General features: G+C 55.3%; 105 protein-coding genes and 5 pseudogenes (1 of these 110 running past the window's edge). 44 read left to right on the top strand and 66 right to left on the bottom strand.

Annotated features, from left to right (window positions below; all coding sequences use genetic code 11):
- The 5 genes and pseudogenes from hutI to C8P63_RS08240 all read left to right on the top strand — a co-directional run.
- Positions 1 to 984, top strand: the 3' portion of a protein-coding gene (hutI, locus tag C8P63_RS08260; RefSeq protein WP_108023067.1) for an imidazolonepropionase. It extends 285 nt beyond the left edge of the window; 984 of the gene's 1,269 nt are visible here — the last part of the coding sequence; its start codon lies beyond the left edge, outside the window; the stop codon is at positions 982 to 984.
- Positions 985 to 1,016: 32 nt separating this feature from the next.
- On the top strand, positions 1,017 to 2,021 hold the full coding sequence (locus tag C8P63_RS08255; RefSeq protein ID WP_108023065.1) for an agmatinase family protein: 1,005 nt from the start codon (positions 1,017 to 1,019) through the stop codon (positions 2,019 to 2,021).
- A gap of 184 nt (positions 2,022 to 2,205) precedes the next feature.
- On the top strand, positions 2,206 to 3,813 hold the full coding sequence (locus C8P63_RS08250) for a BCCT family transporter (protein WP_245920788.1): 1,608 nt from the start codon (positions 2,206 to 2,208) through the stop codon (positions 3,811 to 3,813).
- Positions 3,814 to 3,829: 16 nt separating this feature from the next.
- The gene (gene hutH / locus C8P63_RS08245; RefSeq protein ID WP_108023063.1) at positions 3,830 to 5,368 is read left to right on the top strand and encodes a histidine ammonia-lyase; all 1,539 of its coding nucleotides are present in this window, start codon (positions 3,830 to 3,832) and stop codon (positions 5,366 to 5,368) included.
- A 146-nt stretch (positions 5,369 to 5,514) separates the two neighbouring features.
- Positions 5,515 to 5,829: pseudogene (locus C8P63_RS08240) on the top strand (YjiH family protein); the annotation flags it as partial.
- A gap of 59 nt (positions 5,830 to 5,888) precedes the next feature.
- On the opposite strand, the gene C8P63_RS08235 reads toward C8P63_RS08240, so the two are convergent.
- The 5 genes from C8P63_RS08235 to C8P63_RS19750 all read right to left on the bottom strand — a co-directional run bounded on the left by C8P63_RS08235 (position 5,889) and on the right by C8P63_RS19750 (position 9,717).
- Positions 5,889 to 6,113 carry a DUF2553 family protein gene (locus C8P63_RS08235; RefSeq protein WP_108023061.1) on the bottom strand — a complete coding sequence of 75 codons (225 nt, stop codon included), beginning with the start codon at positions 6,111 to 6,113 and terminating at the stop codon, positions 5,889 to 5,891.
- 192 nt (positions 6,114 to 6,305) lie between these two features.
- Entirely contained in the window at positions 6,306 to 6,665 is a 360-nt protein-coding gene (locus tag C8P63_RS08230; RefSeq protein WP_108023059.1) for a hypothetical protein, read from the bottom strand.
- 188 nt (positions 6,666 to 6,853) lie between these two features.
- Positions 6,854 to 7,297, bottom strand: coding sequence for a M67 family metallopeptidase (locus tag C8P63_RS08225; protein WP_245920787.1), 444 nt, complete (start codon positions 7,295 to 7,297; stop codon positions 6,854 to 6,856).
- Positions 7,298 to 7,584: 287 nt separating this feature from the next.
- Positions 7,585 to 9,507, bottom strand: coding sequence for a coiled-coil domain-containing protein (locus C8P63_RS08220; RefSeq protein ID WP_108023055.1), 1,923 nt, complete (start codon positions 9,505 to 9,507; stop codon positions 7,585 to 7,587).
- Positions 9,508 to 9,588: 81 nt separating this feature from the next.
- Positions 9,589 to 9,717: a hypothetical protein gene (locus C8P63_RS19750; protein ID WP_281258693.1), complete on the bottom strand. Its 129-nt coding sequence runs from the start codon at positions 9,715 to 9,717 to the stop codon at positions 9,589 to 9,591.
- A 493-nt stretch (positions 9,718 to 10,210) separates the two neighbouring features.
- Between C8P63_RS19750 and C8P63_RS08215 the strand changes: the two genes are divergently transcribed.
- Together C8P63_RS08215 and C8P63_RS08210 are read left to right on the top strand one after the other, a co-directional pair.
- Positions 10,211 to 10,906, top strand: a complete 696-nt coding sequence (locus C8P63_RS08215) for a glycosyltransferase family 2 protein (protein ID WP_108023053.1) — start codon at positions 10,211 to 10,213, stop codon at positions 10,904 to 10,906.
- Between the two features lie 25 nt (positions 10,907 to 10,931).
- A complete protein-coding gene (locus C8P63_RS08210) occupies positions 10,932 to 12,104 on the top strand; it encodes a glycosyltransferase (protein ID WP_108023052.1) in 1,173 nt (390 codons plus the stop codon).
- A gap of 45 nt (positions 12,105 to 12,149) precedes the next feature.
- On the opposite strand, the gene C8P63_RS08205 is transcribed toward C8P63_RS08210, so the two are convergent.
- The 5 genes from C8P63_RS08205 to C8P63_RS08185 all read right to left on the bottom strand — a co-directional run bounded on the left by C8P63_RS08205 (position 12,150) and on the right by C8P63_RS08185 (position 17,795).
- Entirely contained in the window at positions 12,150 to 13,298 is a 1,149-nt protein-coding gene (locus C8P63_RS08205; RefSeq protein WP_211308262.1) for an NAD-dependent epimerase/dehydratase family protein, read from the bottom strand.
- Between the two features lie 97 nt (positions 13,299 to 13,395).
- Positions 13,396 to 14,328, bottom strand: a complete 933-nt coding sequence (locus C8P63_RS08200; RefSeq protein ID WP_108023047.1) for an NAD-dependent epimerase/dehydratase family protein — start codon at positions 14,326 to 14,328, stop codon at positions 13,396 to 13,398.
- Positions 14,329 to 14,455: 127 nt separating this feature from the next.
- Positions 14,456 to 15,517 (bottom strand): glycosyltransferase family 4 protein, encoded by a 1,062-nt coding sequence (locus C8P63_RS08195; protein ID WP_108023045.1) that lies wholly within the window; start codon positions 15,515 to 15,517, stop codon positions 14,456 to 14,458.
- Positions 15,518 to 15,580: 63 nt separating this feature from the next.
- Positions 15,581 to 16,147 carry a hypothetical protein gene (locus C8P63_RS08190; protein WP_108023043.1) on the bottom strand — a complete coding sequence of 189 codons (567 nt, stop codon included), beginning with the start codon at positions 16,145 to 16,147 and terminating at the stop codon, positions 15,581 to 15,583.
- Between the two features lie 472 nt (positions 16,148 to 16,619).
- Positions 16,620 to 17,795, bottom strand: coding sequence for a BMQ_0737 family morphogenetic spore coat protein (locus tag C8P63_RS08185; protein WP_108023041.1), 1,176 nt, complete (start codon positions 17,793 to 17,795; stop codon positions 16,620 to 16,622).
- Between the two features lie 204 nt (positions 17,796 to 17,999).
- On the opposite strand from C8P63_RS08185, the gene C8P63_RS08180 reads away from it, so the two are divergent.
- Positions 18,000 to 19,256: a hypothetical protein gene (locus tag C8P63_RS08180; protein ID WP_108023039.1), complete on the top strand. Its 1,257-nt coding sequence runs from the start codon at positions 18,000 to 18,002 to the stop codon at positions 19,254 to 19,256.
- A 14-nt stretch (positions 19,257 to 19,270) separates the two neighbouring features.
- Complete coding sequence (locus C8P63_RS08175; RefSeq protein ID WP_108023037.1) at positions 19,271 to 19,618, top strand: DUF1360 domain-containing protein; 348 nt, start codon at positions 19,271 to 19,273, stop codon at positions 19,616 to 19,618.
- An 84-nt stretch (positions 19,619 to 19,702) separates the two neighbouring features.
- On the opposite strand, the gene C8P63_RS08170 is transcribed toward C8P63_RS08175, so the two are convergent.
- The 4 genes from C8P63_RS08170 to C8P63_RS08155 all read right to left on the bottom strand — a co-directional run bounded on the left by C8P63_RS08170 (position 19,703) and on the right by C8P63_RS08155 (position 25,762).
- Positions 19,703 to 21,487, bottom strand: a complete 1,785-nt coding sequence (locus C8P63_RS08170) for an L-lactate permease (protein WP_108023035.1) — start codon at positions 21,485 to 21,487, stop codon at positions 19,703 to 19,705.
- A gap of 137 nt (positions 21,488 to 21,624) precedes the next feature.
- Positions 21,625 to 23,037: an FAD-linked oxidase C-terminal domain-containing protein gene (locus C8P63_RS08165; protein WP_108023090.1), complete on the bottom strand. Its 1,413-nt coding sequence runs from the start codon at positions 23,035 to 23,037 to the stop codon at positions 21,625 to 21,627.
- Positions 23,037 to 24,449: a (Fe-S)-binding protein gene (locus C8P63_RS08160; RefSeq protein ID WP_108023033.1), complete on the bottom strand. Its 1,413-nt coding sequence runs from the start codon at positions 24,447 to 24,449 to the stop codon at positions 23,037 to 23,039. Before C8P63_RS08160 ends, C8P63_RS08165 begins: the two co-directional genes overlap by 1 nt.
- A 2-nt stretch (positions 24,450 to 24,451) precedes the next feature.
- On the bottom strand, positions 24,452 to 25,762 hold the full coding sequence (locus tag C8P63_RS08155; RefSeq protein ID WP_170109568.1) for an FAD-binding oxidoreductase: 1,311 nt from the start codon (positions 25,760 to 25,762) through the stop codon (positions 24,452 to 24,454).
- A 201-nt stretch (positions 25,763 to 25,963) separates the two neighbouring features.
- On the opposite strand from C8P63_RS08155, the gene pdxK reads away from it, so the two are divergent.
- Entirely contained in the window at positions 25,964 to 26,764 is an 801-nt protein-coding gene (pdxK, locus tag C8P63_RS08150) for a pyridoxine/pyridoxal/pyridoxamine kinase (RefSeq protein ID WP_108023029.1), read from the top strand.
- Positions 26,765 to 26,948: 184 nt separating this feature from the next.
- Here the strand turns inward: pdxK and msrB are convergent, their stop codons facing one another.
- Together msrB and C8P63_RS08140 are read right to left on the bottom strand one after the other, a co-directional pair.
- The gene (gene msrB, locus C8P63_RS08145) at positions 26,949 to 27,416 is read right to left on the bottom strand and encodes a peptide-methionine (R)-S-oxide reductase MsrB (RefSeq protein ID WP_108023027.1); all 468 of its coding nucleotides are present in this window, start codon (positions 27,414 to 27,416) and stop codon (positions 26,949 to 26,951) included.
- Between the two features lie 61 nt (positions 27,417 to 27,477).
- Complete coding sequence (locus tag C8P63_RS08140; RefSeq protein WP_108023025.1) at positions 27,478 to 28,221, bottom strand: IclR family transcriptional regulator; 744 nt, start codon at positions 28,219 to 28,221, stop codon at positions 27,478 to 27,480.
- 211 nt (positions 28,222 to 28,432) lie between these two features.
- Here C8P63_RS08140 and acnA point away from each other — a divergent pair, with 211 nt between their 5' ends.
- The gene (acnA, locus tag C8P63_RS08135; protein WP_108023023.1) at positions 28,433 to 31,150 is read left to right on the top strand and encodes an aconitate hydratase AcnA; all 2,718 of its coding nucleotides are present in this window, start codon (positions 28,433 to 28,435) and stop codon (positions 31,148 to 31,150) included.
- Positions 31,150 to 31,507 (top strand): annotated as a pseudogene (locus C8P63_RS08130) (VOC family protein). Before acnA ends, C8P63_RS08130 begins: the two are co-directional and overlap by 1 nt.
- Before the next feature lie 244 nt (positions 31,508 to 31,751).
- On the opposite strand, the gene C8P63_RS08125 reads toward C8P63_RS08130, so the two are convergent.
- Together C8P63_RS08125 and C8P63_RS08120 are read right to left on the bottom strand one after the other, a co-directional pair.
- The gene (locus C8P63_RS08125; protein WP_108023021.1) at positions 31,752 to 33,215 is read right to left on the bottom strand and encodes a flavin monoamine oxidase family protein; all 1,464 of its coding nucleotides are present in this window, start codon (positions 33,213 to 33,215) and stop codon (positions 31,752 to 31,754) included.
- Between the two features lie 140 nt (positions 33,216 to 33,355).
- Positions 33,356 to 34,162, bottom strand: a complete 807-nt coding sequence (locus tag C8P63_RS08120) for an ATP-binding cassette domain-containing protein (RefSeq protein WP_108023019.1) — start codon at positions 34,160 to 34,162, stop codon at positions 33,356 to 33,358.
- Between the two features lie 500 nt (positions 34,163 to 34,662).
- Here C8P63_RS08120 and thiC point away from each other — a divergent pair, with 500 nt between their 5' ends.
- Together thiC and C8P63_RS08110 are read left to right on the top strand one after the other, a co-directional pair.
- Positions 34,663 to 36,402 (top strand): phosphomethylpyrimidine synthase ThiC, encoded by a 1,740-nt coding sequence (gene thiC, locus C8P63_RS08115; RefSeq protein WP_108023017.1) that lies wholly within the window; start codon positions 34,663 to 34,665, stop codon positions 36,400 to 36,402.
- A gap of 55 nt (positions 36,403 to 36,457) precedes the next feature.
- Positions 36,458 to 36,655 (top strand): hypothetical protein, encoded by a 198-nt coding sequence (locus C8P63_RS08110; protein WP_108023015.1) that lies wholly within the window; start codon positions 36,458 to 36,460, stop codon positions 36,653 to 36,655.
- A 788-nt stretch (positions 36,656 to 37,443) separates the two neighbouring features.
- Here C8P63_RS08110 and C8P63_RS08100 read toward each other — a convergent pair.
- Positions 37,444 to 37,911 (bottom strand): hypothetical protein, encoded by a 468-nt coding sequence (locus C8P63_RS08100; RefSeq protein WP_245920785.1) that lies wholly within the window; start codon positions 37,909 to 37,911, stop codon positions 37,444 to 37,446.
- Positions 37,912 to 38,588: 677 nt separating this feature from the next.
- Positions 38,589 to 39,074 carry a DinB family protein gene (locus C8P63_RS08085; protein WP_108023007.1) on the bottom strand — a complete coding sequence of 162 codons (486 nt, stop codon included), beginning with the start codon at positions 39,072 to 39,074 and terminating at the stop codon, positions 38,589 to 38,591.
- 167 nt (positions 39,075 to 39,241) lie between these two features.
- Between C8P63_RS08085 and C8P63_RS08080 the strand changes: the two genes are divergently transcribed.
- Positions 39,242 to 39,646 carry an acyl-CoA thioesterase gene (locus C8P63_RS08080; RefSeq protein WP_108023005.1) on the top strand — a complete coding sequence of 135 codons (405 nt, stop codon included), beginning with the start codon at positions 39,242 to 39,244 and terminating at the stop codon, positions 39,644 to 39,646.
- A 495-nt stretch (positions 39,647 to 40,141) separates the two neighbouring features.
- Here C8P63_RS08080 and C8P63_RS08075 read toward each other — a convergent pair whose 3' ends face one another.
- Positions 40,142 to 41,938 carry an ABC transporter ATP-binding protein gene (locus C8P63_RS08075; protein WP_108023088.1) on the bottom strand — a complete coding sequence of 599 codons (1,797 nt, stop codon included), beginning with the start codon at positions 41,936 to 41,938 and terminating at the stop codon, positions 40,142 to 40,144.
- A gap of 21 nt (positions 41,939 to 41,959) precedes the next feature.
- Complete coding sequence (locus C8P63_RS08070) at positions 41,960 to 43,705, bottom strand: ABC transporter ATP-binding protein (RefSeq protein WP_108023003.1); 1,746 nt, start codon at positions 43,703 to 43,705, stop codon at positions 41,960 to 41,962.
- A gap of 275 nt (positions 43,706 to 43,980) precedes the next feature.
- Here C8P63_RS08070 and C8P63_RS08065 point away from each other — a divergent pair, with 275 nt between their 5' ends.
- Complete coding sequence (locus tag C8P63_RS08065) at positions 43,981 to 44,619, top strand: SDR family oxidoreductase (protein ID WP_108023001.1); 639 nt, start codon at positions 43,981 to 43,983, stop codon at positions 44,617 to 44,619.
- Positions 44,620 to 44,696: 77 nt separating this feature from the next.
- On the opposite strand, the gene C8P63_RS08060 is transcribed toward C8P63_RS08065, so the two are convergent.
- Complete coding sequence (locus C8P63_RS08060; protein ID WP_108022999.1) at positions 44,697 to 45,566, bottom strand: lipoate--protein ligase family protein; 870 nt, start codon at positions 45,564 to 45,566, stop codon at positions 44,697 to 44,699.
- Between the two features lie 208 nt (positions 45,567 to 45,774).
- Here C8P63_RS08060 and C8P63_RS19530 point away from each other — a divergent pair, with 208 nt between their 5' ends.
- Together C8P63_RS19530 and C8P63_RS20015 are read left to right on the top strand one after the other, a co-directional pair.
- Positions 45,775 to 45,864: a thioredoxin gene (locus C8P63_RS19530; RefSeq protein WP_146172143.1), complete on the top strand. Its 90-nt coding sequence runs from the start codon at positions 45,775 to 45,777 to the stop codon at positions 45,862 to 45,864.
- A 12-nt stretch (positions 45,865 to 45,876) separates the two neighbouring features.
- Positions 45,877 to 46,086: pseudogene (locus C8P63_RS20015) on the top strand (thioredoxin family protein); the annotation flags it as partial.
- A 133-nt stretch (positions 46,087 to 46,219) separates the two neighbouring features.
- Here C8P63_RS20015 and C8P63_RS08050 read toward each other — a convergent pair.
- From C8P63_RS08050 to C8P63_RS08015, 8 genes are all read right to left on the bottom strand, one after another.
- A complete protein-coding gene (locus C8P63_RS08050) occupies positions 46,220 to 46,405 on the bottom strand; it encodes a hypothetical protein (RefSeq protein WP_108022995.1) in 186 nt (61 codons plus the stop codon).
- A gap of 162 nt (positions 46,406 to 46,567) precedes the next feature.
- Positions 46,568 to 47,329, bottom strand: coding sequence for a sugar phosphate isomerase/epimerase family protein (locus tag C8P63_RS08045; RefSeq protein ID WP_108022993.1), 762 nt, complete (start codon positions 47,327 to 47,329; stop codon positions 46,568 to 46,570).
- Between the two features lie 102 nt (positions 47,330 to 47,431).
- Complete coding sequence (locus C8P63_RS08040) at positions 47,432 to 48,400, bottom strand: glycoside hydrolase family 130 protein (RefSeq protein ID WP_108022990.1); 969 nt, start codon at positions 48,398 to 48,400, stop codon at positions 47,432 to 47,434.
- Positions 48,401 to 48,413: 13 nt separating this feature from the next.
- Entirely contained in the window at positions 48,414 to 49,400 is a 987-nt protein-coding gene (locus C8P63_RS08035; RefSeq protein WP_108022988.1) for an ROK family protein, read from the bottom strand.
- A 42-nt stretch (positions 49,401 to 49,442) separates the two neighbouring features.
- Positions 49,443 to 50,273, bottom strand: coding sequence for a carbohydrate ABC transporter permease (locus C8P63_RS08030; protein WP_108022986.1), 831 nt, complete (start codon positions 50,271 to 50,273; stop codon positions 49,443 to 49,445).
- Positions 50,274 to 50,294: 21 nt separating this feature from the next.
- Entirely contained in the window at positions 50,295 to 51,161 is an 867-nt protein-coding gene (locus C8P63_RS08025) for a carbohydrate ABC transporter permease (RefSeq protein WP_108022984.1), read from the bottom strand.
- A 51-nt stretch (positions 51,162 to 51,212) separates the two neighbouring features.
- Entirely contained in the window at positions 51,213 to 52,511 is a 1,299-nt protein-coding gene (locus C8P63_RS08020; protein WP_108022982.1) for an ABC transporter substrate-binding protein, read from the bottom strand.
- Positions 52,512 to 52,523: 12 nt separating this feature from the next.
- Positions 52,524 to 53,702: an ROK family transcriptional regulator gene (locus C8P63_RS08015; RefSeq protein ID WP_146172142.1), complete on the bottom strand. Its 1,179-nt coding sequence runs from the start codon at positions 53,700 to 53,702 to the stop codon at positions 52,524 to 52,526.
- Between the two features lie 318 nt (positions 53,703 to 54,020).
- On the opposite strand from C8P63_RS08015, the gene C8P63_RS08010 reads away from it, so the two are divergent.
- Together C8P63_RS08010 and C8P63_RS08005 are read left to right on the top strand one after the other, a co-directional pair.
- Entirely contained in the window at positions 54,021 to 55,280 is a 1,260-nt protein-coding gene (locus C8P63_RS08010) for an NCS2 family permease (protein ID WP_108023087.1), read from the top strand.
- A gap of 343 nt (positions 55,281 to 55,623) precedes the next feature.
- The gene (locus tag C8P63_RS08005) at positions 55,624 to 59,211 is read left to right on the top strand and encodes a golvesin C-terminal-like domain-containing protein (RefSeq protein WP_170109567.1); all 3,588 of its coding nucleotides are present in this window, start codon (positions 55,624 to 55,626) and stop codon (positions 59,209 to 59,211) included.
- Positions 59,212 to 59,265: 54 nt separating this feature from the next.
- Here C8P63_RS08005 and C8P63_RS08000 read toward each other — a convergent pair whose 3' ends face one another.
- A complete protein-coding gene (locus C8P63_RS08000) occupies positions 59,266 to 59,868 on the bottom strand; it encodes a trimeric intracellular cation channel family protein (RefSeq protein WP_108023085.1) in 603 nt (200 codons plus the stop codon).
- Between the two features lie 134 nt (positions 59,869 to 60,002).
- On the bottom strand, positions 60,003 to 60,971 hold the full coding sequence (locus C8P63_RS07995; protein ID WP_146172141.1) for a metal ABC transporter substrate-binding protein: 969 nt from the start codon (positions 60,969 to 60,971) through the stop codon (positions 60,003 to 60,005).
- Positions 60,972 to 61,436: 465 nt separating this feature from the next.
- Here C8P63_RS07995 and C8P63_RS07990 point away from each other — a divergent pair, with 465 nt between their 5' ends.
- Positions 61,437 to 62,477, top strand: a complete 1,041-nt coding sequence (locus C8P63_RS07990) for a permease (RefSeq protein WP_170109566.1) — start codon at positions 61,437 to 61,439, stop codon at positions 62,475 to 62,477.
- Positions 62,478 to 62,495: 18 nt separating this feature from the next.
- A complete protein-coding gene (locus C8P63_RS07985; RefSeq protein ID WP_108022972.1) occupies positions 62,496 to 63,329 on the top strand; it encodes a TIGR03943 family putative permease subunit in 834 nt (277 codons plus the stop codon).
- A 42-nt stretch (positions 63,330 to 63,371) separates the two neighbouring features.
- Here C8P63_RS07985 and C8P63_RS07980 read toward each other — a convergent pair whose 3' ends face one another.
- Positions 63,372 to 63,995, bottom strand: coding sequence for an SCO family protein (locus tag C8P63_RS07980; protein WP_108022970.1), 624 nt, complete (start codon positions 63,993 to 63,995; stop codon positions 63,372 to 63,374).
- Positions 63,996 to 64,164: 169 nt separating this feature from the next.
- Between C8P63_RS07980 and C8P63_RS19055 the strand changes: the two genes are divergently transcribed.
- The 3 genes from C8P63_RS19055 to C8P63_RS07970 all read left to right on the top strand — a co-directional run bounded on the left by C8P63_RS19055 (position 64,165) and on the right by C8P63_RS07970 (position 65,526).
- Positions 64,165 to 64,320: a hypothetical protein gene (locus C8P63_RS19055; protein WP_170109565.1), complete on the top strand. Its 156-nt coding sequence runs from the start codon at positions 64,165 to 64,167 to the stop codon at positions 64,318 to 64,320.
- Positions 64,321 to 64,474: 154 nt separating this feature from the next.
- On the top strand, positions 64,475 to 65,035 hold the full coding sequence (locus C8P63_RS07975) for a class I SAM-dependent methyltransferase (RefSeq protein WP_108022968.1): 561 nt from the start codon (positions 64,475 to 64,477) through the stop codon (positions 65,033 to 65,035).
- 23 nt (positions 65,036 to 65,058) lie between these two features.
- The gene (locus tag C8P63_RS07970) at positions 65,059 to 65,526 is read left to right on the top strand and encodes a GNAT family N-acetyltransferase (protein ID WP_108022966.1); all 468 of its coding nucleotides are present in this window, start codon (positions 65,059 to 65,061) and stop codon (positions 65,524 to 65,526) included.
- A 26-nt stretch (positions 65,527 to 65,552) separates the two neighbouring features.
- On the opposite strand, the gene C8P63_RS07965 is transcribed toward C8P63_RS07970, so the two are convergent.
- The 8 genes and pseudogenes from C8P63_RS07965 to tpx form a co-directional block, all read right to left on the bottom strand.
- A complete protein-coding gene (locus tag C8P63_RS07965; protein WP_170109564.1) occupies positions 65,553 to 66,410 on the bottom strand; it encodes an aminotransferase class IV in 858 nt (285 codons plus the stop codon).
- Positions 66,407 to 67,774 carry an aminodeoxychorismate synthase component I gene (gene pabB / locus C8P63_RS07960; protein WP_108022964.1) on the bottom strand — a complete coding sequence of 456 codons (1,368 nt, stop codon included), beginning with the start codon at positions 67,772 to 67,774 and terminating at the stop codon, positions 66,407 to 66,409. The genes C8P63_RS07965 and pabB overlap by 4 nt, the downstream gene beginning before the upstream one ends.
- Positions 67,771 to 68,004 (bottom strand): annotated as a pseudogene (locus C8P63_RS07955) (YunG family protein); the annotation flags it as partial. The pseudogene C8P63_RS07955 and the gene pabB, both read right to left, overlap by 4 nt.
- A gap of 54 nt (positions 68,005 to 68,058) precedes the next feature.
- Positions 68,059 to 68,745 carry a 7-cyano-7-deazaguanine synthase QueC gene (gene queC / locus C8P63_RS07950; protein ID WP_108022959.1) on the bottom strand — a complete coding sequence of 229 codons (687 nt, stop codon included), beginning with the start codon at positions 68,743 to 68,745 and terminating at the stop codon, positions 68,059 to 68,061.
- Between the two features lie 3 nt (positions 68,746 to 68,748).
- Positions 68,749 to 69,477, bottom strand: a complete 729-nt coding sequence (locus C8P63_RS07945; protein WP_108022957.1) for a 7-carboxy-7-deazaguanine synthase QueE — start codon at positions 69,475 to 69,477, stop codon at positions 68,749 to 68,751.
- A complete protein-coding gene (gene queD, locus C8P63_RS07940) occupies positions 69,470 to 69,955 on the bottom strand; it encodes a 6-carboxytetrahydropterin synthase QueD (RefSeq protein WP_108022955.1) in 486 nt (161 codons plus the stop codon). The genes C8P63_RS07945 and queD overlap by 8 nt, the downstream gene beginning before the upstream one ends.
- A 233-nt stretch (positions 69,956 to 70,188) precedes the next feature.
- Positions 70,189 to 70,764, bottom strand: coding sequence for an RNA 2',3'-cyclic phosphodiesterase (gene thpR, locus C8P63_RS07935; RefSeq protein WP_170109563.1), 576 nt, complete (start codon positions 70,762 to 70,764; stop codon positions 70,189 to 70,191).
- Positions 70,765 to 70,988: 224 nt separating this feature from the next.
- Positions 70,989 to 71,507 (bottom strand): thiol peroxidase, encoded by a 519-nt coding sequence (gene tpx, locus C8P63_RS07930; RefSeq protein WP_108022951.1) that lies wholly within the window; start codon positions 71,505 to 71,507, stop codon positions 70,989 to 70,991.
- Between the two features lie 185 nt (positions 71,508 to 71,692).
- Here tpx and manA point away from each other — a divergent pair, with 185 nt between their 5' ends.
- Positions 71,693 to 72,640 carry a mannose-6-phosphate isomerase, class I gene (gene manA / locus C8P63_RS07925; RefSeq protein WP_108022949.1) on the top strand — a complete coding sequence of 316 codons (948 nt, stop codon included), beginning with the start codon at positions 71,693 to 71,695 and terminating at the stop codon, positions 72,638 to 72,640.
- A gap of 480 nt (positions 72,641 to 73,120) precedes the next feature.
- Here manA and C8P63_RS07915 read toward each other — a convergent pair whose 3' ends face one another.
- Positions 73,121 to 73,993, bottom strand: coding sequence for an SDR family oxidoreductase (locus C8P63_RS07915; protein ID WP_108022945.1), 873 nt, complete (start codon positions 73,991 to 73,993; stop codon positions 73,121 to 73,123).
- A 190-nt stretch (positions 73,994 to 74,183) separates the two neighbouring features.
- Between C8P63_RS07915 and C8P63_RS07910 the strand changes: the two genes are divergently transcribed.
- Together C8P63_RS07910 and C8P63_RS20010 are read left to right on the top strand one after the other, a co-directional pair.
- Positions 74,184 to 74,900, top strand: a complete 717-nt coding sequence (locus tag C8P63_RS07910; RefSeq protein ID WP_108022943.1) for a hypothetical protein — start codon at positions 74,184 to 74,186, stop codon at positions 74,898 to 74,900.
- Positions 74,901 to 75,091: 191 nt separating this feature from the next.
- Entirely contained in the window at positions 75,092 to 75,301 is a 210-nt protein-coding gene (locus C8P63_RS20010) for an IS110 family transposase (protein WP_425437267.1), read from the top strand.
- Between the two features lie 388 nt (positions 75,302 to 75,689).
- Here C8P63_RS20010 and C8P63_RS07900 read toward each other — a convergent pair whose 3' ends face one another.
- The 3 genes from C8P63_RS07900 to C8P63_RS07890 form a co-directional block, all read right to left on the bottom strand.
- Complete coding sequence (locus C8P63_RS07900) at positions 75,690 to 76,550, bottom strand: MBL fold metallo-hydrolase (RefSeq protein ID WP_425437265.1); 861 nt, start codon at positions 76,548 to 76,550, stop codon at positions 75,690 to 75,692.
- Positions 76,551 to 77,466: 916 nt separating this feature from the next.
- Entirely contained in the window at positions 77,467 to 78,342 is an 876-nt protein-coding gene (locus C8P63_RS07895) for a gamma-glutamylcyclotransferase family protein (RefSeq protein ID WP_108022939.1), read from the bottom strand.
- A 15-nt stretch (positions 78,343 to 78,357) separates the two neighbouring features.
- Positions 78,358 to 79,083, bottom strand: coding sequence for an SIR2 family NAD-dependent protein deacylase (locus C8P63_RS07890; protein ID WP_108022937.1), 726 nt, complete (start codon positions 79,081 to 79,083; stop codon positions 78,358 to 78,360).
- A 181-nt stretch (positions 79,084 to 79,264) separates the two neighbouring features.
- On the opposite strand from C8P63_RS07890, the gene C8P63_RS07885 reads away from it, so the two are divergent.
- Positions 79,265 to 79,471, top strand: coding sequence for a hypothetical protein (locus C8P63_RS07885; RefSeq protein WP_108022935.1), 207 nt, complete (start codon positions 79,265 to 79,267; stop codon positions 79,469 to 79,471).
- 13 nt (positions 79,472 to 79,484) lie between these two features.
- Positions 79,485 to 79,928 carry a GNAT family N-acetyltransferase gene (locus C8P63_RS07880; RefSeq protein ID WP_108022933.1) on the top strand — a complete coding sequence of 148 codons (444 nt, stop codon included), beginning with the start codon at positions 79,485 to 79,487 and terminating at the stop codon, positions 79,926 to 79,928.
- A gap of 18 nt (positions 79,929 to 79,946) precedes the next feature.
- On the opposite strand, the gene C8P63_RS07875 is transcribed toward C8P63_RS07880, so the two are convergent.
- The 4 genes from C8P63_RS07875 to C8P63_RS07860 all read right to left on the bottom strand — a co-directional run bounded on the left by C8P63_RS07875 (position 79,947) and on the right by C8P63_RS07860 (position 82,632).
- Positions 79,947 to 80,708, bottom strand: a complete 762-nt coding sequence (locus C8P63_RS07875) for an NRDE family protein (protein WP_108022931.1) — start codon at positions 80,706 to 80,708, stop codon at positions 79,947 to 79,949.
- Between the two features lie 107 nt (positions 80,709 to 80,815).
- Positions 80,816 to 80,995: a YkvA family protein gene (locus C8P63_RS20005; protein WP_108022928.1), complete on the bottom strand. Its 180-nt coding sequence runs from the start codon at positions 80,993 to 80,995 to the stop codon at positions 80,816 to 80,818.
- 453 nt (positions 80,996 to 81,448) lie between these two features.
- Positions 81,449 to 82,000 carry an LOG family protein gene (locus C8P63_RS07865; RefSeq protein WP_108022926.1) on the bottom strand — a complete coding sequence of 184 codons (552 nt, stop codon included), beginning with the start codon at positions 81,998 to 82,000 and terminating at the stop codon, positions 81,449 to 81,451.
- A gap of 71 nt (positions 82,001 to 82,071) precedes the next feature.
- A complete protein-coding gene (locus C8P63_RS07860) occupies positions 82,072 to 82,632 on the bottom strand; it encodes a DUF420 domain-containing protein (RefSeq protein WP_108022924.1) in 561 nt (186 codons plus the stop codon).
- A 229-nt stretch (positions 82,633 to 82,861) separates the two neighbouring features.
- Here C8P63_RS07860 and rraA point away from each other — a divergent pair, with 229 nt between their 5' ends.
- Complete coding sequence (rraA, locus tag C8P63_RS07855) at positions 82,862 to 83,338, top strand: ribonuclease E activity regulator RraA (protein WP_108022922.1); 477 nt, start codon at positions 82,862 to 82,864, stop codon at positions 83,336 to 83,338.
- Positions 83,339 to 83,566: 228 nt separating this feature from the next.
- On the opposite strand, the gene C8P63_RS07850 is transcribed toward rraA, so the two are convergent.
- From C8P63_RS07850 to C8P63_RS07835, 4 genes are all read right to left on the bottom strand, one after another.
- On the bottom strand, positions 83,567 to 84,343 hold the full coding sequence (locus C8P63_RS07850) for a hypothetical protein (protein ID WP_108022920.1): 777 nt from the start codon (positions 84,341 to 84,343) through the stop codon (positions 83,567 to 83,569).
- Positions 84,344 to 84,490: 147 nt separating this feature from the next.
- On the bottom strand, positions 84,491 to 85,486 hold the full coding sequence (locus C8P63_RS07845) for an acrylyl-CoA reductase family protein (protein ID WP_245920783.1): 996 nt from the start codon (positions 85,484 to 85,486) through the stop codon (positions 84,491 to 84,493).
- A gap of 532 nt (positions 85,487 to 86,018) precedes the next feature.
- On the bottom strand, positions 86,019 to 87,494 hold the full coding sequence (locus C8P63_RS07840; RefSeq protein WP_108022916.1) for a sodium:solute symporter family protein: 1,476 nt from the start codon (positions 87,492 to 87,494) through the stop codon (positions 86,019 to 86,021).
- Positions 87,491 to 87,679: a hypothetical protein gene (locus tag C8P63_RS07835; RefSeq protein WP_245920781.1), complete on the bottom strand. Its 189-nt coding sequence runs from the start codon at positions 87,677 to 87,679 to the stop codon at positions 87,491 to 87,493. Before C8P63_RS07835 ends, C8P63_RS07840 begins: the two co-directional genes overlap by 4 nt.
- Before the next feature lie 367 nt (positions 87,680 to 88,046).
- On the opposite strand from C8P63_RS07835, the gene C8P63_RS07830 reads away from it, so the two are divergent.
- Complete coding sequence (locus C8P63_RS07830; protein WP_108022912.1) at positions 88,047 to 88,607, top strand: YdcF family protein; 561 nt, start codon at positions 88,047 to 88,049, stop codon at positions 88,605 to 88,607.
- A 140-nt stretch (positions 88,608 to 88,747) separates the two neighbouring features.
- On the opposite strand, the gene C8P63_RS07825 is transcribed toward C8P63_RS07830, so the two are convergent.
- Positions 88,748 to 89,539: a TatD family hydrolase gene (locus tag C8P63_RS07825; protein WP_108022910.1), complete on the bottom strand. Its 792-nt coding sequence runs from the start codon at positions 89,537 to 89,539 to the stop codon at positions 88,748 to 88,750.
- Between the two features lie 24 nt (positions 89,540 to 89,563).
- Complete coding sequence (locus tag C8P63_RS07820; protein WP_108022908.1) at positions 89,564 to 89,998, bottom strand: DUF309 domain-containing protein; 435 nt, start codon at positions 89,996 to 89,998, stop codon at positions 89,564 to 89,566.
- 102 nt (positions 89,999 to 90,100) lie between these two features.
- Here C8P63_RS07820 and C8P63_RS19050 point away from each other — a divergent pair, with 102 nt between their 5' ends.
- Positions 90,101 to 90,328, top strand: a complete 228-nt coding sequence (locus tag C8P63_RS19050; RefSeq protein ID WP_170109562.1) for a DUF1128 domain-containing protein — start codon at positions 90,101 to 90,103, stop codon at positions 90,326 to 90,328.
- A gap of 33 nt (positions 90,329 to 90,361) precedes the next feature.
- Here the strand turns inward: C8P63_RS19050 and C8P63_RS07810 are convergent, their stop codons facing one another.
- Positions 90,362 to 90,757, bottom strand: a complete 396-nt coding sequence (locus C8P63_RS07810; RefSeq protein ID WP_108022904.1) for an acyl-CoA thioesterase — start codon at positions 90,755 to 90,757, stop codon at positions 90,362 to 90,364.
- Positions 90,758 to 91,046: 289 nt separating this feature from the next.
- Here C8P63_RS07810 and C8P63_RS07805 point away from each other — a divergent pair, with 289 nt between their 5' ends.
- Positions 91,047 to 92,315, top strand: a complete 1,269-nt coding sequence (locus C8P63_RS07805; RefSeq protein ID WP_245920779.1) for an MFS transporter — start codon at positions 91,047 to 91,049, stop codon at positions 92,313 to 92,315.
- Positions 92,316 to 93,024: 709 nt separating this feature from the next.
- On the opposite strand, the pseudogene C8P63_RS07800 reads toward C8P63_RS07805, so the two are convergent.
- From C8P63_RS07800 to C8P63_RS07775, 6 genes and pseudogenes are all read right to left on the bottom strand, one after another.
- Positions 93,025 to 93,992: pseudogene (locus C8P63_RS07800) on the bottom strand (cation diffusion facilitator family transporter).
- Positions 93,993 to 94,833: 841 nt separating this feature from the next.
- Positions 94,834 to 96,249, bottom strand: coding sequence for a dihydrolipoyl dehydrogenase (lpdA, locus tag C8P63_RS07795; protein ID WP_108022902.1), 1,416 nt, complete (start codon positions 96,247 to 96,249; stop codon positions 94,834 to 94,836).
- A 1-nt stretch (position 96,250) separates the two neighbouring features.
- Positions 96,251 to 97,528: a dihydrolipoamide acetyltransferase family protein gene (locus tag C8P63_RS07790; protein ID WP_108022900.1), complete on the bottom strand. Its 1,278-nt coding sequence runs from the start codon at positions 97,526 to 97,528 to the stop codon at positions 96,251 to 96,253.
- A 26-nt stretch (positions 97,529 to 97,554) separates the two neighbouring features.
- Positions 97,555 to 98,535 carry an alpha-ketoacid dehydrogenase subunit beta gene (locus C8P63_RS07785; RefSeq protein ID WP_108022899.1) on the bottom strand — a complete coding sequence of 327 codons (981 nt, stop codon included), beginning with the start codon at positions 98,533 to 98,535 and terminating at the stop codon, positions 97,555 to 97,557.
- A gap of 3 nt (positions 98,536 to 98,538) precedes the next feature.
- Positions 98,539 to 99,612, bottom strand: a complete 1,074-nt coding sequence (gene pdhA, locus C8P63_RS07780) for a pyruvate dehydrogenase (acetyl-transferring) E1 component subunit alpha (RefSeq protein WP_425437270.1) — start codon at positions 99,610 to 99,612, stop codon at positions 98,539 to 98,541.
- A 477-nt stretch (positions 99,613 to 100,089) separates the two neighbouring features.
- Positions 100,090 to 100,521, bottom strand: coding sequence for a ferritin-like domain-containing protein (locus C8P63_RS07775; RefSeq protein ID WP_245920777.1), 432 nt, complete (start codon positions 100,519 to 100,521; stop codon positions 100,090 to 100,092).
- 151 nt (positions 100,522 to 100,672) lie between these two features.
- Between C8P63_RS07775 and mnmL the strand changes: the two genes are divergently transcribed.
- The 3 genes from mnmL to C8P63_RS07760 all read left to right on the top strand — a co-directional run bounded on the left by mnmL (position 100,673) and on the right by C8P63_RS07760 (position 104,027).
- Positions 100,673 to 101,680, top strand: coding sequence for a tRNA modification radical SAM protein MnmL/YtqA (gene mnmL / locus C8P63_RS07770; RefSeq protein ID WP_245920776.1), 1,008 nt, complete (start codon positions 100,673 to 100,675; stop codon positions 101,678 to 101,680).
- Entirely contained in the window at positions 101,677 to 102,252 is a 576-nt protein-coding gene (mnmM, locus tag C8P63_RS07765; protein ID WP_108022893.1) for a tRNA 5-(aminomethyl)-2-thiouridylate-methyltransferase MnmM, read from the top strand. Before mnmL ends, mnmM begins: the two co-directional genes overlap by 4 nt.
- A gap of 152 nt (positions 102,253 to 102,404) precedes the next feature.
- Positions 102,405 to 104,027: a protein kinase domain-containing protein gene (locus C8P63_RS07760; RefSeq protein WP_245920774.1), complete on the top strand. Its 1,623-nt coding sequence runs from the start codon at positions 102,405 to 102,407 to the stop codon at positions 104,025 to 104,027.
- Positions 104,028 to 104,128: 101 nt separating this feature from the next.
- On the opposite strand, the gene C8P63_RS07755 is transcribed toward C8P63_RS07760, so the two are convergent.
- Positions 104,129 to 104,494, bottom strand: a complete 366-nt coding sequence (locus tag C8P63_RS07755; protein WP_108022889.1) for a S1 RNA-binding domain-containing protein — start codon at positions 104,492 to 104,494, stop codon at positions 104,129 to 104,131.
- Between the two features lie 216 nt (positions 104,495 to 104,710).
- Between C8P63_RS07755 and pckA the strand changes: the two genes are divergently transcribed.
- The 3 genes from pckA (at position 104,711) to C8P63_RS07740 (ending at position 108,148) form a co-directional block, all read left to right on the top strand.
- Positions 104,711 to 106,291, top strand: a complete 1,581-nt coding sequence (gene pckA, locus C8P63_RS07750; RefSeq protein WP_108022887.1) for a phosphoenolpyruvate carboxykinase (ATP) — start codon at positions 104,711 to 104,713, stop codon at positions 106,289 to 106,291.
- 234 nt (positions 106,292 to 106,525) lie between these two features.
- Complete coding sequence (gene udk / locus C8P63_RS07745) at positions 106,526 to 107,146, top strand: uridine kinase (RefSeq protein WP_108022885.1); 621 nt, start codon at positions 106,526 to 106,528, stop codon at positions 107,144 to 107,146.
- Between the two features lie 249 nt (positions 107,147 to 107,395).
- Positions 107,396 to 108,148 carry a YheC/YheD family protein gene (locus C8P63_RS07740; protein ID WP_170109561.1) on the top strand — a complete coding sequence of 251 codons (753 nt, stop codon included), beginning with the start codon at positions 107,396 to 107,398 and terminating at the stop codon, positions 108,146 to 108,148.
- 123 nt (positions 108,149 to 108,271) lie between these two features.
- On the opposite strand, the gene C8P63_RS07735 is transcribed toward C8P63_RS07740, so the two are convergent.
- Positions 108,272 to 109,504: a YheC/YheD family endospore coat-associated protein gene (locus C8P63_RS07735; protein ID WP_170109560.1), complete on the bottom strand. Its 1,233-nt coding sequence runs from the start codon at positions 109,502 to 109,504 to the stop codon at positions 108,272 to 108,274.
- A gap of 510 nt (positions 109,505 to 110,014) precedes the next feature.
- Between C8P63_RS07735 and aepX the strand changes: the two genes are divergently transcribed.
- The 4 genes from aepX to C8P63_RS07715 are packed head-to-tail and all read left to right on the top strand — an operon-like array spanning position 110,015 to position 113,941.
- Positions 110,015 to 110,902 (top strand): phosphoenolpyruvate mutase, encoded by an 888-nt coding sequence (aepX, locus tag C8P63_RS07730; protein ID WP_108022878.1) that lies wholly within the window; start codon positions 110,015 to 110,017, stop codon positions 110,900 to 110,902.
- A 6-nt stretch (positions 110,903 to 110,908) separates the two neighbouring features.
- Complete coding sequence (gene aepY / locus C8P63_RS07725; RefSeq protein WP_211308261.1) at positions 110,909 to 112,057, top strand: phosphonopyruvate decarboxylase; 1,149 nt, start codon at positions 110,909 to 110,911, stop codon at positions 112,055 to 112,057.
- 15 nt (positions 112,058 to 112,072) lie between these two features.
- Complete coding sequence (locus C8P63_RS07720) at positions 112,073 to 113,197, top strand: 2-aminoethylphosphonate aminotransferase (protein ID WP_108022876.1); 1,125 nt, start codon at positions 112,073 to 112,075, stop codon at positions 113,195 to 113,197.
- On the top strand, positions 113,198 to 113,941 hold the full coding sequence (locus C8P63_RS07715) for a YheC/YheD family protein (protein WP_108022874.1): 744 nt from the start codon (positions 113,198 to 113,200) through the stop codon (positions 113,939 to 113,941).
- 229 nt (positions 113,942 to 114,170) lie between these two features.
- On the opposite strand, the gene C8P63_RS07710 is transcribed toward C8P63_RS07715, so the two are convergent.
- A complete protein-coding gene (locus C8P63_RS07710) occupies positions 114,171 to 114,956 on the bottom strand; it encodes a YheC/YheD family protein (RefSeq protein WP_108022872.1) in 786 nt (261 codons plus the stop codon).
- Positions 114,957 to 115,343 lie beyond the last annotated feature (387 nt).

Below are 115,343 nucleotides of genomic sequence, written 5' to 3'. Positions count from 1 at the left end.
GAGAATGAATTTGAGATGCGGCTCAAAGGGGCCTCCTACATGGAGATCATGAACACCGGCGGCGGCATTCACGCCACCACCTCCGCCACCCGGGAGGCCGAAGCGGAGCGGATTTACAAGGAAAGCCGGCGGCGCCTGGACCAGTTCCTCCGCCACGGGGTCACCACCGTGGAAGCGAAAAGCGGATACGGCCTCTCCTTGGAGCACGAGCTGAAGCAGCTGGAAGTGGCCGTGGAGTTGAACCGGAAACACCCGGTCGATGTGGTTTCCACCTTCATGGGTGCCCATGCGGTCCCCGTCGCTTACAGAGGGCGGCCCGATGAGTTCGTGGATGAAGTCGTCCGGGAGATGATTCCGGAAGTGGCGCGGCGGGGAGTCGCCGAATTCAACGACGTCTTCTGCGAGCGGGGGGTCTTCACCCCGAAACAATCCCGCCGCATCCTGGAAGCCGGGAAAGAATACGGACTCGCTCCCAAAATCCACGCCGACGAGATTGAGCCCTACGGGGGAGCGGAGTTGGCCGCCGAGATCGGAGCCGTCTCCGCTGATCATCTGCTGAAAGCGTCAAGCGAAGGGATCCGGGCGATGGCGGAAAAGGGCGTGGTCGCCGTCCTTCTCCCGGGAACCGCCTTCTTCCTGATGGCGGAGATGGCGGACGGCCGGAAAATGGTGGACGCCGGAGTCCCCGTCGCGCTCTCCACCGATTGCAATCCCGGCTCCTCCCCCACCGTATCCCTGCCCCTGATCATGAATCTGGGGTGCCTCAAAATGGGAATGACACCCGCCGAGGTCCTGACCGCCGCCACCATCAACGCGGCCCACGCCATTCGGCGCGGACACGAAATCGGGAGCATCGAAGAAGGGAAAAAAGCGGACCTGGTGATCTTCGACGTTGCCAATTACATGGGACTGCAATATTTCTACGGCTCCAACCACACAGAAGTCGTGGTGAAAAACGGAAAAGTGGTCCACCGGCGGGGCTGACCCGTCCGTTTCCCGGGAAAGGAGGAGATCCGATGGAAAACCGATACCCTTACCCCTTGCTCAACCCGCCCGCATTCCGCTGGCACCGGCCGGACCCCCTGCCGCCAGACCCTCAGGTGCATCAGTGGATCGAGCCCCTGGATGAAAACCGGGTAAAAAACTTGGACTGGTCGGAGGTGGATGTCACCCTGCTCGGGGTTCCCCTCTCCCGCTCTTCCATCAGCGCTTCGGGTGCCAGCGAAAATCCCGACGCCCTCCGGCGCGCGTGGAAAGGGTTCGCCACCTACAACCTGGAGGAAGAAGTGGATCTGACCTCCCTCAAGGTGGTCGATTTGGGAGACGTCCGGCAACATGTGACCGACATCCCCACCTGCCACCGGAACATCACCGAAGCGATGGAAGCCATGCGGAAACATCACCCCCAAACCCTTCCGCTGACGATGGGAGGGGATCACTCCATCACGGCGATGCTGGTCAAGGGATGGAAAAAAGCGCATCCGGAAGAGCAGATCGGCCTTCTGCAGCTGGACACCCACTTCGACCTCAGAAGCTTGGAGGATTTCGGGCCCGCCAACGGAACCCCGATCCGAAATTTGATCGAAAGCGGCACCATCCGCGGGGAAGATGTGTGTAACATTGGCCCGCACGGCTTTTTCAACGCCCGTACCCTCAAGGAATACGCCATTGAGACCGGTGTCCGGTACATCACCCTGAAGGAAGCCCGCAAAGAGGGAGTGGATCACGCCGTCCGCGAGGCACTGGAGGTTTTGTCCGACCGGGTCGATACCCTTTATCTCACCGTGGACATGGATGTACTGGATATCGGCTTCGCCCCCGGCGCTCCCGCCGCCACCCCCGGCGGAATGCGCACCGACGAGCTTTTTGAAGCGGTCCGGATTGCCGGCACCCATTCCCGGGTGAAGGCGATGGATCTCGTCTGCCTCGATCCCCTCCGGGATGTCCGGGAAGCGACGGTGAAAGCCGGAGTTCATGTGATGCTGTCTTTCCTGACGGGATTGGTTCAAAGGAAAAGCTGACGGGGGAACCCTTCCCCCTTTTTCATCCACAACGGAGGAGATTTCAGCATGAATCAACCGAAACCGAGACCGCAAACGGAAAGGGAAACCCGATTTCCCTTAAAAGAAGTCGCAAAATTGGTTCTCTTAGGCCGATCTGGATCTTTAAAGAAGATTACTTTTCGTTTTAAGGGAGGAAATATCATTGAATGAAAAAAAGATACGCTGGAGCGTTTTTGCTCCCATCGCATTGTTAATGGCGGGAACCGTTCTCATCGGAATTTTGAATCCCAATGGCTTTTACAATCTGCAAACCGGGATCGTGGATTATGCTTTTGCCAACTTCGGCTGGCTGTTTAATTGGACTGCGCTTTCACTAATCTTTATATGTTTATACTTGGCATTCTCAAAGTACGGAAAAATAAAATTTGGTGGTGTCAATGCGAAACCAACCATCAACAAATGGGAGTGGTTTGCCATCTCCCTGACAGCGGGAATCGGCACGGGAATTTTGTTCTGGGGGACGGCTGAACCCATCACTCATTTCAGTGTTCCACCTGAAGAGCTTGGGATTAAACCCGGCACGGAAGAAGCAGCGGTGTTTTCCATTGCGGCCGTCTTACAACAGTGGACTTTAGCCCCTTATGCGATTTATGTGATTTGCGGAATTGCAGTTGCCTATGCACACTACAACATCCAATTACCCTACAGTATTAGTTCAACCCTTTACCCAGTTCTCGGGAAGAGATCTTTTGGTTTGGCCGGAACCGTGGTGGACGGACTCTGTATGTTTTCCATCATCGGTGCATCAGCGGCAGTCCTCGGTGAAGGGGTGTTGCAAATCGGGAGCGGAATTGGTCACCTCACAAACCTGAATACGGGGCCGATATTATGGGCCTTACTGGTGGTTGCCATAACAGTTACGTACATTCTCTCCAGTTACACGGGATTACAAAAAGGAATTCGGATACTTGCTGACTATAATACCAAGCTGTTCTTCTTTCTCATGGTCTTTGTCTTTATCTTTGGTCCCACAGTCTTTATTTTGAACCTTGGAACTCAAGCCACGGGGAGTTTTTTAAGCAGCATACCGGAACGTTTTTTATGGATGAGTCCAATGGATGGTTCGGAATGGCCAAAGAGTTGGCCCATCTTTGAGTGGTCTTTATGGATGGCTTATGCACCGATGATTGGCATGTTTCTGGCCAGGTTGGCTTATGGTCGTACCTTGCGTGAATTCGTAACCATGAATTTATTGTTGCCGGCCGGATTCGGAGCGATTTGGTTTTGGAGTTTTGGCGGATCTGCCATTTACTATGATTGGAAAGGCGGAGGGAAACTATGGGATCTGATTAATAGCGAAGGGGGATTGGAACTTTCTCTGTTCGCTTTCTTGGAGCATTTCCCGTTGCCCTCCCTCATCAGCTGGTTGCTGCTTATTGCTGTTTATATCTCTTTCACAACGCTGGCGGACTCCCTTACCACCACGGTTTCTTCGTTAACCACCACGAGCAACACGATTCTTGATCCGGAACCGCCCGCCAAGGTAAAAGTATTCTGGGGAGCGGTAATGGGACTGATGGCTCTGTTAACGATTACTGCGGGAACCGGCGGAGAAATCACCGGAATTGATGCGGTAAAACAGATGGCAACCGTATCAGGATTTCCAATCCTTTTCTTCATGATTTTACTTATATTCTCAACGATCAAAGGCCTGATGAAACAGAAAATGTTCGATCGGGCCAACTTTCCGGAAACTACGAAGGTGGATATGGAACCGGAACCCACTGACAGAATCTCAGGTCATTACTGACCAAAGGAAGATCAATATGGTTCAAAATAAAAACCAAGTAATCATCGGAGAACAAGAGTTCAGTATCGAAGAATTGGTTTCAGTCGCCCGATTTTATTATCCACTGAAACTGTCAAAAAATACAAAAAATAGAATTGAACACACAAGAGGGGTTGTGGAACGATTTTCCGCAGAGAATCGAAGGATTTACGGAATCACCACAGGTGTGGGAGAAAACTCCAGGATTCCAATCCCTGCCCGTGATTCAGTGAAACTTCAAAAGAATTTAATCATGAGTCATGCTTGCGGGCTGGGCGAACCACTGGAGGAAGAGTTTGTCCGAGCCATCATGGTCTTGATGATCCAAAATTTTTCCCAGGGTTGTTCCGGTATCCGACTGGAAACCGTGGAAACTTTGGTTCGATTATTAAACGAAAAGATCACCCCGGTGGTTCCAAGAGAAGGCTCGTTGGGTTACTTGAGTCATCAAGCACATATCAGTCTCGTAATGATTGGTTTGGGAGAAGCTTTTTACAAGGATCAGCGAATGAGCGGAAGAAAAGCTTTGAAGGAAGCTGGAATCGAACCCATTACTTTGCGGGAAAAGGAAGGTCTTTCGCTTCTGAATGGGACGGTTGACATGACTGCTCTCGGTACCATGGCCCTTTTCGATTCGTTCAACATCCTTAAAGCAGCGGATATTATATCCATGATGAGCTTTGAAGCGTTGAAAGGCACCCCTTTTGCATTTGATCCGAGGATCAGTAAAGTCAAACCTCATCCAGGTCAGCAAAAGACGATCATAAATCTCAAGAAGATTCTCTTCAATAGTGAAATAGCGGAACGGTATAAAAATCATAGAACGCAGGACGCTTTAAGTATTCGATCGATACCACAGGTTCATGGAGCCTGTAAAGATGCTGTTCACTATGTCAAACAAGTGATCGAGAGAGAAATGAATTCCGCGACGGATAATCCCCTGGTATTTGATGATGAAGAAGGCGGAACTTGTATCTCTTCTGCCAATTGCCATGGAGAAGCGGTTTCGTTAGCCATGGACTTTCTCTCCATCTCCATTGCTGAACTTGCCAATATCGCTGAAAGACGAATCTTTCGGTTGGTATCTCCGCAGTACAGTGAGCTTCCTCCTTTCCTGATTCAAGGAGGGGGAGTGAATTCAGGATACATGATCCCTCAATATGTTGCGGCTGCATTAGTCTCCGATAACAAGGTTTATTCCCATCCCGCCTCGGTAGACTCCATTATGACAAGCGGTGGACAGGAAGATCATGTCAGTATGGGTACTTCGGCTGCTCTGAAGGCACTGAAAGTGGTACGTAATGCAGAAAAAATCATCGGGATCGAACTAATGTGCAGCAGTCAGGCTCTGGAAAATTTCCGACCATTACACCCCGGGAAAGGTACAAAAGCAGCCTATGATATATTCAGGGAATTCGTCCCCCGTTTAGACAGTGACAGAGTCTTGTACCCCGACATGAATGTAGCAGAAAATTTGATCCATACCGGGAAATTAGTAAAGCGAACAGAAGAAATTATCGGTCCCCTTCAAATCTAAAGAAAATATTCTGATATTTACCCCAACTCCAACTTAAAGGAATCCTGAAGTAATTGCGGAAACCAGACCTCACCGCCACCCCCGGCGGAATGCGCACCGACGAGCTTTTTGAAGCGGTCCGGATTGCCGGCACCCATTCCCGGGTGAACTGGGTCGGAAGCCTCTTCGTTCCCTTCACCTGGGCGCTGCAACTGCCGGAACCGATGTTGGCTGCCAAAGCCTCCGCCGTGGAAATCGCCGAAATGTTCCTGCCGGCGTTGCTGGCGGCAAATGCGCCCCTGGTGACCAAGTTTGTCATCGGAATCGTCTCCGTTTCCTCCATCCTCTTTTTCTCCGCCTCCATTCCCTGCATCCTGTCCACGGAAATCCCGATTTCCGTGGGAGAACTCATCATCATCTGGGTGGAGCGGACCCTTCTGAGTCTCTTGATCGCCACACCGCTGGTGTATCTGTTGCTGTGATACCCTGAAAAGGAAACAACCCGCCACCCTGTCCTTCAGAGTGGCGGGTTGTTCGGTTGTCAGCACCATCCCATGTCGCAGTTGTGCGCATAATGGGTGTCCAGCGGCTTGCGGGGTCTTCCGGTGACGGAATAGATGTCCTGGTTCCTCAGCTGGAACCCGGATTTTAAATCCATCTTCGTCAGATCCACCCGAGCTTCTCCAATGACATCGTCTTCGTAGTAGAAGACGATCTTGTCTTTTTTAAGACGTCCGATCACTTTGGAGGTGATGTTGTCGCTCATCGATCGAACCCCCCCTTATTTTCTGACTATTCTAACCCCTGTCGGGTACCTGAGTCAACCCCATTTCCGGATGGATTCATTTTTCCCTTTGATTCCATAAAAAACACCTCGTCTTTAAGATCAAATGATCGCCGAGCGGCGGTGCCCCCCATGCCGCTTAAAAGTCAGGTAACATTGGTCTCATCGGCTCGTTCATGGTTGAGAACCCCCCGTGTCAACGAGGTTTAGCTTTTCGGTCTCTTCCATATATCGATTGTTCGGTTCTCCCAAAACCCCGCTCAGGGCCTTCAAACTGGCTGTTGCATCCTGTTCCGCGATCAACCCGCCTTCTTTCTCCCGGGGCCAGAACAGGCTCAGGGGCGATCGGGGCGGCTTTGTTTCGGCTTGCTTCAGGGCTTCGTGGAGATCCACCATGATGTGGAAGTCCACCGGAGCATCCCGGTCAAAGGAAGCCGCGTACTTCCCGATCACTTCCGCCTCGATTTGGTCCCTCGAGGTCAACCCGTTGATGATTCGCATGGCCTGGTCCAATGTGATTCCATAGTTCGGCATCCCTTTTCCTCCTTTCAGTCAGGTTCCTCTCATGATTATCATTTGAAAACGCTCACTCAGACATACCCGGATCCGTTAGCAACCTGTCCGATGTGTATATACGATGTGGAAAAGGAAAGGTAAAGTTTAAAAAAGCACCCCTTCGCACCGGTCCCCGACGGTCGATGCAATCCGGGATGCCAAACGTCTTAACCAGATAGGATGTTCAATGATAACGGAATCACCTGGCTCTTTCCCAGTATTCGATAACACCCCACTGAAGGGGTGGTTTGGGCCAGGGAAACGATGAGATAGACGGCTTCGGGATAAGTCGCGTTGGCGATATCCGTGGATGAAGGGCGGGGAGGGCCAGTTGGATGGGAATGGTAAATCCCTGTCAATCTCCCCCCCGACTTTTCCATCTTCTTGAACGTTTGTCGCAGTTGGACTTCGTCCATCGCAAATGAAGTCGGACTGCACAAAATATTCTTCATTTCCCACAGTGTGTCCGTCTGCCCGTTTTTACCCGAAAGCAGTCCGCATGCTTCATAAGGACGCTGGCCGAGACAATGCTTGATCATGGCCTTGTAGGTGCTTTCCCGGATGCGGAAAACCATGGCATTAAATGGAAGACTACTTTTTTCTCCTCCCACAGCCGCAACCTTTCCGACGCTGTGGGTAACGGGATTGCCTCGGTTGGGCGTTGCGGAGTACCGGACGAATGATTTCAGAGGTGCCACTGGGTTTGATAACGGTATAGGGGCGAAGCGGGATCTTTTCTTGGGGATCCATCGAATCTTTCCCTTCTGGTTTGATAACTTATAGATGATATAATATGTCCACTTGAATGGATGGTGTGCATTGACAGAAAAGATGGACTTTCATCCAAGAGCCCGCAACTGCAATCAAAGACGTGGATCTCTTCCCGGACCCAAACGTATCACTCATTTCTCCTTTGATACTTGAAAGGATCAAAGGTGATGCCGGCTTCTTCGTCTGGATTGCCCGATCCAAATCCGAACGGGTGCCGATTGTGGAGAGGCCGGCTATGCGGATCTGCACCCGGCTTTCCTGTCTGCCCCGTTGTCTCCTTCGGATCGGGTGCCTCCCGTGACGGTTCCGCCTTTGGAGTGGCACTCTCTCTCCACTGTTTTAGTTCGACCGTCAGATGTTCCAATTTCTTGGACATTCCGTCTCTCTCTTCCTTCAGCCGCTTATTTTCCTTCTCTATTTCTTTCACGCGTTGGTTGTGTTTCGACTCTTCTTGCTTGTACCAGGCGATGATTTCATTTTTTTGTTCAATCAACTTCCACTTTGATGATCCTGTCATCGGCAATTTGGAAGCGAGTTGCTGATTCAGATCTTCGATTTCGCTCCGATCGCTCTCTTCCCGTCTGCGCAATTCTTTCAGCTGCCGTTTTTGTTTCTCCAGTTCTTCTCTGATGGACTGTTCCGCCTCGACTTTTGCTTTCAGTTCCCCTTCATATTTCCGGATTTTCGCGTCCAGTTCCCGGATCATGCCTTCTTCCGTCTCTTTCAGCTTTTCCGCGTGTTCCCGCTCCTTCTCTGCCAACGCCTTCCGTTGGGCGGTCACTTCCCCGCGCAGCCGCCTCTCTTCTTCCTTCGCCCGGCGGAGCTCTTCTTCCCGGGTTTGGATGGCTTCCTCTTTTTCGGTCACGCTTTGCTTCAGCAAGGCTTCCTGCTCCCGGGACCCCTTCAGCTCCTCCTCCAGGTTGGCCGCCTTTTCCCTCCATTCTTCGTACAACCGGTCCTTCTCCGCCAAGGCTTCCTGCAATGACCGCTCTTTCTCCCGGACCTCCCGAACCGCCTGCTCCTGTTGTTCCAGGGCTTGCCGGAGTGATTCTTCCCGGGATTGGGCTTCCCGCAACCGCTGCCCCGCCTCTTCCTCCTTCGCTTTCAGCTTTTCCTCATGTTCCCGCTCCTGCTCCGCCAATGCCTCCTGGTGGGCGGTCACTTCCCCCCGCAGCCGCCTCTCTTCTTCCTTCGCCCGGCGGAGCTCTTCTTTCCGCTGTTTCAGTTGATCCGTCACTTTCCGGTGTTCCGCTTCCAACGTTTTCAGTGATTTCATCTCTTCTTCCTTGAGTGCCAGTTTGCGCTCCGCCTCCGATACCCGTTCGCGAAGGGCCTTCCTTTCCGATCGGGCCGCCTCTTCACGGGATGCCAGCTCTTTCAGGCTTTGCTCTTTCTCCGCGATCTGCCGGTTCCACTTTCTCTCCCGTTCCTGCCATTCCTGTTCCCGCCGCTTCCCTGTTTCCCGCTGTCGGAGTTCCTTCTGTTGTGCGGTCTGTTCCAGTTCCCGAAGTCGTTGGTGAAGTCCCTTGATCGTTTTCTCCTTCTCTTCCAGCCACGCATCTTGTTCGTCCTGTTTTTGCAGCTGATGTTCCAACTCCTGTTCTTTCCGGTCCAATGAGCTTTGCAATTCCGCCATTTCCTTTTTCAGTTTTTGCACGGTACGAGTGGTCTTCTCCAGGGCTTTCTTGCTTTCCCTGAGCTCGGGCAACACCCCGGATTGGCCTTCCTCTCGTTCTACCATCGAATCTTTCTTCCACTTTTCCTGCATCTGTCGAAGTTCCCGGTTTTTCTCCTTCAATCTTCGTCTGTACTCTTTCTCCTTTGATTGAAAATATCGATAATACTCGTTCCACTTGCCCAGCAACTTTTGCAACTCTTTTTCCCTGGCCACCTTTTGTTTCAATTCCCGGTCCTTTTCCTCCACCGCACGACGATACTTCTTTTCTTTGTTTTGCAGATATTTGACGATTCGGTTTAAATGGAGAACCCGATCCCGTTCACTTCTCACCGGGGAATTGGAGAAACGGGGACCTTTTGGTTGATCTGCCACATCGAAACCTCCTCATGCATCCCCTTCCAACGGAAAAAGGGAACGTGTTTGCTAACCATGTCTACGCCGTTGACTGACCAACTAGAAGACCTCCTCCTTCTTTTCGTCTCCACCCTTCCATCCGTGAATCGTGATCCCCCGCCAACGGATCCGGCGAAAAAGACCCGACCAGGATTCATCATTTTCAAAAGCCGAGTTTGTCAACCGCATCACACCACAAAAACCCCCCAGGCAAGGGGGGGTCAGCATGAGATCAACCATCCGGAAAAAACCGGTTTTTGTACGTACTACCGGGATATCTTTGGTTCTGGAAAAATCAGCCTCCGCAGCATCCTCTCCTGCGACGCGTTGCTTGTTGCGAGTTTGTCGGAACGTTCCGGACCGGTTGCGACAGTCGGGGTTGTCGGTTGTTGCCCGGGGTCAGCCTCCGGGTGGGGACGGATCGTTGAACATTTCTTCTGCCTGTGCCCATCCTATACCACCGGTATTGTTCATAACGAGGATCCAATGAGATCACCCTTTCCGCAGTTGATTCAGCTCTTCGTGAAAGTCGATAGGTCCCTTCATCCTATGCACCTTTGAGTGAACCCGTTTATCCGACGGTTCAATATCCGCAGACATCCGAGATTCCCTTTAAAATCCGCATTTGACAGATTTCCAGATTGCATAAAAGCCGAATAGGATAGCACAGGAGGTGCAAAGGATGACCTTTCCCATGATCCCCAACCGGGTCAGCATCGTGGTTCCCTGTTACAACCGCGAAAAATACCTGAATCAGTGCCTCAGCAGCCTGATCAACCAAACCTACTCCAATATTGAAATCATAATAGTCGATGACAACTCCACCGATCAAAGCGTGCCGAAAATACAAAGCTGGATTCGCTCCTTGCCGACCCGGCAACAACAGAATATTGTATTTCTTTCTCTTCCCCGGAATACTGGAAACGCCGGTGCATACACCACCGGAATGTTCCTGGCACGGGGAGAATTTATCGCTCTGCAGGACTCCGATGACTACTCTCACCCCCGGCGCATAGAGAAACAGGTAGAGTTCTTGAGAAAACATCCCAAGGTGGGTCTGGCGGGAACACAATACGCCTGGTTCCGGGAAGAGAACGGAAAACGGTTTCCCGCTCCGAACTGGCTACGCTACGGTGAAGAGATCAAAAAAAGCTATCAAAAGGGAAAGCATTGCGTCTGTGTCGCCACTTCGATGTTCCGAAGAAGTCTGTTCGACCATCATGGCGGATTTCACCGAGGGATTAATCGGATCGAGGATTACAAATTTATGATCAAGTTTTTCAAGAACGGAGCAACCATCGAGAACATCCCCGAAATTCTGTACTATTACCGCGCCCACCCCGATCAGCGCTCCAGAAAAAACCGCAAAAGACAGTAATCTTTCTGTCAGGGGGAAGCCATCCATGAACCGATCATCTGTACGGGTACTGATGTTACTCAACCATTTTCATGTGGGGGGGACGGAGACATACACTTTATCCCTGACCCGGGAGTTGCTTCGACAGGGAACGAAAGTGGTGATCGCCGGACAGGAAGGACAAATGGCCCCGCGGTTCCGTCACCTGGGTTGCCCCGTCTATATTTTGTCGGACGTCCGCATGGCACCTCTGTGGAACCCGTGGCAGAAGACTTGGCAATACAATCCCAGGGAATCCAGACAACTTCGGAACATCATCCTACGTGAGAATATCGACTTGATCCACGCCCATGAAGTCTCCATTGCGCTTTCCGTCAAGGAAATCGTCCATGAAAAAAGGATTCCACTGGTTTTCACCGTCCACGGACAATATTACAATGCATCCGATATTAAAAGAATCGCCCGGACTGCATCCGCCGTGATTTCCGTCAGCCCGCCCATACAGGACTGGTTGAAAAACAATGGAATGGAGTCGCGTCTCATTCCCAACGGAATTGATACGCGGGAGTTTCACTTTGATGCCGAAAGCAGCGAGACTCGCCTGCACCATCAAATCCCGCCGGACGCCGTCGTCGTCCTGTACGCCGCAAGACTCACCTGGAAAAAAGGACAAATCGCCAAACAGTTCGTGGAAGCATGCGGGAGACTGAAGAAAGAGTCTTTTCCCCATCTGCATGCCGTGATCGTGGGCGACGGTTCCCAAACCAGCGAAATCAAAAAAGAAATACGTAAGATACAGTATCCGCAAAGTCCCTTCATACACTTACTGGGTTCCAGGGAAGATATGCCCCGGCTGTACTCCATGAGTGATGGCGTGGTGGGGACAGGCCGGGTCGCATTGGAAGCGATGGCTTGCCGTCGACCGGTCATTGCCGCCGGATGCGAGGGACTCCTCGGCTTGGTGACGCCGGAAAGTCACGAAGAAGCGTGGAACGGGTATTTCGGGGATCACAGGGCGGAAGAACCCTGCACCGTCCAGGGTTTGCTGCGGGAAATGGAGAAACTGTTGCTGATCACAAGGATGAAGGAGCGGGAGCGTTTGACGGAACAGGGATACATCTTCATTTGTGATCGTTTCCACAACCCTGGTGTGGCAGACCGGATCCGGAAGCTGTACCTTCAATTGGTCAATGCCCACGTACAAAAACACACCCCGTAACGTAAAAGTAAGAGGTGTGCTTTTGTACGCGAGGGGGGGTGTCACTCATTTTCCCATGAAACGATCTCGGTACTGTTGAAACACGCGGCGTACCGGGTGGAGTCTCCGCATCATTTCATCAATCCCCTCTTCCAGGGTTTGTGAAGAGCGCGAAAGCAGATCCTCAAGAAACTTCCGGTTTTCCATCTGCATGGCATGGGTTTCGTTTTCTTTGCGAGGGTTGGGAAGATGTTCAATCCGAATATCCATCCCCAACTTTTTCCCCGAGGATCGTATGCTATACGCGATATCTCTGGGACTGACCAGTACCGTCATCTGATTGTACACCCGGAACTCCCCGTGCAGGGGAAGATCGACGGCATTCGCCAGCGATTGGACCGCGTCTTCAAGGGAGATCATCGGCTTTTTTTGTTCCCCTTTACCGTAAACGGTAATGGGAGATCCGGCCAGGGCCTGGGCACAAAATCGGTTCGCCACCACCCCGAAGTAGTAATCAAAATCGAACCGGGTCTGAAGGCGGGGATCCAGGCGGGTTTCGGTTGTGTCGGTACCGAAGACGATCGCCGTCCGCATGTCCGTCACGGTCAGCCCCCACAGCCTGGAAGACAGGTACAGGTTGTTCACATCGTTGGCTTTGCTCATATGATACCAGGAGCCCGCCATTCCCGGGTAAGGGACGGTATCCCGACCGGTGTCGGTCTTCACCGTCAAATACCCCTCTGGTATCTTGAACTCCGGCGCCCCGTACACCCCGGTTGTCGTCGTTTCGATGAAATGCGTATGGGATAAATCCAATTCTTTTAACGCCCATAGGAGATTGCGGCACATGCGGTTATTATTTTCCTGTGTGTAATCGGCCGATTGCCCGTTTATGTGGGAGTAGGGAGCCGATGGCTGAGCGGCCAGGTGCAGGATGATCCGCGGACGAAATATGGAGAGGATCCGATCGACTGCTCTTCGGTCCGTCAAATCAGCCTGAATGTAGGATAAGTTGGTCATTCCGCACTCCGTCGCCGCCTGGATTCGTTCTTCCATCGGTCGGATTCCGATCGCACTGACACTCCCGATTTCCTTCACCCATTTTCTTCGACCCATATGGTCCACACCGACGATCCGCTCCTCCGGATATTTCTTTCCGAGCCGGAGCATCAAAGGCCAGCCCATATATCCGTCCGCCCCTGTTACCAGAATCATCACTTGACCTCCTGTTATCAATTGATAATTGCTATAGTTCCATACGTTATATGATTAAAAGCCTGATAGGGGCACGGAAGCCGTCCAAAAACGAAGCCTAAGTTGAATAGTTCTCTTTCTCTTCCGCCGAGAAGTACTCTCTGATCGCATCCCGAACGGTGAGCAGCGGACGGCTGCCCAGCAGCCGGATCAACCGGCGGGGCTCGCAGTCCAGGGACTCCGTTTCCCGTTCATGGCCGACCACGGTTTGATGTCGGTGGATAATCGGAACTTGATGCCCCAGCCGCTGACGGCACTCTTCATTGACCCAGTCCGCGATTTGCCGGATGGATACCGATCCGTGTCCGGCTCCGTTGATCACACCGGACACCTTTTCCATGGCGGCCCGGTAATAAGCCTCCAACAGATCCCGGATATGGACAAAATTTCGGACCTGGTTACCGGAACCGTGAATAACAATGGGTTCCCTCCGCACAGCGGAACCGCAAAACGTTTCCACCACCGTGGATTTCGGCTGCTCACCCGATCCGCAGACATTGGATTGACGGAAAATCACCGTGTCCAGATGACCCTTTTGTTGCTCCGAGAGCAACAGTTCTTCGCACCAGACCTTCATCTGACCGTAAAAATTGAAGGGCTCCACCGGTAATTCCTCATGTATGTTGCCGCCCCCCGCACCGTAAACCGTAAACGAAGAAGGGAAAATGAATTTGGAGACGCCGGCTTTCTTTCCTTCATCAATCAGGTATTTAAGAGAAAGCACATTGGTCAACAGCGCTTCCTTTCTGTGCAGCTGGCATCGGGATACATCACTGATCGCCGCCAGATGGATTACGACGGAAACCCCTTCCACCATCTCCCGCACATCTTCCACTTCGGTGACATCTTTCCGGAGCACTTCAACTCCTTTGATGCTCCGGATTCCACCGACACTGAAATCATCCACCGCGCGGACCGGCACCCCCCTGCTCACAAAAAACCCGGTCAGTGAAGAGCCGATATAACCTGTTGCACCTGTGATCAATATCATGAGCGGACCTCCTTTCCCGTCTTCTGTTAAACTCGCATTTATAACCTTTTTATGTAGAATTCATTGAAATGTTTGGACTCCGTGGGGAAATGGCCGCAAACATAAAAAAGACGCCCTTCAGCGCCTGTCAATCCGCCGCCGCGGAAACGGCTTCGCGGTACAGATTCAACGTTTTCCCGACCATTTTCCTCACGTCAAAATGCTGCTCGGCGATCTCCCGGGCTTCTGTCCGCAACCGGTGCAACCGGCCCCGGTCCCGGTTCAGACATTCCAGTTCCTTCGCGATGGTCTCAGGATCCGCTTCCGGCCATCGGTATTCCGGAAAGGCATCGAGAGAAATCGCGCCTTTCCCAAACCATTCCTTTGTAACCAGCCCGCCGTGATTGGCGGCCAATAATATGCCCGCATTGCCGCAAGCCATGGCCTCCCGCAGGGAGCGGCCGTGCCCCGCCGCCACCTGGGACCATTGAAGCCAGGGGATCGGATTGGGCCGCCAGCCCACCACCTCCATATTGCGGAACGTCACCCCGGCGGCTTCCCCCAACACCTTGGCCTCCAGGTCCATCCCTTTCTTTGTCAGCAACGGAATCGCCTGATCCAACGCTTTGGCACCGGCCGTCATCCTTCCCGCCGTCCGACCGAACCAGAGAAGACGCAAGGGTCCATCCGAGCCCGAATCGGCCCCCGGGGGCTGAAACCGCTCCGTATCCACGCCGTTGGCAATGATCCTGACTTTTCCGGGAGAGACGGCTTCCAGGGAGCGGGCTTGTGCGGGACCCACCGCAATGATGCGGACGGCATGGTTTAACGCCCCAACATAGGGCCGTATCTGTTTCAGAACACCGTGAACGGTGAGAACCAACGGGATCCGTCGCATCTGACTCACACGGCAGGCGGAGGAAAACGTTAAAAAAGACTGGGCATGAATCAGACCAATGTTCCAATGTTTCACCAGGGAATCCAGTTCCGCGGTGGTTTCATAAAATTGACAAGGGATCTGAGTCACCGCGGTCATGACAGAGGCCGTCAACTGGGGGTCACGCAATTTCGCCGTTTCCATAAACGGTTTTTCTGTTTTCATGACAGCGAGATGGACATCGTATCCGTGCGGCTTCAGTTGTTGCACCAGGTCCCATACATGGGTCAGCATCCCGTTTTGTTCCAGGATGCAAGTGAGCAAGAGGCGCATCCCCACACTACCCTTTCCATCCGGTTTCCGTCACCGGGGACCTCCCGGCGCCATTCCCCTGCTTCAGCCGAAGGGGTTGATGGTGGTCATCGTGCTGCTGCGATACCTTCGGAGGTACTGTTGGCCCTGGGAGGTCGGCTGTGTGCGGCTGCCCGTGTGGCCGCTTCGATATCCTCCACTGGAGCCGCGTGAGACCGGAGAGGATCCGCTGCTCCGGTACTGCCCTTGGAAACCGACGGAGGATCGCCCCGTTCCGGCTTGCTGAACATAGCCCGGCTGCGGATGGGGATGTTGCCCCGGTTGCTGTTGCGGCTGATAGTTCGCAAGCAGCTCATGGAACGGAACCGGCCTCCGCGAACCCGTTGACGGCTCCCCCCACCGGGGTTTTTGCCGGGGGTGTCTCTGCACCTCCACCTTTTTTTCCATTTGCTTCTCTTTCGTTTGATACTCCTCAAGGGTTCGGTGTAACTCTTCCAGCTCCTTTTTGTAATCCGTTTCCTGTTCCCGGTACCGATCCAGCCGCTCATTTATCTGTCGGAGTTCGTCTTTGCAGTCATTCATTGTTTTTTTATACCATTCAATAATTTCGTCCTTCTGTTCCAGCATCTTTTTGTTGGTTTTCCAAAACATCTCTTACAACCCCCTTATTCCATGGTTTATGGTATCGATATTCCGTCCGCTCTCCCGCAGTTCTACCCGGGCACCGGTTTGGGCAGTGGGAAAAGCCCAATTCACACTCAGATCTCGATGGTGTCAATTTGGTGTTTGTACCCGTGTCAATCTACCGTCTCCAACTTCTTTATTTTCAAAATGCAACCCGATCAAAACCCACGGTTTTCCCAGTCTATCAGCCTGACCGTTTTTCCGGAGATAGAATACGATAATGCAAGAAAGATCTAGGGAATGAATGCGTCACCATTCTCAGCAACATGACAGACAGCGATGCCACGATTACCTTCTCAATCTGGACGGATGGCCACTCATCATAAAAAAAGCAGGAGAACATCGATTCCCCTTTATATCCCTTCTGTGCCGGGTTACCCGCAGGCCTGAGTGCACAAAAAAAACAGGAGAAGATCGTTTCTTCTCCTGAGTATCAGGCCTAGGGCAGCGGCGTGGGGAAATTGGCGCAGTCGCGGATGGTGAGATCTTCACAGGGGATATCGATGGCTACAGGTGTTGCAATCGTAAATCCGGGACCGGTAAATGCAAGAGCGAAGGTGCAGGTGGCGTTTGAAACCAATACCAGCGTATAGGATCCGTTGATGGTGTTGCCGCTGGAGTCGGTGACGGTCCCGGTTCCCGTCAGTGTCAGCGAATTGACTGCGTTCGTGACACAAATTTCATTATCGAAGCTCGTGGCACGGAACGTGAAGCTTTCATTGACCGGCGTCGGAGTGTCGTCGGTGAAGGTGACCTCGATTCTGGTTTCCTCAGGCATACACTGATTACAGATGATGGCGTCGGCGGTCAGTGTCCCCGTGGCCGCCACTCCATTAACCGTTAATGCTGCCCCTTCAACCGTCGTATCCAATTCAGCCTGACAGTCGCAGTTGACCTGCGGGAACAACTCCGGACACTGCGGCGGGAGCTCGATCGTCGGGCATTCGAAGACCGGCGGCGGGACCGGGATCGGCTGGCGCGGCTTGCAGAACTTGGCCAGCACTTCCAGCTTCACTTCCGCTTCCACCTGGATGTCTTTGCATACGATGAGATCCAGTTCCACCGCCCCGTCGAAGACCTGCACCACATTGCACTGGATCGCGGTGATCCGGCAGTTGATGTTGGTTTCATCCAAGGGTTCGGGCAGACACAGCACCACTTCTCCCGGCACGCTGATCGGCACGTCAAAGTTGCAGAGCTGTGTTCCGTCGGCGAAGATGGTGACATTGACCACAAAGTTGAACTGCATCCGGACGATGGCCACCGGCACCTGCTGTCCGTTGACCGGGATCGTCGTCCGCTGGATGCTGACCACCCGGCAGGTCGGCTGACCTGGCTGGGGCGGTTCAGGGGCGCAGGTCAGGGGGAAGAGCGGCGGCACATCCGGGGCCGAGCATTCGGCGGTGACGACCTGACCGCCGGCGATTGCCTCCTCCACCAGCTCCCGACATCCCGGCGGGCTGTCCGTCCCGTCGGGGAGGGGGACGGTTTTGGTGACCCGGTTGACATCCTGGACCCAGTCATACACTTTCGGAACGCAGATGCATTCCGGTTGAACGTCGTTGGGAATCAATGGCGGCTCTTGGGCGCCGCGTATGGGTCGTAATCTTTTCATTCATTACCCTCCTATGCGTGTTAAGTCATCGCACCCTATATATACGAAGGTCTTGGTTCCTCCGCGTTAGACATCCGCCCAAATCGGGCCAATATGTGTGGGAGCCTCCTATCCCGGGGTGATCCCGTCGACACCGGGCACATGGGGCTGCCTGCGGACATAGGATACCGATAGTCATGGATACCAAAGGATGGAGGGTTTGGATTGAATGTGTCCATTTACAGGGAAGGGGAAAAGATCGGGAGCCTCCCCTACACTTCGCTTCCCGCCTTCCGACTGTTATGTGAGCAGACCGGATACCGGACCGACTGGAAACCGGGTCAAACGACGTTTCATCTCATAAAAGAATTGCAGGGCAGAGAGATCCTCATTCTCCATAAACAACCCAACCAGGAAGCCCGAACGCTTATGGAAAAGATCCGGTTGTTTTTGATGGATTGGGGTGCCGACGTGAAGATCCTGGAGGACCCCGTTCCCCGAAAGGGGAAGGAATTGATGATTGAATGCACCGTCGATGTTCCGGACTCCGTCGATTCCCCGTTTTTGATTGATTCCGGCCCCGGCGCCAAGAGCCGGAGATTGGCAAAAGCGGTCCGGCGGGAACTGAAAGAAAACGGGATCCCCTCCCGCATCCGGGAACAGTCCCTTTCCCACCGCTCTCCCGATCTTCACTTGCACGGATTTTTTCCTTCCTCCGACGACGAAGGAAAGCATCGGGATCAACTGGAAAAAACCGCATTCAGCCTGGTGACGGCGATTCTCCGGTTCTTCCGGAATAAACGACCCTTGGCGAGCTTATCCTGTCTCCCCTTCGATCCATTCTCCTCCCTGATCCCCGGCTTTGAGGGGGTTCCGGTAAAGACCGGGGACGACGATCAAGACAAAAAAACACCCCAGTCCGGAGTGACCAACTCAAAGGAAACCGAACCCGTGGAAGCGGTCCAACCTTCATCCACGGAGCCGGCCCGGGTCGATACCCATCCGGCGAAAAAGGAGCTCCTTGCCGAAGTTTTTTTTGATTACACCCTGATCTCCACCGGGGAAGCGGAGCGTCCCTTTGTCGTTCTCGGGAATCTCTATATCAAAAACACGGGAACGGAAACCCTCCACAACCCGATGATCTGCCTGCACCCCACCCCCCGGGACAGCGTGCGGCTGGGAGGCCAGATTCTGCCTCCCAACCTGGTGGAAACGCTTGGAGTGCAAGGTTCGGAAGGCCCCAAAGGATGGCGGTACCTGGAGGAGGACTGGTTTCGGAAAGCCCGGGAACGCGGGGAGTACTGGATCTGTCCCATTCATGCCCTGGGAATCGCCCCGGGAACATCGGAAACCTTCGAACGGTTCCAGCTCTCCGTCAGTAAGCAGGAACAAGGACAGACCGTCTCCATAGAGGGAGTCGTTTATTTTCAACAGCAGGACCTGAAGTTGCCGTCCAATAATCGCATCTCGATCTCTTTCTGAAGGAGGAAGCCCCCGTGGAAGACATTTCTTGGTTACAACTGACCATATTGATCCTGGCATCCTTCCGCCTCACCCATCTGATCGTCTTTGACGAGATCACTTCTTTTCTCCGGGACCCTTTTCTGACGGTTACCTACGAACCGGATGAATCGGGACAGGAGGTGCGGAAGATCGAGATCAAAGGGGAAGGATGGCGGTACTGGGCGGGATCGTTGTTGAGCTGCCACTGGTGCATGGGCATCTGGTCGTCCCTCCTTCTGGTCGCCCTCCACCTCTGGGTGCCGGCGTCATTTCCCTTGCTGCTGGCGCTTGCGGTGGCGGGGGCGGCAGCATTTATTGAATCCAGAGTCTACATGGGATAAGGACTCATAAAAAAGCCGCCCGGCTGTGAGGGCGGTCATCAAAGGTGATGAGAGCCGGGAACGATTTCCCGGTTTTATTTGTTTTCAGACCGATGGTTTCTCCGGTTCCGGCGCCACCGGGATCTGGGGCAGGCGGGAGCGGTGAGTGGCGACGACGTAGACGGCCCCCAGTGCGATCAGGGCGGCCACGACGGTTCCCAGGTTGAGAATGCCGTTTTCCGGGGACCAGACGATGGAGTAGCCGACCGCCCCGGCAAAAAGGGCGTAATAGGTGAAGGGGAGCAGGGTCTTCCGGATCACCTCGCCCTCCCGGCCCGCCAGTCCCACCGTGGAGGAGGCGGCGACCACATTGTGGACACAGATCATGTTGCCCGCGGCTCCGCCCACGGCCTGCAGAGCGACGATCCAGGAGGGATCGACGGAGATGTTGGCCCCCACATTGTATTGGAACAGGGAGAACATCATGTTGCTGACGGTGTTGCTGCCGGCAACAAAGGCGCCCAGACCGCCGATGAAAGTGGAGAAGAAAGGCCAGTACTCTCCGGCCACGGCCGCAACCCCGTCGGCCAAGGCCACCGGCATGGCGTCAAACCCGGCTCCCCCGCCGCCGCTGTTGATAAAGACCTGCACCATCGGCACGGTAAAGACCAGGGCGGTGGAGGCGGACACCAGTGCTTTGCCCGAGCTCCCCCATGCCCGTCCATAGTTGGCCGCATTCATCCCATGGAGGAAGTACGTGATGAGAGAGACCGCCAGGAAGATGGTGCCCGGAATGTAGAGCGGCTGCAACGACGCTGAGATGTCCGTTCCGAAGAGGTTGGGAAATTCAATCTTCCAGGCCTGAAGCCACTCCAGAAAAGGAAGTGCTTTCAAACGGGTGACCACCAGGAATAAGGCGATCAGGAGATACGGCGCCCAGGCCCGGAACATGCCCATCTCCCGCACTCCGTCGGCATCTTTGATCTGAATGGAACCGCTCCATTCGGGGTTCCACTTCTCTTTGGGCTCAAAATCCCAGTGCTCTTCTTCGGGGGGCATGAGAAATCCTCTTTTGGCGGCAAAAACCACCACCGCCAGTCCGATCAGGGCCCCGATCAGGGAGGGGAACTCCGGACCGAGGAGGTTGGCGACGAGAACGTAGGGCACCGTCATGGCCAGAGCGGCGAACAGGGCGAACTTCCACACCTTCACGCCTTCGCTGAAGGAGCGGTGCTTTCCAAAAAAGCGCGTCATGATCCCCACCACCAGGAGAGGAACCAAGGTGCCGGTCAAGGCGTGCAGGATGGCCACTTTTCCCCCGACCATGGACACGTAGGCGGGCAGATCGGAAGTGAGATTGGGATCCGCTGACAACCCTGTCTGGACCCCGACCAGGATCGGTGTCCCCAGCGCCCCGAAGGAAACAGGGGTGCTCTGGATGACCATCCCCGCCACCACCGCGGCCATCGCCGGAAAACCGAGGCCCACCAAAAGCGGAACCGCCACCGCGGCGGGGGTGCCGAACCCGGCGGATCCTTCGATGAAGGATCCGAACAGCCAGGCGATGATGATCACCTGGATCCGGCGATCCGGCGTGATATCCGTGAACCCTTGCCGGATCGTCTTCAGACCGCCGCTTTCCCGCAGCGTGTTCAACAGCAAAATGGCCCCGAAAATGATGTACAACAACTGAACCGTGACCACCAACCCGTTGACGGTGGCGGCAGCCACCTGGGCGAAGGAAACCTGCCAGACGAACAGGGCCAACGCCACAGCCACCAGGTAGGAAAGGGGCATCGCTTTCTTGGCGGGCCACTTCAGCCCGACAAGAAACACGGCAACCACCAGGATGGGCAGAAACGACAAAAAAGCCAGCACACCGGTACCCAACAGTACTTCCTCTCCTCCCCTTCAAGAATCAAAATAGAATGATTATTCAGACCTGATTTTCCCACACATCGGATAACCTGTCAATCCGCCGTCTTTCATGGAAACAGGCACTCCCGCTTTCGGGAATGCCTGACGTCCTACCCCTCGGCCATCCGCCGTTCTTTGATCTCCTGTTTCACTTCGGCACATCGCCCCGGTTGGGGGAATCCTTTGCCCGGGTTGAGAAGGTTCCCCGGGTTGAACACATCCCGGAGCCGGATCTGGGCGGCGATCTCTTCCTTGGTGAAGACAAATCGCATCTCTTCCCTTTTCTCGATTCCGACCCCATGTTCACCGGTGATGGTTCCCCCGACTTCCGCACACACCTTGAGGCAACGGGAACCCGCTTCCAGTGCCCGTTCCTTTTCCCCGGGTTTGCGCTCGTCAAAGAGGATCAAGGGGTGGAGGTTTCCGTCACCTGCATGAAAAATATTGGCGATCCGAAGGCCCGTGTCCCGGCTGATTTCCCGGATTTTCCCCAGCACTTCCGGAAGGGTGCTCCGGGGGATCACCCCGTCCTGAACGAGATAATCGGGGGAGATGGCTCCCATCGCCCCGAACCCGGTTTTCCGGTTGGCCCACCAGGCGGCGGCTTCCTTTTCATCCCGGGCGGTTTTCACTTCACGGACGTTCCGCCGACGGCACAATTCCGTGATATCTTCAACCTGGGACTTCAAGCCGGCCTCGATGCCGTCCACCTCAACCAGAAGGAGCGCCTCGATATCCAGCGGGTGGCCGACCGGAAAATTGGCGGATTCCACGGCTTCGATGGCGGTCCGGTCCATCATTTCCAGCGCCGCCGGAAGGATTCCCGCCGAGATGATATCGGAGACGGCCCGGGATGCCTCCTCCACATCGTCGAAATAAGCCAGAAGCGTCTGCTTCCCCTGAGGGGCTTTCAGGATCCGCACGGTGATCTCGGTTACGATCCCCAGCGTCCCCTCGGACCCGGTCAAAAGGCCCAAGAGGTCATAACCCGGCATATCGGGGATCCCCTCGTCCCCGATCCGGATAACCTCCCCGTCGGGCAACACCACTTCGGCCCCCAAGATATGGTTGGTGGTCACGCCATACTTCAGACAGTGCGCCCCTCCGGCGTTTTCGGCGACGTTGCCCCCGATGGTGCAGGCGTACTGGCTGGAAGGATCGGGAGCGTAATAATAACCGCGATCGGCGATCGATTGGGTCAGCTTCAGGTTGACAAATCCGGGCTGGACCACAGCGATCCGGTTGTCCAGATCCACTCGCAACAGCTTTTTCATCTTGACCAGGCTGATGATCACCTCCCCGCCGAGAGGGGTGGCTCCGCCGCTCAGACCGGTGCCCGCTCCCCGGGCGATGAAGGGGACGTTCTCCCGGTGGAGCAACCGGACCACCGCCGCCACCTCCCGGGTGTCCGCGGGGAAGACGACCGCCCGGGCCTCCCCTTTTTTCAGGGTGAAACCGTCACATTCATAAGCCACCAGATCTTCCCGCCGGTAAAGCACGTTGGTCTCCCCGACCCATTCCATCAGTTGCCGGATGAGAGGATCCAACCGCCGCTTTTTCCGTCCGAACACGATGATGCCTCCTTCCCTTCCCGGTCTCCGATCCGGTAGGATCGGTCCAGGAGCTCCATGGTGTGGACCACCTTCGATCGGCGGCCCTCCCGCAGAACGCCGACCGACATCTGCAACATGCACCCCGGGTTCCCCATGGGAATCAACTCCGCATCCTCCGGTACGTCTTCCATTTTACGGCGGAGGACCGCTCCCGCCATCTCCGGATGGGTCAGGTTGTAGATGCCCGCACTGCCGCAGCAGCGGTCGGCGTTGGCCATCTCCACCCACTCCAGTCCGGGAATGCTGCGGAGAATCCACCGCGGCTCCTCCCGGACCCCCTGACCGTGGGCCAGATGGCAGGCATCATGGTAGGACGCCCGTGCACGGATCTCCCCTTTCGGCCGCTCAAACCCGTATCGGGTGAGAAATCGGGAAACGTCCATCACCTTTTCCGCAAAGGCTTCCGCTTTTTGCCGGAGGGCCGGATCCTCCCGGAACAGTTCCGGATATTCCTGCATGGCACAACCGCATCCCGCAGCATTGACCAAAACATGATCCGCATCCGAGAACGCTTCCATGTTTCTCAAAGCCAATTCCCTCCCCGCCTCACGGTCACCGGCATGAACGTGAAGTGCCCCGCAACAGGTTTGCGATCGAGGGATGTGAACTTCGTATCCGTTTCTTGTCAACACCCGGACCGTTGCTTCGTTCACGTCCCCGAACACCGCATCCATGACGCATCCGGTCAGGAGAGCCACCCGTTCTTTCCGCTTTCCCCGGGCGGGGACCACCTCGGGGAGCTTTTTCCGGACCGGAAGTCCCGGTATCGGGGTCACCCGCTCCATTTCTTCCAGTTGGGAAGGCAGGAGTTTCATCAGACCGATCCGGCGGGCGAAGGAGGAGAGGCCGCTTCTCTTCAGCAGCCGTAACCCTTTCCCCAGCATTTCCAGCCGGCCGGGATGGGGAAAGACGCCGTGAAGGAAGAAACGGCTGACCCAGCCTTTCCACCCCTTCAGGGGATGAGCCCGGCGCACCTGGCCCCGGGCTTCTTCAATCAACCCTCCCACCTGGACGTTGGACGGACAGGCCGTTTCACAGGCCCGGCAATCCAGGCAGGTGAAGACCGGGTCCATGAAGGATTCGTTCAGTCCGATTTTTCCTTCGGCCACCGCTTTGATCAGGTGGACGCGCCCTCTCGGAGACTGGTGCTCGTGTCCGGTTTCCAGGTATGTCGGACAGGCTTCCAGGCACAAACCGCAATGGACGCAATCGGCCCACTTGTTTTCGTCGGGGACGTCCCCGCTCAGGTAGTTTCCCAGCTTTCCGTCCGCACAGGGGAGTGCGTCCGGGGACGGCGTTTCGGCCGACCGTGCCAAATCCATGATTAAATCCCCCCCACAAACCGTTGATCATTCAGCGTCCGGTTCGGATCACAGGAATCTTTGATCCGCTTCATCAAACCGAAGGGGATGGTCCGGTTCCCCCAGACATCCAACCGTTTCCGCCATTCGAAGGGAAGGTGGTCGGCAACCAAAAAGCCCCGCCTTTCCTCGACAACCGAACGCAGTTCCGCGAGATAGGGGAGGACGGCTTCCCGGGTACCGCGCAACCAGATCCGGGCGATCCCGTGACCCGCCCCGCCGTGGGCGAACACCTCCAACCCCCGATCTGAAGCTTTTTCCGTCGCTTCCCGGATAAAGGAAACCGTCTCCGTGCTTCTCAACCCGATCTTGGCGGCTGCGGCAGGAGAATCCGTGTCCGGGACCTCCGGACCCCGCGGTCCGAGTTCGGCCCACGCTTCCCAGCATCGGAGGGCTTCTTCGCCCCGGCGCATTTCCATCCCGATGCCTTCCGGGAGATGGTCCCGGACCCATTTCACCTGATCATCCACCGCCTCGCTCCGGTCCTCAAAGGCCACGGCCAGGGTATACCGGTTCACTCCCGCCGTTTTTTCCGCCAGCACGGGGTTGAGGACCTCCAGGGCAAAGGGCTCCAGCGTCGACGAGCGAAGGAGGCGGAGGAACGGTTCGATGTCTGCTTCGCTCCCTTCCGGGAAGGTGAGATACATCAGACATTGGTCAGGGGGAAGCGGTCTCAGTTTGACCGTGATTTCCGACATCACTCCCAGCGTTCCCATCGAGCCGACAAACAGCTTGTTCATATCGTATCCGGCCACGTTTTTCACCACTTTGCCCCCAGTCCGAAGGATGCGTCCGTCGGGACAGATGACCCGGAGACCGAGTACAAAATCCCGCGGTGCTCCAAAGGCCAGGCGTCTGGGGCCGGTTTCATTGGCTGCCACCACTCCCCCGATGGTCGCTGTACCCGGCCACCGGGGATCACAGGGAAGTCTCTGTCCATGTTCCGCCAGGTGGTCGGCCAGTTCCCGGATGGGAGTTCCCGCCCGGACCGTCACCGTCATGTCCCCTCTCCGGTGTTCCACCACCCCCCGCAAGTCCGCAAGGGAAAGCATCATATCATACCGCTCCCTCAAACCGCCGTATCCCCGTTTGCTGCCGCCGCCGGTCACCGTTACTTTCCATCCCTTTTCGTCAGCGTGACGCAAGAGATCGGCGATTTCGTTTTCCGTACGGGGTTGTGCGATCCAATCGCCGCTATTTCCGAGGGGATTGGATGATTCCGACCGGGAGATCCGTTCCGCCGGCAGGAGATCATTCAAAGCCATTGCTGTCATGCCGCCACCTCCCGTTGGTACCAAGTTACAATTCATTAAAACAGGACGTCACGAGTCCGTCAATTACGAATATTCGATTCCATGCGGCAATAATAAAGAACCGTTCACCGGAACGGCCATTTCTTTTCTCTCCCCTTACAAAATAAATCCCTTCCTTTAAAATAGAAAGGAAGGCCAGGACAGTCAGAAGGAGGATGTTCAGTGAAGAAAGCATTGACCCTCGCCGGTTCCGATACCAGCGGAGGCGCCGGCATCCAAGCCGATCTGAAAACGTTTCAGGCCCTGGACGTTTACGGCATGTCGGCCCTGAACACCATCGTCACGATGGATCCCGAAAACGGGTGGGCTCACGGGGTGCACCCCATCCCTCTTGAAACCGTGAAAGCCCAGTTGGAAACCATTCTCTCCACCGGCATCGACGCCATGAAGACCGGGATGCTGAGCACGGCGGAAATCATCGGGACAGCGGCGGATTTGATGGACCGATATGAAATTCATCATGCGGTGGTCGATCCGGTGATGGTGTGCAAAGGGGAAAACGACGTCCTCCATCCGGAAAACAAGGAAGCGCTGCGCGACCGACTCGTCTCCAAAGCCACCATCGTGACCCCGAACCTCTTCGAAGCGTCCCAGTTGGCAGGGACGGAACCCATCACCACCTTGGAAGAAATGAAAGCGGCCGCCCGCGCCATCCACCGGCTCGGTCCGAAGTACGTCCTGATCAAAGGCGGTTCCGGACTTTCCCATGAACGGGCCGTCGATCTCCTTTACGACGGCGAGCGCTTTACCACCTACGAATCGGAGAAGCTGGACACCCCCCACACCCATGGTGCCGGATGCACCTACTCCGCCGCCATTACAGCGGGACTGGCCCACGGGAAGAGCGTGGAGGAGTCCGTGCGGATGGCCAAGAATTTCATCACGGAAGCCATCCGGAACGGGTTTCCCCTGAATCAATATGTGGGGCCCGTCCGCCAGATGAAGGCAAACTTCAAAGGTTGACCCAGAATACCCGGGGGAGAACCCCGGGATTTTTTATCCCGGGATCCCCTTTGCCTTCACTGAAAGCGAAGGCCCTGACGGTTTTTCTTCTCCCGATGACCCCATTTACAGGTTTAAAACCCGGCTGCCCTTCAACAAAAATCATACAAAAAGAAAAAGCCCCTGAAAGTGTCAGGCAGCTTGATTATTCCTCGTTCTTTTCTTCGTCTTCTTCGAACAGCTTTCGCCAGGAACCATAGCCTTCCTTCTCCAGATCTTCCTTCGGAATGAACCGGAGAGCGGCCGAGTTGATGCAGTAGCGTAAACCCTCGGGCCCCGGCCCGTCGTCAAAGACATGTCCGAGATGGGAATCCCCTTTTTTACTCCGCACCTCGGTCCGGTGCATGCCGAAACTCCGGTCCTCCTTCTCTTCCAACCGGTCTTTGTCCAGGGGCCGGGTGAAACTGGGCCAGCCGCATCCGGCATCGTACTGGTCTTTGGAACTGAACAGCGGTTCCCCTGTCACGATATCCACGTAAATACCTTCTTTTTTGTTGTTCCAGTACTCATTTTGAAACGGGGGTTCTGTTCCGTTGTTCTGCGTCACTTCAAACTGCATGGGGGTGAGCCGCTTTTTCAGTTCCTCCCGGGATGGTTTTTTATAATCGCGCATGGAATCCCTCCCGCACTTTCGGTTTTCTTCCTGTTTTCCCGAAAACAGCGGCAAACAGACCTCAGTTTGTCAGCATCTTCTGCATGCGTCCGGCCGCCTCGATGATATGGGGGACCACCTCTTCCATCCGTTCCAGGGTCAGACGGCCCACTGGACCGGAAACGGCCAAGGCGGCCAGGATGTTTCCGTTTCGTCCGAAGATCGGGACGGACACCGCCGAGGTTCCCGCTTCCCGTTCCTCCACACTGGTGGCGTATCCATCCCGCCGGATTTGGTCCAGCTGCCGGAGGTAGTCGCTCTTGTCCACGTTCTCCGGCCAGTCGGGATCCGCCAGGATCTGAGCCCGGACCGCCGGCTCGGCGAAGGCAGCCAGCACTTTTCCCGCTGCTCCCACGGACAGCGGCATCCTGGCACCGACCGGGGCCACCCGCCGGATGGCCTGAAGGCTTTCCACCGCCTGAACGCGGATGCGTTCCAAACCGTCCCGGACATAAAGGCTCACCGTCTCTTCGATTTTGTCCCGGAGGCGCTCCATCTCGGGAAGAAACAGGAGAGCCGGATCATCGGTCCGGGACAGGTGGGCCGAAAGCTCCCAGATCCGAAACCCCAGACGATATTTGTCCGTCTCTGCATCCCTTGCGAGGAACCCCTTCTCTTCCAGGGTGGCCAACAGGCGGTACACGGTGCTCTTATTCAATTCCGTCATTCGCGCGATTTCCGTCAGCGACAATTCCGGTTGCCGGGTGAAACACAGGAGGATGTCGAGGGCGCGTTCGGCCGCGCGGACCGTCTTTTTTCCTTCCATGGAGGATGCCCCTTTGTTCCGCTTAGTGAAATTGATTTTTACTATCTATTATACGCCCTATATTTTCCGTACAAAAGGGCAAGTTAAAACGAATTCAAGGGTATACAAAGAGGAAAGTCCCAGTGTATAATGGTATTGAAAAAGAAACTCGGTTTCGACAGATGAAACTGAACTCCTTCTCGATTTTACCCCCCCAAGGAGGTTGTTTTGCATGTCCAAAAAGGACCTCTTCGGCGTGCGCAAAAAGCTCACCGCCGGCGGCAAGGACTACGTCTATTACAGCCTGAAGGACTTGGAGTCCCAAGGCGTGGGCGATATTTCCCGCCTCCCCTTCTCCATCAAAGTCCTGCTGGAAGCGGCCGTGCGGCAGTATGACGGACATTCGGTCACCAAAGAACACATCGAACAACTGGCCAACTGGACTTCTCTGAAAGAGAAAAAAGAAGTGGCGTTCAAGCCGGCCCGGATCGTGCTGCAGGACTTCACCGGCGTCCCCGCCGTGGTGGACCTGGCGGCACTCCGCTCCGCCATGGACCGGGTCGGAGGAAGCCCGGACCGGATCAACCCGCTGATTCCGGTGGACCTCGTGATCGACCACTCGGTGATGGTGGACAAATTCGGAACCCAAGACGCGCTCGAATACAACATGAACCGGGAATTTGAGCGGAACGAAGAGCGCTACCGCCTGCTTCGCTGGGCGAAGGAAGCCTTCGACAACTTCCGCGTCGTTCCCCCGGCCACCGGGATTGTCCATCAGGTGAACCTGGAGTACCTGGCCAAGGTGGCCCAAACCCGTGAAGTGGACGGGGAAACCGAAGTCTATCCGGACTCTCTGGTCGGCACCGACTCCCACACCACGATGATCAACGGTCTGGGAATTCTCGGCTGGGGTGTCGGCGGGATCGAGGCCGAAGCCGGAATGCTCGGACAGCCCCTCTACTTCCTGACTCCGGAAGTGATCGGATTCAAGCTGACCGGTCAGCTGGCCGAGGGCGCCACCGCCACCGACCTGGCACTGACCGTCACCCAGATGCTCCGGAAAAAAGGCGTGGTGGGCAAATTCGTCGAGTTTTACGGCCCCGGTCTGTCCAACATCAGCCTGGCCGACCGTGCCACCGTCGCCAACATGGCACCGGAATACGGCGCCACCATGGGCTTCTTCCCGGTTGATGAAGAATCCCTCACCTACTTGTCCAACACCGGGCGCGACGATCAGCTGATCGAACTCGTGCGGGAATACTACACCGCCCAGGGCATGTTCCGCACCGACGACACGCCGGATCCCGCCTTCACCGACACCATCGAGCTGGATCTCGGCGATGTGAAGCCCAGTCTCGCCGGTCCCCGCCGTCCCCAGGACCGGATCGAACTCTCCGACATGAAGGACACTTGGGTGAACACCCTGACCAAACCGATCGAGGAAGGCGGTTTCGGTGTCGAAGAAACCGACAAGAAAGTCCAGGTGAAATACAACGAAGAAACCTTCGAGCTGGGGCACGGCGATGTGGTCATCGCCGCCATCACCAGCTGCACCAACACGTCCAACCCGTCGGTGATGCTGGGTGCGGCTCTTCTGGCCGATAAAGCGGTCAAGAAGGGACTCACGGTCAAACCCTATGTGAAAACCAGCCTGACGCCGGGATCCAAGGTCGTGACCGAGTACCTGAAGAAATCCGGCTTGCAGGACTCTCTCGACAAGCTTGGCTTCACCCTGGCCGGATACGGGTGTGCCACCTGCATCGGGAACAGCGGTCCCTTGCCGGAAGAGATCAGCAAAGCCATCAACGACAACGACCTGACCGTGGCTTCCGTTCTGTCCGGGAACCGGAACTTCGAAGGCCGGATTCACCCCGACGTGAAAGCCAACTATCTGGCTTCCCCGCCGCTGGTGGTTGCCTACGCCCTCGCCGGAACAGTGAACATTGACTTCGCCAAAGATCCGATCGGCCATGATCCTGACGGCAACCCGGTCTATTTCAAGGACATCTGGCCCTCCAGCGAAGAAATTCGGAAGACCGTGGAAGCCTCGATGAACCCCGACCAGTTCCGCAAGGAGTATGCCAGTGTCTTCGACGCCAACGAACGGTGGAACAAGATGGACACTCCGGAAGGCGAACTGTACGAGTGGGACGAAAAATCCACCTATATCCAGGAACCGCCTTTCTTCACGGATCTCTCCCCCGAAGCGGAACCGATCCGGGAAATCAAGGGAGCCCGCGCGCTGGCGCTCCTGAAGGACTCCGTCACCACGGACCACATTTCCCCTGCCGGTGCCATCGCTCCCAACAGCCCCGCCGGGAAATACCTGAAGGAGCACAACGTCCAGCCCCGCGACTTCAACTCCTACGGTTCCCGCCGGGGGAACGATCGGGTCATGACCCGCGGCACCTTCGCCAATATCCGCATCCGCAACCAAATGGTACCGGGAACGGAAGGCGGCTTCACGAAGTATGTGCCCACGGGTGAAACCATGCCGATCTATGACGCAGCCATGAAGTACAAGGAAGACAACACCCCGCTGGTGGTTCTCGCCGGTAAAGAATACGGCACCGGAAGCTCCCGTGACTGGGCCGCCAAAGGAACCAACCTCCTCGGCGTCAAAGCCGTCATCGCCGAGAGCTTTGAACGCATCCATCGCAGCAACCTGGTCGGCATGGGGGTCCTGCCCCTTCAGTTCGAAGAGGGGGACAGCTGGAAATCCCTCGGACTGACCGGCGAGGAAACCTTCGACATCGAAGGGCTGAACGACCAGATCCAGCCCCTGCAGAAAGTGAAGGTAACCGCCACACGCCCCGACGGCTCCACCATCCGCTTCGACGCGATCATCCGCCTCGACAGCCAGGTGGAAATCGAGTACTACAAAAACGGCGGCATCCTGCACACCGTGCTGCGTCAGTTCCTGAACGACAAAGAAGAAGTGAGCTCCTGATGGAGCTCCTTTCCATCCACCATGCGCAGATCACCGTTCCCCGGGGAGCGGAAAACGAAGCCCGGCGCTTCTACTGCGGGGTGATGGGACTAAGGGAGATCCCCAAACCGGGGAGCCTCTCCGGACGCGGCGGTTTCTGGCTCCGTCTCGGGGACGTGGAAATCCACGTCGGAACCGAAGACGGAATCGACCGGAGCCGGAGCAAGGCCCTACCAAGTGGAGGATCTGTCCGCTTGGCGCCGTCATCTCACCGATCAAGGAGCCGAGATTCTGGAGTCCGTACCCATCCCGGGCTATGAACGCTTCGAACTGCGCGATCCCTTCGGAAACCGGATGGAGCTGATCGAGCAAAAATAATGGTACCCCCGCATTCTCTCCGGAATGCGGGGGTTTTGCGTCTGGAAGTATTAGTGAGCGGCGGCATTCCCCGAAGCCGCTCCTGCACTGTCCGCTCCGAATCATCCTGCTGCGGGCAGGGGCAAACGTCTGCGGATGCAACTCAGACAAGCTGTTGCCCCTGAACGCCTTTGCCGGCTGATGCTCCGCTGGGCAGGACAGCAAAGTCGCTGTTTCGGGTAAACGCTTCCCCTTTTCTCAAATTCTAGTCCCTCCTTCCGTTGACTTCCGCCGCCGCCCGGATGCCCGATTCGATGGCTCCCTGGATCCAGGCGGAGGCTCCGGCGGAAGTGTGTTCTCCCGCGAAATGGATCCTTCCTTCCGGCAGGGAGATATATGGAACCAGCTCGGTCAGCTGAAAAGGTTTGGGCAGCGAAAACGCCCCGGCGGAAAACGGATTGCGCGTCCAGCTGACGGAAGCCCCCGTCACGAATTCCCGGTACACCTTCGAACCGTGGATGTGGGAAAGATCTTTCAGCGCAACATGGACCCGCTCCTCATCCGACCGGCTGTGCCAAGTGATCGCGTCATCTTCCCAGGTGTAACTGGCCAACACCACCCCCGGTCCCGGACGGCCGATCCCGTGACTCGGATAGCAGGTGAAGCGGATCGCCAGGTCGCTGACCGTTTTCCCTCCGCACAGTCCTTCCCGTTCCCAAAAACGGCTTTTGAACTCGATTCCGGTCTTGACGGAAGAGGAGTAGTGAAGTTCCCGAATCGCCCGCCATTTGTTGTGGGAAAACGAGTTTCGGGGTTCAACATCGATCTGCTGCAAAACCGAAAAGGGGATCGTGACGACGGCATAATCCCCCTCAAAGCAACAGGGTTCACCGGTCTCCGTTTTCCGGGTTTGGATGCGAACGCGGTCCGGTTTCTGTTCGATCCTCACCATCTCTTGCCCGAGCCGGATCTCCTCCCGCAAGCCGGGGAGAAAAGCCAGGGGCAATTGGTCAAAGCCGCCGGTGATTTCATAAAAGCGGATCCGGGGATCCATAAAGAGGAGAAAAATTTCCAGTATTTTCAGAAAGGAATGCTCCGCCAGCCCCTCGATATCCCAGATCACTTTGATCATCTCCACCGCCCCGGCCGAGAGCGACGGTCCCAGGGGATTGGCCCGGAGAAATCCTTCAAAGGAATACCGGTCCATTTCACGGATCAGGACCGCCCGGCCGTCCGGCGGCGATTGTCTGTACCGGGTGAGGAAGGGTCTGACCGCCTCCAAGATCAGTTGTTTCGCGGTCTTTCCCCGCTCCGAAGGCAGAACCGGGTACCGGAGGATGTCGGGATTTTGTTGATACAAATCCATTCGGGTCCGAATTCCGTTCACGTAAAGGAAATCGCAAGGGGTCCCATTGATAAAAGGATTGAGCCTGAGACCGAATTTTCGGATATATTCGATCGTCAGGAAATGAACTTCCGGGATCCGCATGGCGCCGCCTTCTATGTATTGACCGCCGGTAAAGGGAGCCCGGAGCGTGTCAACGCGCCCCCCCACTCGTCCGGAAGCTTCCAAAACCACCACCTGATGTCCCGCCTCCTTCAACAGGGAAGCCGCAACCAATCCCGCCATCCCGGCTCCGACAATGACCACCTTTTTGGGGGGATGCATTGGAACCAGCCCACGCCGGATGATGCGAAGCATTTCCCCGGGGCTCCATGAAACGTCCATCCCTCTTCCCTCCCCGTCTCAGGCGGATTGACTCCCCCGATCTTCGGGGAAACCGCCCTTTACTTCATGTTTATTCACGGGAGAGGGAATATTTTTACGATTGAAGCGGAATGTTTCACAATTAAACGGTACCCGCTTCCTCAGGACCCTCCGGTTTTGCCCTGTGAAGAAAAGCTCTGCATCATCCGGTACCAGGAAGCCACGGAACCGTCGGGCACACCGGAGGTGAGCAGCTTCCTCCGCCCCAACCGTCGGCAGGATCCGCCTTCGACCAGGAGAAGATTCTCAGCCACTTCGGCAAGTTCCAGGTCGTGAATGGCCATCAAGGTGATCCCTTTTCCCTTCCGTCGTTCCAACTCACGGAGGAACAGATGCCAACCCAGCTCATCCAGCCCCCGGGTCGGTTCGTCCAGAAGCCAGATATCCGGATCGCCAATCAGGCTGGCGGCCAACGCGTACCGGGATGCCGCTGCTGCCGGAAGTTCCGCCAGTGTCCGTTTCCGAAACGCCGCCAGTCCCCAACGCGCCACCATCTCCACCGCTTGTTTTTTCGGCTGGGAAAGCCGGTGGTATTGAGCCAGATAAACCAGGGCATCCTCCAGCAACACATCGTCCTGGTTCAGTTTCTTATGCGGGGGGACGTACCCCAGCCGTCTCCGAAGCGGCTCCAGAGGAGAGGTGTCTCCCATGGCCGCGATGCTTCTGGACCAAGTATACTGCCTCCCTCCAAAGGTTCGGTAGGTGATTCGCCCGTCATCGGGAACGGAGAGGGTGGCGGTCACCCGGAGCAAGGTGGTTTTTCCCGATCCCTTCGGACCCAGCACCGCCGTCACCCCCTCCTTCAACGTGACGGTGAAATCCAGCAAACCGGTCCGTTTCCGGAGGCGGTACGGTCCGTTTTCGCCTTCCGCATACTGTTTATTCACATGAGACCATTCGATTCTCAATTGTTTTCATCCTTCCCGGGCACATGCTACAACTCAGGATAACCCATCCGCCGGGCCGAAAGAAAGCTTCCCTTTCCACTTGGTCAGGCGGGATCTCTTGTCAGTCAATGGTCCCGGCCGGATACGAAGGGTTTCTTTTCCTTCCTCTTATGGACGAATCAAACAGAAAAAAGTTTCGCCCTCCGGCCGTTTTTCTGACAAAAAGTTCAGTGAAATGCTTGCTATTTTGCCGGACCCTGTGGTTCAATGATACCAGGCAACTGCATAGACACGGGAGCTTGGAGGAGCCAGGCTGAGAGGGCGGGATCTCTACGCCGACCGTTAAACCTGATCTGGGTAATTCCAGCGTAGGAAAGCACCGAATGCAGGACCGGTACCCAACCGTCGTGCAAAAAAGCCGTACGCTGAGTACGGCTTTTTCTACATACGGCGAAGGAGTCCGGCCCCTGCCCTCCTCCCGTTGGCGGTTTGCCGAAATTGGATCGGGAGGTTGTTTTTTGATGAAAACCGGCCAGTTGTTGCGTTCGTCCTTTTCCCACAGCCGAAAAATTTATTTGGAAGGGTCCCGGGAAGAGATCCGGGTCCCGATGCGGGAGATTCCCCTTTCCGCCGCCGGTGACGGGTCGAAAGCTTCCAGCCTTCGCCTCTACGATACCAGCGGTCCCTACACCGACCCGGAAATCTCCCCGGATCCCCGTAAGGGGCTTTCTCCGCTTCGCAGGAACTGGATCCTGGAAAGGGACGACGTGGAAACGGTGCGGGAGACCGCGGGCGGCTCCCCGGACCCGAATCCGCCGTCGGGCCGCTCGATGCCGGAGGGGTTGAAACGTACTTCCCTTCGCGCCAAAAAAGGAAAAAGGGTCACCCAACTCCATTACGCGCGAAAAGGGATCCTCACCCCCGAAATGGAATTCATCGCCCTCCGGGAAGGAGTCCGCCCCGAACTCGTCAGGGAAGAAGTCGCCGCCGGACGGGCGATCATTCCCGCCAATATCAACCATCCGGAAATCGAACCCATGATCATCGGAAAGAATTTTCATGTGAAAGTGAATGCCAATATCGGCAATTCGGCGGTGACTTCTTCCATCGAAGAAGAGGTGGAAAAAATGGTTTGGGCCACCCGTTGGGGAGCCGACACGATCATGGACCTTTCCACCGGCAAGGATATCCACACCACCCGGCAGTGGATTCTGCGCAACTCCCCCGTACCGGTCGGCACCGTCCCGATCTACCAGGCCTTGGAGAAGGTGAACGGCGAACCGGAGAAACTGACCTGGAAGATCTACCGGGACACCCTGATCGAACAGGCGGAGCAGGGAGTGGATTACTTCACCATCCACGCGGGCGTGCTGCTTCGGTACATCCCCCTGACCACCGGGCGGATGACCGGAATCGTCTCCCGGGGAGGCTCCATCATGGCCGCTTGGTGTCTGGCCCATCACGAGGAAAATTTCCTTTACACCCATTTCCGGGAGATTTGCGAAATCATGAGCGCCTATGACATCTCCCTCTCCCTCGGGGACGGCCTGCGACCCGGATCCATCGCCGACGCCAACGACGAGGCGCAATTCGCCGAACTGCGCACGTGTGCGGAGCTGACCGAAATCGCTTGGGAATACGATGTCCAGGTGATGGTGGAAGGACCGGGCCATGTCCCGATGCACCGGATCAAAGAGAATGTGGACCTCCAGCAGAAATGGTGCCATGAAGCTCCCTTCTATACCCTGGGCCCCCTCACCACCGATATCGCCCCCGGTTATGACCATATCACGTCGGCCATCGGTGCCGCCCTGATCGCCTGGCATGGAACCGCCATGCTTTGCTACGTCACCCCGAAGGAACATCTGGGTCTTCCCAACCGGGAGGATGTCAAAGAAGGAGTGATCGCTTACAAAATCGCCGCCCATGCCGCCGATCTGGCGAAGGGACATCCCCGGGCCCGGGAATGGGATGACGCCCTCTCAAAAGCCCGGTTTGAATTTCGGTGGGAAGACCAGTTCAACCTCTCTCTTGACCCCGACCGCGCCCGGAGTTTCCATGACGAAACGCTCCCGGCGGAACCGGCCAAAACCGCCCACTTCTGTTCCATGTGCGGACCGAAATTCTGCAGCATGCGGATCACACAAGACATCCGGAAATACGCGAGGGAGAAAGGCATCGGACTGGAAGACGCCCGCCAACAGGGAATGGAAGAGAAGGCGAAAGAATTCCGGAAGGGGGGAGCGGAGATCTACCGGTAAAATATAATTGGGCTATCCTTTTGGATAGCCCTTTATCAATAAAGGAGGAATGTAAATGGAATTAGGAGATGTGATTGAAAAGACACTAAACAGTTTGCAAAACCGCCTGGATGATTCGGGGATACTCAAACAGGTACAACGTTCTAAAGGAATTGTTGTGGATATGGAATTCACTTTTAACGAATCGGCTACTTCAGATCAAATTCAGGCGTTTGAAGAAGAAAATGGATGGTACGTGCCTAAAGACTACTAAGAAGTTTCTCCTTCGTCATAATGGGGCAGTCCTGTTCAAGATGTCCTATTATGGCGGAGGACTCACTCTATACAACCTGGATGAGATTGTGGAAAATTATCACGTACCTTTGGCTGAATTTGTCCCCGGAAACATTTATCCCATAGGGATATACCAAGATTTTGGCTACTTAGCGATTGACTCCTATAAATGTGCCTCTGGTGCCGAGGAATACCTCGTATACATTGATCATGAGAGACTGGATAGACCAGATTATCTTCCCCTGTCCTTTGAAATGTAGTTGGACCACCTGATCATGGCTCAAGGCAACGCCTTTTGGGTTTGGCCAAAAGAAAGAGCCCATCGTTTTTATAAAGGGCGATAACTGTGGTGGCTGGATATATGGGAATGGGGGATACAACAAAGCCAGTAAAAAACACCGACTCGATTGGACTCAAGCCGGTATTCTTTATGTGGGTGGACGGAGCAGAGGGGATGGGGCTGATATCCAAGCCTTTTCCTACTCAGCCCCAGCAGGAGCCAATCTGAACGATCTAAAATGGCCATGGCCTTATATATTCAAATTATCGTGAGAAACCACTCAATCATTCGAATCCTGTCCAAAGCAGCGATGAAGGGTGACAACCCCCTCCGTCCCGCACCCTCATGCTGTTCAAGTTTCGATCCGACGGAATGAACGCAGGATCCGTAAGGCATCGAGGGTCAGCACACCCTTCCACTCTTCCTTGGCCCGCTGCCAGACTTCCTCGTATCTCCCCCATTCCCACGTCGGGTTCTAGGCACCATCCTCAGCTTGGTGAGAGATGAGAAAGTCCAGGTTTTCTTCCACGGAAGTACGGAGGATGGGATAATAATGCGCTTCCGGTGAAGGGGCGACCTGAATCGGTCGCTCGGGGATATTGGTCAATGGATTGGGGTACCGGCATCCAGATTTGATTTGGTTCATCAAATGTTTTTCTCAGGTAGTTCATCACCCGCTGGACCATCGGCGGCGTCTCTGTCCGCCTCAGCCGGGAGATGTATTGGAGCGCGATCGTACTTGCCAGCGCCGATGAATCCGGCAGACGAAAGTCAGGCTCCAAGGCATGACCGAATCCGCCGTCCTCATTTTGATAGCTCTCCAGTTCTTTCAACACGTCAGCTGCAGACCCTTGTTCAAACTCAAATCGAAACATGGCGCGATCCAAGGGTCGAGCTCGGGTCAAAAGAAAATCGCGGGCTTTCGAGAATGGTTTCGCTGACAGTTTCCGCATCATTCATTCGTACCCCCTTAAAGCGTTGTGATTGATTGTATGGCTCAGAAGAGGGAAAGCGTTTCCCCGAAACAGCGACTTTTTCACAATAATCCCCAAAATACACCCCCTTGTTTGATTCGGTGAAGGGAGCAGAAGTCCTTTCAGGAAAGGGGGGAACCCTTGGATGATGTTTCATCCTCCAAAGCGTTCAGAATCCGTCTGAAACTGAAGTTCCGTTTAACATCATCCTTCACCTTTTGTTTCCGTAATTTGATCGAACTCATCCGGGCAAAAAGAATATACTGACCCTGACTGAAAAAGGAGGGAACACCATGTATCCACCTGTCATGCCACCGGGATATCAAGTTCTTCGTATCCCCGGCTGTTCACCACGGCATCGTGGAACACGCCGCCGGACTCTCTCTGCGCCATGTCCTTTACCAAACCAATGCCATCTCCTTCCTCATGGGCCGGGGGATCCCGTTTCACCAAGCCCTTTATACCGTGGAATCCTGGGAACGAAACGAGCGTTTTCCTTACTTCGAAGATCAACCGGTTTAAAAAATGAACCCCGGAAAACCGGGGTTTCATTCATGGAACCAAGCGGTGCCCTGTCCTTGTGCTCGCCTTCCGATGGCCCGGTACACCTATTTCTGTATTCGGGTAACCTCATGGAAAGCTTCATCCATATGGAATAATCATGAATGATTGGATCGTTCAGCATATAGTTTACGAATATAAAGAATTTGTCCTATGTGGTATGCGTCGTGCATTGCCAAATCTGAAAGAACAAGCTTATGTGATGAAGCCGATTGATCATAAGGTGTATCAAATCGACTCTCGTCCCAATCAGACAATGTCAGTTGTATTTTTTTACAGACTTCTTGAACCTCCTTAACCGCAGCCTGCCATCCAGCCTCGTCTGCAGGATCTCCAGGATCCCCAAACGTTGCATTGTTGTCTGCATTCACAGGGGTTGTGTTACCTTGTAAGTTTCTCAATATGTTTTCATTCCAAAACCCAATGTGGTTTACAATCTGCCAGATCGAATGACTGTTGGCATGTGGCTGCCATGAAGCCTCGCCTGCTTGTACTCCTTCAAGAGCAGACATCAGTGGAACGAAACCAACCTGCTTTTTAAACCTAAAATCCAGCAGGGACAACACTAATTTCTTTGTACTCATGATTTTCCCCCATGTTTTTTTATATCATTTCCCTTACACATAACAATGGTACTCCTGCATGATTCTCCACCCTTACACATACCTTCGCTGCAAAAGATGAAACGCGGACAGGTCGTCATCGGCTATAATGAAAAGGGAACGGAATCAAAACCGAAGGAGGGGGCAACATGCCGCTGACCACCACACTGCAAGTTCGCTTCAACGAATGTGACGGGCTCGGGCACGTGAACAACGCCGTTTATTACACTTACATGGAGACGGCCCGGATCGAACTCTTTCAGATGCTGGACCCGGAGATGGATTTGAACGACTGGAAATTGATCGTCGCGTCCACCAGCTGCGAATACAAATCCCAAGCCTCCTTCGCCCAGTGGCTGAAAGTGACGACGGAAGCGGAACGGATCGGGAACAGCAGCTTCACTCTTCTTCACCGGATCAGCGATCTGAAGACCGATGAACTGATCGCCGTCGGACGGGCCGTCCTGGTTCACTACGACTACCGCCGGCAACGGAGCCTCCCGCTGACCAAAGAAATGAGAAACACCCTCCAATCCCTGCAACTTCCGCAGTGATCCCAGCGATAAACGGTTATCATTATTGAATATTAACCGGAATCGTTGTGATGGATGGACAGGCTCAGAAGAAGGGAAGCGTTTACACGAACCAGCGACTTTGAAACCCCCCGTGAAACGAAAGGGGGGCACTTCTCATGGTTGCCGGTAACCCATGATTATGGATGAAAAGCTGATGCATGCGACTTCTGTCCTCTCTGTGAAACCGACATCGGCGAAACATCCCCGCTTCGATCAAGAAAACCCCAACCACCGCCAGCCCCACGCTCCCCATACCATGATCGTCAAAAATGGTTTTCCGTTCACCGGACTCCTCCTTTCTGAAGCGAAACCAATACCTGTTTTCTGCTTCCGCTGCTCCGGATCCTCCGGTTTATTCCTGAAAGATCGTTGGCAGGACAGGAGTAACGTAACTCACAAAGAACCCCTTCCCCCGCAAAGGGGAAGGGGAAGAAAATTCAGACCCCTCCGTCCCCCGGGGAGGCTGGAGGACCATCAACCCGCATCCAGCACCTTGAACTGGGCGGTGACCAGATTGAAATATTCCCCCCGCTTTTCCATCAAATCCTGGTGGGGTCCCTCCTCCAGGATGCGGCCGTTCGCCAGGACCACGATGTTGTCGGCATCCCGGATGGTGGAGAGACGGTGGGCGATCAGGATGGACGTTCGCCCGGCCAGGAGGGTTTTCATCGCCTCCTGGATTTTCAGTTCAGTCTCCGTGTCGATGCTCGCCGTCGCTTCATCGAGGATGATGATCCGGGGATCGGCGAGAAGCGTCCGGGCAAAAGAGAGAAGCTGCCGTTCCCCGGAGGACAGAATATTGCCCCGCTCCTCCACTTCCGTGTCGAACCCCCGTGGAAGCCGCCGGATGAAGCTGTCGGCTCCCACGGCCCGGGCTGCCGCCTCCACCTCTTCGTCGGTGGCATCGGGGCGGCCGAAGCGGATGTTTTCCCGGATCGTTCCGGAGAAGATAAAAGTCTCCTGGAGAACGATGCTCACCTGGGAGCGAAGATCCTCCAACTTCAGGTCCCGCAGATCCCATCCGTCCATCCGGACGGATCCATCCGTCGGATCGTAGAAGCGGCAGATCAGATTGACGATGGAGGTTTTCCCCGAGCCGGTGTGCCCCACCAGGGCGACGGTCTCGCCGGGGTGGAACTCCAGGTTGATTCCCTTCAAGGCCTTCCGGTTTCCGTCATAGGAAAAGACCACGTCTTTCAGTTGCACATGCCCCCGGATCTTTCCGACCGGTCTGGCATCGGCTTTCTCCGGAACCGAAGGCTTTTCGTCCAAAAACTCAAAGATCCGTTCCGTCGAAGCCATGGCCATCAACAACTGGTTGTAAACCTGACCCAGACGGGAAATCGGTTCCCAGAAGTTCCCCATGTAGACGGCAAAGGCGACGAAGACCCCGATGGAAATCTCCCCGGTCCGGTAGAGATAAGCACCGAAGATGATCAGGATCGCCGTGCCGATCGCACCCGTCACCTCCACCATCGGGCGGAAGGTGGCGCTTTTTCGCGTGGCGTCATTCCAAGCGTTGAAGTTGTCCCGATTGAGCCGGGTGAAAAAGCCCATGTTCTCCTCTTCCTGCGTGTAGGACTGGGTCACCCGCATTCCCTGGATACTCTCGTTCAGATGGGAATTGAGAGTGGACTGTTTGATCCGAACCTTCTGCCAGGAACGGCGGATCATCCGGCGAAGTTTGACCGAAATCACAAACATGATCGGCAGGATGATCAGGACGGCGGCCGTCAGGCTGGGACTCAGGATGGTCATCATCCCGATGATCCCCGTCAACAACAGGATATCCATGATCACGTTGACGATCCCGTTGGTCAACAGTTCCTGCAGCGAGTTGATGTCGTTGGTGATCCGGACGAGGATCGAGCCTGCCGACCGCTGGTCAAAAAAGCGGTGGGAGAGCCGTTGGATGTGCCGGAAAAGATGTTGGCGCAAATCGTAGATGACGGACTGCCCCAACACCTGCATCCAACGGATCCGCCACGTGTTCCCGATCCAGTTCAAGATGTACATCCCCGACAGAACCGCCACAAAGGTGAACAACAGCGGCACGTCCTGATCCACCAACGCGTGGTCGATCGCCAGGCTGATGATATAGGGGGCGAACAGCCGCACCGCCGTGGAAACCAGCATCGCACTCAAGACCAGCGGCAACAGTTTCGTGGCATAGGGTTTCACATAGGATAAGAGGCGAACCATCAATGCCCAGTTGAACGGTTTCTCGATCACCAGCTCGTTGGAATAGCGGAACCGCTCGCGTCGTGTCATTCGGGACAAACCATCACCCCCTCATGATGTGTGGACCGCTTCCCGGTCCCTGAACTGAATGTCGTAAATCCGCCGGTAGGTGCCCTTCCCCCGAAGAAGTTCCTCATGGGTTCCCCGCTCGATGATCCGGCCTTCCTCCAGCACCAGGATTTCATCGGCGTCTTTCACCGAGGAAATCCGATGGGCGATGATGAAGGTGGTTCTCCCCTTCATCACTTCCCGGAAGGCGGCCTGGATCTTTTGCTCCGTCTCCATGTCAACGGCACTGGTGGCGTCATCCAGGATCAGGATGCTCGGATCGATCACCAAAGCCCGGGCGATGGCCAGCCGCTGCTTCTGTCCCCCGGAGAGTCCGAGGCCCCGTTCGCCCAGAACGGTGTCGTATCCCTCGGGCAACGCTTCGATGAACTCGGCAGCTTGGGCCCGCTCCGCCGCCTGCCGGATCTTCTCCATCGAAACCTCCGGATTTCCGTAAGCGATATTGTCCCGAATGGTGGAGGAGAAGAGGAAGGACTCCTGGAACACCACCCCGATGTTTTTGCGAAGGGACTTCAGATCATAATCTTCCACCGGCCTTCCGTCGACCCAAAGGTTACCTCCCGACGACTCATAAAAACGGGAGATAAGCTGCGTCAGGGAGGTCTTCCCCGCACCGGTGGCCCCGATCATCCCGATCACTTTCCCCGGCGGGGCATCGAAGCTGACGTTTCTCAGTGCCCATTCCTCCGTACCGGGATACCGATGGGAAAGGTTTTCAAAACAGACATGTCCTTCCAGGCGATCGACTTTCACAGCGTCCGGTCGGGACCGGATGTCTTCCGATTCATCCAAGACTTCCAAGAGGCGTTCTCCCGCCGCCTTCGACTGGGAGTAGGTATTGATGATAAACCCGAGGAACATCAACGGACCGATGATGTACCAGATCAGGCTGAAAAAGGCAACCAGTTCCCCGAGAAGCATTTCCCCCCGGATCACCAGCCCCCCCCCGTAAGCCAACAAGGCCACCACGGAGATGTTCCCGATGAGTTCCATCAGGGGAAAATAGGTGCCCCAAATATTCCCCGTCTCCACGTTGGTCCACTTGTAGCTTTGATTTTTCCGGTCAAACCGCTCCATTTCAAAATCTTCCCGGGACATCGCCTTGACGGTGTTCATCCCGCTGATGTTTTCCTGCACCCGGGTGTTGAGCTCGGCGAAGGAACGGCGGATCCCCTTAAAAGCGGGGTGCACCTTGCGGTCGAACCGGTAGACCGTGACCGCCAGGAACGGCATGGCCATCAGGGTAACCACAGCCAACATCGGGTTGAGCCAGATCATAATCCCCAAACCGAAGGTGAGAAGGAGCAGGAAGTTGACAAACTGGGCGCAACCGAAGGAGAGAAAAAAACGGAACGCCTCCACGTCCGCAGTCAGCCGGGACATCAAATCCCCCGTTTTGGCGCTGTCGTAGAACCGGAAGGGAAGCACTTCCATTTTCCGGTAAAGCGCGTTCCGCAGTTCGTAAACGGCCCGGATGCCGAACAGATCCCCGTAATACTGATGGAAATAGGTAGCGACCGCTTTCAGCGTCATCAACAGGAGAAACCCCCCGGCGATCCAGGGAACCCATTCGTATTTTCCTTCTCCGATCACCCCGTCAATGGTCAACTTGAGAACCAAGGGATAGATCACCGTGATCCCCGTCACCAGCAAGAGGGTCAGAATGGAAGTGAAGAAATATTTTCGGTACGGCCAATAAAAACCCTTCAACCGTTTGAACGTGTTCATTTAAAAAAGACGCACTCCTTTGTATATGTCAAGGACTCTTCCTTTTCCGAAAGCGATTCAAAAAAGAGCTCCGTCCCTTCTTACATGGGTTGAATCCTCCTTCACCCTTTTACGCATCCCAATTTATTCGATAAACGAATAAACTATCCCTTCAAAAAATGGAAAAAATAAATTTTTTTTGTCCGGTGTCCATGAGATGAAAGGAAGCTCCAGCCCTGTTGGCAATCCGGGGATTTGGGGTATAGTGTAGGAGAGAAAACAGCAGGAGGGATTGCATGCGCGTATTGGTGATCGGTGCCAACGGACAGGTGGGCAAGCGGCTGGTGGGGCTCCTGGGCCGGAGCGAACACGAAGTCCGGGCCATGATCCGGGACGAACAACAGGCTCCCCCGTTGGAGAAAATGGGGGCCCAAACCGTCCTGGCCGACCTGGAACAGGATTTCTCCCACGCCGTGAAAGGATGCGAGGGGATCATTTTCGCGGCGGGTTCCGGAGCTCACACCGGACCGGACAAAACGGAACGGGTGGATCATCTGGGTGCGGTCCGGTCCATCGAGGAAGCGGAAAAACATGGGGTAGAGCGGTATATCATGCTGAGTGCCCTCCGGGCCAAAACGCCGGAAACCGGCCCTGAAAAACTGCAGCATTACCTGGTGGCCAAAAAGAAGGCCGACGACCGGCTGAAACAGAGCGGTCTTCAATACACCATCGTCCGACCGGGACGCCTGTCCAATGACAAGGGTACGGGCAACGTCAGCCTCGCCGAAGACCTCGACTTCCGCCCCGATCCCATTCCCCGGGAAGATGTCGCCCTGGCTCTGGCCGCCACCCTGGATGCCCCCAATACCATCCGAAAGGCTTACGACCTTCTCCCCGGCAACACCCCCGTGATCGAGGCAGTGACGTCTCTGTAACCGCACCGGGCCCCGGATTCCGGGGCGTTTTGAATAACATCAAAACGGCCCCATCCGGGGCCGTCGTCGAGAAAAGTTCACGCTTTCAACCGTTTTTCATAATGTTCCGGAAGACAATGTTCCTGGTACCGTGCCGCTTCTTCCCGTTCTTTTTCCGATGGAGAGCCGGGTGTCCGCACCCCGGTCAGATCCCGGACCACTTCCAAGAGCCCTTCCCAGGTCCGTCGCTCCACCTCTTCCGGGGCGGCAGACACAAAGGAGGAAAGGGTGGCCACGGTGTCAATATAGACGGGCCGGGTGCCTTCCGCCATCTCATAGAAAGCATTCAGGGCGGAAACCGCCTGCTCCCGGTCAATCCGGGTGAGCAGCGTGGCATGGGCCAGGATGTATCCGGGACGCTTGGAGGTAAGCCCTGCGGGACCGCCTTTCCAGATCTGGGAAGTGCCCACGATCTTTTTCCCCCGGACCACCACATTGTACCGGCCATCACAGAATGAGCCGGGAACTTCGCCGAAACAGGACTCCAGACCAAAGGTCCGCTCCAGCATCCGCATCAGTGGAAAACCCAGCATTCGGTAGATTTCGTCGATGTTCCACTTCATCTCTTTCGGACGGGGTAAAAAAAGGGAAAGGTTCAGCGTACCCGGACCGTGGGGTACGGCGGTGCCCCCGCTCTGGCGGACATAGACCGGCCAATCCACCTGCTTCATCATGCGGGCGGCCCGGAGCGCCTTCGGAGTCCGGATGTCCTTTTTGGCCACCACCAGGGCCTGCGGCCCCCGCCAAAGCCGGATCGTAGCGGGAGCCTCCCCCCGGGCCACCGCCTCCCCGACGGCCTCTTCCATGGCGTAGCTGAGACCCCCCTGTTCCTCCCGGGGTTCCAACAGGATCCGCCACCGATCGATCTCCCGAAAATGGTTTTCCGTTTGTTTCAACCGATCTTCCATGATTCCATCCTCCCACGTTTCACACCCGTCCATTATACCCCATCGGAAAAAACTCTTCGATCCCGTTTCGGACCTGTCTCCCCCGGGGCGGGATCGCGTGAGATTCCCTGACACGGGTTCCCGGCATATTATGAAGGACCATGCACCATAATAAAAGGTGTGGAAAGGCAGTTCTCCGGATGGTTTTAAAAAAGGGGGGTGATATCAAGTGGTCAAATCCATCAGCAGCGCCGATTACGATGCGTTGGTCCAAAATGCAACCAAGCCCGTCATTCTTGAATTCGGGGCCGATTGGTGACCGGCATGCCGTCAATTGAGACCGGTGGTCTCAGAAGTTGCAGAACAGGAAACAGCGGTCGATTTTTATTATGTCGATGTCGATCAAAATCCGGAACTTGCAGACAAGTTCGGGATACGAAGCATCCCCACCCTCATCCGAATCCAAAACGGGAAAGAAACCAATCGTTCCTTGGGATTGATTTCCGAAAAGGAGGTCAAAGAATTCGCCCACTCTGAATAACAGGAGCAGACGTCCGCCCAACTGCTGAATCCTTGAAAGACGGGCTCACGCAGATATTCCGCGTGGGTCCGTTTCTATTTCACCTGACCGTGTCGCCCGAATGGAAAAACACCCCGAACCACGGGGTGCCGCCTTATTTTTGGTGTTTCAGTTCTTCGATTACTCTTGCCAACAACAGGGCTTCTTCGCGGTATCGGTGAATGCTGCGGCCCTTTCGGTCCCCCTCCAGCACCTTTCTCCGCACATCGTTGTACCGCCGTTCAATGCAGGTAAGCGCCGCCAACCATTCATCTCCGGAGAGGTTCATCACCACTCTCATATGTCACTCTCCTCGTGATCCTTGTTCGCTTCTACCAATGTATGAACGGCGGCCTGTCCCTTTGACAAAAACAACCCTTTCGAAAGAGGGCTGTTCAGGTGAATGGACAAAAGGGGCCGGGGCGCGGTTACTCTGCGCCTCCGGCCCCCGCCAAAGATGTCTTCAAGGACACTCCGCTCCCCGAACCAGCGCCTTCAGCACCCGGGCGTTGACCGCCGCACTTTCCATGGGGTCTCCGCGGAAATGTTCCTGCTCGGCGATCACCCAGGGGATCCCTTCTTTTTCGGCCAATTCCACCAAGGTGCCGTTATCGATCTCCCCGTCACCGATCTCGGTGCTGATGTTCCCATCCGAAGTCCGTTTCAAATCCTTGATATGGAGCGCCGCGTATCGTCCGGAATCCTTCCGGATCAGGTCTCCGGGATCCAGCCCTGCGTCGACCGCCCAGTAACAATCCAGTTCCATCTTCACCCGGGTCGTGTGGTCGAACAGAATTCCGAACCCGTTGGGGCCTTCGGGAGGATCGAATTCAAAATCGTGATTGTGGTAAGCCAGCTCCAACCCTCTTTTTGCGCAGATCTCGCCCGCGCGGTCCAATATGCCGGCCACCTCACGAAACCCTTCCGGTGACCGAAGCTCTTCCGGCAACCAGGGGCAAACCAGAAGCGGGCATCCGAGTTCCTCGTGGAAGTCCATCGTCTTCTCCAGCCGGTCCGGAAGCAATTGATCCAGCGGGAGGTGGGACCCGGCCGTTTTCAGCCCGGTATCCTCCAGAACGCGGCGGATCTCCCGCGCCCCGTGTCCGAAAAATCCGGCAAACTCTACGCCGTCGTACCCCATTTCCGCCACTTTCTCCACGGTCCCCAACAAATCCGCCTGAGCGGCTTCTTTCACCGAATACAACTGCAAACCGATACGAACCATGCCGGTTCCCCCTTTTTTCTTGAACCTCTGCTCAAGGCTGAGTCAGGAAGTTTTCCTTCCTTTTCCCGATCCCTCAACCCATGCCGCTCCCCCTCACCGGTTCTACGGACGATAAACGGCGACGCCGATATGGGAATCCGCCATTCCGTAATACAGGTACCAACACCCTTTCAATTCGACCAGCCCCTCCAGAAAGACCACATTGTCCACTTGCCCCGTCCGCTCCTCTCTCACTTCCGGAGCAAAGAAGGAGTCGGACGTCCGTCGGATCACTTTCGCGGGATCGTCACGGGAAAAGAGAACCTGGCCCGCTTCATAGCGCACCGGAGCCGGATGGATACCACCGGAACCGCTTCTTCCTTCTTCCGCCAGCTTCCGGGCGCCGTTGTAGATGAGAAGAATCCCTTCTTCCGTCATCATCGGTTGGGGCCCCGGTTCCACCAGCAGGCTGTCAAAGGCTTCCGGATCCTTCCGGACCCGCAGAACCGGTTCCTCCAAGGGCTCCCAGTGGACGGCATCATTGGAATAGGCCACCCAAATGGAACTGTCCCCGAAATACATCACATACTTCCCGTTGACTTTTTCCTGCAGAATGGCCCCGGACTTGGACCACTCCTTTGATTGATCTCCTTTCCACCCCGGAAACACGATCCCCTTCTTTTCCCAGTGGATCAGATCCTCGGATACGGCGAGACAGAGCCGCGCACTGACGCCGTCAAAGGCGGTGTATGTCAGGACATAGGTATCCCCGATCCGGGTCACCCTCGGATCTTCGCAACCGCCGGGTTTTTCGTAGTCTTCGGTGGGGACGAGAACGGGTTCGGGCCGGCGCTCGAAATGAATTCCGTCTTCACTGACGGCCAGGCCGATGCGGGAAGTGCCGTTCCACTTCCCGAGTCCGGTCTGGTCCTCCGCCCGGTACAACATATAAATTTTTCCGTCTTTCACCACCGCCGCCGGATTGAAAACATCCTTCGACTCCCAGCCGTCCCCGACCGGGGAGAGTACCGGGTTTTCCTCATGCTTCTGAAAGTTTCCGAAAGGAAAAGATTTCACCTTGATATCCTGCATTGGATTCGCTCCTTCAATTTTGATCTTTGTCCGGCGTCCAGGCAGGGGAAACACTCCCCTTCTTTCCTTCCTCCCACAGAGCGGCCGCTCCCAGTATCCCCGCATCGTCGCCCAGGGCGGACGGGAGAATGTCATAGGTTCCGACAAAGGAAGGCATCAACCACTCTTCCACCCTCTCCCTCAGAGGAGTGAACAGCCGGTCTCCCGCTTTGGCCACTCCGCCTCCGATGACGATCCTCCGGGGATTGAGAAAATGAATGGCGTTGGCCACCCCCACAGCCAGGTAGTGGATCACTTTCTCCACGATCGCTTCGGCATCCGGATCCCCTTCTTTCAGGGCGGCAAACACGTGCTCCGCACGGGGCCGCTCCCCGTCGGCCTCCGCCAGTTTCCATATCCGTGAACCCGGACCGGCCGCTTCCGCCGCCAACGCGTCGATGGCCGTGCCCGAGGCCAAGCCTTCAAGGGTGCCGTCACGCAAGTGACCGCCCTGGGCTCTGGAAGGCTCCAAAACCATTTGACCCAGTTCCCCCGCGAAGGTATCAGCCCCCCGCAACAGTCGGTCGTTCACCACCAACCCGCTTCCGATGCCCGTACTTACGGTGATGTAGACCAACGGGTCCGAGTTCATCCCGGCCCCCCACAGGTATTCGCCCCAGGCCGCCGCATTGGCGTCGTTTTCGACGCGGACGGGGACACCGAATTTTTGTTCCAGTTCCGCTTTGAGGGGAACCCGGTCCCATCCGGGGAGGTTGGGCGGGGAAAGGATCGTTCCCGTCCGTGCGTCCAGCGGTCCGGGGGAGGCGACGCCGATTCCGTCCACCTCTCCCCCGGCCATCACGTTCCGGATCGCTTCGGAAATCCGCTCCAACACCCGCTCCGGACCTTCCCGGGCCCGGGTTTCCATCCGGACGCGGGATGTGAGGTACCCGTTTGGTTCCACCCTCGCCGCGGCGATTTTGGTTCCGCCCAGATCCACCCCGATACAAGCCGGTTTCATCCTGTTTGTCTCTCCGTTGAAAATGGCTGCTCGTCCTTTCCGTTAACCTTTCATTCCGGAACTGCCCACACTTTCGATAAAATACCGTTGGAAAAAGAGATAGAGAAGAACCACCGGCAAAGCCAGAATTGTCGTAACGGCCATGATGCTTCCCCACTGCCCCCCCTGCCCTTCCAATCCGAACAGGGTCGCCGCCTGTGCCAGCGGCATCATCTCCTGATCCCTTGCCACCAGAAGGGGCCATAACAGATCGTTCCAAGGCCCCATAAAGGTGAAAATGGTGACCGTGACCGCTGCCGGTTTGGAAAGAGGAAGCACAATCCGGAACAGGATTCTCAATTCACCGGCTCCGTCCATGCGTGCGGCATCGATTAAGTCCTGCGGAATGGTGAGGAAAAACTGCCGGAAAATGAAGATTCCCAAGGCGTTGACCGAAACGGGCATGACCAACCCGGCATAAGTGTTGAGCCACCCCAGCTTCACCACGATGATGTAGAGCGGAATCATCAGCAGCTGAAACGGGATCATCATGGTCAGCAGCACGGTGGAAAACAATAGGTTCCTCCCCCTGAACTCCAGCCGGGCCAAAGCATATCCCGCCATCGAAGTGAATACCAGAGTGATCAGGGTCACTCCTCCCGCGAACACGAAACTGTTCAACAGGGATTCCCAGACAGGGATCCGTTCGAACATGTAGGCGTAACTGGCTTCGGTCACCTTTGAAGGGATCAGGTTCAATTCAAATACTTCCTTCGGCGTTTTGACCGAGGCCAGCACCATCCAGTAAAACGGAAAGATGAACAGAACGGCCCCCGCCGTGAGAATCAGGTAAAGCGTGATTTTCCGGAGTGCGCTCCACCCCTTGGCTGTCATGTCTCTCCCCCTTTCCACAAATCAGTAGTAAGTGTCCCGTTCCAGGAATTTTTTCTGAATCAGCGACGCTGCCAGTATCATAAAGGCCAGCACGAGACCGATGGTGGCGGCGTAACCCATGTCGAGGTTTTGAAAGGCGTTTTTGTAGATGTACATCACTACCGACAGGGAACTGTTCGCCGGTCCTCCCCCGGTCATGATGAAAGGCTCGGTGAACAGTTGAAACCCGTTGATCGTTGACAGGATCACCACAAGGAGCATCGCCGGGTTCAACATGGGAAGGGTGATGCGGAAAAACTGTTGCAACGAACCGGCCCCGTCGATCCGGGCCGCTTCATACAGGTTTTTCGGAATTCCCTGCAACCCTGCCAGGAAGATGACCACGTAATAACCGAGGTTTTTCCACGCCGCCACCCACGCCAGGGAGGGAATGGCCCAGGTCTCACTTGTCAACCAGGGAACGGGAGCGATTCCGAAGAACCCCAACAATTCATTGATGATCCCGTCATCCGTGGACAGCATCCACGCCCAGAGAAAGGAGATGACCACACCCGAGGTCACCACCGGAAGGAAATAAGCTCCCCGGAAGAACCCCCTTCCCTTGATTGGTTGATTCAAAGCCACAGCCAGCAAAAGGGCCAAGGTGATTTGAATCGGGATATTGACCAGGATAAACCGCAAGGTGTTCCACAGGGACTTGAAAAAAAGTTCATCCCCGATCAGCCGTTGGTAGTTCTCCAGACCGACAAAGGGAATGTCGGGGGAGATGATGTTCCAGTCATGAAACGTAAGCCAAACGGAGAAGAGAACCGGATAGAGCATGAACACGGACAGAAACAGCAGATACGGCAAAATCAGCAGGTATGCGGATTTGTGGCTTCTCTTCATGTCGTTCCCCCTTCCATCGGGCGGAGCATGCCGTATCAATCAACGGATATCCTACTGCCGTTTCAGAATCTCGTTCACCTTTTTCTCTGCGTCTTTAATTGCCTTTTCCGGTGATTTTTTGCCCAGCACAGCCGACTTCTGGTATTCCAGTGACAGCGCTTCCATGGCTTCCGTCAGCTTCGGCGAATCGTCGGTGGCTCGCGTGTAGGGAGCCTGTTCGGCGAACCGGCGCAACAATGGGTTTTCCTCGAAAAAAGAACGGGCCTCTTCATCTTTCTCCAAATCTTTTCGGAACGGAATCTGTTGGGTCTCCTTCAGAAACTTGAGATCGTTCTTTTTGGAGATGAGGAACTTGGCAAATTCCCAGGTTTCCTTCGGATGCTCGGTGCTTTTGAAAATGCCGATGTTCTTGGGATCCCCGTAGGTGATCACCTGGTTTCCTTCCATGTCATCCGGAACCGGTACCGGTACCACCCCAAACTCCGTATCGGGAGCCTGTTTTTCCAGATCCGCCAGGGCAAAGGGGCCGGTGATGGTCATCGAAACCTTGCCTTTGGCCAGCAGGTTCTCTTTGAAAGTGGATTTGGGGGCGTAGCCCTCGTCAAATACCTTTTTGAAAAAGCGAATCGTCTCCACAGCTTCGGGATTGTCAAAGGCCGCCTGGTTTCCCTTCAACAGGGTTTCACCTTCCTTCGCGGCCAGATACCAGGGATAAAAGTCGAAAAACCGCTGCCACCAGGTTTGTTCCACGTTGGGATTCATCGCCCAAACATCAGTTTTTCCGTCCCCGTTTTTGTCCCGGGTCAATTTATCCGCGGCTTTCAGAAACTTGGAATAGGTGCCGATATCCGGGTTTTCCGGATCCAGTCCCGCCTCTTTAAAATGTTTTTTGTTGTAGATCACCATCACGGGATTGCCCTTCCAGGGGATCTGGTACAAATGGCCGTCCTTCGATTTGAAGGATTCCACCGTGTCTTTCGGCGTCCGCTCGGAGATGGTTTTCATCGCACCATCAATCTTGTCGATCGCATACATCCCCCCGGCCTCCACAAATTGGCTCAACGCCCCTGGATTGATGTTGGAAGTGAGGTCCGGTGTCGTTCCCCCTGCAATGGATGTCAGCAACACTTCCTCAGTCGAACGGCTGGCGGGCAAGGGTTCCACTTTCACCTGGATGTCGGGATGTTTCCGGTTCCACTCCTTCACCACGTCCTTGGCAAACTTCACTTCCACCGGGTGGGCCGCGGGCCAATAAGTCAACTCAACCTTACCGCTGTCCCCAGCGGAAGAACAAGACGTCTGTGCCACCAACAACAAAACCGACACAAGGATCCATCCAAGTTTTTTCATGTCGTTCCCTCCTTATTTCAACTGCAGAGTAAAGATTTCTTCCATCACCAGAGCGGCGGCTCCAACCAGCCCGGATTTGTCTCGCAGCTCTCCTTTCACAATTTGGAGCTGCTCACTCAGTGCAGGCACGACCCGCTCCCTGATCACGCCTTTCACAATGTCGGTCATCAGGGGAAATCCCCGGGAAAGCTTTCCTCCAAGAATCAGCATGTCGGGGCGCAGGGAGTTCACCACTCCGATTAAACCCGCTGCGATCACCCTCGATGTCTCTTCCAGCTCCCGGATGGTCAAGTCATCACCGCATTGAAACGCTTTCAATACATTCGATAATTGAATTTTCTCCGGAGCCGGGTAATGCGGGGACGCGTGACCGGCACGGATTTTCTCCCGAATACGTCGAATGACGGCCAAACCCGAAGCCATGACTTCCAAGCAACCGTAGTTACCGCAATTGCAGCGCGGCCCGTGGAGATCCACCGTCCCGTGGCCGATTTCCCCCGCTCCGAAAGGGGTGCCACGGTACAGGGATCCTTCAATCACAATCCCTCCCCCGATCCCTTCCCCGACCAATACGTAAACCAGGTTATCGGCCCCCCGTCCCGCACCGAACCACTTTTCACCCAAAGCGTGGAGGTTAGCGTCCTTTTCCACTTTGACCGGCATCCGGAGTTCTTGCTCCAGGCGTTCCTTTAACGGAACCACGTTCCAAAGCGGAAGGTTGGGAGGGTAAAGGACCTCCCCCGTGACCGAATTGACCGGACCGGGTGACGAAACCCCCACGCCCAGAATTTTTTTTCGAGGAATTCCCGAACGTTCCAGCAGGGTCTGCACCCCGAGTCGAACCGCCTCAACATACGACCGGGGCGTCCGGTCCCCGGGTGCAGCCAAACATGTCTCGTCGACAGTGACGGTAGACAGATCCATTAGGGCCACATGGATTTCATCCACGGACAAGTCGACGGCCACCACGTAAAACGCCGTGGCATTCAACGCATACAATGCGGGTTTTCTCCCGCCGCTGGACCTCCCTTCCCCCCGGAGAAACAGAATGCCGGAGGATTCCAGATCATTGACGATTTTGGAGACCCCCGCGAAGGTCAACTTCATCCGTTCCGCCAATTGCGCTTTGGACAGGGGCCCTTCTCGGCGAATCAAATCCAGCACCTGGGTCCGGTTCATCTTTTTCAGCAACCGCTGGTTTCCTTTGATCAGCCGAACCCCCTCCTTTTTAAACAAAGTTAAATAAGTAATCAAAAAAATAGGTTTGAGTTCACCGGAGTTTATAAACAGCCTTTAATAAGTTGATAAGATAATAGCACACCTCCCATAAGGATTTCAATAATTTTTCGCAATTTCATATTTTCCAATCCATTCTTTTACAGTTTTTGATACCCCCGACCGTCCCCTGACCGCTATAATGGAAGTGTTGTGCCGTGGAGGCACAACGGGTGGGTTGAGGGTTCGATACAGAAAAGGATTTTCTCATTGAAAAGTTGGTTCTTGCGAAGAATGGCGGATTCGTCCGATGCGGTGGAATGGAAGCGGGAATGGATGGCCGGTTTGACTTCCTTTTTCACGGCCGCTTATATCCTGGTGGTCCATCCGATGATCCTGAGGGATGCCGGTATTCCCCTGGGAGCGGGAGTGGCGGCCACGGTGGCCGCCACCGCCTTCGGCTGCCTGTGGATGGCGTTTGGTGCCCGGGCTCCGGTTCTCTTGATTCCCGGGATGGGGGTCAACGCCTTCTTCAGCTACACCCTCATCCAATCGCTGGGCCTCAGCTGGCAGGAAGGACTGGCGGCCGTGACCGTTTCGGGGATCCTCTTCTGGATGGCCGCGGCAACCCGTCTCGGCTCCCGGCTTTTCCAAGCCGTGCCGGCTTCCCTGAAGCACGGCGTCACCGCCGGGATCGGCTTGTTTCTCGCTTTTATCGGCCTGCAAAAGGCCCAATGGATTCAAACCGACGAGAACACGATGGTGGCGTTGGGTGACTTCGGACAGCCAGTCCCTCTGGTGACCGTGACCGGACTGCTGATCACGCTGCTTCTCTATTCGCGGAAAGTACCGGGCAGCTTGCTGTGGGGGATTCTGGTCACCACCCTGCTCACTTACGGAATCGGAGGGATGCCGGATGCAAACACTCCCTCTCCCCGGCTGATGGAGTTTGGCACGGTCCTCTTTTCGGCGAAGTGGAATCTGTTTCATTACCCGTTCTGGGTGGCCGTCTTTTCCCTCACCATGATCGTCGTCTTTGAAAACATGGGATTGTTGCAGGGGATGCTGTCCGACCCAAAACAATTTCCGAAGGCTTACCGGGCCACCGCCGTCTCCACCGTCGCTTCCGGTTTTCTGGGAACCAGCCCGACCGTCGCGGCGGCGGAAAGCGCCTCCGGAATCGCCGAAGGGGGGCGGACCGGGATCCCGCCGCTCGTGACGGGACTTCTCTTTTTGCTCGCCTTTCCCGCTCTCCCACTGTTGGGGAAGATTCCGGACCATGCGGTGGCTCCCGTCCTGATCGTCATCGGAGCCCTGATGGTGCAGAGCGTCCAGCACATTCCCTTTTCCGATTTCTCCGAGGGGTTCCCGGCGTTCTTCATTCTCGCCGGCATCCCGCTGACCTCCAGCATCGCCGACGGACTGGCCTTCGGTTTTATCACGTATCCGCTCTTGAAAACGGCGGCAGGCAAATGGCGGCAGGTTCCCGTCCCCGTCTATCTCATCGCGGGTTTGTTTCTGGCCAACCTGATCGCCGTCTCCATGATTCACTGATCACCGCGCGCACCGCTTCCCGGTGCGCGCTTCACTTTTGGCAGGGATTTATGGACAGAGGATGGTGTTTCGTTCAATTTTTCGTAAAAAATTGTCGAAAACGGTCACAAAAGGGAAAGTGCTTTCGAATAACTTATTTGGGGGGGGAATTAACCGATCGGGATGAGCCCGGCTCATCTCCTGATCGGGGTGGACCCAATTCAAATAAAGGGGGACAGGAATCCTGAAACGTTTAACCAAACGGTCTATTGCTGTTGGCGTTGTCTCCCTATTCATACTCTTCCTATTGATGGCGCTGCCGGTGGTGCCCGCTTCCTGGGCGAAGCCGGCGAAGATCAAAGTGATGGAAAAGACCATCCATCACCGGTCCAAATCGGATTTCGCCAAAGGGAAAGGCAAAAACCTCGACATTCAGTCCAGTGGAAACAAAGCACTTCTCTCCATGAAAACGGACGGGGAAGAGGCGGAATACACCTCCCCGGTCATCCAGTCCGACATGGTTTTCACCGATGTGGGGTTGCATTGGACAAACACCGCCAAGGCGGCAAAAAACCCACATTACCATTCCGCTCAATTTTCCCTCCGAACTTCCAAAGACGGGGAAAAGTGGACGGAATGGAAAGAAGTCCACGTCTCCCACCAAGGACCGGAACACAAACAGAGCGAGGAAACGCTCGGTGACCTGGTGTACGGGGATCACGGAAAATTCATTCAGTACAAAATCACCATGAAAGCCCACAAGGGCGTCAAGCCCCGGATCCGGGACATCAAACTGTTCCTGCTCAACTCGGAAGACGGAACCAAAGTGGAAGCCAAGGGCAAAATGACCCTGGCCGGGTTCCTGTCAGAGAGAGCCCAGGCCGCCATTGACCGCCCCAACATTGTCAGCCGGGCGGAGTGGGGAGCGGATGAGTCCCTCCGCTATGTTGACGGAAAGGAAGACTGGCCCAGGGAGTACGATGATCATGTCAACCACCTGGTCTTCCATCATACCGATACCCCCAACGACGACCCCGATCCGGCGGCCCGGGTGCGTTCCATCTATTACTATCACGCCAAGGTGAATGAATGGGGTGACATCGGCTACAACGCCGTTATCGGAAGCGACGGCAAGATTTACGAAGGCCGGAAAGGGAAAGACGGGGACGTTCTCACCCCCGGAGTGGTGGGCGCTCATGCGTACGGATTCAACCACTATTCCTTCGGCGTCTCCATGATGGGGACCTACACGGATGCTCAACTCCCGGACCATATGCACAACGCCCTGATCGACTTACTTTCCTACCAGGCGGACCTGCACGGAATCGATCCCCTGGGGAGCACGGATTATGTGCGCAACTATGAATATGACGAAAGCACCGGAATCCCGAAAGAGGACCCCGACGTACCCAACATCCTGGATCACCGACGCGTCCCCCGGGCATCGACGAGCTGCCCCGGCGATATGCTGGACGCGGAATATGAACGGATTCGTCAGGAGGTGGCCGACCGGCTGGCGGCGGCGGACGGGTCCACCATCACGCTGGACAACAGTGATCCGGACAACGTGGCCGACGGGGATTGGGTCACTTCCACCAACGTTTCCGGCTATTACGGTTCCAACTACCAGGCCAATGACAGCGGCTGGGGAATCGCGCCGGACACCTTCACCTGGAACTTCAACCTGCCGGCGGCCGGCAAGTACCGGGTCTATGCCTACTACACAGCGGCTTTTGACCGGGCCACCGACGCCCCCTATGAGATCCACACCAAAAACGGCGTCGTCACCAAAGAAGTCAATCAGCAGGTAAACGGAAGCTCCTGGGTGGAACTCGGCACCTACGAGTTCAACAGCGGCGCCAACAAAGTCGTTCAGACCGATGATGCCGACGGGTACGTGATCGCCGACGGTCTCCGGCTGGAAAAGGTGGAAGATGCTCCCGAAGCCCAACCCGCCACGGCCATCGTGGACAACACCGACAGCCAGTACACCACTTCCAGCGGCAGCTGGCCCACATCGACCAACGCACCGGGTTACTACGGTTCCAATTACCAGCCCAATGCGGCGGGCAGCGGCGGTGACACCTTCACCTGGAAGTTCACCCCTCCGGAAACCGGCAGTTACAAGGTCTCCGTCTATTACGCGGCAGCTTCCGACCGGGCTTCCAACGCTCCGTTCACCATCCTTCACGGGGATGGAACGGCGACCCGGCGGGTGGACCAACGGACCAACGGCGGTCAGTGGGTGGACCTCGGCACCTATCACTTTACCCAGGGCACCACAGGCAAGGTTACCCTGACCGATGATGCCGACGGCTACGTGATCGCCGATGCCGTCAAATTTGAACGGACTTCGGACGTGCTGATCAGCGATAACGCCGACAGCGAAAATGAAGGCATTGGAACCTGGAAGACATCCACCAATCTCAAACATTACGGAAGCAACTACCAATATGACTACAAGGGGACCGGGGACCATACCTTCACCTGGAACCTGAAGATCCCGGAAACGGGAACCTACCGGGTCTACGCCCAGTACCAGGCGTATACCGACCGGGCCTCCAACGCTCCCTACACCATCCACCACCAAAGCGGGACCTCGACGGTCAAGGTGGACCAGCGGGTCAACGGCAGTCAATGGGTGGATCTGGGGACCTACAACTTTGAACAGGGCACCGGCAGCAAGGTGATCCTCTCCGACAACGCCGACGGCATCGTTGTCGCCGACGCCATCAAGTTGGAGCGCGTCGAGCAAAACACGGTGATCAGTGACAACGGCGACCCCGGAAACGAGGGCATCGGGGCTTGGAAGAGTTCCAACAACGTGGCCGGGTTTGAAGGCGACGACTACCAGTACGACTACAAGGGAACCGGAGACCATACCTTCACTTGGAATCTGAACATCCCCAAGGCCGGGTATTACAAGGTTTATGCCAAATATATGGCCTACACCGACCGGGCGACCAACGCCCCCTACACGATCTATCACCAGGACGGGCAAACCGTCCAGCGAGTCAACCAGCGGAAAAACGGCAGCCAATGGGTGGAGCTGGGCACCTTCCGGTTTGAAGCCGGCACCGGCAGCAAAATCGTCCTCTCGGACAAGGCCGACGGCATTGTCGTGGCGGACTCCGTCAAGCTGGAGCCTGCGCCGGTAACCGTCACCGGGGACAACACCGACTCCAATGTGGACTCCGTGGGAACCTGGAAGACCTCGAACAACATTTCCGGTTACACCGGGACCAGCTACCAGTACAACGGTCCCAACAACCCCGGAGAGGGAGCTTGGTTCGCCTGGAACCTGAACATCCCGGAAGCCGGTTCCTACGACGTTTATGTCAAATACATGGCCTATAAAGACCGGGCAAGCAACGCGCCTTACACCATCCACCACAGGGACGGGCAGACCACCCGCCGGGTGGACCAACGGACAGGTGGAAGCCAGTGGGTCTACATCGGGACCTATAACTTTGATCAGGGAACAAGCAAAATCGTTCTCTCCGATGACGCGGACGGCTTCGTCATCGCCGATTCCGTCAAGCTGGAGAAGGCGCCCACCACCATCACCAGCGACAACGCCGACACCGGAAACGAAGGCATCGGCGCCTGGAAGGTGTCAAACAATATCTCCGGCTATGAAGGGACGAACTACCAATACGACTACAAAGGAACGGGGGATCACACCTTCACCTGGAACTTTGACGTGAAGGAAGCCGGCTCCTACAAAGTCTACGCCAAATACATGTCTTACACCGACCGGGCAACCAATGCTCCCTACACCATCCACCACAAAGACGGCCAAACCACCAAACGGGTGGACCAGCGCACCGGTGGAAGCCAATGGGTCTACATCGGAACCTACAACTTTGACACCGGCACGGGCAAAGTCGTCCTCTCCGATGATGCCGACGGGATCGTGGTCGCGGACGCCATTCGCCTGATCAAAGAATGAAACGAAGAAAGCACCCTCGCAGCGAGGGTGCTTTCTCTGTCTTGCGGTCCCTGTTCAGGTCTTGGAAATCCGGCGGGGAAGTTCCCAGTGTAAGATGAGAGAAGCCAACCGCAACAGCAATACCGACACAAAGAGAAGATAAAGCTGCCAATCTTCCCGGACAAGACCGACGCCGATCATCCAGCCGGCGATCACCGCCCAAACGGCGTAGATTTCTCTCCGGAAGACGAGGGGCTTCCGTCCGGCCAGCACATCCCGGATGACCCCCCCGCCGATTCCCGTCAACACCGCCGCCGTCACCACGGCGATGGCAGGCAGTTCCATCCGGATGGCGGACAGCGCCCCCTGTATGGAGAAAGCCGCCAGACCGACGGCATCGAAAACAGGGTACCAGGTTTTCCACCTCTCGACCCGGAAGGAAGGAACCGCCGTGATAAACAGGATAACGAACAGAGCAAGGTAGATCGACATCTCCTCCCTCCAAAGGGAAGAAACCGGCACACCGATGAGGATGTTTCGGATGACTCCGCCCCCGAAGGCAGTGACAAATCCAAGCACCAATGTCCCGAACAAGTCGTATTTTTCCTCCATCGCCACCAGCGCCCCGCTGACGGCGAAAGCGACCACCCCGATGAGGTTAAGGATCTCCCAGACCAACGTTTTCACCCCGATCCACCCGATTCTCTCACAATGTACTATACATGCGGAAACCAGGGAAGTGATGAAAACGCTCCCATCCAATTTCCATTTCATGCAAAAAACCGTCTCCGGAACGGACGGTTTTTGACTTCTCATTTGGCGCCCAGGGCTTTCCCCAAGTGGTCGATGTTTTTCTCCATCAGCGTGAAGTAATTTTCCCCTTTCTTCTTTTCCGCCGGGGTCAGGCCCTCCAGGGGGTGGAGGGTCAAGGACCGGGCCCCCACTTCCTTCTGCACGGCTTTGGCTACTTTTCCGTTTACCAGGGTTTCAAAAAGGATGTAGTTCACTTTATGTTTCCGGGCGATTTTCACCACTTCCCGAAGTTCCTTCGCGCTCGGTTCGTCGGAAGGAGACAGGCCGGAGACGGCCACCTGGTTCAGGCCGTAACGGTCCGCGATGTAGCCGAAGGCGGCGTGGGAGACGACAAAGGTTTTCTTGTCTCCTTTTTCCACTGTTTTCTTGAATTTCTCATGCAATCGGTCCAGCTTTCCGGCCAACTTATCATAGTTTTTTTCATAGGCTTCTTTGTGTTCGGGGTCCTTTTTCACCAAGGCGTCCCGAATCGTGGCGGCCTGTTTTTTGGCCCGCAGGGGATCCAGCCAGACATGGGGGTCGTGGTCCCCGTGACCGTGCCCTTCTTCCTGACTGTGACCATGCTCTTCCTCGTGATGACCATGTGCTTCATCCGCTTCGATGAGCGGAATCCCCTTGGCCGTTTCCACCACCGTCGTCTTTTCCCCGTCCAGCGTCTTCTTTACCTGATCGATCCAGCCCTCAAAACCGACACCGTTGTAAAGAAACACGTCGGCTTCGGAGATTTCGACCACTTCCCTGGCCGTGGGTTCATAAGAGTGGGGATCCGCCCCCGCCGGGACCGCATGGGTCACTTCCACATGCTTTCCGCCGATTTCTTCGGCAAAGAAGGCCAACGGATACATGCTGGTCTGCACCTTCAATTTTCCGTCCGCAGAAGCGTCATCCCCGCCGCCGCTGCTGCAGCCCGAAGCTGCCAGCAGGACGACGAGGACCAGGATGCCGACCCTGATGATCGCTCTGTTCAACAACCCGCACCTCCCGTAAGAAATTCCATCCCCTGAAAGTATTGTGAAAAAGTAAGCGGCAGCATTTACCCAAAGCCGCTCCGGCTGCTGTCCTGCAGAGATGTAGGCACTGTCCGCTCCGAATCTTCCTGCTGCGGGCAGGGGCAAACACCTTTGGATGCAACACAGAGAAGCTTTTGCCCCTAAACGCCCTTGCCGGCTGATTCTCCGCTGGGCAGGACAGCAAAGTCGCTATTTTGGGTAAACGTTCCCTTCTTCTGAGCCTGACAATCCATCACAACGCTTCTTATGATGACTGATCTCATTATAATCCCTGTTCCCCGGTTTGTAAATCGTAATTATTACGATTATAAAGCTTATGAAGGGTTGTATAACGGAGGAATCGCCTGTATGATGATGACGATAACCGGTTCTAAATCAGACCGGACGGGAATAAACTTGTCCAAAAGCGACGGGAGGTGCAAAATGGCTCGTTGGATCCGTAATTGGTCGGCGGAAATCGGGGGGTTTGCCGTTCTTCTCCTGTTTTTCTGGTTGATCCAGGGCGGCATCGAGACGCTGTACGGTCTGAAATTCCCGAGCTTAACCGTCTCTGTGGAAGTGGAAACCGTAACCACTCTGTTTCTCAGCATTTTTATCGAAGGGATCCCCTTCATCCTGATGGGCGTGCTGGTATCCGGTTTGATCCAGGTGTATGTCCGTGAGGAACTCATCTGGCGACTCGTCCCGAAAAAAAGGATACTCTCCATCCCCATGGCAAGCTTGCTGGGGCTTTTGCTCCCCGTGTGCGAATGCGGGATCGTTCCGGTGACAAGGCGCCTGATCCAAAAGGGGCTGCCTCCTCACACCGCTTTCACTTTTCTGCTTTCGGCCCCGGTTGTCAACCCGATCACCATCGTGTCCACTTACATCGCCTTCGGGTTTGATTGGGGAATCACCCTCTCCCGACTGGCCCTGGCGGGAATCATCGCCTGTACCATGGGGTGGGTGTTCTCTTGGTTTTTGAAAGGAAGTCCTCTTCGGCCGGATGGAAAAGAGGATGAAAACCATCCGTGTCAGGAACCCGCATGTAACCATCACGCACACTCCCGCCGCCACCGGGAAGACCGGTTGGGTCATGCCCTGTATCACGCCGTTTTTGAATTCATGGATATGGGAAAATACTTTGTTGCCGGAGCCATGGTGGCCGCCCTGTTTCAAACCGTGATCGGTTTGTCCGCCATCCGCGATTTTGCCCAGAACGAATGGATCACCGTGCTCCTCATGATGGGTCTGGCTTTCGGTCTTTCCCTGTGTTCATCGGCCGACGCTTTCGTGGCGGCCTCCTTCCGCAACGCTTTGCCGACCACCTCTCTTCTGGCTTTTCTGGTGTTCGGACCCATGATGGACCTGAAGAACCTCTTTATGATGGTGGGAAGTTTCCGTCTCCGGGTGATCGGCATCTTCTTCGGGGGCACCTCGCTTCTTACCCTGACTGCCATCATCGCCTGGAAAGCCTTCCAATGAGGAAAGGAGATCAAAACCATGGGCGCTTTTCTTCGCGCTTCCGTCTGCTTGGGAACGGCCCTGTTGCTGACCGTGCTGATCGTTACCGGAGAACTCCGGTTCTATGTGAATCCCCGTTTTTTGCCTTTCACCGCCGCCGGGGTGCTCTTCCTCCTCCTCCTCGGTCTGGTGCAACTCTGGAACCTGCGGACACCGGCACTTCACCGGACGGGGGTGATCGGCTACCTTCTTCTCCTTACGCCTCTTCTGCTTTTCATTCTTGTCCGGCCCGGTGCATTGGACGTTTCCATAGCCGCCAACAAGGGAGTCTCGTATCTTTCCCCCGAAGCCATGCAAAAGGAGCAGAAGCCCCTGACCCAAAAAGAGGCTGAGCAACGAAAAAAGGGCGAATCGCCCGACAAAGACCCGGGAGAGAACGATGAGCCGCTGTCCGAAACCGATCCGAATGAATACTACCAACGGTTTCTCGAAGAAATGAAATCCGCACCGGTGATCGATTTGAAGGACGAGAAATACATCAGCCGGCTGAGTACGATCCAGTTGTATCATAAAAAAGATCTGAAAAATAAACGCACCCGAATCCGCGGGTTTGTATACCGTTCCGACGACCTCCCCGAAGGGATCGTGATGGTGTCCCGCTACACCGTCACCTGCTGTGCGGCGGACGCCAGTGTCGTGGGGGTTTTCGCCTCGTTTCCCGGAGTGGAGCAACTCGGGGAAGGAATCTGGATCGAAGTGGAGGGGCCGCTGAAATCCGTCCGCTTCCAAAACAGTGACATGCCGTTGGTGAAAGCCGACGGTTACAAACGGATCCCCGCTCCCGCAGATCCTTATATCTATGCCGGTTTCTGACTTGAAACAAGGCCCCTCCTGACAAAGGGTCTTGTTCCGCCGTCACTGGAGGGAATGAACATCCCGCAGAATTTGATCGTAATCCGGACGGAGTCCGTCATAGGACGACATCACCTTCCCGTGGCCGTTAACCAGATAAAAGCGGGTGGAATGACCGATGACGGGAGGCCCTTCCCCCGGAATGTCCTGCGGCTGTACCGGAGTTCCGAAAGCGGTCTTCAAGAACCGGTGGAATTCCGGTTCGCTGTCGTCAGTCAGGAAGTGCCAGTTGCCGGAGTCGGTCCTCAGGTTGTGTGCATAGCGCTTGAGAACATCGGGGGTGTCATGGAGCGGATCCACACTGAAAGAGACCAGCTTCACATTCAGACCGGTTTCTTTCAGCCGGTCCCGGAGGCGGGCCATATTGGCCGTCATGGGGGGAGCCGTGTCGGGACAACGGGTGTAGATGAGGTTTGCCATCCAGACAGTTCCCTTCAGTTCTTTTGTCCCGAAGGGCTTTCCATTTTGGTCGGTATAAGTGAACACCGGAATCGGGGAACTGTTCACCCCGATGGCATCGGGACCGGGATCCAGAGTTTCCCGGTCCCAGTCCAACCAACCGTAAAGCGTCAGAACCGCCGCCATTGCCAACCCCCACCCCATTTTCCCTCCCGGAAAGCCCGTCATCGATCTTTGCCTCCTCCCGATTGTGACCGGTGTTGACCAGGACTTGCTCACTCCTGATATATGGCGGGCCGGTCCCGATTATGACAGGCCGTTGGTTTACCGCTTGTTTGCATAATCCCGACGACGGAGACGAAAGCTTATATCAGAAACCGCACAAGGAGGGTGCCCCATGCCGACCAACGACGAACGTCACAAAAGCCCCGTGGTGGAACCCGCGGAGCGAAACAACGCCGGGAGAAAACCACCGGTCCGTGCCGGGGAAAAAGAAGAAGGCGTTCCTTTTCCGAAATCCGCCCCACAGCAGAGTCCCCGGAGGGAAGAGTGATCAGCGAAAAAAACCGCCCCAGAGGAGGGGCGGTTTTCTCCTTGGTCCATCCGTGGTGAAAACGGATGAAACGGAACCCTGATGGAACTCGTAATCTTGGATAAGGGGTTTTCTCCGGATTCACAACTAAACCGAACAAGGAGTTCCAAGACACATGAAAAACCTTTTTACAGAACGGACGCTGTTTTTCACCAAATTCCTTCAGTCACCGGGAAACATCGGTTCGGTTCTGCCCAGTTCCCGGTTTTTGGTTCAGGCCATGCTGAAACCGGTGGACTGGCAGCAAACCCGCACCCTCGTCGAACTGGGGGCGGGCACCGGTGTCCTCACCCGCCACATCCAGGAGCAAATCCATCCGAATTGTCGGGTCGCGGTCTTTGAACAAGATCCGGAGTTGCGCGAAAAACTGAGGCAAACCTTCCCCCGTTACCGTCATTACTCCCGGGCGGAAGAATTGGGAAGTGGGGAGCCCTTTCCCCCCGGACAAGTCGATTGTGTCCTGTCGAGCCTGCCCTTTTTCAATTTCCCCCCGGAAAAGAGGGAAATCATCCTGGAGGCGATCTTCCGATCCCTGAAAAAGGGCGGCATCTTCGTCACTTATCAATATTCCCTTCAGATGAAAAGGGAGTTGAGTCGGCTTTTTCATTTGAAAGACGTGCGGTTTGTGCCCCTGAATATTCCCTGTGCTTTTGTTTATGTCTGTCAAAAGCCTTGATCTTGAAAAAAGGAGTGTTCCCCTTGGAGATGCGACCCCTCCGGCCTTCCGATTACGACCGGGTCATCCGGGTGCTCAACATGTGGTGGGGGGGACGGCATGTAAGCGACATGCTCCCCAAGCTCTTCTTCAACCACTTCCATCCCACCAGTCTGGCCCTGGAAGAGGAAGGTGAAGTGATCGCGTTTCTGGTGGGTTTCATCTCACCCGGTCAGCCGGAGGAAGCCTACGTCCACTTCGTGGGGATTGACCCTCGCCACCGGAGAAAAGGGCTGGGTCGCCGGTTGTACGAAGCGTTTTTCGATTCGGTTTCCTGCCGGGGATGCCGTCGGGTCCGCTGCCTCACCTCTCCGGTCAACAAAGGATCCATCGCCTTCCACACCTCTCTCGGCTTCCGGATGGCACCGACGGATACCGAAGATGAAATTCCCATCCACAAAGACTACGACGGTCCCGGAAGGGACCGCGTCCTGTTTGTCAAAGAGCTTTGAACAAAGCCGGCGAATCCGCCGGTTTTTCATCTCCGGGTCTGCCGATCAATATCCTCCCGCCAGGCCCGGATCAGACGACGGGTGACGGGGCCGGGGGTGCCGTCGCCGACCGGACATCCGTCAATTTCCCGGCAGGGAAAGGGACCCCAGGTGGAGTTGGTGAAAAAGACCTCCTCCGCTTTCCACAACTCCGCGGTCTCCAGCCGGGTCTCCTCCAGCGGAAGTTTCAGCCTTCGCGCCGTCCGGATCGTCCAGGCCCGGGCCACTCCGGGAAGCGGTGCCCGATCGAGGCCCGGGGTGCGGATCGTTCCCCGGGTGACGAGAAACAGGTTGGAGGAGGCCCCTTCCGAAAGGTCTCCTTCCATCGTCCGGAGAATCGCCTCCCGGGCTCCCTTTTTTTCCGCATCGTCTTTTGCCAGGAGGCTTTCGAGAAAGTGGAGGGTTTTGTGGCCGGAAATCGGAGAGGCGGGGTTTCTCGCCGGAAAGGAAACCACCGCGGGGATCCCCTGTTCATACCGCCCCGGATCCAACCGCTGTTCTCCGGCTTCCACCCAATAGCGGGGCCGGTCCAGCCGGTCCAAGGGGATCCCGTACCCTCCGTCTCCCCGGGTCAGGGTGAGGCGCAGATATCCGCTCCCCACCCCGTTCAGCCGGATGGCCTCCCGGATGGCTCCTTTCAGCTCGTCCTCTCCGGGCACCCGGGCAAACCGGAGGGTCTTCGCGCTCCGGATCAGGCGGTCCAGGTGCTCCTCCAAAAAAAGAGGGATCCCCCGTTCCACCCGGAACGTTTCAAACAACCCGTCTCCGAACAACGCCCCCCGGTCCCGCACCGGGATCCGGGCATCGACTTCCTCCACTCCTTCACCGCTCACGATCCACTTCACACTTTCATCCCCTTTGCCGCCCATTGTCGGATTGCTTCCTCCATCCCCCGGCCTTTGGCCCGGGTTTCTTCGTATTCCAGAAGGGGATCGGAATCGGCCACGATGCCCCCGCCCACGTGGTAGGAAAGGGTCCCCGTCTCACCACCGGTCCAGGTCATCGTCCGGATGGCGATGTTCCATTCACCGGTCCCTCTCGGATCCGCGTATCCGATGGAACCGGTATAAAAGCCGCGACGACTCTTTTCCACCTCGTGGATCACCTGCATCGATCGAAGTTTGGGCGCTCCGGTGATGGAGCCGCCGGGAAAGACGTGACGAAAGATCTGCCCCGGCCCCGTTTCCTCCGGAAAACGGCCCGTGACCCGGGCCACCTGGTGCCAGACCGTCGGATGGGCTTCAATGGTGAAGAGTTCGGGCACCCGGATCGAACCTGTCTTGCAGAACTTCCCGAAGTCGTTCCGTTCCAGATCGACGATCATCACCAGTTCCGCCCGGTCCTTTTCGCTCATCTTCAGTTCCTCCCGGTAATGCCGGTCTTCCGCCGGGTTCTCTCCCCTGGGGCGGGTGCCCTTGATCGGACGGGTTTCGATGAATCCCCGTTCCCAGCGCAAAAACTGCTCGGGGGAAGAAGAGAGGACAGAGAAACCCGGGAACCGCAAAAAAGCCGACCAGGCTCCGGGATTGGTCTTCCGGAGCGCCTCAAAGAGCCCCCGGGGGTCCCCTCTCATCTCTCCTTCCACTCGATAAGCCAGGTTGGCCTGATAGATGTCCCCCCGTCCGATATATTCCTGGACCCGGAGGACCCGGTGCATATATTCCTCCCGCCCGATTTCCGGGGTCATGGGGCGGAGGATCTCCACCGGCATCTTTCGTCCGGATGGCTCCCGGTTTTTTTCCGAGGTCAGCTTCCGGACCAGCTGCTCCAACTCCCTTTCCGGATCCCCTTCCCGCACCGTCACCGTCACCCAGGCGGCATCCGTTTCTCCGTCCGTCACCAACACCTTGCCGGGGATCATGAGGACGGCGTCGGGGACGGAGGTCATCCGTTTCTTGGGCGGAGCAATCCTCTCCAGATCCCAGGCCAGTTCATACCCCAGACAGCCGAGCACCCCGGTGAGGAAGGGCGGGGCGTCGGACGGAGCCTTCAATGCGGTCATATCGCTCAGGAGGTCGTCCAACACCCGGAAAACGTCCGGCTGATCCCCGTGGTGAAACACGCCTTTCCAAACCGGATCCCAAGCCAGAACCGTGTATCGCCCCCGCCCGCAGCTGTCCAGGAGCACGGTGTCTCCTCCCCCGGTGAGCCGGGCCTCCTCCCGCACCGCATCCGGTTTTGTCTCCAAACGCGTCCACGCCGTCTTCATCCCTCGTCCCCTCCTGCCTTTTCTTTCCACGATGATTTTAACTTACCCCAATCGGATTCATTTTGAATTCCGATGATGACCGCTTCCTTCAGGTAACGGTACTGCCGGTGATCGGGATCGGCGAAGGCTTCCGCTCGGTCGGAGGAAAGGTCTTGGTAATGGATGGGTTCCGCAAACTGGGATGCGGTGAAATCCCACCTTCGGCCTTCCAACCGGTTGTAGAAGTGCCACCCTCGAAAATTTTCAGCAACATTTCAGGTGATGGTTCCATCTTCTTATTCCTTTCAGCCAACGTTTTTCGAATAGGGGATCGGGTCCTTTGCTCCGGCCTCGCGGAAACCTTTCAGACGGAGGCGGCAGCTGTCACAGACGCCACAGGCCACCTCACCGCCCCGGTAGCAGGAGGTGGTCAAGTGATAAGGAACCTTCAGCCGAAGGCCTTCCCGGATGGTCTCCGCTTTGGAGAGACGGATCAAGGGGGCTTCCAGCCGGATCGGGTTTCCGCTTATCCCGGTTTTGGTCGCACGGCGGACCGTCTCCTCCATGCTGCGGATGAATTCCGGCCGGCAGTCGGGATAACCGCTGTAATCCACCGCCGACACGCCGATATAGATGGTCACGGCACCGATCACCTCCGCGTAGGCGGCGGCCAGGGAGAGAAAGATGAGGTTGCGGGCCGGAACATAAGTGGAAGGGATTTCCTCATCCGGGTCGTCGGGCCCGGGTACGTCCATTGCTTCGTCGGTCAGCGCACTCCCGCCGATCTGACGCAGAAAACCGATGTCGACCACCCGGTGTTCCTTCACCCCGAAATACTCCGCCACCTTCCGGGCCTGCTCCACCTCCCGGTCATGGCGTTGCCCGTAATGAAAGGTGAGGGGGTACAGTTCATAACCCGCCTCCCGGGCCAACCCCATACAAGTGGTGCTGTCCAGTCCCCCACTCAATATCACCACCGCTTTTTCACCCATGACTTACACCCCTCTTTCCGCAGGATCCCAGATCCATTTATGAAGCTGCAGGTTCACCTTCACTTGGGGAAGAGGTTCCGCCAACACCCATTCGACCAGCCTTCTCGGGGGCAGGGTTTCAAACACCGGGCTGAAGAGGATTTGCCCTTCCCGGTGCCAGTCCTTCACCACGCGAACGGCGGAACGGAAATCCTCCCGGTCCCCGATGACAAACTTCACTTCATCCCGGTCCGTCAACACCCTGAAATTCTCCCGTACCATGCGGTGCGCCTCGCCGGAGGCGGGCAGTTTGTAATCCATGATGAACCGGATTTTTTCCCTCCGTTCCGCCCGTTCCCGGCGGAGACGGTCGAAGGGGGCCAGGTCGATGGCCCCGTTGGTTTCCACATGGACATCTTCCACCTGATCCAAATCGGCGAGGGCAGCCAATAAAGCAGCCGATTTCCCGCGATGCATCAAGGGCTCCCCTCCCGTCAGGCAGATTCTCCGGCTCGGATAACGCTTCACTTGGTCCAGAATTTCTCCAATCGTCGCCTCGAACTCCGGCCGGGCGGGGGCATAGCTGTAGGGGGTGTCACACCAGGCACACCGGAGGTTGCAGTGAAACACCCGGACAAAGACGGTGGGATAGCCCGCGGCCGTCCCTTCCCCTTCCACCGTTTCGAAGATCTCCACCATCGGCAGTTTCCAAGCCCGGTATTCCATCGGTGTCGGCAGTTCCCATTTATTCATCCGGATCCCCCGCTTCCATCCATTCCCGTTTCATCGTGACCCGACTGGTGGGAGTCTCATAGAGAACCAGCTCCTCCAGCCGGTGCCCCCGACTTTTCCAGCCATCCCGTTCCAGACGGGCGTCCAACCGTTCCCACATCCAGACGACCATGTTTTCCGCGGAAGTATTCATGTGGGGAAGAACTTCGTTGAGGTAGCGGTGGTCCAACCGCTCTTCGATTTCCTCCTTGTACATCCGTTTGATTTCACCGAAATCGACGGCGATCCCGACTTCGTCGACAAACCCGCTGACGGTGATCACCAAACGGTAGGTGTGGCCATGAAGATTCTTGCACTTTCCTTCGTACAGATGCAAATGGTGGGCGGCGTCAAAGGTGAACTCCCGGGTAACGGCCACCCGCTTCCGGTGATAGCGCAGCTCGTGCCGCCCGATGTCCATCCCCAGCCGTTCCACCCGATCGGGTATCTTGAATTCCATGAAAAAACCCCTTTCGACAAGGGGGACGTGGAAAAGCCTCCCGGACCGGGTCCACGTGGGACTGCCGGTCCATGGAGGAGTGGTATGCTTTTCGGTCCCCTAGTATTTTTTTAAGAGTGGTGGGTTTCCGACACTCTTTGCGGGCTTAAACCAACCCGGCTCCAGTGTAACACATTTCCCGGGCGGAACAGGAACCGACGGACAGAAAAGCCCGCCGAAGGGCGGAATTGTGTCTACTCCCCCAGCCGGAAGGCGGCCAGGGGGTGGTACATGGGGGAACGGTAGATGTGGGTTTCGTAAAGGATCAGTTCCCGGACCGTCCATTCGCACCGATCCGGGTCCGGGCTGAATACCCGGTTCATCGACTCATAGGGAAAATCGTTATACTTGTACTTTTTCGCCAGGGTGATATGGGGACGGTAAGGACGCTTTTCCCGCTCAAAGCCCAGGGATTCCACGGCGTCAATGACCACATCGTGCAAATGGTGGAGGGCGTTCAATTCCCCGTCCACCCCCGCCCAGAGAATCCGGGGGCGGGTTTTGACGCCGAAATGACCGATGCCATCGATCCTCAAACGGAAAGGTTCCAATCCGGGAGCCAGTTCCTTCAAGGCATTCTTGACTTTCCGCCGCTGACGGAAGGTGCAGGGACCGAGAAATTGGACCGTGATATGGTAATCGGAGGGATGGACCCATTTCTTGAAGGGCCAACGTTCCGACAGGAGCCCGCTCCAATGGGCAAGCAATTCCTTTTGCTCACCGGGCAGCGGAAGGGCGATGAACAGACGATGAAGAGGATTGGAGCCCATGGGTGCGCACCTGCCTTCCATCACGTAATGGCCATGGAACGTCAAACGGGAACCGAAGCCCCGGATCCGAGTTCGGCGGCGCTCACCTCTTTCTCGTTATCTGCCGACGTCGGGCAAAAGGAAGAACCTGTCTCTTATTTAAACAATGCAGGTTGGCCAAAAATGTTCAGAAATCAAAGAGGGAAAAACCCGGGAGAGGGTACCCGGGTTTTTGATGAGGAAGATCAGAGGGCTTTTTTGGCTGCTTCCACCGCAGCTTCGTAATCGGGGTGATGGGTCGCCTCGGAGACGTATTCCACGTGAACCAGCTTGTCGTTGGCATCGACGACGAATACGGCGCGGGCCAGCAGACGGAGTTCCTTGATCGCCACCCCGTACGCGGTGCCGAAGGAGAGGTCCCGGTGGTCGGAAACGGTCTGCACACGGTCGATCCCCGCGGCCCCGCACCAACGCTTCTGAGCGAAGGGCAGGTCCACGCTGACGGTGATCACTTTCACGTTGTCTCCCAGGTTGACGGCTTCTTCGTTGAACCGGCGGGTCTGTGCATCACACACCCCGGTGTCCAGGGAGGGGACCACGCTGAAAATCCGGACGCTCCCTTTGCTGTCCACCAGGGTGACCGGGCTCAGGTCGTTGGCCAACACATGGAAATCAGGAGCGGGATCCCCGGTTTTCAGCTCCGGACCCAGAAGTGTCACAGGGTTGCCTTTGAAGGTGATTGCGCCTTCCCGTTCTTGTGCCATCGGATCTGCCTCCTAATATGTAGGATACACTCTATAAATCTAACGGTACCGTATCCCACCTTTCTCTTCAAGAGTCCGGGGGAAACTTTCTCCGGGTATTTCCTTCGGCACAAAGGTTTCTTTATAATGACGTTGACGAAAAGAACCCGCAGGGATCCTCAAACCCAGGCAAGGAGTGGAAGCAGATGAAGACCCCCCTTTTTCTCGAACCCGTTTTTAAAGAGCGCATTTGGGGAGGGACCGCACTGAGGGACCGGTTCGGTTACCGCATTCCTTCAGAACGAACCGGGGAATGCTGGGCGATCTCCGCTCATCCCCACGGCCCCTGCAAGGTGAAAAACGGCCCCTTCCAAGGGGAAACCCTGGACCGGCTTTGGGAAGAACACCGTGAACTCTTCGGAAATTCCGGGGGAGACCGCTTTCCCCTGTTAACCAAAATTCTGGATGCCAACGCCGATCTGTCCGTCCAGGTCCATCCCGATGATGAATACGCCCGGAAACATGAAAACGGGGAACAGGGCAAAACGGAATGCTGGTATATCATCGACTGCGAGGAAGACGCCGAACTGGTCTTCGGTCACCGCGCGGAAAGCCGGGAGGAGCTGGAAAAAAGGATTCGGCAGGGAGAATGGTCCTCGCTTCTCCAGCGGATTAAAATCCGTCCGGGGGATTTCTTTTACGTCCCCAGCGGCACTCTCCACGCCCTGTGCGCAGGCACCCTCGTCCTCGAAACCCAGCAAAGTTCCGACACCACTTACCGGGTCTACGACTACGACCGCCGGGATGCGGAAGGAAACACCCGGGAATTGCACATTGACAAGGCGCTGGATGTAATCACGGTTCCCCACCGAACCGTCATCCCCGACCGGCGGATTCGAAAGCTGGGCGGCGTGGAATGGACCACCTTGATCGAGAGCCGCCACTTCACCGTCCACCGCTGGCGCATCGACGGAGAGGGAGAATTAAACCAGGATCAACCCTTTCTGTTGGCCAGTGTTCTGAAGGGATCCGGGGAATTGGTGACGGAAGCCGGCCGTTTTCCTTTCCGAAAAGGAGATCACTTGATCCTTCCCACCGGCCTGGGGCGTTTCCGGATCTTGGGCCGGGGGGAATGGATCGTCTCCCACCTGTGACCTTTACCCCTTACGCCCCGTGCAATCATGATCGGGGCGTTTCCCGATGCTCTCCTTCTTCCCCGAACCGTCAAGGGGAGAGTCTCTCTTTTTACCTTTGAGGCAGGCCAAAAGAAGACAGCAGCCGGAGCGGCATTGGAAAATGCTGCCGCCCACTTTGGGCTTGACGACGGAATCGCCGTCCCCGTCCGGTACCAGCATTCGAGAAACCCGGGCAACTCCTGCATGCAGATCCGGTCGATCGGATGGAAATCGGTCTTCCCCTCTATTGTTGTCATTGACGTGGATGACCGCAATCCCGACTTTTTTGCGCTAGCTTCAAGGCATATTTCAGAAACGTTCCCCAGTGTGCAATCAAGCCGGTTGATCACATCGATCAGAAACAGCGCCCACACGGGAGGAGTCCGGACCGGACCCGTGCCGATCCTCATTTTTGACCCGCCCGTCGGGCATGGGAACTCCTCCTTTCCCTTCGGGGCATCAGCCGTTGACCACCACGCCTCCGTTGGGGTGAAGCACCTGCCCGGTGATGTAAGATGAATCCTTCGACGCCAGGAACACGTAGCTGGCCGCCAGTTCCGCAGGCTGACCCGGTCGCCCCATCGGCGTGCTGGCTCCGAAGGATTCCACCTGTTCTTCCGAGAAGGTGGAGGGAATCAGAGGGGTCCAGATCGGGCCGGGAGCCACACCGTTCACACGGATCCCTTTTTTCACCAGGGATTGGGAAAGGGACCGGGTAAAAGACACAATGGCCCCTTTGGTGGATGAGTAGTCCAACAGAACCGGATTTCCCTTGTAAGCGGTGACCGACGTGGTGTTGATGATGGTGCTCCCTGGTTTCAAATGGGGAAGGGCCGCTTTGGTCAGATAAAAAAATGAATACACATTGGTCCGGAACGTGTTTTCCAACTGTTCGGACGTGATTTGTTCGATCCCGTCCCGGGGATGTTGCTCGGCGGCATTGTTCACCAAGATGTCGAGCCCGCCCAGTTCAGTCACCGTCTGCTCCACCGCCTGGCGGCAGAATCCTTCATCACCGATGTCACCGGCGATCAGGAGGCAGCGACGGCCCTCTTCTTCCACGTCCTGCTTGGTCGTTTGGGCATCGTTGTGTTCGTCGAGGTACAGGACGGCCACGTCGGCCCCTTCCTTGGCGAAAGCGATCGCCACGGCACGCCCGATCCCGCTGTCCCCTCCGGTGATCAGAGCTCTTTTTCCCTCCAATTTTCCGCTTCCCCGATATTCCGCGTCCTCCGCCAAGGGACGGGGAACCATCACCGACTCGATGCCGGGTTGCCGGTCCTGGTGTTGCGGGGGTTGAAGTGTCGCTTGTTGCTGTTCCTTTTTGGACATGGTCGAATCCTCCTATGGTCACCGATTTTCACATGGATACTTTTCCCTCCCCTTTCTTCCGACATTCCGGCATTTGCGGAACCTCCGACTTCCAATGTAGTTGTAAATCTCTTGTAATGGTATATCCAGTCACTTTTTCGTATCATGATAGGTAAGAAAACAATGATCTTTCACAAAAGGAGAAGTTCGGATGACAGTCGACCAAAAATCGCTGCGCCAGGGACACGCCCGCCCAGCCCTTGCCCGGTTTTGGAAAGCGCTCGGCTCCGCCTTGTGGAACCTGACGGTCTTGGTGCTGCCCGTCGCCCTTCTGATTCAGTCCCTCCATTGGTTGCAGGACTGGTTTTTCCACAAGCAGGGAGCGCTCTACTTTCATTCCTACCAAAACGGCGACAGCCGGACCGCATTTATTTTGATGATCCTTCTGACGGTCTTTTTCCAATTTCAGCTTCTCAAAAACGGGATTCGCCGCTGGCGTGAAATCCTTCGCCGGAACTGGATCCCCCTCGTGGCGCTCATTCCTTTGTTCCTCCTGCTCCTGGACTCGTACATTCTGGTCAATGACCGGGGAATGGTCCATTCCAGCTTCCTGACCCTTGGCCGGGAGAGCACCCGCCAGTGGGAAGACGTGGATAAAATTACGGTGGGATATACGCTCGGGGATGAATACGAGAAAGTCTTCACCGGTTCCTACCTCCTGCAATTCAAGGACGGCGACAGCCTGGAAATCTGGAACGGCGGAGGCATGGGGCCGGGCGATCTCCGTTCCATCCACCGTCTGGCCATGGAACACAACATTCCCTTGACCATCCAATCCCCTCTTTCGCCGGATGCAATGGAAGCCCTCCAAACCGGAAACTGGTCCCTTGAGGACCGTCAGTTCCTGACCGAACTGTTCCATCGATAACCATACCCATCCTGTCAGACAGGTCATTTTCGTATTATGAGCATTCCTGTAACAAAAGACTTGGAACTAAAAAGATAGTACCTCCGTTAGCATACGAGGGGTCAAGCGCTTGACCCCAAAATAACAAGGAGACACTCACATGAAGTATAAGCAAACTGGAGCAAATTACGGAATCCACCCTCATCGTCGGAGTGGACATCGCCAAGAAAGTTCATATGGCCCGGGCACAAAACTTTCGTGGAATCGAATATGGTTCACGCCAGACGTTTGAGATCATGCGTGCCGGATTCTACCGACTGATTCGGTGGATTCGAACGCTCCAAGCGGAACATGGGAAAAAGAACGTGCTTTTTGGGTTGGAACTGACCGGCCACTACTGGTCGCCGTTGACCCATTCCTGAGGAAACAAGGGATTCAGTGGTACTGGCCAACCCTTAACACGTTAAAAAGAGCAAAGAGCTGACGACAACTCTCCAACCAAGAATGATGTCAATGATGCCAAGTCATCGCTCAACCTGGTGAAAGAGGATCTGTACAGAAACCCTACGTACCCACCGGTGTTTACGCCGATCTACGCATCGCCATGATCCAACGAAATCAGAGAACTTGATACGGGTCAAGAACCGGGTGCACCATTGGTTCGACCGATCGGGCAGGGGCAAAGCCTTTCGGAAGCGTCACAAGGAAGGTTGTAGCCCCTAAGCGCCCTCCCTCCAGTTTCTCCGCTGGATAGGATGGCAAAGGACTTAGCAGCAAAGTCTCGCTGGGTCGATCCGCTCCCAGAGCTAATCAATGTTCAATGCGATCCACATAGCGTCCGTAATCCGGCACGGCGACGCGGTCAAAGTCCCGTGCCAGCTGTTCCAGACCCCGGGACAGCTCTTCTCCTGCCATCGGCCGTCCGTGACCGGTAACCACCGCAGCCGGTTCTAAGGACGCAAGTTTCCTCACGGATTCCCGCGCCGCCTGCCAGTCCGTCGTTAAATATCGGGGCGGGCCGTTCACTTCCGGCGCCTGGGTCATCACTTGATAAACCGAATCCTGCCGCACAGTGACAAAGGCGTCCCCCGCCAGCAAAGAGCGATCTCTTTTGCGGTACAAGGAGATATGTCCGGGGGTGTGACCAGGGGTATGGAGCCATCGCCAGCCCTCCATTCCCGGAACCCTGCCGTCCTCCGGCAGCTCCTTAACATAGCCCCCCAGATCGACCGGCTCCGTCGGAAACAGGGGGGAGATCTTGGCCACCCAGCCGCCTTCCACCGTGGCATCCGGCTCAGGATAACGGGATCTTCCGGTCAAATACGGCATTTCCCGTGGATGGGTGTAAACCGGAACGTTCCATTTCTTCGCTAAATAGACCACTGCTCCCACATGATCGAAATGACCGTGTGTCAGAATGATGGCCGTTGGCTTACGACCCCCAAAGCGATCCGCCGCTGTCGACAGGATATCATCAGCCGACCCCGGCATGCCGGCATCGACCAGGACCCAGCCTTGCTTCGATTCCGGATCGCCTACAAAACTGACATTCACAATCTGCACCGTCAAACTGTATACATCGGAAACGACCTCTTCCCCTGCACCGCTTCTGACCGACGTCGCAGGAATCCATTTCCCTTCCATCGGATTTTCCGTTTTCCTGTCCATCATGAAACACCTCTCTTCAAAGCATACCCAGTAAACTCCCCCGATCATCCGCCGATTGGCAAAACGGAACCGTTGTTAGTTGCGGGGGCACCCAGCTCCCCAGGAATCAGTGCAGTGATAGTCCCCCCCTGAGTTGATGAGTGATCCCCGCCCGGATTCCCACTTCATATCCGATTAAGAGGCAGTCAGAAAATCTCTCCCACTGATTCTCTCTTCTTCCGCCGCCGTCAGCACAGCGGAAAAAACGAGCGCCCCAAGTTGACCTTTGGTTAATCGGTGTCCGTCGTCCAAATCAAGTGCGTTAGCCGATGTGGCATGACCAGCACGGCACCTGCGGGCCTCAGTTTCTCCGGAAACGGAATCAGACGGCTATTTCCATTCCTCCATTCCATTTTTTGATCCGGAATCTCCATGGATTCATCGTATTGAATGACGTTGTAAATGCCGGCGGATCCACAGCATCGATCCGCCCCCCCCCATCTCCCGGTAAACGACTCCGGGTATGAATTTCAATAAGCGAAGCGGTGCTTCTACTACGCGCTGCACATTCAACATGAGGCACGACGATTGGTAGGTTACGATTTCGTGTACAGGTTTCGTAAAAGTCAGTGTGTCCAGTTCGACCAATAATTGGCTAATGTCTTTCGTTTTAGCGACAAACGCCTTGGCTCATTCTTTCCATTTGGTTCATCCTCGAACAATTCCTCGTACTCGATCAACCTCGCCCCACAACCGCCGGCGTTGTATTTTACCAGGTGTTGTGTGAGGAAAAGCCGAGAATGGATATAAGAATGAAACCACACATGGCCGGCAACGGGCATAAAGGCATCACCCGGAAATCAGTCCCAAGCTGCTTTGGAAGAATGACCAGACACATCCTGAAACAAAAACCCGCTTCATGAGCGGGCTTTTTCGGATCTCAGTACGAGACCGTCATCTTGAACTTTTCCTTCAGATAACGCCGGAGACGGCGGTGGTAGACTTCGCTGACCGTCCCCTCGCTGCCCCGGAGGATTTCCCTGGCGTAGTGTTCGGGAGGGGGGGTTTCCTTTCCCTTTTCAATCACGATGAAAGTCAGGACATTCTCCACCGTGATCCCGCGGATCACCACGGGGACCCAGGCGGGACGATAGACGCCGGAATCCACTCCTTCCCTCCAAAAAAGGTAGTTCAGCCCCTTTCGACCGATCCGGTACACTTTTCCTTCCACCGTGCTGCCGGGATGTTCCACAACATCCGCCCGTCCTCCGTCGGAATAAGGAAGGGTGTACCGCATGGCGTGTCCGCGGAGCACCCCCCGTCCCACGACGTCAAGGAATTCCTCTCCGACTCCCTGGGAACGGATGCGTTCGTCATCCATGCAGGAACCGTAAGCAAAGTAAAGCCATTCTGTCCGACGATCCAGGTGCCGGGCTTTCCAGTCGCCATAGGGCACGTTTTCCATGTGGCCTTTCCGGGGCCCGTTAAAAAGGTAAACGTAAGCCTCCACCGGTCCTCTGTCCGTCAGAACCCGGCGACGGATCCTTCGGAACTCGCCCGGAATGTCCGATGCCTCCTCCCGGTGGCCTTCCAACCGGTCGATCCTTGCCAGCGCCCTCGAGTTCACCCGGTACACTTCTCCGTAGACCCGCCTTCTCCCTTTGGCAAGACCCGGATATCCCCGTCCGGTGTCGAACAACTCCCCTTCCGTCCAGGCCTGCATCGCTTCCGGCCTGACCCGGGCCATCAAAGAATGGTACTTCTCCCCCCGGCGCAGGGAGCCGTAAACAAAAACCCGTTGTTTTTTTCCGGTCAAACCGGTCTCCCCTTTCTATGACTTCCGCATGGTTTCCAATTGATGAAGCAGTTCCCCGGCTTTTCCCCGGATTACAAGGTCGAAGTCGTGATCCATCTCCGTCGGTTGTGCATTGATCAACACTTTTTTGCCACCGCTCACCATCGGCAGCCGGTTGACGGGAGAGACTTCGAGACGGGTCCCGATCACCAGCACGAGGTCGGACCTTTCCATCGATTGAAAGGCGTTTTCCCAAGCTCTTTCCGGAAGAATCTCCCCGAAGAGAACGATTCCCGGGCGAAGCGGCCCCCCGCAGGACGGACAGGGAGAACGGCGAAGGAATTCTTCCCGCTCCGCATCCTCTCCACACCGGGCACAGCGGAAGTCCAGGATGGACCCGTGCAGCTCATAAACATTGCGGCTGCCCGCTTCCTGATGAAGCCGTTCCACGTTCTGTGTGGCCACGGCGTGGACCCGTCCCTGACGCTCCCAGGAAGCCAGGACGTCATGCCCCCGGTGGGGCCGCACTTTCCTCAGCGCCCGGATCCGGGCGGAATAGAACCGGTGGAATTCGTCATAATGGTGTTTCATCGCGTCGACGGTGGCCACGGTCCGGGGGTCCAGGTTTCGCCAAAATCCTTCCCGGGAGCGAAAGTCGGGGATGCCGCTCTCCGTCGACATCCCGGCCCCGGTCAGGACCGAGGTGCAGCGGGATTCTTCCAGCCACGCGAGTAATCGTTTCAGCTTCCCGTTGTCCGTCATTTTTTCCCCTCCCTAACAATAGATGCGGGGGGAGAGGGTTTCGTCACCCATTCCCCTTCCGATTTCGACAACGAACCTTCCCTTCCTTCCGTTTCCGGGAAACGGAAGGAGAACCGCCGCTCCTGTCGTAACCATTATGTAGAGACAGATACAACGATAAAAGAAAGAGGGTCAAGTGAAAATGAGTGATTGGGAACCCCAAGCGGTGATCGCCCTGTTTTTCGCCTCGGGTCTCCTGTTTTCCATCACCGGGGCGTGGTTGATCGAGAAATGGATCAAACGGTTGCGAACCCGAACGCGGCGAAGGACGCTGACCGTCCTTCCCGGGGGCCATCAAAAGGCCGGTCAGGGATCTTCGGTTCGCTTCACGGAAAAGAAAGGTCGGTGACATTTTGAACCGAATGGTCCAATCCGGCGTTCGGATCCGCTCCGCCAGGGTGGAGGACGCTCCTGCCCTCACCATCCTCTCCGCCCAGTTGGGATATCCGTGCGACCCGGATGACGTTTCGCGAAGGTTGGCGGAGTTGATGCACCGGCCGGACCATGCAGTGTACGTGGCGGAAACCGGCGGCCATGTCATCGGCTGGGTTCATGTTCATGAACGTCAGTTTCTCTACACGCCACCATTCGGTGAGATCGGCGGCATTGTGGTGGACGAAGCGTACCGGAAATCGGGCGCGGGGAAACTTCTGATGGCCGAGTGCGAAGGGTGGGCAGTCCGCTCCGGCCTGGCGGAGATCCGGCTCCGCTCGGGCGAAATCCGGTCCGAAGCCCACGAATTTTACCAAAAGATCGGATATGAAAACGTAAAATCACAGAAAGTGTTCCGAAGACCACTGGACTGACCCCGTCGGATCGGTCCTTTATTTTTCGTCCTCGATGAAAAACCGGAAGGAAGACTCGACCACCTGATCTCCGGAAAAGGTACGTTCCACAAAGGTCACTTCCCCGTCATTCTTCACCGTCAGGACCGTGGAGGACCGCGTTCCGTAACCGGGAAGGTCGATTCTGACGGGAGAGAGCCCCCGTTCCAGTTCCAATCCAACCCCGGTATCCGGGAGCTCCCCGTCGGGGGCCGGCTCGGAGTCGGCCAAAACATCGAAGAGACAGTCCCGAAGCCGCCCATTCAAACCATCGGACAACCCCTGCTTGCCCCGGACCACCTTGGTCCAGGGGGTGTTCAAGAAAGCATTGCTCACTCCGTGAATCCCCGGTTTCACCGGGGTGATCCAGTCTGCCCGGTTGGAATAGTACCAAAGCTCCCCCGGGTTTCCCACGAGAAGATTGAATCCCGGGTAACGGTCCCTCTCTTCCGCCACCCTCCTCAGATACTCCACGGGAAGAAAGTCATCCGCCAGATAGTCCCGGACCAGACGGCCCCGGGATTCCTTTCCCGACCTTGGTTCCGACGGGTCCCGGTAGTTGGTGAGCGCGGCAAACCGTCCTTCCCGGGTCACTCCCAGCCAGGTGCCTCCCCCAACCCGGTCCCGTCCCGCCAATATCCGGGGCGCATCCGGCCAGAAACGGGCCGGGTCCGTCGGCCGGTCCAGAAATTCGTCCCGGTTGGCAGCCACAATCAGGGGGATCTCCGGACGGACCCGCAATGCAAGCAAAATCAGACACATGGGGCACTCCTCCGTTTTCCGTTTGCTGTCGTAAACTCCTCAACCCCACCGGCGGATCCGTATCCAAACCGCCCAAACCCCGGCCCATCCCCACAAGGTGAGGACAATCAGACCGAAGATGCGACATCCGCGCCTTTCGATCTCCATGCGCTCCCCTCCTCCCGTGCCTCCCGGATGACTCTTTCGGGATCAGACGCAGAGACAGGGGGATGCCGGGGAAGAAGAATCACATCGTCCAGGTGGCCCAACACGGGAATGAAGTCGGGAACCAGGTCGATGGGACTCAATAAGCCACTATAACAGCCACTAAAAGCGTTGTGATTTCATGTTCGTTTCGAGAAAAGGGGAAGCGTTTACCCAAAATAGCGACTTTGCTGTCCTGCCCAGCGGAGAATCAGCCGGCAAGGGCGTTCAGGGGCAAAAGCTTCTCTGTGTTGCATCCGAAGGCGTTGGCCCCTGCCCGCAGCAGGAAGATTCGGAGAGGACAGCGCAACCATCTCCGCAGGACAGCATAGCGAGACCGGGGAGCGCAAGCGACCCAGGCGAGACTTGTGCTGCTCTGTGAGTGCAGCCGGAGCGGCTTTGGTAAATGCACTGCCGCTTACTTTTTCACAACGCATCTAACGCCCTGGCATACCAAGGAGTCCGCGGATCCCGCCAGGCCCGGCCCAAGGTGCCGGTCTCCCGCTTCAGCCGCTAAGCCCACTTTTTGATCTTCTCCATCGTTGTCTCCACGTTCCTTATGGGGAGGAAGCGGTCTCCCGAAGCCGACTGACCAATGTGCGGGGATCTTCTTCCGGAATCAACAATTGCCTGCTCCGCTCCGGAATAAACCCGGCTTGAGCGATTTTGGCCACCATATGGACCAAGGGATTGTAGAAACCGTGAACGTTCAAGAGCCCGATCGGCTTTTGGTGGATTCTTAAGTGCCCCCAGCTGACCACTTCAAAAATTTCCTCCAGGGTCCCGTAGCCCCCCGGCAGGGCGATGAAGGCGTCGGAGAGTTCCGCCATCTTGGCTTTCCGTTCGTGCAGATCCTTCACTTCGATCAATTCTGTCACCTGTGTGTGGGCCACTTCCCGGTCGAAGAGCCTTGATGGGATGACACCGGTCACTTTGCCTCCCCGCTCCAGCACCGTATCGGCGATCCGTCCCATCAATCCGACGCCGGCCCCTCCATAAACAAGCTCCAATTCTTCTTCCGCCAGGATTTCGCCCAATCGGGTCGCCGCTTCCATATACCCCGGATGCCCCCCGGGTCTGGAGCCGGCAAAAACACAGATTCGTTTCATGACGTTTGCCCTCCCATGTAAAAAACCCGGCCGCGCCGGGCGGATCCACACCGGGGCGCCGGGAACCGGGTTCAGTAATAAGGCGAGATCAGGATGTACACCAGCACTCCGGTCACGCTGACATACAGCCACAAGGGCATCGTCCAGCGTGCGATCTTGCGGTGTTTTTCCACCTTCATGTTGATCCCCCGGAAGAAGGTGATCAGGGCGAGGGGCACGATCACCGCCGCCAGGACGATGTGGGTGATCAGGATGAAATAGTAGACATACGCAAGCCACCCTTCCCCGCCGTAACTGGTGGAAGGGGCGTTGGCGTGGTAGTAAAGGTAAGAGATCAGGAAAAGAAAGGTCGTCCCGAAGGCGGCATAGATCAACCGCCGGTGCATCATGACGTTTTTCCTTCGGATGAAGTAAAGAGCGGCCAGCAGGAACAGCGTGGTGAATGTATTGAAGATCGCATTCAGCCGCGGCAGGAACAAAAGACTTTCGTGTCCCGTGGTCTCCTCTTTCGGGATCACGTACAACACGGTCACAACCGCCAAAATGAGAATGGACAGACCCACCACCCAGGGGGTGTAGTTCGCATTTTTCTCCGGTCCGTAGTCGGGCCGTTCCTCGTGGTTGTTTGCCATATGCGTATCACCTTGGTTCACCAGTCTGTTGCCACCAGTATACCACTTTTGATCCCGGTTTCCCGAACCGGAGTTTCACGATTCAATGGCGGATCTTACGATGGCTGTGGTTACGCTTTTATTTTGACCATCTCTTCCGGTTCATTTCACATGACGGTTCCCCGGTTGTTCACCTGAACTCCATCGTTTAACATATTGTTATATAACAGGATAAAGGGGTAGGTTTTAAATGAAAACCGCGGATTTATGCGATCGTTTCCATGAAGAGTTGCAGATCTGTCAGCCCATCTTTCAATCCTTCGGCGGAAGACAAAGGTTCTCCGGTCGGATCGCCACGGTGAAGGTGCTGGAGGACAACGTGCTGGTCCGGGAAGCGCTGGAGACGATCCCCCCGGGTTCCGTCCTGGTGGTGGATGGAGGCGGTTCGAAAAATTGTGCTCTGATGGGGGATCGACTGGGCGGGATCGCCGTCTCAAGGGGATTGGCCGGAGTCATCATCAACGGCTGTGTGCGGGACTCGGCGGAGCTCAGTGAGATGGACCTCGGCGTGCTGGCTCTCGCCCCTATGCCCCTGAAGAGCCGAAAGGAAGGCAAAGGAGAGCGGGAAGTCCCCGTCGAGTTCGGCGGGGTCCGCTGGGAACCCGGTCATTACGTCTATGCCGACGAAGACGGAGTGGTGATTTCCCCCCGGGAAGGGACGCTGTAAAGGGAAAAGCCGACGGATCACCGTCGGCTTTTGTTATGGGTAAGATGTCCATCAGGCAAGAATGTTTCCGGATGGGTGCTCCCTTGGCTCTCCGTCCTGTATCTCTACCGGAAGGATCCCAAAACCGTTTTACTGACCGCTCCCCTCGGTGCCCGTGCGCCCTCTGACCTTACAACTTTTTTCCGATTCCACCATTCCGATCATTCGGCAATGTTGCGACGATCGGCTTTATTGATTGTCTTCACCGGTAAACAGCGGATAGGCATGGGCCTCCGCCTGGGTGGCTTGATCCGTCAGTTCGGGGGGCAACCGGTCGTCCCGGGCGGTGAAGCCCGTCTGACCCCCCGGCGGGATCCCGGTGTTCAGGTAGTCTCCGACCACGGCCACTAACTTCCCCCGTGAATCCTTCAGGGCGGTGACGATCAAAACATCTTTGACCGTTTCTCCGTTGGGATTGGATACCTGGCCCGTTACCAGCTTCCGCTCACCGACGCTTTCGGTGGTTTGAAGCCCCTCGGTTTTCAGTTTGACCGGCTTCCGGTAAGTCGGATGAAAATCGGCGTTGACAGTGACTTCCCTCAGTTCCTCCGGTTTTTTCGCCGGTTCCATTTGGACGGTTCCGCCCACGTAAGCGGACTCACCGGGTTGGATCACTTTGGGGACAACCGACAGCACTTCTTCCGTCGCGAGAACGCGCCCGTCTTTGCCCAGGAAGTTCAATCGGGCGGAATCGAACCGGATCGGCTTTTTTCCCTTGTTTTTAATTTCGGCGGCCCCATGGGCCATGACTTTTCCGTCCGATGTTTTCCATGCCTTCCAGACCGGGGTGCTTTCGGTCTTCAGATTCTCTTCGGACGCGGTTGGTTCCGATGCCACCTTCACTTCCGGCTTTTCTTCCTTTTCGGCCCGGACCCTGTCCCCGTCATCCGACGAGCACCCCGAAACCAAAACGGTTACGCCCGCCAGGAACACCATCCCCCGGCGGACAAGGCCATTCGCTGCCACACTTCTCCCTCCTGTTTCTCTCTATTTCGTTCCAGTTCTGGAATACAGATTCTATCTTACCACAAGATCGAACGGGGACAAGGAAACATTTCCCACCAAAGGGAAAGCACCGCCCCTTCAGGGCGGCGCTCTCTTTGTACGATCCGTTCAGATCAGTTTCACCAGTCTCCTGCCCCGGACCTCGCCTTTCAGGATCGCGGACAGGGTGTCGGGAAGCTCGTCCAGAGTAATCTCATCCGCGCCGATCAAATCGAGAAGCCCTTCCGGCTTCAGATCCGTGGCCAGACGGTTCCAGACCTTTCTCCGGTACCCGTTGGAAATGTGGGCGGAGTCGATGCCGAGGAGATTCACCCCCCGCAAAATGAAAGGAAAAACGGTGGAGGAGAATTGGGGTCCCCCGGCCAGGCCGCTCAAGGCGACGGAGCCCCCGAATTTCATCGTGCTGAGGAGATACGAAAGGGTCTCACCCCCGACGGGGTCCACCGCCCCGGCCCACCGGGATTTTTGGAGAGGACGTTCCGCCCCGGTCAGTTCTTCCCGGTCCAGAATTTCCGCCGCCCCCAGTTTGCGGAGATAGTCGTGCTCCGAGGTTTTCCCCGTACCGGCGACCACCGTATAGCCCCGCTTGGCCAACATGGCGACGGCGGTGCTCCCCACGCCACCGGTGGCCCCGGCCACCACGACGGGACCCGCCTCCGGCCGGAGACCGTTCTCTTCCATCCGCTGAATCGACATGGCCGCGGTGAATCCGGCGGTGCCGAAGACCATGGCCTCCTTCAGGGTGAGTCCTTCGGGCAGGGGAATGATCCAATCCCCGGGGACCCGGGCCATTTCGCTGAAACCGCCGTGATGGGAAACCCCCAGTTCGGCGCTGGCCACGATGACTTCATCCCCTTCTTTAAAGCGGGTGTCCCCGGAGCGGACCACCGTTCCAGCCAGGTCGATCCCCGGGATCAGGGGGTAGGTTTCGGCGATCCGCCCCTTGGGGGTCGCGGCGAGGCCGTCCTTGTAGTTCACTCCGGACCAGGCGACACGGATCACCACCTCCCCCGGGTGAAGATCCTCCAGGGTCCGCTCTTTCACATCAACGGCAAAGGATTCCTCCGTCTTGTCCACCACCAGTGCGCGAAAACGATCGCTCAAGATGATCCCCTCCCAATGAAAGCGTTCTCTGTCATCATACCATGTCATGGTTTCGCCGTCAGTTGGTGCGGAATCAGCTCAATGGTGTTATTTTTCTCTCCTTTTGTATAAATCCCTTCACAAAAAGGACATTCCGGGACGTCTCAAAAAAACCGGTCCTTTAAAGACTTTTTGGAACAACCCACCCAACTCTGAATAATGGCCTTTCAAGTTGGAAAGAGCATCAAAACAACCCGCTTGATTTTGGGGCGATTGTACCCACGATCCTTGCACCGTCTGACATCCCGTTCATACGAAGAAAATGAGTCCGAACCCATCCCTTTTCAAAACCTAACCATTTCCTCTCACTCTCCCCTGTCCAGGCCTCGCAAGACGGTTCCAAACCAAGGAGCCTCCTGCAACGAAAAAATGGAAGTCCGGTACCGAAAACCAGAAGTACAGCACCCAACGCTAATATAAAAGATGGAATGACAAGCCCCCACACACTGGACCATTCAACCAAAAAGGCCACCCTTTGCGGGATGGCCCTCCTTCACCAGATGTTCCTCTCTTTCAAGGCCCCCCGGAGGTATCCGAGAAACCGGTCGGCGGGTTCTTCCGCCGGCTTTGTCAGCAGACTGACCCCCACGAACAGAAGCAGGGAGAAGGCCAGCCCCCAGACCCCGGACGCCTGCCCGAACCAACGGGTCTGGGTCCATTCCAACCATATGACGGTGATGCCGCCTCCGAGGATGCTGGCCAGCACTCCCGCGGAAGTCCCCCGTTTCCAGAAAAAAGCTCCCAACACCGAGGGGACCATCACCAGCAATCCGGCCGAAGACGAGACCGCCAACACCGCGATCAGATTCAGTTTCAGGCTGGCAAACAGATACGAAAGAAGGGCGATCAGGGGGATGACCCAAAGTCCGGCCCGAAGCTGCCGGGCCGGATCCCTCTCTTTCCCCATCGAACCGTACAAGTCCCTCGCTACGATGGACGACAGAGTCAACAGAATCGAGTCCACCGTGGAAATGGCCGCGGCCATGATTCCCACCATGACGATCACACCCAAGAGTGGCGGCACCCATCCGGAGGAAAGCAGCGTCGGGGTGGCCAGGTCGGGGGAGGCCAGCGAGGGAAACCGGACGGCCGCCGAAAATCCCCACAGGACCGAAACCAGCGTGTACACCAACCCGAAGCCGAGAAAGATGATGAGCATCCGGCGCATTTCCACAAGGCTCTTCGGCATAAAGAGACGCTGACTCACCTGGGGATTGGAAATACTGAAAAAGAACCATGGGAGCGTCAGTCCCACAAAGGTGGAAAAGCTGAAAAATCCGTTTCCCGGGACGGTAAGCAACTCCGGCTTTTCGGCTTCCAGACGGGAAAAAAGCCCTCCGAACCCCCCCAGTTCACTCACCACCACCAGGACGACCGCCGTGGCGGTGAGAATCATCACCAGAGACTGAAAGGCATCGGTCCATGCGACGGAGCGCATACCCGCGATCCAGGCCAACAGTACCGCCAGGACCGTGGCCAAAACCGCTCCTGCGGTGAAGGAGACCGCCCCGCCGGTCATGCCCTCCAGGAGGTATCCCACTCCCGCCAGTTGGACCGCGCAGTATGGAATGAGAAAGAGACAACTGGCCAAAGCGGCGATCACGGCCACCCCCCGGCTGCCGTACCGGTCTCCCAGCATTTCCGGCGGGGTGACGTATCCGAACTTCTTTCCGACCAGCCAAAATCGGGGCCCGAAAAAAGCGACCAGCACCATCCCGGAAAGGTAGACAAGCTCAAACCCGAGTGCCCCCACCCCGCCCCGATAAGTCAATCCGGCCAACCCCACCAACATGAACGCGCTGTAGGTGGTGGCACTGTAACTCAATGCCGACACCACACCGCCGAGGGACCGACCCGCCAGAAAGTAATCGGAGAGGGAGGCGGCTTTCCCGCTCCTGGCAAGAAAGGCAATCACAAGGGCAAAAAGGATATACAGACCCAGCCCCCACACCACCAGTGCCGCACTCATTCGGGATCCCTCCATTGACAGGCGATCCGGGAAATGACCAAAATGGACGCCAGAGAAAAAAGAATCCAAAACAGAAAGCTTCCGTACCAGGATTCAATCCGGGAAAGAAACACATAAGGAACAACATAAGCGGAAACGATCAGGACGCCGAGGATGGCCAGCGTCCAACGACGTTGTGTTTTCAACCCCATCCACCTTTCTCCGATCCAATCAAATGGGTTTGAAGAGGAAAGCATCGGGTGAAAGTCTTGTCCCCCCGGCGAACCCGGCTTACAATGAACAGGGTCTCCGGGAAGTCACCCCACTTGCGATTATAGAAGCGTTGTGATTGATTGTCAGGCCCAGAAGAAGGGAAGCGTTTACCCGAAACAGCGACTTTACTGTCCTGCCCGGCGGAGAGTGCATCTATCCCTGCAGGACAGCATAGCGAGGACCGGGGAGCAAGCGACCCAGGCGAGACTTGTGCTCTGTGAGTACAACCGGAGCGGCTTCGGGTAAATGCCGCCGCTCACTTTTTCACAATACATCTAAGAAGAGAAGGGGGCCCGCAGGATGATCGAGTGGATCGTCCCGGCCGGAGCGGTGGCCGGGATCGGCTGGTTCGGGATGTGGCGTCTCGTCTCCAGTTATGACGGAAAGACCTGTCAACCGGTGCGAAGGGAAGGGGCCATCGTACTCGGGGCCTCTCTGAAAAACGGGCAACCCGGCCCCGCGTTGACCGAACGGCTGGATCAGGCTCTCAAGATGCATCGGGAAGGGCTCGCTCCCCGTCTGATTCTGTCCGGTGGCGCTCCCGGAAAAAAAGCCGTCGAAGCGCAAGTGATGAAAGACTGGCTGACGGCGCAGGGGGTCCCGGAAAAAGCTCTCCTCCTGGAAGACCGCTCGACGGATACCTCGGAAAACCTGTCGAATACCCGTGAGATCCTTCGCCGTCACGGAATCCGGGATGTCTACCTGATCACCCACGATTTCCATATGTACCGGGCGGCAAGGTACGCCAAGAGAGCGGGAGTTCCGGTCACTCCGGCTCCCTTTAAGAGCGGGAGCCTGCGGATCTCTTATCATAAGACGCGGGAATGCCTCGCACTTGTCAAATATTATCTTCTGCGTTGATCCGCTTGTTTCATCCATCGTTATCTTACCGCGTGGGGGAGGAAAAGGAAAGAAAAAAACGGTCCCCCCGCGGACCGATTTTCCATTGGGCCCGTTTCAGGAGGGTTCTCCGTCAAAATCCCCGGATGTAGTGAGCGGCGTCATTTCGGCCAACCGAAGAGTCGGGCCGCATTGGCCGTGGTTTGTTCCGAAACCTGAAGGAAAGAGACCCGTTTGATCTGCGAGAGGGCTTCCGCCGTCCGCCGGACCCATGCCGGCTCCGCGGAACGGTTACGAAAAGGGCCTCTGTAACGCCAAGGGGCATCCGTCTCCAACAGGATTTGTGAGACAGGAACCCGTTTTGCTAATTCCCGATCCCGGCTCCGGTAACACACTTCGGGAGTGACGGAAATCAAATAGCCGGCGCCTGCTATTTTGTCCACCGTCTTCTCCGGAGCTTTGAGCCAATGGAAAACCGCCTTCCGGACCCCGTGGGCCTGCAAGATGCGAAACATCTCTTCGGCCCGGTCATGAACGGCATGGAGGAGAACCGGCAAATCCAGCTCCACCGCCGTTCGCATCAGCCGTTCCAAGGCTCCTTTGTGGTCGGGATCGGAAGGATCGCTCCGTTTTTCTTCGGAGAGGGAATACCAGGGCAACCCCACTTCCCCCACACCGGCGAGGAGATCCCGGTGCTCCCGGATCTGCCGGAGAACCGTCTCCACTTCATCCCATCGCACCGCTTGCTCGGGATGATAGCCCAAGGAGATATCAAGAAAATCGGGGAACCGTTTTTTAGCCCGGAGAAGGGTGGTACAAGAAGCCGCATCGGTTCCCACGGCCACCGCCTTCACCACGCCCGCTCGCCGGGCCCGGTCGACGATTCCTTCCCATTCTTTTTCCGGCAGCCGGTCCCAATGCACGTGGGTATCCACCAACTGCAGGGTGTACATGGCTTCCTCCCCCTTTCCTTCTTTTCAGGACTCTTCGGTATGATTTTTCCCCCGCCGCATCTCCTTCAACCGCCGCTCCAACTCCGGGTCCAAAATCCGGATATTCAGATCATGAAATGAAACCGGCTCCGCTTCCGCACGCTCCAATCGGTTCAGATAATGCTCCGCCTGTTGTCGGAACCCCGCCAAATCGATCCCCAGTGAATCACCGGGTTCATTCGTAAGCTTCTCCAACGCAGCGCGGAACAGTTTCCGGGCGCCGTTCACGTTCCCGTTGCGGTGGTGGTACAAGCCCACCGCCGCCTGCAACAGCCCCTGATAAAGCGGATCTCTTCCTTCTTCCATCCACAACGCTTCCAGCACCTCGTGACATTCAAAATAGTCCCGATCCACGTTAAAATGGTAAAGAAAACGGATGAAAAGGGGAGAATAGCGACTGTCACCGGAGTGATCCAACATCCATCCCTCCCGAAAAATTTCGGACTCTTCCCGCCGGCCCGGTGGAATTTTTGTCCCGATGCTTTACAATGGAAAAAAGAAAGGGCAGAGAGGAGCGATTTCATGAACCTGGAACAACCGAACCGGGAAAACCTGGTTTTTATGATCGATGCCATCAAAAACCGTCTGAACCTGGTCAATGCTTCCATGATCCGCCCCGAAGATTTCAGTCTGGAGAAGTACGGGGACATCCGTGATCTTTACAACATGATGGAGAAGAAGAAAGGCAATCTCACCATGATGGAATTGGAAGGGATCCTTCAGGAATTGAGCGAACTACGACAAAACTGAGAACGGGAAAAACCGCCGGAACAGGCGGTTTTTTTATGAAGGGAACCGGTCCGCCAACTCCTTGGGGATCGGCACGCTCTTCCGTGTTTTCAGATCGATGGTGACGTTGACGACTTCCGCGTCCGCCACAAGCTCCTGTTGCTCGTTCTCGATCACATGTTCCAATACATAACTGGTGCGCCCTCTTTTCAGAGGACGGGTCCGGATGGTCAGATGCTCCCCCAGACGGGCCTCTTTCCGGTAGTTGATGTTGATGTTCACCGTCACTGTGCCGATGTTCATTTCGGTAAACCGGTCAAAAGAAAGATTCGCTTTGTTGTACCAGTCTTCCCGTCCCCATTCCATGTATTCCAAGTACTTGGCATTGTTGACATGGCCCATGACATCGATTTCCGTCGGGCGCACTTCAATTTCAATGGAAGTTTCCATCTTGCTCCCCCTTCCTACCCGATCACTTGCGAATATTCTATCACTCTTTCTCCTGCCCCACCAGCACCGCGGTCTTTCCCGACTCCTTCTTCCAAACGGTGGAATGACCTTTCTCCCTGCATCATGCCGGTCCCGTGTTCCCGGATCTCTCTCTTTTTAAAGGGATCCCTGATTGCTGTCATCGTGGTATAATCAAGAGGAAATGTACATTTCGGAAGCCTGCCTGAAAAACAGAAACAATGAAGGAAGAGAAGCCATCAGGCTTCTTTGTTTGTTGGGAGGATGGATGTTGGGGACACGTTTGTTACACAGCCCGCAGAGGGTGATTCACACTCCCATTTATTACGGTTGGTTGATGGTACTGATTGGCGGGTTGGGAGTCTTTTTTTCCGCACCGGGCCAGACGTATTCGAATTCCATTTTTATCGATTATTACATCCGTGATTTTGGCTGGAGCCGTTCACTGGTCTCCGGGATCTATTCCGGGGCGACACTGATTGCCGGGTTCCTGTTAATGTTCATCGGCCGGATGGTGGACCGGTTCGGTCCACGTATCATGATGACCATCGTGGGGGCTCTCTTGGCTCTCGCCTGTTTCTGGAACAGTTTCGTCTTCACGCCCGTGATGCTGTTCGTCGGGTTTCTGACGGTTCGCCTGTTGGGACAGGGTTCCATGACCCTCTTGCCCAATACCCTGGTGCCCCAGTGGTTCATCCGCAAGCGGGGCCGTGCCCTGAGCCTGATGATGATCGGCGGATTCGCCGGGGCCACCCTGGCACCGATCTTCAACGCCTGGATGATCGACCATTGGGGTTGGCCCACTGCTTGGCGCATTTGGGGGATCCTGCTGCTGGTGGTTTTCGTCCCCCTGGCGGCCATCTTCGTACGGAACCGGCCGGAGGATGTAGGACTGGTGCCGGACCAAACCGGGAGCAACAGTCAACCGGACCCGTCGGCTGCTTTAAATGAAACAAACTGGACACTGAGGGAAGCGATGCAAACCCACGCCTTTTGGCTGATCCTTCTCTGCGTGAGTTTTCCGGCTCTGGTCAACACCGGACTCACCTTCCACCTGACGTCGATCATGGAAGAACAGGGGCTGGGAGTTTCCACGGCGGCCCTCGTCCTGAGCCTGATGGCGGGCATCGGTTTTCCCATGACCTTCGTCGGCGGGATTGCGGTGGACCGGTATCCCGTTAACCGGGTCTTGGCTTTTGTCTTCTTGTTGCAATTGTCTTTTCTGGTTTTGATTCTGAATGTCCATTCCGTCACGACAGCCGTGCTCTTCGCCGTCGTATGGGGGGCCTGCAACGGACTGGGACAGATCGTGCTGAATGCCATATGGCCCCAATATTTCGGACGACGTCATCTCGGAAGCATCAAGGGGATTGTCATGGCCGTCACGGTCGTGGGTTCGGCCTTGGGCCCCCTGCCTTACGGCATGACTTACGACTGGTTCGGCGGCTATACGGAAGTGATCTTGGCGACCATGACCTGTCCCATCATTGGAACAGCCGCGGCATGGGCCTCCAAAGCTCCGGAAAAAGACGTGATCTGACCGTTTTTACTCGAAACAGCGACTTTGCTGTCCTGCCCGGCGAAGAATCAGCCAGCAACGTCGTTCAGGGGCAAAAGCTTCTCTGTGTTGCATCCGCAGGCGTTTGCCCCTGCCCGCAGCAGGATGATTCGGAGCGGACAGTGCAACCATCTTCGCAGGACAGCATAGCGAGACCGGGGAGTGAAACGACCCCAGGCGAGACTTGCGCTCTGTGAGTGCAGCCGGAGCGGTTTTGGGTAATTGCTGCCGCTCACTTTTTCACAACGCTTATAGGGCGTTCAAAAAAATGAGAAACAAAAAAAGCCGATAAACCAAGGCTGTTCAATCCATCGTTCTGCCCAAGAAAGCAATCCTGATCTCCCCATCTCAGTTCAAATGGCAAGACAAATACAGCCGAAACGGCTGCATTTGCCTTGCCCCTTACCTCCATTCTGTGTCATAAACACGCCCTTTGCAGCCTACTGCTCCCTACTCCGACCCTTTAGTCAAACTCAAGCTCGATGCCGTCTTCACTGATTTCAATTTCCAAATCACCGATTTCGATTTCCAGTTCTCCGTCTTCAATCTCAACTTCCACTTTGTCATTGGGGTCCGACATACGTTAACCTCCTTAAGTTCTTGTACTGTCATTGTACTTGAAAAAGAGATGAATTTCGATTTGAAATAGGTTTTCTTCTTCTGATAAGACCTTCCGTTTTCCATCCCAAGCTCATGAATTTTGTTCCGACGGAACCCAGTTTTGTTTATCATCAGATTCCAAAATCCCCATCGTGACATCATCCACATCCGGGTCTTTCAGCACTTTTTCAATCACACGCAACTTAATGTCATCCGCTACAGCAAGGGAAAATCCTTTCCGCAGTTCAATGTAACTTCCACGTGATACTTCCGGCCTTCCTGAAGGATCCGCATTTTTTTAATATCCACCACATCCGGATCATCGAGAATGATTTTGGCGATGCGTTCCTGAATCACTTTAGGGGCCGCTACTCCAATCAGACCGATCGTATTTTCATATCCGATTTTTATCGCAATGCCAATCAACAGAGAACCAATCAGAAGCGTTCCGATTCCATCCAGTATGTAAACACCTGTTAAGTCCGCCAAAAAGATAAACATCAATGCCAACATGGCGCTGAAGGTGGCTAAGATATCTTCATAAAAAACCAATCGGGTGGGAGGGGAAGCCAACCCCACATTTTGAAACGAAGCCCGAATCGTTTGCCACCCCGTGGCATTCGCTCCGGTTTCTTTGACAATTTCTTTCATGGCTTTGAATAATACATAACCATCAATCACAACCGCCAGTACCAAAATAACTACATTTAACAGAAGGTTTTGAGAAGGCTCAGGATGTTGAATCAAATGCCAACCTTCTTTGATGGTCTCATAAGCCATAATGGAGATGATAATGACTGCGATTAACACAAACAGATTGACCACCCGCCCAAAACCGGCCGGAAATCGTTTGGTCGGCCTCTTTTCGGCGAGAATGCTCCCCGCAAAAACAAAGGCTTGATTCAGGGTGTCCGCGATGGAGTGAATTGTGGTTGCCAACATGGCGCCACTACCACTCAACCAAGCGGCTGTTCCTTTGGATACCGCGATAATGGCATTTCCTAAGGCAGCAGCAGCCGCCGATTGATTCCCTTTTTTTAATAACTCCACCAGAGACATGCTTGGATTTTCCTTTGTTCCGTAGTGTTAACATCATTTCCTAAATTGTTATCGTATATAAATCAAGTGATATTCACCAGTCACCCCGACAGTCCGTCAAAATAATGGATAACACCACTCCTGAAATGCAAGCAGCCCCCTTTCAATTGGGAAGGGGGCTGCTGTTAAGGGTGACTGACAAAGGCTAAGCTGGTGGGGCTACGGTTTTAGCTGTTTCAGTTCAAATGAGCAAAGGCACGAATACTTGCCGGTCGCCCTCGATCCTGCCTGATTTATTTCGGGAATCAGTACCCGTACCCATTAATGACACCGACCAAGCCGAAAATGGTGGCAATGACCAGCAGAAAGAGAAGCAGTCGGCGCAAACCAAGAGACCCGTATCCACTCATGAACCTCTCCCCCTTTCGAACCAAAGCTCATCTCATATTATGTTTCTCTGTTATCATTGACACAGGCAGACAAACCTATCTACAAAAATGTGTGATTATACCATGAACAGTGGTAGTTACAAGATCCGCCACGGGGGATCACCGGTGCAGTCCGAAACCCAAGCCATGAAAGGAACAGCTGAAAACAAACGGGAGGTCACCGATTGGCAACTGAAGCAATATCCTTTGCCTGTCAGTAGGAGCCGGAGTTTACCAAACCAGCGATAAACCGATCTCTAAATCGTCCATATTCCCGATAAAAAGCATTAACGACAGCCTGTATTTCTAATCACGATGTGAGGTGATTCAACCATTCAAAAAATCGCTCCCTTCCCTTTGCTGGCCACCCGCTTTCATTCCTTCCCGTAAAAACGAACCCCAGGGAGGGGTTCCCCGGGGTTCGACCGATTCGGTTATTTGTTGACCATGTGGATGGCGTTGCCCATGATGCCTTCCGCCGCTTCCATGAAGGTTTCGGGGAGGGTGGGATGGGCGTGGATGGTGAGGGCGATGTCTTCGGCATTGGCCCCCATTTCGATGGCCAGGACGACTTCGGAAATCAGGCTGGCCGCTTCCGGGCCGACGATTTGGGCGCCCAGAATTTGCTTGGACCCCTTGTCGGCCACGACCTGGAAGAAACCTTCGGCTGCATCCAGGGAAAGGGCACGACCGTTGGCGGCGAAGGAGAAGCGGCTCACTTCGACGTCGTAGCCTTCTTCCTTGGCCTCTTTTTCCGTCAGACCGGTGTAAGCCAGTTCCGGATCGGAAAAGATGACGTAGGGCATGGCCCGGTAGTCCACCTCGCTGGGTTCCCCGGCGATGGCTTCCGCAGCCACTTTTCCTTCGTAGCTCGCTTTGTGGGCCAGCATCGGCTGTCCGGCGATGTCACCGATGGCGAAGATCCTTTCGTTCTTGGTCCGCATCTGTTTGTCCACGGGGATGAACCCCTTGTCATCCGTCTCGAGACCCGCCTGATCCAGACCCAGCTCATCGGTGTTGGGCGTACGTCCGATGGACACCAGCACTTTGTCCGCGGAGAAGGTTTTCTCTTTTCCTTTCACTTCCGCGGTAACAGTCACCCCGTCTCCGGAGGTGTCGGCACTTTGCACCATGGCATGGGTCACCACATTCACACCCAGCTTCTTCAGGTTGCGCTTCACCATGCGCACCATGGAGGCATCCACCCCCGGCAGGATGGAATCCATCCCTTCCAATATGGTGACTTCGGTGCCGAGCTTGCTGTAGGCGGTGCCCAGCTCCAGCCCGATGTAACCGCCGCCGACCACGACCAGTTTGTCCGGGATTTCCTGAAGGGACAGGGCTTCAGTGGAAGAGATGATCTTCTCTCCGTCAAATTTCAGGGACGGAATCTCCGTCGGACGGGAACCGGTGGCCAGGATGCAGTGGTTGAATTGGTAGGTGGTGCTGTCCTTCTCGGTGGCCACTTTGACCGTGTTCTCCCCGGAGAAGTACACCTCACCCTGAATCACTTCGACCTTGTTCCCTTTCAGGAGGGAGGCCACTCCGCCGGTCAGCTTGCCGACGACATCGTCTTTCCACTTCATCATTTCGGTGAAGTTGATGTTGACGCCGTCCACTTCAATTCCCATGTGGGAGGCGTTTTTCACCTTGTGCACTTCGTCCGCGGCGTGGATGAGAGCCTTGGAGGGAATGCACCCCCGGTTGAGACACACTCCTCCGAGCTCGGCCTTGTCCACAAGCGTGACTTTTTTCCCCATCTGGGCGGCGCGAATGGCGGCCACATAACCGCCGGGCCCACCGCCCACGACCAAGACGTCGACTTCCGTTGCGAAATCTCCTACTACCATGTTAATTCATCTCCATCATCAAGAGTTTGGGGTTTTCCAGCAACTCTTTGACGCGGTTCAAGAAGCGGGCCGCCACATCTCCGTCAATCAGGCGGTGATCGATGGAGAGAGAGACGTTCATCATCGGGCGGATCACCACTTCACCGTCCACGGCCACCGGACGTTCGGCCATTTTGCCCATGCCGAATATGGCCACTTCCGGATAGTTGATGATCGGCGTGAAGAATTGTCCGCCGAAAGAACCGATGTTGGTAATGCTGAAGGTGCTTCCTTTCAATTCGTCCACGCCGGCCTTGCGTTCCCGGGTTCGGGTGACCAGATCGCGGATTTCATCGGCCAATTGGAAGATGGACTTGCGGTCCACATCTTTGATGACCGGCACCACCAGTCCGTCTTCGGTGGCAGTGGCGATCCCCATGTGGTAATACTTCTTGATGACGATTTCTTCCTTTTCGTCATCGATGGAAGCGTTCAGGGTCGGAAATTCACGCAATGCGGCGGTAAGGGCTTTGATGACAAAGGGCAGGTAAGTCAGTTTGATTCCCCGCTGTTCGGCCATCTGCTTGGCCCATTTGCGCACTTCGACCAGTTCGGAAGCATCCACTTCGTCCATCACGGTCACATGGGGAGCGGTGTATTTGCTTTGAACCATCCGCTTGGCAATGGTGCGACGCATCCCCCGAAGCGGGATCCGCTCTTCGTCTCCCTGCGGCAGAGGAGCAGCCGGTTGTTCTTCCCGGGGCGCTTCGGCCTTGGCTTCCGCTGCGGGTTTCTCCTCGGCTGCAGCTCCGCCTTCCTTGAAGCGGTTCAGGTCTTCGAGAGTGACACGGCCGTTTTTACCGGTTCCTTCGACTTGGGTGATATCAATCCCCATCTCCCGGGCTTTTTTACGGACGGAGGGCATGGCCAGCACCTGTTTTCCGGATTTGGCACCCCCAACCCGGGCAACGGGCCGTTCTTCTTTTTTCGATTTGTCTTCTTTGGATTCCTGTTGCTTTTCTTCTTTTTTCTCTTCTTCCTGATCGACGGCGTCATCCCCTTCCCCGGTGTCGAAAACCGCCAGGACCGAACCGACTTCCACCACATCGCCTTCGTCGGCGTTCAGCTTCTTCACCGTCCCGGTCACGGGGGCGGGGATTTCCACCACAGCTTTGTCCGTCTGAACTTCCGCCAATACATCGTCTTCGTTGATCGAATCACCTTCCTGAACGTGGAACTTCACGATTTCTCCTTCGTGAATCCCTTCACCCACGTCAGGCAGTTTAAACTCGTAAGCCAATCCTGTTCCCTCCTTTCCGGATCAAATTAAAAGTCCAAGGTTTTGTAGATGCCGGCGCACACCCGTTCCACAGACGGAAGCCATTCGTCTTCAATGGCGGTTAACGGGTAAGGCGTGTCAAACCCGGTCACGCGCACCACCGGGGATTCCAGCGACAGAATCGCTTCTTCGTTGATGCGGGCCGCCAGTTCGGCGCCGACACCGCCGGTCTGGGCCGCTTCGTGAACGATGACGGCCCGGTTGGTCTTCTCGACGGATTGGACGATCGTCTCCAGATCGAAGGGAGAGATGGTCCGGAGGTCGATCACTTCCACGTTGACGTCGCGCTCTTTTTCCGCCTGGGCGGCTGCTTTTTCCGCCAGGGGGACCATGGCGCCGTAAGCGATCACCGTCACGTCGGTGCCTTCTTTCACCACGTTGGCTTTGCCCAGCGGCACGGTGTAGTCGCCTTCCGGCACATCGGCCTTGACGGAGCGGTACAGCTTCATCGGTTCGTAGAAGATGACCGGATCGTCGTCACGGATGGCGGAAATCAACAGTCCTTTGGCATCATAAGGGTTGCTGGGAACCACCACTTTGACCCCGGGACTGTGGAGGAAGAGCGCTTCCAGGCTGTCGGAATGCATCTCGGGGGTTTTGACTCCACCGCCGTAGGGGATCCGGATGGTGATCGGCACGTTGAAACGTCCGCCGGAACGCATGCGAAGACGGGCCGCCTGGGTGGAAATCTGGTCCATACATTCGTAAACGAAACCGGCGAACTGGATTTCCGGAACCGGACGGAACCCTTGGGAAGCCAGCCCGATCGCGGTTCCGATGATGGCCGATTCGGCCAGCGGAGTGTCGACAGACCGCTTTTCACCAAAGGTTTGGTAGAGGTCGGCGGTAGCGCGGAACACACCGCCGTTGACTCCGACGTCCTCACCCAACACCATCACGTTTTCGTCCCGCTCCATCTCCACGCGCAACGCATTGTTAATGGCATTGATCAAAGTCATGGTGGTCATGGATTATTTGCCCTCCTTCCAGGAGAGGTATTCTTCTTTTTGTTTTTTGAGAAGGGCCGGAGTTTCGGTGTAAACATCTTCGATCAATTCGGCGACGGTGCCTTTGGGCATCTTTTCGACCTTCTTGATCGCTTCATTCATTTCTTCCAGCACTTCTTCTTTCGTCTTCTCTTCTTCCTCGTCGGACCAGAGGTTTTTGGACTCCAGGTACTTGCGGAAACGCTTGAGGGGATCCTTCTTGGAAGCCCAGTTCTCTTCCTCTTCCTTGGTCCGGTAGCGGCCCGGGTCGTCACCGGCCATGGTGTGGGGGCCCAAGCGGTAAGTGACGCCTTCGATCAGGGTCGGGCCTTCCCCTCGGCGGGCCCGGTCGGCGGCTTCCTTGGTGGCCTGGTAGACGGCAAGAGCATCGTTTCCGTCCACCTGGATCCCGTGGATGCCATAAGCGACAGCTTTCTGGGCGATGGTTTCGGAACGCGTCTGTTTGGACAGGGGCACGCTGATGGCATATTGGTTGTTCTGGCAGAAGAAGATCGCGTTTGCGTCATAGACCCCGGCGAAGTTGAGGCCTTCGTGGAAGTCCCCTTCGGAAGTGGCGCCGTCCCCGAAGAAGGCAATGGCCACATGATCTTCCTCACGCAACCGGAACGCCCACCCGGCACCGGCGGCATGGGGGACGTGCCCCGCGATAATGATCTGGGGAGGAAACATGTTCACGTCATCCGGGATTTTCATGCCGTTCTTCATCCCGCGGGAGTACAGGAAACCCATCTCCATCGGGAGACCGTGAAACATCGCGGTCCCGAGATCCCGGTAACTGGGGAAGAGCCAGTCGGAACGCTTCAGAGCGGCCATGGATGCAATTTGACAGGCTTCCTGTCCCGCCATCGGAGCGTAGAAACCGAGGCGACCCTGGCGGTTCAGCTTGATGGCCCGGCCGTCGAACGTCCGAATCCGGAGCATCCAGCGGTATATGTCTTTCAGCTCATCGTCGCTGAGGTCCGGAGCCCTCTGACCTTCCACGATCTCGCCGTTTTCATTCAGGATTTGGAACATCTCCGCCTCCTGCTTCAATTCCATCACTTTCGGCACGATGATACACCTCGCTTGTTTGGGTTCGACCCGAAAATAAGGAACATCGTTTCAGGCAGTTCATCCCATAGATTGCGTTAGAACCACCCGATCAATTCCAATTCCTTGAAAAAGACTCGACGTCCACAGAATCTTCCAATCACACAAATACCCGACACCTCCGTGTCGGAAACTTCTCCCACAGACAGCGTATGGATATGCAACCGGATTCACTTTTCCCCATTACAATTGCATGATACACCTCACATCCGGCACCGTCAACACTGACAGAAAATCGATCCTTCCATTGATATAACTGTATTTTGCGTATTATAACAGATATGCACAGTTGACAAGTACAGATATTGAAACAGCGGTGGAACAGCCATGACCCTCTTCCGATGAACCGGCACTGAAGGGAGCAAGGAGTCATCCGGAACCACAAAAAACCGCAACCCTTCGGTCGCGGTTTTTTTACGTTTCCCCTTACAGACGGGGATCATTCAGCAGACGTTGCAATTCTTCTTTATGGTTGGACTCGTCGGCCATCATATCTTCGAGTTCGATCTTCAGGCCGTATTGGCCCGCTTTTTCCGCCTGTTGAATCCGTTCCAGGTATCGTTGGATGGTGGCTTCTTCATCCGCGATGGAGTTTTCAAGCATTTCCCGGACTTCTTTTGCCTGCTTCACCTCGGCCGGCTGCACCACCGGCGTCCCTCCAAGCGCGGCAATTTTTTCCGAAAGGTAGCTGGCGTGTTTGATCTCATCCTGCGCTTCTCTTTCAAAAAACTCCTTCAGAATCGGCCGGGCCAGCCCGGACACCATGGCGGCGTTGTAAGTGTAAGTGATCACCGCCGCGTATTCGCAGGCCAAATCTTCATTTAATCCGTCGATCAGGGGTTGAATATCTTGATTCACGGGGATTCTCCTTTCCGTTTTCGGTTCTCGGAGTCCACGTTGCCCGGTTCTGATAAAGGATTTCCCAATTCCGCCGAGAATCAAACTTTGGATTTGAACCCTATCCAGGTATAATGGAGATTGATTCTGCTCTTTAAAGGACGGATGTCTCATGCCCGACCTGAACACCCAACCGATGGAACCGGTCCCTCTTTTTTGGGGAGACAAACGATATCATACGTGGAACCACCACCTGCGCAGTCACTTCGGGGAGAAAGTGTTCAAAATCCCCTTGGACGGCGGTTTCACCTGCCCCAACCGGGACGGAACGGTGGCCGCCGGGGGCTGCACCTTCTGCAGCCCCCGCGGTTCCGGTGATTTTGCCGGCGATCGGCGCCAAGACCTCGTCCGGCAATTCAACACGGTTCGGAACCGGATGCATCAAAAATGGCCCAAAGCCAAATACATCGGCTATTTCCAAGCTTTCAGCAACACCTACGCTCCCGTTGAGGTGTTGCGCCCCATGTACGAGACGGTTCTGGAGCAGCCCGGCGTAGTCGGCCTGTCCATTGCCACCCGGCCGGATTGCTTGCCCGACGACGTGGTGGAGCTCTTAGCCGAATTGAACGAGCGGACCTATCTATGGGTCGAACTGGGCCTTCAAACCGTCCATGACACCACCTCGGACCTGATCAACCGGGGGCACGACTACGCCTGCTTCCTGGACGGCGTGGCCAAACTTCGCCGTCACGGCATTCGCACCTGCGCCCACATCATCTTCGGTCTTCCCCAGGAAACCGAGGAGATGATGTTGGAAACCGCCAGAGCCTGTGCCGCCATGGATATCCAGGGACTCAAAATTCATTCTCTTCATCTGCTGAAAAAAACACCGATGGTCAAACAATACAAGGAGGGGCTTCTTCAGTTCCTGGACAAGAAGACCTATGTCCGGCTTGTGGCCGACACCCTGGAAACGCTCCCCCCTGACATGGTGATCCACCGGGTGACCGGGGACGGCCCCCCCGATTTGATGATCGGCCCCTTGTGGAGCACCAAGAAGTGGGAGACCCTCAACGCCATCGACGACGAACTGAAACAGCGCAGTTCCTGGCAAGGAAAAAAATGGTCCCCCTCCCGCCCCACTCCTCTCCCCCGCCGGGAACAGGGAGCCGGTCGATGAGTTTGCCGGCCACTCTCCCCTTTGCCCATCAACTGGTCAAAGGGGTGTTGCCACCTGGAGGATGGGCCGTGGACGCCACGGTGGGCAACGGACACGACACCCTGTTTCTCGCCCGGAGCGTGGGGGCCGGAGGAAAGGTCCACGGTTTCGATATCCAACGGGAAGCGTTGGAACGGGCCGAAGCCCGGCTTCGGGACAACGGGGTGGCCCACCGGGTCACTCTTCATCATCAGGGACACCACCGGATGAAAGAATATCTTCCCCCCGAGTGGAAGGGGAAGGTATCGGCCGTCATGTTCAACCTGGGGTATCTTCCCAAGGGAGATCCCACTGTCATCACCCGTCCCGCCACCACCCTCCCCGCCCTCTCCCAGGCGCTGGAATGGCTTTCTCCCGGCGGCATACTCACCGCCGTTCTCTACACCCGTCATCCCGGCGGGGCGGAAGAAGCCGACAGAGTCCTCCGTTACATCCATGAATTGGACCCCCGAGCTTACCGGGCCGTCCAATACCGCTTTCTGAACCGCCGCCACGCCCCTTCCCTGATCGCCGTATTCAAACCGGGCGGATAGGATCATCCTCCGCCTCCGGTTTTTTTGCTGCAAGATGAAACACTTTTTTGTCAAATATTATTTTTATAACATTACGGTCGTGATAGAATCATTAACGAGCCTGTGGCCGCCCTTTTGGCCGGTCATGGATCGCTTTAACCAGAGAAAGGTGGATGAAGGTGCTAGGAAAGCGGTTGGGCGGCCGGTATCAGATCATCGAGCGTGTGGGCGGCGGCGGGATGGCCGTCGTCTACAAAGCGAACGACACGGCCTTGGGCCGCCATGTCGCCGTGAAAGTGATGAACGAGTCCCTCAGCCACGACGAGGCATTTATCCGACGTTTCCACCGGGAAGCCCGGGCTGCCGGCAGCCTGTCCCACCCCAATGTGGTCAATGTGTATGACGCGGGCAGTGAAGGCCACACTTATTACATGGTGATGGAATATATCGAAGGTCCCACTCTGATGGAGCTGATCCGGGACCGGGGCCGGATCCCTCCCGGAGAGGCGGTTGCCATCGCCTCGCAAATTTGTGACGGGCTGGCCCACGCCCATGAAAACGGGATTGTCCACCGGGACATCAAACCTCACAATATCATGAGCACCCCCGGAGGCCATTTCAAGCTGACGGACTTCGGCATCTCCCGATCCACCCGGTCCTCGACCATCACCAAAACCGGGTATGTCATGGGATCCGTTCACTATTTCTCCCCCGAACAGGCAAGGGGAGAAGGGGCCGGTTATCCTTCCGACCTATATTCTCTGGGAGTGGTTCTTTTTGAGATGGTGACCGGACGGCTTCCCTTCGACGGGGAGGAGGCGGTTGCCATCGCCTTGAAGCACCTGCAGGAACCCGTCCCCGATCCCCGTACCTTCTCACCCGACGTTCCGGAAGAATTGTGCCGAATCCTCTCTCGCGCGATGGAAAAAATGCCTGAAAAGAGGTTCGGTTCCGCCAGGGAATTGGGAAACGCACTCCGAAACCTTCACGCTGCTCCCACCGGAAACAGGGAGACGAACCGTCGCCCCACCCGGAATTACGGTGAGGGGAAACTCTCGGATCCGGCAACCGAAGCGAAACGGCATTTTGGGACAACGGGGAGCCGGAGCAACCGGATGACGGCCTCCAGAAGGAACGTCCACAGACGGAACCGGCAAAAGAAATGGCTGATTCTTACATCAGCGGTGGCAGCGGCCCTGTTGATGCTGATGGGTGTAAGGGCTTTTGACGGAAGCGAAGATCCTTCAGCGGGAAATGTGAAGGATGCGCAGGCCCGGGAGAAACCCCCTTCGAACCGGACGGAAAAAGACGACCGGGCGGTTCCCGAAAACGAATCGGAGAACCACGAGGAGGATCGCAAGCCGGCGCCGGAAACGAATCCGGACCGGACAAACAGCCAATCCCCCCACTCTCCTTCGCGGGAAGAAGGGGAAGAGGATGGGGAAAAAGACCGGGATGAGGCTCCCTCCGATGATTACGACTGGGAACGCCATAAGGGCGAAACCGACAATCCCCACTTTCAAAATGTGGATTCCGAAAGCGTTGGTGACGGCCGATACGAAGTCACCCTGGAAACCGACTTTTCCGGATTCCATTATGATGTGCTGATCTACGACGCGGACGGGGAACGAAACGCCGCCACCGGCATCCCTGTCTCTTCCGGTGAAGAGGGGAAATTCAAAGAGCTCACCTTTCCGGTGGAGGTATCCGACCTTCCGGAGAAAGGATTGGTTAAGATCCGGCTTTACAAGGGTTCGGAGGAAGCGGTCAAAATCCTCGATGAACGGAGCGATTAAAAAAGCCCGCCGAGGCGATCCCGGCGGGCTTTTTGCCATAAAAAACACCTTCCGTGGGGTCTTCCGGAAGATGTGACGGGCAACGATGCAATATTTATGTCTCAACGGCCTTTCTTTTGTTTGGCCGCCAACGCGCTCAGGCGTTCCTCACTGCTCTTCATCCACTTCTTCATCATATCCTCAAAGTCCGGGGCTCCCCGGCGACCACGACGTCCACCCCGCGGACGGTCGTCGGTCAGTGCTTTGATCGACAAAGAAATTTTACCGGAAGAGTCAATGGAAAGCACCTTCGCCTTTACCGCATCCCCAACGGACAATTCGTCTTCCACCTTTTCAACGAATTTGTTGGAAATTTGTGAGATGTGAACCAGACCCGTTTCCCCGGATTCCAATTTAACGAAGGCACCGAAAGGTTTAATGGCGACGACTTCTCCGGTCACGACGGATCCTTCCGCTAGCTGACTCATTCAAACACTCCCGCAAACTTATTCATTCTGTATGAAGATAACACTTATTCGATTTCAAGTCAATGGGTCAACCACCCAGTGCCAAAGGCTTACTCTGTCCTTTATCCCATACCGATTCAAACCAAAACCGAAATGTGTTATACTTTTTCCGTCAGTCGTTGCGATTCAGTTTCCTTTTCATACTATATGGTACGGCAGAAAGAAAGGGATGGACAGATGAAAACACATATTGACGCCCAATGCTCCTTGGACCTTGTGCTGGAAGGGACGGTATATCGCAATCTGTCCACCGCCCGACTGGTGGAAAAGGCGTTGGAGCGGGGAGAGGGGCATCTTGCTTCCAACGGCGCCTTCTGCGCCACGACGGGAAAATTTACCGGTCGTTCCCCCAAGGATAAATATGTGGTGGAGGACCCGGAAATACGGGAACAGATTGACTGGGGAACCGTTAACCGTCCCATGGATCCCGAAAACTTTGACCGTCTGTTCCGGCGGGTCCGGGACCACCTCAGGAAACGGGATGTGTTTATTTTTGACGGCTTTGCCGGAGCCGATACGGAATATTGCCTGCCCATCCGGGTCATCAACGAACTGGCCTGGCACAACCTGTTCGCCAGACAGCTGTTCATCCGTTCCTCGGCGGAGGAACCCGTCGTCCATGAACCCCGTTTCACCGTGGTGAGCGCTCCCTCTTTCCAAGCGGATCCGAAACGTGACGGAACCCGTTCCGAAACCTTTATTGTCATCAGTCTGAAACACCGGGTGATCCTGATCGGCGGAACCCAGTACGCCGGCGAGATGAAGAAGTCTGTCTTCAGTGTGATGAATTACCTGCTCCCGGAAAAAGGGATTTTCCCCATGCATTGCTCCGCCAACATGGGTGCCGGGGGAGACACGGCTCTCTTCTTCGGGCTCTCCGGGACCGGCAAAACCACCCTTTCCGCCGATCCGGCGCGAAGTTTGATCGGTGACGACGAACACGGCTGGTCGGACAACGGGATCTTCAACATCGAAGGCGGCTGTTATGCCAAATGCATCGGCCTGTCCGCCGAAAAAGAACCGCAGATATGGAACGCCATCCGCTTCGGTGCCGTACTGGAGAACGTGGTATTGGATGATGAAAGGCGTCCGGACTACCATGACAGCTCCCTTACCGAAAACACCCGAGCCGCCTATCCGGTGGAGCACATCCCTTCGGCCAAAGTCCCCGGAATCGGGGAGCATCCCGAGGTGATCATCTTCTTGACCGCTGACGCGTTCGGTGTATTGCCACCGATCGCAAAACTGACGCCCGAACAGGCGATGTACCACTTCCTGTCGGGCTACACCAGCAAATTGGCCGGAACCGAACGGGGAATCACCCAACCCGAAGCGACCTTTTCCGCCTGCTTCGGCGCGCCTTTTCTGCCGCGTCCGGCAGGGGTTTACGCCGAGATGCTCGGAGAAAAGATCCACCGTCACAACGTCCGCGTCTACATGGTGAATACCGGCTGGTCCGGCGGTCCTTACGGGGAAGGGGAACGGATGGAATTGAGATATACCCGTTCCATGGTCCGGGCCGCTCTGGACGGAACCTTGGAAGAGGCGAGCTTCACGCCGGACCCCGTTTTCGGGATCCATGTTCCCGACCGTTGCCCGGAGGTGCCCACGGAAGTTCTCATCCCCCGAAACACCTGGAAAGACCCCGAAGCTTACGACGCGAAAGCAAGGGAGTTGGCCCGTCGCTTCCGGAAGAATTTCCGACGTTTCTCCGGTGTAAGCGATGTCATCCGAAACGCCGGCCCCCGAAACGACTGAATCCCGCGGAAAAAAAAGAAGTGCCCTTCCCGGTTTGCAGAGGGAAGGGTATTTCTGTCATTCGGCAGGTGAACGGATGAACCCGATCCGCAACTTTTTCGGGGTTCAAAAAGCACGAAAAGTCCCACTCTGTTCCGTTTGCTTGAAAAAAGCACCTGGAATTGCTATCATCACGAAGTGGTAAGCGGATCAATTTTTGGCTTTCAAGATCGAGGGACAAGGAAGGAACCCTAGATGAAACCGATCATCATTGGTGTAGCCGGAGGGAGCGGCTCCGGAAAGACCACCGTCGCCCGCAATATTTGCGAACGCTTTTCCGACTCCGTGGCTTTGATTGAGCAGGACGCCTACTACAAGGATCAGTCCCATCTGCCGATGGGGGAGCGCATTAAAACCAATTACGATCACCCTCTCGCTTTTGACACGGACCTGCTGCTGGACCACCTGGACAAACTGTTAAAACGGGAGCCCATTCAAAAACCCGTCTATGATTACAGTCAACATACCCGGGCTCCCAAAAGCGTCACCGTGGAGCCGAAGGATGTCATCATCCTGGAAGGGATCCTCATTCTGGAGGACGAACGCCTCCGGGACCGGATGGACATCAAGGTTTTTGTGGACACCGACGCCGACGTGCGGATCCTGCGCCGACTGGAGCGCGACATGAAAAACCGGGGCCGGACGTTGGATTCGGTGATTCAGCAATACCTGACCGTCGTCCGCCCGATGCACCTGCAGTTCATCGAGCCCAGCAAGCGGTATGCCGATCTGATCATCCCCGAAGGAGGATACAACCAGGTGGCCGTCAATCTGTTGGTCAACCAGATTCAGACCATCCTTTTAAGAAATAACTAATTCAGAAGAACCCCCGGATTTGCGGGGGTTTCTTATTTTTGGATCAAGACCCATGATTACCGTAAGCCCAAATTCCTTCTATGAAACACCTAAAAATGAGTTCTGAGGAACAACCTTTATATTATTTTCATACTTTAAATCATATAAAGCAAGAAAGGAGAGAATTCAGCTTTTGCCCTTCATCCCTTTTTGGAGATATCCCCTCCTCTGTGCCATACTTTATATTTTATAAGAATGGAGGTTTTTTGTTTGGCGGTTCAACGATATGTTTCCGATAAGATGAAATATCATGATCTCCTCGTCGAAAACCCTGATCTGGAACCTCATGTTCCCGAAACCGTCTGGTTTTCAAAAAAAACATTGCAACAAATGATCGATCATCACGTAACACTTTATTTAAAACCCAATTCCAACCACCGGGGAAACGGGATTTACCGGGTCTCGGCAAAAGACGGCACGTGCATGATTCAATCAAGCAGCAATGATCAAATCGAACAAGTACCGCATTCCATGCTTTATAAAACATTGGTTCAAAGGATGGATCAACCCCGCAAATATATTGTCCAACAAGGACTGAACCTGGCTACTCTGAATGGAAACCCTTATGATATCCGTATTCTGATGCACAAACCGGAAGATGAATGGCAAATTTCAGGTTGGTTGGCCCGGGTGGGGAGAAAGGACCGGATCGTTACAAATCATATCCGGGGAGCCAAGCCTTTTCCGTTGGAGAAGGCATTGAACTCCCACCCTTCCATAAAGATGCCTGAGGCTCTGAAGGAGTTAACGGATCTGTGTCACAAAATATCCGAAATCTTCGGTACCCACTTTAATCTACGGATCATCGGGTTGGATATGGCGGTGGATCAGCAAGGTCATATCTGGTTTATCGAGATGAATTCCTCCCCGATGTTCCGAAAAATGTTCAGGGAATTAGGCAAGCGAAAAATGTATAGACGGGCACTTAAAACCCACCGCTATATCAAAAAAAAATACGGTTAAATCAAGCATCAAAAAGGACCGGTCTTCCCTTCACAGGATCATTGTTTCCATTAAAATCAGAATCATGGGCCAATAACTCCCAGATCGAATCCGGGAGTTATTCCCCTGACGGCAATAAACGGTCTACGGCAGTTCGGAACGGAAACCCGAAAGGTACTTGGCATATTCCATCGGATTTCGGAATGCGAGGTCGATGGTTTTCCTGTCAAAGGCTTTATAAAGCGAATCTTTGGCTGGTTTGGAATTGGATTCAATGAAGCGGATGTTCCCCGATACATCCAAACCAAAATCGATTCCCATTTCTCCAAACGGTCCGTATACATCTTCAATCCTGCGATAGACCCTGATCAGAAATTTATGGATCCTCTCTTTCAATTCATTCGAATATCCGGATGCTTTCATAAACTCATCCAAACGTACAATGTTGGACCCCGTCCGTGAACTGGTGATCGGAGATCCTTCTTTTCCCATTCGCACCGCTATGGAGTTGATCTCCAATTCCCCTTTTCCGTTCCTTTGTACCGTCGCGCGCATATCCACGTTTCCATTATTTGCTTTTACCAATTGGATGCCCTGCTGCATAATAATTCGATCAGGACCGAAGAAACTGTTTACTCTTCGGTTCACTCTCTGAACGGAGGATAGACGATTGCTCTCCAGTTTTCTTCTGTATACACTGTATCGATAACCACCGCCTTCTTTCTCTATGCGCATAATCCGGGTCCCCATGCCGCCTATCGTTGCTTTCAAGTAAATCACGGGATTTCTCAGCAGCATGTTCTTCAGCCTGGAAGGTTGGTATACCCGGGTTTCCGGAAGATATTTGCTCACATTTCTGTATTGACCCAATTGGCGGAATAACTCCCATTTATCAAAATAATGAACAGCATTCATCTTGGCAATGTTCATCTCATCCATTTTCTTTCTGGCCCAGACATGTCGCTTATATTTCCGGTAAGCCCTCCCACTGGATCGGTCATAAAGGACATCCGGTAAGGGGAATATTCTTTTTTTCCATTTTTGGGTTAATGGGTTGAAAACGGTCCCCTTCACAGTTTTATCCTTCAGCTTCAGGTCCCGAACACTGAAATGGTAAATGACTGTCCCCGCTTCAGAGCTCGCCTTCAACATCTCCGAGGTACGAAAGGTGGCGTTCTGTCGATTCAGCCTTCGGATGTAGTGCCGTCGGGTGAACACACCAATCAAGGGCCCCAATTGCAGGTATTTACCCCCTGCCTTTACGTGACATTCCGTCCCGTCGAACAAACCGCTTTTTGACAGAAGATCATCGGACAAAAGAATTCTTTCGTCCGATGAGTGCTGAATCAGATCAACGGCTGTTTCCCACTGACCCACTTTCAGCCTTATCTTTGAGGGTGAATTCAACCGTAGGAATATTTTGTAAGACACGGAAACGGTTTGTCTCCGGAGGCCCTTCAATAATCCAACTCTTATCGGGTACACCGAATATTTCCCCATAGACTGAGATCCCATCCTTCCTGTGACGTTGGTATACCCTATGCTTCTCTCTTATTCATTGCCTGGACATCCGTTGACAACGGGTTGTTTAAATACTGTACATGAAAATAATCCGCAGATGACATCATCTCTGCGGATCTGCTGCACTCCTTTAAGAAAGCGTGTTTTTACTGCAATCCTCAGTTTCCGAATATTGAAACAACGGACGGCCCGTGCCGGTTCTTTCCCACATCAGAGGGTTCTGATCCATTCAATCAACCCAAGGGCAATAAACGCTGTCTTGTTTTGTAAATTGGGTAGATCCAAGTAGATACCAGCCGGTTCATTTCATCTCTACTCTAAATATTTTATATGACTAAATACGATTCTGCTGAAAAGGAGAATTCAATGAAAAAAACAACCACATTAAAAGAGACCATTTACTCGAAGAACCTGGATTTTATCATGGAAGCTCATAACGGAATGTCCGCAAAAATCGTGGAGGAAGCCGGTTTTAAAGGAATCTGGGCAAGCGGATTCACCATCTCCGCAAGCCTGGGTGTCCGGGATAACAACGAAGCTTCCTGGACCCAAGTATTGGATGTTTTGGAGTTTATGAGTGACGCCACATCCATTCCGATCTTGCTGGATGGTGATACGGGATACGGGAATTTCAATAACGCAAGGCGGCTGGTCCAAAAACTGGAGCAGCGAAATATAGCGGGCGTTTGCATAGAAGATAAGCTGTTTCCAAAAACCAACTCCTTTATTAACAGTAAAGCCCAACCCCTTGCCGATGTAGAGGAGTTTTGCGGCAAAATCAAAGCGATGAAAGACACGCAACAGGATGAAGACTTCATTGTCGTCACGAGGGTGGAGGCTTTTATTGCGGGCTGGGGTTTGAAGGAAGCGCTGCGAAGGGCGGAAGCATATCGGCAAGCGGGTGCGGACGCTGTCCTGATCCACAGCAAACGGTCGGACATCAAGGAAATCGAGGCATTTATGAAAGAATGGAACGGAAGGCACCCGGTGGTCATTGTGCCCACCAAATATTATTCCACTCCCACGGCCCGGTTTAAGGAATTGGGGATCAACCTCATCATTTGGGCCAACCACAATATGAGAGCGTCCATCGATGCGATGCAAAAAACAGCGAGACAACTCCATCGGGAGAAAAGCCTGATAAATGTGGAGAGCAACGTGGCAACCGTCGAGGAAATCTTCCGCCTGCAACGAGCGGAAGAGCTGATGGCCGCGGAAAAGAAATACTTTCCGGCCAAAAAGAAAGTGGAGTGACAGTCGATGCTGGATACAAAAGCATTCGGGAATGAACTGCAAAGATTGGGGTTCTCGTTTTACAGCGGGGTTCCGTGCTCCTTTCTCAAAAATCTGATCAACTACGCCATCAACGAATGCGAATATGTCGCAGCGGCAAACGAAGGCGACGCCGTCGCAATCGCATCCGGGGCCTGGCTGGCGGGGAAAAAATCCGTGGTCCTGATGCAAAATTCAGGGCTGACCAACGCGGTTTCCCCGTTGGTCTCTCTGAGCTATCCGTTTCGGATTCCGGTTCTCGGTTTTGTCACCCTCCGCGGGGAACCAGGTACTCCTGATGAACCGCAGCATGAACTGATGGGGCAAATCACCACGCAAATGCTGGATTTAATGCAAGTGAAATGGCAGTTTTTGTCTTGCGATCTGAAAAAAGCCCGACAACAACTGTCCCAGGCCAATCAATGGATTGCCGGCAACCGTCCTTTCTTTTTTGTCGTGAAGAAAGGGACGTTTGCCGATGAACCCCTGAAAAAACAAACGCCTCCCCTTCAACGAAACCGTATCAAAAAGAAAAAAAACGCAGGGTTCAAGGATCAAATACCCTGCCGGCATGAAGCACTCCCCGTCATCAGCGCATGGAAAAAGAGCAACACCGTCCTGATTGCCACAACCGGAAAAACAGGCCGGGAATTATATGAAATCGAGGATGCCCCAAACCATCTGTACATGGTCGGTTCCATGGGATGTTCCAGTTCTCTCGGACTCGGCATGGCACTGACCAGGAAGGATCTGAAAATCACTGTGATCGACGGGGATGGCTCTCTGCTCATGCGCATGGGGAGTTTGGCCACCAACGGTTATTACAGCCCACGAAACATGCTCCACATCCTGCTCGATAATCATGCCCACGATTCGACGGGAGGGCAAAGCACGGTCTCTCATCATACCGATTTCGTGGAAATCGCCGCTTCCTGTGGTTACACAAAATCGATTTACATCCACAGCCTGAAAGAGTTGCAAGCCGCCTTGCGCGAATGGAGGCAAAGCGGCGGATTGACTTTTCTATATATGAAAATTTCCAAAGGATCCCGGAAACAACTGGGCCGCCCCAAAATCAAACCCTATGAAGTGAAAGAGCGGCTAAAGACATTTATTAACAATCACTCCCTTGATTAACGGAGGGAAAATCATATGCGGACGGTCAAGAGAAACATTCTGCTCACTCCCGGTCCCGCTACCACGACAGACACCGTTAAATACTCGCAAGTGGTACCCGATATCTGCCCGCGGGAACCGGAGTTTGGTCGCCTGATGGAAAACGTGTCCACGGAACTGACCCGTTTGGTGGCCGATCCGCAAGAATATGCCACCGTATTGTTCGGCGGATCGGGTACGGCGGCGGTCGAATCCATGTTGAGTTCCGTGGTGGATGAGGATTACTTGCTCATTATCAACAATGGTGCGTACGGTAAACGGATGTGCGAAATTGCGGAAGCCTATGGATTAAATTTCATCGAATTCAACAGCCCTCCCGATGACTCCATCGACTTGCACGCCTTGGAAAAACGGATCCAAACCTCCTCTCATAAGATCTCCCATCTCGCCGTCGTCCATCATGAGACGACCACCGGTCTGTTAAACGATATCGGGTCGATCGGACGATTATGCAGGAAATACCGGATGGATCTGATTGTGGATGCCATGAGTTCATTCGCGGCGATCCCGATCCAAATGAAGGCGATGAATATCAGTTTTCTGGCTGCAAGTTCCAACAAAAACCTTCAAGGGATGGCGGGGATTTCCTTCGTGATCGCTGACCTTGGCAAATTGAATGACTTGAAGAACAAGAAAGGGCGAAATTACTACCTGAATCTGCATGCTCAATATCAGTTTTTCTTGGAAACCCGTCAAATGCGTTTCACCCCGCCCGTTCAAACTCTGTACGCCCTCCAACAAGCGATTGTGGAGGTGAAACAAGAGGGAGTCCAAGGGAGATACCAACGGTACGCTGAATCGTGGGAAACGTTGACAAACGGGATTGTCCGGCTTGGATTGGACTGTCTCGTCCCGGAGCAACATCATTCCAAACTCATCACAGCCATCCTTGAACCGGATTGCGCCGGATACAGTTTCACGGAAATGCACGATTATTTTTACGACCGGAACTTCACGATTTATCCCGGTAAACTCGAGAAGTCGAAAACATTCAGAATCGCCAATATCGGCGATATCACCCCCAAAGATATCGATCGATTTCTAAACCTTTTGGAAAGTTACCTAAAAGTCATCGGTTATGTTCCGAAAGGGGGACAGTGAGTGAAACGGAGCCTTCGACTAAGCAAATGGTTGAGATACACATTTATGGCGGAGGATGACCGGTTGGCACCCCATCTGCCGAAAACAAAGCTTCTTACCTCAAAAGCGTTGCGAAAAATGATGAAAAAGTACGGACAGGTGATTCTGAAACCTGAGATCGGGAGCCGAGGATCTGGTGTGATCCTGGTATCAAGGTTAGAAAACAAACGCTATGAAATCCACATCGATAAAAAGAAGAAAACGAAGCGGGGGTTCAGCAGAATGTACCGGTATATCAAAAAGTTGATCGGGTCCGGGAAGTATATGGTCCAGCAACGGGTTCAACTTGCGGAAATACGCAACCGCCCGTTTGATATACGGGTGATGGTTCAACGAAAAAAGAGCTCCGATTCATGGAAAGTGACGGGAAAAGTGGCTAAAGTGGCCGGAAAAGGGTACATTGTCACCAACAATGAAAGGAGCAAAGGGACCCTGCTGACAGTTGAATCCGCGATCCAAAAATCTTCTCTGAAACATCTTTCCGAAAAAAGCATCCTGTCCGAAATTAAAAGGGTTGCTTTGCTCTCTGCCCAGAGATTGACCGACCGATACCCTGACCATCGCATGTTCGGAATGGATATGGGGGTGGATCCGAACGGACATATCTGGATCATCGAAGCGAATCGACTCCCCATGACATCCCACTTCCGCAAACTGAAAGACCAAACGATGTACCGTCGAATTATGAGATATAAAAAGGGTTGATGCCGGAGTGCTTGAATACCGGGTTAAATGGAACCTAAAAGGAAAGGATTCGCGAATAATCCACAAACCAATGCAAAAACCCCCTCCAAGATTGCACCAACCCAGCGAACCAAAGTTATTTTGGCCGCTGGGTTGGTTTAGTTATTGACAGCAACTTGCTCAGACTACCTGGAAAAATAAAAATCCCATATCGGGATTTAAAGTTATTTACGATTCATCGTAAAATTTTTTACCTGGCGATTTTTCTCACCTTTTTAATTTTTCGATATACCGTTTTATCGGGTAACTTTTTAAAATTTGCCCGAATCAGCGGTTCAATGTTTACCTCGTAAATCCATATTCTCCTCTTGGGGTCGATTCCCATGTCCACGGCGAACTCTTTGAGATTCGGATACATTTTGCTCACATGGTGGACTGCTTGGATGGCACATTCCTTCAATCGCCGGATCATATTCTCTTTCTTTCTGCCGGAATAATTCAAGTGTCGGGTGAGGAGAGTGTTCAGGGGAGTCGGGGTACCCCCGGAATGATAAGTGGTCACAATACTTCCCGGTTCCCCCAACCTTCCACAGATCCCCCCAACCTTCCATTGACCTTGAATTCTCACTAAATGGCAACGAAGATCAAAGTGCCGCCGATCCTTTGTCACACTTTCAATGGCTTGTTGAACGATGTATCTTTTTCCTTTTGTCAAACGATCTGTTTTTTTCCATATATCCTTCTTATCTGCATATTTCTGGAGGGATCCGTACCTTATTTTAAACCGGTTGCCTTTTAACCTTTCAACTCTTATCACTCCCTTGGATTTTCTTCCTCTGTCCGGTTTGAGGTAGACCTTCTCATATTTCTGTATCATTCGTTGCAACGAACTTTTGTTAAGCAGTTCCGTTTCAGGAATATAGTCGGCAACCCCAGGAGTGTGAATGAGTTGGTAAACGACGGCGAGTTTGCTTTTCACATGGTGCTTTTTAATCGACATTTGATCACCTTTCAGCGAATCAATTTTTTCCTTCATCTCTCTTCATCCGGTTTCCGGCATAATCATGAACCTTATTACCAGAAATGGAGAGTCGATTAGGTACCAATCCCACATAGATTTGATAGTTTATTTTATTCCCCAGGGCCTGCCACGGAAGGGCTGAAGTAATGGTCACCGGACCTGGAAACAGAAAATTGGATGATCATCCAATAGGTTCCCAACACCCGGCACCTCTCCACGCTGAGCGCAGATGCCCGCTTCACTTCTGTCCGTTTGTTTCCTGACTCTTCTCCTGCTCGCTCCTCCCTAGTACTGCTTTGAGATTTATAGCTAAGTCGCAAAAAGTTGTCGAAGAAAGTCGGAAGAACAGGTGAGGACCAAGATCACCATTCGCTGAACCCGCTGCAACCACCAGCGCCAAGC

It is taken from the genome of Melghirimyces profundicolus (assembly GCF_003054245.1).
Lineage (GTDB): Bacteria > Bacillota > Bacilli > Thermoactinomycetales > DSM-45169 > Melghirimyces > Melghirimyces profundicolus.
Note: the sequence above shows the minus strand (reverse complement) of the source record. Positions and strands in the feature narration are given on the sequence as shown.

What these genes read in the sequence shown, in the direction of transcription:
- thpR (WP_170109563.1), bottom strand. Translation starts at nt 70,764, where the DNA reads ATGGGCTCCAATCCTCTTCATCGTCTGTTCATCGCCCTTCCGCTGCCC.
- C8P63_RS19750 (WP_281258693.1), bottom strand. Translation starts at nt 9,717, where the DNA reads ATGCGGTTGACAAACTCGGCTTTTGAAAATGATGAATCCTGGTCGGGT.
- C8P63_RS19050 (WP_170109562.1), top strand. Translation starts at nt 90,101, where the DNA reads ATGAACCTGGAACAACCGAACCGGGAAAACCTGGTTTTTATGATCGAT.
- C8P63_RS07875 (WP_108022931.1), bottom strand. Translation starts at nt 80,708, where the DNA reads ATGTGTCTGATTTTGCTTGCATTGCGGGTCCGTCCGGAGATCCCCCTG.
- C8P63_RS08160 (WP_108023033.1), bottom strand. Translation starts at nt 24,449, where the DNA reads ATGGATTTGGCACGGTCGGCCGAAACGCCGTCCCCGGACGCACTCCCC.
- C8P63_RS07830 (WP_108022912.1), top strand. Translation starts at nt 88,047, where the DNA reads ATGATCGAGTGGATCGTCCCGGCCGGAGCGGTGGCCGGGATCGGCTGG.
- C8P63_RS08080 (WP_108023005.1), top strand. Translation starts at nt 39,242, where the DNA reads ATGCCGCTGACCACCACACTGCAAGTTCGCTTCAACGAATGTGACGGG.
- aepX (WP_108022878.1), top strand. Translation starts at nt 110,015, where the DNA reads ATGAAAAAAACAACCACATTAAAAGAGACCATTTACTCGAAGAACCTG.
- pdhA (WP_425437270.1), bottom strand. Translation starts at nt 99,612, where the DNA reads ATGGAATTGAAGCAGGAGGCGGAGATGTTCCAAATCCTGAATGAAAAC.
- queC (WP_108022959.1), bottom strand. Translation starts at nt 68,745, where the DNA reads ATGGGTGAAAAAGCGGTGGTGATATTGAGTGGGGGACTGGACAGCACC.
- pckA (WP_108022887.1), top strand. Translation starts at nt 104,711, where the DNA reads ATGAAAACACATATTGACGCCCAATGCTCCTTGGACCTTGTGCTGGAA.
- tpx (WP_108022951.1), bottom strand. Translation starts at nt 71,507, where the DNA reads ATGGCACAAGAACGGGAAGGCGCAATCACCTTCAAAGGCAACCCTGTG.
- C8P63_RS07840 (WP_108022916.1), bottom strand. Translation starts at nt 87,494, where the DNA reads ATGAGTGCGGCACTGGTGGTGTGGGGGCTGGGTCTGTATATCCTTTTT.
- C8P63_RS07900 (WP_425437265.1), bottom strand. Translation starts at nt 76,550, where the DNA reads ATGATGGACAGGAAAACGGAAAATCCGATGGAAGGGAAATGGATTCCT.
- C8P63_RS07860 (WP_108022924.1), bottom strand. Translation starts at nt 82,632, where the DNA reads ATGGCAAACAACCACGAGGAACGGCCCGACTACGGACCGGAGAAAAAT.
- C8P63_RS07865 (WP_108022926.1), bottom strand. Translation starts at nt 82,000, where the DNA reads ATGAAACGAATCTGTGTTTTTGCCGGCTCCAGACCCGGGGGGCATCCG.
- C8P63_RS07945 (WP_108022957.1), bottom strand. Translation starts at nt 69,477, where the DNA reads ATGAATAAATGGGAACTGCCGACACCGATGGAATACCGGGCTTGGAAA.
- C8P63_RS08140 (WP_108023025.1), bottom strand. Translation starts at nt 28,221, where the DNA reads ATGGAAGGAAAAAAGACGGTCCGCGCGGCCGAACGCGCCCTCGACATC.
- mnmM (WP_108022893.1), top strand. Translation starts at nt 101,677, where the DNA reads ATGAGTTTGCCGGCCACTCTCCCCTTTGCCCATCAACTGGTCAAAGGG.
- C8P63_RS07710 (WP_108022872.1), bottom strand. Translation starts at nt 114,956, where the DNA reads ATGAAGGAAAAAATTGATTCGCTGAAAGGTGATCAAATGTCGATTAAA.
- C8P63_RS08200 (WP_108023047.1), bottom strand. Translation starts at nt 14,328, where the DNA reads ATGATATTGATCACAGGTGCAACAGGTTATATCGGCTCTTCACTGACC.
- queD (WP_108022955.1), bottom strand. Translation starts at nt 69,955, where the DNA reads ATGGAATTCAAGATACCCGATCGGGTGGAACGGCTGGGGATGGACATC.
- manA (WP_108022949.1), top strand. Translation starts at nt 71,693, where the DNA reads ATGAAGACCCCCCTTTTTCTCGAACCCGTTTTTAAAGAGCGCATTTGG.
- C8P63_RS07985 (WP_108022972.1), top strand. Translation starts at nt 62,496, where the DNA reads ATGGGCGCTTTTCTTCGCGCTTCCGTCTGCTTGGGAACGGCCCTGTTG.
- C8P63_RS07975 (WP_108022968.1), top strand. Translation starts at nt 64,475, where the DNA reads ATGAAAAACCTTTTTACAGAACGGACGCTGTTTTTCACCAAATTCCTT.
- C8P63_RS08040 (WP_108022990.1), bottom strand. Translation starts at nt 48,400, where the DNA reads ATGCAGGATATCAAGGTGAAATCTTTTCCTTTCGGAAACTTTCAGAAG.
- C8P63_RS07980 (WP_108022970.1), bottom strand. Translation starts at nt 63,995, where the DNA reads ATGACGGGCTTTCCGGGAGGGAAAATGGGGTGGGGGTTGGCAATGGCG.
- C8P63_RS08230 (WP_108023059.1), bottom strand. Translation starts at nt 6,665, where the DNA reads ATGCCGAACTATGGAATCACATTGGACCAGGCCATGCGAATCATCAAC.
- C8P63_RS08165 (WP_108023090.1), bottom strand. Translation starts at nt 23,037, where the DNA reads ATGGAATGGGTCGGGGAGACCAACGTGCTTTACCGGCGGGAAGATCTG.
- C8P63_RS07885 (WP_108022935.1), top strand. Translation starts at nt 79,265, where the DNA reads ATGAGTGATTGGGAACCCCAAGCGGTGATCGCCCTGTTTTTCGCCTCG.
- C8P63_RS07910 (WP_108022943.1), top strand. Translation starts at nt 74,184, where the DNA reads ATGACAGTCGACCAAAAATCGCTGCGCCAGGGACACGCCCGCCCAGCC.
- msrB (WP_108023027.1), bottom strand. Translation starts at nt 27,416, where the DNA reads ATGCGCGATTATAAAAAACCATCCCGGGAGGAACTGAAAAAGCGGCTC.
- C8P63_RS08035 (WP_108022988.1), bottom strand. Translation starts at nt 49,400, where the DNA reads ATGAAACCGGCTTGTATCGGGGTGGATCTGGGCGGAACCAAAATCGCC.
- thiC (WP_108023017.1), top strand. Translation starts at nt 34,663, where the DNA reads ATGAAAACCGGCCAGTTGTTGCGTTCGTCCTTTTCCCACAGCCGAAAA.
- C8P63_RS08195 (WP_108023045.1), bottom strand. Translation starts at nt 15,517, where the DNA reads ATGCGCCTCTTGCTCACTTGCATCCTGGAACAAAACGGGATGCTGACC.
- C8P63_RS07820 (WP_108022908.1), bottom strand. Translation starts at nt 89,998, where the DNA reads ATGTTGGATCACTCCGGTGACAGTCGCTATTCTCCCCTTTTCATCCGT.
- acnA (WP_108023023.1), top strand. Translation starts at nt 28,433, where the DNA reads ATGTCCAAAAAGGACCTCTTCGGCGTGCGCAAAAAGCTCACCGCCGGC.
- C8P63_RS07785 (WP_108022899.1), bottom strand. Translation starts at nt 98,535, where the DNA reads ATGACCACCATGACTTTGATCAATGCCATTAACAATGCGTTGCGCGTG.
- C8P63_RS07880 (WP_108022933.1), top strand. Translation starts at nt 79,485, where the DNA reads ATGGTCCAATCCGGCGTTCGGATCCGCTCCGCCAGGGTGGAGGACGCT.
- C8P63_RS08100 (WP_245920785.1), bottom strand. Translation starts at nt 37,911, where the DNA reads ATGATGCGGAAACTGTCAGCGAAACCATTCTCGAAAGCCCGCGATTTT.
- C8P63_RS19055 (WP_170109565.1), top strand. Translation starts at nt 64,165, where the DNA reads ATGCCGACCAACGACGAACGTCACAAAAGCCCCGTGGTGGAACCCGCG.
- C8P63_RS08210 (WP_108023052.1), top strand. Translation starts at nt 10,932, where the DNA reads ATGAACCGATCATCTGTACGGGTACTGATGTTACTCAACCATTTTCAT.
- aepY (WP_211308261.1), top strand. Translation starts at nt 110,909, where the DNA reads ATGCTGGATACAAAAGCATTCGGGAATGAACTGCAAAGATTGGGGTTC.
- C8P63_RS08075 (WP_108023088.1), bottom strand. Translation starts at nt 41,938, where the DNA reads ATGACACGACGCGAGCGGTTCCGCTATTCCAACGAGCTGGTGATCGAG.
- C8P63_RS08025 (WP_108022984.1), bottom strand. Translation starts at nt 51,161, where the DNA reads ATGAAGAGAAGCCACAAATCCGCATACCTGCTGATTTTGCCGTATCTG.
- C8P63_RS07760 (WP_245920774.1), top strand. Translation starts at nt 102,405, where the DNA reads ATGAAGGTGCTAGGAAAGCGGTTGGGCGGCCGGTATCAGATCATCGAG.
- C8P63_RS08060 (WP_108022999.1), bottom strand. Translation starts at nt 45,566, where the DNA reads ATGGAAGATCGGTTGAAACAAACGGAAAACCATTTTCGGGAGATCGAT.
- C8P63_RS08155 (WP_170109568.1), bottom strand. Translation starts at nt 25,762, where the DNA reads ATGACAGCAATGGCTTTGAATGATCTCCTGCCGGCGGAACGGATCTCC.
- C8P63_RS07915 (WP_108022945.1), bottom strand. Translation starts at nt 73,993, where the DNA reads ATGTCCAAAAAGGAACAGCAACAAGCGACACTTCAACCCCCGCAACAC.
- mnmL (WP_245920776.1), top strand. Translation starts at nt 100,673, where the DNA reads ATGCCCGACCTGAACACCCAACCGATGGAACCGGTCCCTCTTTTTTGG.
- C8P63_RS08190 (WP_108023043.1), bottom strand. Translation starts at nt 16,147, where the DNA reads ATGTTTTGGAAAACCAACAAAAAGATGCTGGAACAGAAGGACGAAATT.
- udk (WP_108022885.1), top strand. Translation starts at nt 106,526, where the DNA reads ATGAAACCGATCATCATTGGTGTAGCCGGAGGGAGCGGCTCCGGAAAG.
- C8P63_RS07825 (WP_108022910.1), bottom strand. Translation starts at nt 89,539, where the DNA reads ATGTACACCCTGCAGTTGGTGGATACCCACGTGCATTGGGACCGGCTG.
- C8P63_RS07810 (WP_108022904.1), bottom strand. Translation starts at nt 90,757, where the DNA reads ATGGAAACTTCCATTGAAATTGAAGTGCGCCCGACGGAAATCGATGTC.
- C8P63_RS08085 (WP_108023007.1), bottom strand. Translation starts at nt 39,074, where the DNA reads ATGAGTACAAAGAAATTAGTGTTGTCCCTGCTGGATTTTAGGTTTAAA.
- C8P63_RS08125 (WP_108023021.1), bottom strand. Translation starts at nt 33,215, where the DNA reads ATGGACGTTTCATGGAGCCCCGGGGAAATGCTTCGCATCATCCGGCGT.
- C8P63_RS07755 (WP_108022889.1), bottom strand. Translation starts at nt 104,494, where the DNA reads ATGAGTCAGCTAGCGGAAGGATCCGTCGTGACCGGAGAAGTCGTCGCC.
- C8P63_RS08030 (WP_108022986.1), bottom strand. Translation starts at nt 50,273, where the DNA reads ATGACAGCCAAGGGGTGGAGCGCACTCCGGAAAATCACGCTTTACCTG.
- C8P63_RS08065 (WP_108023001.1), top strand. Translation starts at nt 43,981, where the DNA reads ATGCGCGTATTGGTGATCGGTGCCAACGGACAGGTGGGCAAGCGGCTG.
- rraA (WP_108022922.1), top strand. Translation starts at nt 82,862, where the DNA reads ATGAAAACCGCGGATTTATGCGATCGTTTCCATGAAGAGTTGCAGATC.
- C8P63_RS08110 (WP_108023015.1), top strand. Translation starts at nt 36,458, where the DNA reads ATGGAATTAGGAGATGTGATTGAAAAGACACTAAACAGTTTGCAAAAC.
- C8P63_RS08215 (WP_108023053.1), top strand. Translation starts at nt 10,211, where the DNA reads ATGACCTTTCCCATGATCCCCAACCGGGTCAGCATCGTGGTTCCCTGT.
- C8P63_RS07890 (WP_108022937.1), bottom strand. Translation starts at nt 79,083, where the DNA reads ATGACGGACAACGGGAAGCTGAAACGATTACTCGCGTGGCTGGAAGAA.
- C8P63_RS08255 (WP_108023065.1), top strand. Translation starts at nt 1,017, where the DNA reads ATGGAAAACCGATACCCTTACCCCTTGCTCAACCCGCCCGCATTCCGC.
- C8P63_RS08045 (WP_108022993.1), bottom strand. Translation starts at nt 47,329, where the DNA reads ATGGTTCGTATCGGTTTGCAGTTGTATTCGGTGAAAGAAGCCGCTCAG.
- pabB (WP_108022964.1), bottom strand. Translation starts at nt 67,774, where the DNA reads ATGAAGACGGCGTGGACGCGTTTGGAGACAAAACCGGATGCGGTGCGG.
- hutH (WP_108023063.1), top strand. Translation starts at nt 3,830, where the DNA reads ATGGTTCAAAATAAAAACCAAGTAATCATCGGAGAACAAGAGTTCAGT.
- C8P63_RS08005 (WP_170109567.1), top strand. Translation starts at nt 55,624, where the DNA reads ATGGAAAAGACCATCCATCACCGGTCCAAATCGGATTTCGCCAAAGGG.
- C8P63_RS07720 (WP_108022876.1), top strand. Translation starts at nt 112,073, where the DNA reads ATGCGGACGGTCAAGAGAAACATTCTGCTCACTCCCGGTCCCGCTACC.
- C8P63_RS08235 (WP_108023061.1), bottom strand. Translation starts at nt 6,113, where the DNA reads ATGAGCGACAACATCACCTCCAAAGTGATCGGACGTCTTAAAAAAGAC.
- C8P63_RS08010 (WP_108023087.1), top strand. Translation starts at nt 54,021, where the DNA reads ATGGCGGATTCGTCCGATGCGGTGGAATGGAAGCGGGAATGGATGGCC.
- C8P63_RS08050 (WP_108022995.1), bottom strand. Translation starts at nt 46,405, where the DNA reads ATGAGAGTGGTGATGAACCTCTCCGGAGATGAATGGTTGGCGGCGCTT.
- C8P63_RS08020 (WP_108022982.1), bottom strand. Translation starts at nt 52,511, where the DNA reads ATGAAAAAACTTGGATGGATCCTTGTGTCGGTTTTGTTGTTGGTGGCA.
- C8P63_RS08205 (WP_211308262.1), bottom strand. Translation starts at nt 13,298, where the DNA reads ATGATTCTGGTAACAGGGGCGGACGGATATATGGGCTGGCCTTTGATG.
- C8P63_RS08185 (WP_108023041.1), bottom strand. Translation starts at nt 17,795, where the DNA reads ATGAAAAGATTACGACCCATACGCGGCGCCCAAGAGCCGCCATTGATT.
- lpdA (WP_108022902.1), bottom strand. Translation starts at nt 96,249, where the DNA reads ATGGTAGTAGGAGATTTCGCAACGGAAGTCGACGTCTTGGTCGTGGGC.
- C8P63_RS07990 (WP_170109566.1), top strand. Translation starts at nt 61,437, where the DNA reads ATGGCTCGTTGGATCCGTAATTGGTCGGCGGAAATCGGGGGGTTTGCC.
- C8P63_RS08070 (WP_108023003.1), bottom strand. Translation starts at nt 43,705, where the DNA reads ATGAACACGTTCAAACGGTTGAAGGGTTTTTATTGGCCGTACCGAAAA.